Below are 115,343 nucleotides of genomic sequence, written 5' to 3'. Positions count from 1 at the left end.
GCGTGCTGGCGCTGGTGACGCTATGTGAGCGGATCGATGTGCGCATTCCCGGCGCGCTGATCGGGCTGATCGCCGCAGCCGCCGCGACCGTGTTGATGGGACTGGAAAGCCGGGGCGTCGCGGTGCTCGGCGATATCCCGGTCGCGCTGCCGGAGTTGACGCTTCCGGACATCGCGATCACCCGATGGCTGCAACTGGTGCCGCTCGCGTTAATCATTGCCATCATCATCATGGTGCAGACCGCGGCGACGACTCGGTCGTTCGCCTCGGCTCCGAACCAGCCGCCGGATGTCGATCGAGATTTCATCGGCGTCGGCGCCGGCAGCGTCATTTCGGGTCTGATCGGCGGATTTCCTGTCAACGCCAGTCCGCCGCGCACCGCGATCGTGGCGGAGACCGGCGGCAAATCGCAGCTCGCGATTCTCGTTGCGGCTGCGATCATTCTGGGATTGCTCGCCTTCGGCGGTTCGCTGCTGCGTCACGTGCCGCAGGCGGCGCTCGGCGGTGTGTTGCTGTTCGTCGCCATGCGCATCATTCGCATCAGCCAGATCGTTTCGATTTACCGGCAATCGATCGGCGAATTATTCCTGGTGGTCGCGACCGCGGCGGCCATCATTGTGCTTCCCATCGAGCAAGGCGTTGCGATCGGGATCACGCTCTCGCTGCTGCACGGCATCTGGAGCAACACCCGCGCCCGCGTCACGCCCTATGAACGGGTGCCGGGCACCTCGATCTGGTGGCCCTCCCATCCCAAAATTCCCGGAAAGACCGAGGCCGACGTCGTGGTCGCCGGTTTCCAGGCGCCATTATCATTTCTCAATGCGTATCACTTTCGCAGCGACCTGATGGCGCTGGTGCAGGCCTCGCCGCAGCCGCCGCGCCTGATCGTTCTGGAGTCGACGGGCATCGTCGAAATCGACTTCACCGCCGCACAGATCCTGAGCGACACGATCAGCGCCTGCCACGCGGAAGGAATCAGTTTCGCGATCGCGCGGCTGGAGTCGGAACGGGCTCAGAAGGCCATCGAACGGTTCGGCATACTGCCGCTGCTCGCAAAGGGCCAGCTATTTCGCAGCGTGGAAGAAGCCATCAAGGCCTGCAGCGATGAGGCCAAGAGTTAAGAGAGGAGCTAAGAGAAGAGCTAAGATTCGTCGCTTTACGGATTTTCGTCAGATCGAAGCTGCAATTCGACCAGAGCCATCGTCTGCAACGTGCGCGGATCGCTCTCGCCCTCCTCTGCACTTCTCAGGATGCTCTCTGCAATGCTTTGCACGCGCTGCGAACTGACGGGATGCGGCAGCGTCGCGACCGCTTTCTCCAGCGCCTGCTGCATCACCTCGATCACATCAGGCGAAAATGACGCGTTCGGAAAATCCTTCATACGCGGATCCAACGTCGATTGGGGGGACATTGCCATGAAACCAAGCGGATGGCGCGACACATGTTCCCATCACGATTTCGCAATCGTCGCCTAAATTACGCGCAGCCGCTTCAGTCCTAGGGAACCTGAGGAGGTCCGCAACTCTGTTCATAAAATTCAAAAACCTCGCGCTGGAACGGTTTTTATTTTCTGCGGTTGCTTGTCCATTGATGAGCGGAGCAAGTGGTCATGGCTTTCAACACGACTTCTTATATGGCGGGCATTGGCTCCGTCGTTGTGGTGCTCTCGACGGGATTTGCCGGTGGCTACTTCCTGGCGAGCCCGACGCATAACGATTCGCCGAATCGATTGCAGCGCGTGGCCGCGGCGACGCCGGATTCGAAACCGGCCGCACAGGCGACAACAACGACTAAGCCCGAAGCGGTCACCGAAGCCACTCCTGCTGCTGCTGCGCCTCCCGTGACGCAACCACCCGCTCCCACCGCGCAAGCTGTGTCAACTGAGCCATCCGCGCAGCCGGCCGTAACGCCCGTCGAGGCCAAAGCCATTGAACCGGCACGCAACACGGCCGAACAGCGAACCGTCCAGGCAAATGCTGACAAATCGAGCCAAGCCAATGCGGATAAAGTGAATACCGAAAAGGCAAGCGCCGAGAAAGCAAACGCCGACAAGGTGCGCAGTGCTGAGGCAAGAGTCGCAGACAAGAAGCGAATGGAGATGAGGAAATTCGCCGAGCAGCAGCGCAAACAGCGAGAGCTTGAAGTCGCCACGATCGCGGTGCGGCGCATTATTCATGACCGCGATACGCCGGATCGGGATGCGCCTGTCATCGTCGAGACCGACCAGTACGAAGCACCTCCGCCCGCGACGCCTCGCTTCGGCCTGTTCGGACAATCAAACGATTGAGATGATTTCCGCATCATCGCTGCCGGCGCGCACGACGTCGCCGACGGCTTTTCCCAGCATCGCCCGGGCCAGCGGTGAGACGTATGAGATCGAGCCTTTGGCGGGATCCGCCTCGTCTTCGCCCACAATACGAAAGGTCTGCTCGCGACCATCGTTGCGGAGAATCGTCACGGTGGCGCCGAAGCGAACTTCGGTCCTGTCCTCCGAAGCGGGAACGACCTGCGCGCTGGCCCGCCTCGCGCTCCAGTACCGGAGTTCGCGAGCCGCGGCGGCGATTGACGACCGGTCGGGCCCGTCAGATGCAGCCTGCGCGCGGGTGTGAGTCGCCTTCGCCTGCGCCAAGGCCGCTTCAATCTGCGCCAGTCCCGCTTCCGTGACGAGGTTGGGATGTTCGGAGATCGGCCGATCAGGCAGCGCATCCGCGCTGCCCGCGTCATCTTCCCTGACGAATGCTCTGCTCATGTCGGTCCGCGCTCCCTCACTGAAGCTTCCTCCCTCACTGAGGCTTCAATGTGAGGAATAAAAATCGTCCTTGCCGAAAATCCGAGCAAGGGCTGGGGCTGGAATCTGAAACGCGCAGATAGCGCTTATGTTTTATGGCCGGGTGGATCGCCGCCTTTATCCTGGCGGCTAACGTGCTGGGCACGCTCCTTATCGCGCGGCTGATCCTCTCCCTTTTGATCGCGCACGATGCCCTGATCATGACCGCGCGCGGGCTTTGGCTCTGGCTTCGGCATACCCTTCTGGCCACCATGTTTGCCGCCCTGGTCTTGTGCGCCTTCCAGATCGTTTTCCTTGGGCATCGCGAACAGACCTTTGCTTGTGAGCCAACCGAAATATTTCCGCGGTCTTCAGTGCGTGTTGGTCCGGTGCCATTTTTCCAGATCAAGCTCGGAAGTCCCGCCTGGCTTCTGCTCTTTCTCGGGCGGTCCCTTCCACGGCTCGTCGGATTGTTTCGGTGATTTCCAGTCGGTGCGCTGGCGCGGATCGTCCTGCGGAGTTTCCTTGCTCATGGCCGGTTCTCCTTTTTCATACGGTCAATCCGCTCGCAGCTGCCGGGTTCCTCCGGCCAAGAGTTTCTCCAGCCAAGACAAAGCCACCTCGCCTGCGAATCTCGCGCAGGACGAGGTGCAGTTGCGGGAGGCCTCGGGAGAGGAACAAACGTCAGCTCAATAAGGATTGGACGGAGCGACGGTTCCTGAAGTCGGCGAATTAGTCGTGATGGAACCGGGTTTTGGAACCGCTCTCCTGGAACCGCCCCTCGGAACACGCTCTGGAAGGCGCCTCTGGAACCAGCCGGCTACCTTGCCTTTTATTTCGCGCAAGAAAACCAAACATTCCGCACAACAAGATCAAACATGCGTTCGGAACGCAATCCGGCGTCGCACGTTCTGAGTCGCGCGGTATCTATACAGTATCCAGGAGGATATCTTTCATGCGATCCAAACTAGCACTCTCGGTTCTCGTCGCGGCGTCATTGGTCGGCGCGACGACCATTGCTTCTGCGCAAACGCAGCCCGCGCCCGGCGCTTCGAGCGAAGGCAATGTCGGACCGGGCGCCACCAGCGGCAGCAAAATGAAATCATCAGGCAAGATGAAATCCGGCGCAACGACCGGCATGAGCAAGGGAATGACCAAGGATACAACGCGTAATCCATCCGGCCAGGGCAATGTCGGCACCGACACCAGCGGCAGCATGAAGTAACATACGCAAGGAGGGACGCTCGCTTCGAGGCGAGTGCCCTCACATGAGAAAAGGGCCCCGGATCATAGCCGGGGCCCGTTTCCTGTACGGCTCTTGAGCCGATCAATGGTGGTGATGGTGGCGATGATAATGGTGGTGCCATCCGCGATGTTCCATATGCGCATAACCATCTTGCCATCCCGTCCGGTAGGGATTTCCGGGTCCGAGATTCTGACAGTTGGCGTTCGGATAGTACTGGGCGCAACGACCGGGGTTGGTGATGACTTCCTGCGCTTTCACCGGCGTGACCAGCGCGGTCGTCGCGAGAGCAACTGCGCCCAACAATGCGAGTTTCATTTCATTCCTCCTCGGGAAACAGGACTGGACAAATGGGGTGGTGGAACAAATGTTCTCGTCATCGTGCGTTGCTGGCGTTCTTCGGATTAGACGCGCGCGCGGCTGAAGGCGCCGCAGCAGATTTTTGCATGATCATGGCGACCACAGCATCGATGATCCGGCTGATCGCGGCACACCGGTACGCCCAGCGCTCATCCGCATCCGGCGCCGCGATCACCATGGTGGCGTTGGCTTCGAACAGCAACAGGTCTCCGTTCGGAGCGAGCCCGAAATCGATCCCGGCATAATCGAGGCCGAGCGCATCACGTATCCCTTCCAGCGCCTTCATCGCCTTGTCGCCAAGGGCTGCCGCCATATCCCCGAGGAAAATCGCTTCCTCGGCGCGATGGTCCGGCTTGTCGGCCATGTCGGAGGTGAAATAGTGCACCTTCCACTTCCGTGATATCGCCAGATGCAACGGATAGATCTCGCCTCCGATCATCATCACGCGATATTTGCGCGCATTGCCGTCGCCGCCGCGGGCATCGAGATATTGGATGACGAGCAGATCGTCGCCCGGAAGGTTGGCGGCCGCCGCGGCTAGTTCAGAGGCCTGCTCCACCAGAATGAAGTTGCGTCCGGTGTGATACCCGGGCGAGCGCAGCAACAACGGGAAAGTGAATTTTCGCTGCGCCACGGCTGCTGCGCCATTAGGGCCGGCAAGCACGTCGCGCGCCATCGCGATGGTTCGCGGCGTCACCACGCCGGGCACGGCGCCGAGCCGCCGGGCATTGTCGATGCGGCCGGTTTTCATGACCGCACGGGGATCGTTGATGACCGGCGCCGCGGTCCGCGCGATCAAGCGGCGCGCGGCCTCAAGCGCAGGTTGGCAAAGGTCCGCATCGCCGATGGCGTTGAAAATCAGTTGATGCGGCGGCAACGCGACCTGCGGATCGAGATAGTCGGCAACGATCACCGACGTCAGGAAGGTGCAATCATCGAGGAATACGGCGGTCGGGATGTTGCCGCCGCCCGACGATACCAGCTGCAGCAACGCCACCGGCGGCTTGGTGCCGCGATAGGGCAGCGTCGATACCGCGTGGTTGCGAAAGCCCTTCTGGAAATGCCGCCGGGCCGCGGCACGGTCGCCGAGGTCGGAGAGCACGGCGCCCAATCCCTGGTGCGCTTCGGCGTGCTCCGGATTGATGCGCAGCACCGCTTCATAATGCTGGCGCGCTTCGGCATGCCGGTTGGCGCGAAGCAGGAGATTGGCGAGATTGACGCGCGCCATCGGATGATCAGGGTGGTGCAGGATCGCTTCGGCATAGACGCGGCAGGCGGCGTCGATCGCGCCCATATTGGTCAAGAGCGTCCCGAACTCGTTCAGCGCGCTGAAATTCTGCGGCGCCCGGCGCAGGATATCGATGAAGGCGAGCTGGGCCTCAGCACGCCGGTCCAGCGCGCCCAGGAGAACCGCGCGCTCGATCTCGACCGCGATGGCGTCACCGGCCACCGGCTGGCGGGCCAGCACGTCCTCAAGCTGCCGCAGCCGCGCTTCCTGCTGCAGCCGGGGCGCCCAGCCGTGCCTGGTGCCATCAGCGCCGGGCAAAGCTGCCGGGTCTTGTTTCAATTGGCTCACGATCTCAGCAGCATCAGGACGCGGATCACTTCGATCGCCGGACTATCGGCTGATTCGCAGCCGCCGCGTATCGGCAAATGGCAGGCGCGAGACGTTTCCCGATCAATATTGCCAAATGTTTCTGACTCGGGCGCTGGAAGCAAATCGCCTCGGTAACAATGCGGAGATCGCAGCAGTGGCAAGACTTTGTTTACCAACAATCTTCATGGTCCGGTTACCTTCATGAACGAGGCGTAAATCCATGACCGCACCCGCGCCGGCCGCCCGCGCCGCCGATACCGAGCAGGCCAGTCCCGCCGGGGCCAATTGGCTGCGTATCGGCGACGAGCATTACAGCGCAGGGCGCAACGACGACGCCATTGCCGCCTATCAATGCGGTCTCGCCGCCATCGCTGCGGCGCCTGCCGGCAGCGTACCGGTGGAAACCATCTCAGAGCTGCATTCCAGGCTCGGCAATGCCTGCATGGTGCGGGGCGATGTCGAAGCGGCCGCCGTGAACTACAGGGCCGCGCTGCGGCTCGTGCCTGAACTGACGTCGTGCTGGTGCAATCTCGGCAACATCCACGTCCAGACCGGAAGGCCGCAGGAAGCGATCGCCTTTTATCTTCAGGCGCTGAAGCTCAATCCCGCGCATTGGGCGTCACGCACCAACCTCGTTCAGGCGCTGATGGCGACCAAGCAATTTGTGATCGCCAAGGCGCTGCTGCAGGAGCTCGCCGGCGAACGGCCGCAGGATAGCGCGATACAGCATCAGCTCGGCAAAGCCTGCTTCGAGCTCGACGAAGTGCCATCGGCGATCGAATGTTTCGAGCGGGCCCTCGCGCTCAATCCTCGCGATGCCGATAGCCTCTATTGGATCGGCGGCATCAGGCAGAATCTCGGAGAGATCGAAGCCGCGCAAAAAGCGTATGCGCAGGCCGCCCAAATACAGCCGCTGATCAGGCGGCCGGCGATCAAGTCGCCGGCGGATTTTCGCGTGCTGGCGCTCTACGCGCCATTCGGCGGCAACACGCCGACCGAATATCTCTTCAAGCATGCCAATTACGAGACCGACACGCTGGCGCTGTTCGAGCAGAACAGCTACGACGCCGAAGTTTTCAAGCAGGGCGTGCACGTCGTCGTCAACCTGATCTCCGATGTCGACCAGGCGGTCGCGATGCTGCCGCTGGCCGCCGATCTGGCCGCCCGGCTCGGCAAGCCCATCATCAACGATCCCCGCAAGATCCAGCGGACCACCCGCGACGAGGTCGCGGAACGGCTAGCGGGAATCCCGGACTGCCGTATCCCGAAAATCCTGCGCCAGCAGGCCGGCACCGAACTTTCCGTCGAACAGTTGCAGGCTGCGTTTCCGTTAGCCTCCTCCATTCTGGCGCGGCCGGTCGGGACCCATGGCGGCGATGATTTTGAAAAGCTCGACCACGTCGCCGAGCTCGCAGCCTATCTGGCGCAGCCAGCCGAGACCGATCGCTATTTCATCGAATACGCCGACTATCGCTCGCCAGATGGCTATTTCCGGAAATATCGCTTCATCTTCGTCGACGATCAGGTGCTGCCCTATCATCTGGCGATCGGAAACGACTGGAAGGTGCATCACGTCAACACCGACATGGCCAATCAGAAATGGATGCAAAACGAAGAAGCGGCCTTCCTGAACGATCCCGGCCTCGTCTTCAATGCCGCGCATTTTCAGGCGCTGCGGGCCATTCAGCAACGCATCGGGCTTGAATATTTCGGCATCGATTGCGGGCTGGACACATCAGGAGATCTGCTCGTGTTCGAGGTCAATGCCTCGATGCTGGTCCACGACGACAACAAGCAGTTCCCTTACAAGGATCCGGCGGTCCGCCGCATCAAATCGGCGTTCGACGCGATGCTGGCAAAGTTCGCCGGCATCGGCGCCGCCTAGACCGTTCGCTACGCCGCCGAACGTTCCGCGAAAGCGGCTGACGCCGCTCAGGCTATTTTCACTTGATCCAGTTCCTGCACCTGCAGCATCGCCTTCAGCGTGCCTTCGCTCAGGCGTCCCGGGGGCTGATGCGGCTTTCTTTCGGCCCCTTCAATGGGAACGAAATCATCCGATGAAAGCAGGTGCCCCACGGACATCGGCTGGCCCGGCCCGATCGCTTCAAAGGTTTCTTCGGTTTCACCGGCGTCCTTGATCGAGCCGGCGGCGCGCATCTGGAGGCGGCTCTTCTTGGGTTCGATCTTCTTTGGCTTTACCTGCGGCGTATAGACGATCGGTTGCAGCATATGATGGTGTGACATGATCAATCCTCATTCTGATTGCCCCAACGCACACGCAACTCACCCCGGCCCTGGAAAAGCAAATCCCGAGCCAGAAAATTTCCGTTAGAAATCAATCGGCTTGACGCGCGGTGCGGCAGCACCACGGCAAGTTTTGCCGGGAACGGGGAATGATCGGCGCGGTTGCTTTGATGGCCTGCTTCGACGGCCTATTTCGGCACCGAGTCCTTCGACAGCATCGCGATCGCTTCCTGCACGGTGGTCATGAACTGGGCGGGGAAGATGATGGTGGAATTCTTCTCCACCGAGATTTCGGCCATGGTCTGCAAGGTGCGGAGCTGCAGCGCGACCGGATGCTGCGTGATGATGTCGGCGGCCTCGCCGAGCTTGACCGCGGCCTGGAATTCGCCTTCGGCGGCGACGATCTTGGCGCGGCGCTCGCGCTCGGCCTCGGCTTCCTTGGCCATTGCGCGCTGCATATTGTCAGGCAGCATGATGTCCTTGATCTCGACCGCCGTGACTTGCGTGCCCCAGGGCTCGGTGTGCTGGTCGATGACGTTCTTGATCTGGTCGTTGATGCTTGCGGTATCCGACAGCAACTGATCGAGGCTGAACCGTCCGACCACATTGCGCACCGTGGTCTGGCTGATCTGGTTGATCGCGTTGTAGACGTTCTCGATCGCGATCACAGCTTTTTCCGGATCGGTCAGGTGATAATAGGCCACTGCGGCAATATCGATCGAGACGTTGTCCTTGGTGATGATCTTCTGTGACGGGATCTGCATGGTGACGGTGCGCAGCGACACCCGCGTCATCTGCTGGAACGGAACGAAGATCAGCGTCAATCCCGGCCCGCGCACGCCTTCGAACTTGCCGAGGAAGAACACCACGCCGCGTTCATATTGCTTCAACACCCGAAGCGATGCGAAGGCATAGACGATGGCCGCCAGGATAATAATCGAGATCAAGCCCATGATACCCTCATCTTTCACGCCTTCATCGATGGCGTCGTCATTCGTGCATCAATCCGGCAACACACCCCTCATGGAAAATGTAAGAGGCCGCACGCCTGCCGCGATGGCAGGCGTCACACCGCTCCGAACACCCCCGCCTTGGTCAGTTCTGCGATACGGCTGTCATCATAGCCGAGTGTTTTGCGCAGCACGTCCTTTGTATGCTGGCCGAGTAACGGCGCTGCGACAGGATCGACGATCGGGGTCAGACCGAGGCTGAGCGGCGATTCAATGTTGGGGACCGCGCCCGCGGTCGGATGCGGAATCTGGCTCAGCCGATGCCGCTCGCGCACTTCCGGCGCGTTGAATCCTTCCTCGACGGTGCGCAGATAGCCGCAGGGTATGTTGGCCTGCTTCATCTTCGCCATCCAGTGCTCGAGCCTGTCGCCCGCAAAAACCTGCGCGATCGCGGCGCGCAATTTCTCTTTGTTGGCGGTGCGGGCTTTCCGCGACGCGAATTCCGGATCGGTCATCAGGTCCGGCCGTTCCAGCACCTCGGTGACCAGGCGGCGATACAGCCGGTCGTTGGCGCAGGCGATATAGAACGGCCCGTCGGAGGCCTCATAGACGCCGACGCTGGGCGAGCCGTTCGGCGAGTTGCCGAAGCGGCCCGGATTCTCACCATTGATCAGATAGGCCATGCCGAAAAATCCGGTCATGGAGACCGCGATGTCGATCAATGCGACCTCGACTTGCTGGCCACGACCCAGCTTGTCGCGGGCGATCAGCGCCATCAGGATCGCGTTGCACGCCGACATGCCCGTCGCCATGTCGACGATCGGCGAGCCGGTACGCACCGGCTGCCCATCCGGAAAACCGTTCAGCGACATGAAGCCGCTTTCGGCCTGCGTGATCGGATCGAAGCCCGGACGCAGCGCCCACGGCCCCTTGCGGCCATAGGCGGAGATCGAGCAATAGACGAGGCGGGGATTGTCCGGCGCCACCGAGTCATAGTCGAGGCCGAACTTCTTCATCACGCCGCCGGAGAAATTCTCCACCACCACATCGGCCCTGTTGATGAGCTCGCGCGCGACCTTGCGCGCCTCGGGCTTGGTGAGATCGAGCGCGATGCCGCGCTTGTTGCGGTTGAGGCTGAGATAGGCCGCGCTCTCGCCGCCGATTTCCGCATGTTCATAGTGGCGCGAATCATCGCCGCCATCGGGGTTTTCGATCTTGATCACTTCGGCGCCGAAATCGGCCAGCGTTTGCGTGCAGGCGGGACCGGCGACGACGCGGGTGAAATCCACCACCAGCAGGCCGTCGAGAGCGGTCGGCGCGCCCTTCTCGCGTGGCGTTCGCTCCGGCAATTGCGGTCTGGCAGTCATGATCTCCCGTCCTTTTCTTCTGATTTCTTCCGACTTCGTTTGGCTGATACTTGGTTCGGCTGATATCGGCGGGTTAGCGCCGTGCGAGGCGACATTACGGTCTATTTCCCGATGTCCACAAGTACCGCTTCTGCGCCGGTGTTATTCCCTGAGATCCTCAGCCAGCGAATAGCTCGTGCTGCGGCCGCCGCCTTCATTCTTCCGGAGCAGCCCGCTCCCGACGAGACCGGCGATATCGCGCAACGCCGTATCCGGCGAGCATTTCTCGATGGTCGCCCATTTCGAAGAGGTAAGCTTGCCATCGAAGCCATCCAGCAAACGATTGAGAATGTCGCGCTGGCGCGCATTGAGCGGCGCGGCCGAATGCTTCCTCCAGAATTCCGCCTTCCTGAAAACGATCGCGAGCGTCTGCTCCGCGCCGTCGAAAGCGCGATCGAGACATCCGAGAAACCATTCGATCCATGGCGTGACGTCGAGGTCGCGCTTCTGCGTGGATTCAAGCATGTCGTAATAGGCTTTTCGCTCAAGCCGGATCTGCGCTGACATGCTGTAGAAGCGTTGCGGGCTGTTTTCCGATCGGGCGAGCAACATATCGGCGATCGCACGCGCGATGCGTCCATTGCCGTCGTCGAACGGATGGATGGTCACAAACCACAGATGCGCCAGCGCCGCTTTCAAGACTGGATCGATGTCGTCCTTGCGGTTGAACCAATCGAGGAAGGCTTTCATTTCTCCCTCCAGCTTCGTTGCCGGGGGCGCTTCATAGTGAACCCGCTCGCGCCCTTCAGCGCCGGAGACGACCTGCATCGGACCCGATTGATCATCGCGCCAGGCGCCCACCGCGATCTTGCGCATGCCGCTGCGTCCGGTCGGAAACAGCGACGCATGCCAAGCAAGCAGTCGCTCTGCGGTGAGCGGATCGTTGAATTTCTGGGTAGCGTCCAGCATCATCTCGACCACGCCCTCGACATGGCGGTCGGCGGGAGGCAGGCCTGCGGCTTCCATCCCGAGGCGGCGCGCGATTGAGGATCGGACTTCATCCTTGTCCAGGATGTCGCCTTCGATCTCGCTGGACTTGAGCACATCATCGGTGAGCGTTTGGAGGACGGCCTCCTCGCGCAATGCAAACCCGAGCGCCTGCATGCGTCCAATCAACCGCCCCTGGCGGTGACGCACGGCGGAGAGTTGCCGGGAAAGGCCGTGCTGATCCCAGGTGAATTCGGGCCAGGCCGATAATTGGTGGATGTAATCGGGCATCTATTCTCCGCACTTTCTGCGGATAATATGGCCGCTATTCGCCGCAAAAGCAACGATAATCACCGCACCTTATGCGGAGATTAAGCCATCTATTCACCGAATCCACGAATATACAAATATAAACAGGTACTTACCGATGGAACTGCGACTTGGCCGACGATCGCCCTGCAGACCAGCAGTATCGGCCTTGAAATCAATAACGATCCAGTCTAGATATATCTAATATACAGATATATCGAAACTACATCGAAAGAGACAAAACATGCGTCACAGACATTCAGACCACGAGCCCCGCGGCGGCGGCTTCCTGCGCCGGGGGCCCTTCGCCGACGGCGATTTTCGACGAGGACACCGGGACGGACACCGCGAGCACGGCGAATATGAACACGGCGAACACGAACACCACGGGCGCGGCCGACATCGGCATGGCCGCCGGTCGGGCCGCCTGTTCGATCATGGCGAACTGCGCCTGGTGGTGCTCGCCCTGATTTCCGAGCGTCCGCGGCACGGCTATGAGATCATCAAGGAGATCGAGGACCGCGTCGCCGGCACCTATACACCGAGCCCCGGCGTGATCTATCCGACACTGACGATGCTCGAAGAACTCGGGCACGCAACCGTGACCGAAAGCGAGGGCAAGAAACTCTATGCCGTCACCGCCGACGGCACCGCCTACCTCGCCGCCAACAAGACCGCCGTCGACAATGCGCTCCAGCGCATGCAGTCGGTCAATACCGCCCACAGCGGCGGCCCTGCGCCGGAGATCATGCGCGCCAGGGAAAACCTCAAGCTGGCGCTGCGACTGCGCGAGGCGCGCGGTCCGCTGAGCGAGCAGCAGATCCGCGATATCGCCGCAGCGCTCGATGCGGCCGCGGTCGCGATCGAGCGCAGCTGAAATTTATGCAAGCTAAAGCGTTTTCGAGCGAAGTGGGTACCGGTTCGCGTGAAGAAAACGCGTAAAAACAAAAGACCAGAGCCCGGTTCTTATTCAATCAGAACCGAACAGGCTCTATGATCGGGCGAGCCGCTAGAAGGCCGGCGGCCCCCTGATCGCGCGCCGATCGTAATTCCGCAGACAAAGAACAATAAAATAGATGACCAACTCCCCTTCCGCCGCGCCTTCTACGGCGGAGCACAACGTCTTTCTCAAAATGCTGCCGATCACGCTGGCGGTGTTTGTCGGATTCCTCACCATCGGGCTGCCGCTGCCGGTGCTGCCGTTGCACCTGCATTACACGCTCGGCATGAGCAATCTGGTCGTCGGCATCGCGATCGGCTGCCAGTTCGGCGCGGCGCTGCTGTCACGGGCCTGGGCCGGCGGGTTGGCCGATACGCGCGGCGCCAAGCGCGCCGTCGTCATGGGTCTCATGATCGCGGCGATCTCCGGCGCCGTCTATCTGGCGTCGCTCGCCTTCATCGCAACCCCCGCAGCCTCGCTCGGCGTGCTGCTGCTCGGCCGCGTCCTGCTCGGCTGCGGCGAAAGCCTGATCATCACCGGCGCCCTGAGCTGGGGCATAGGCCTAGTCGGGCCGCAAAATGCCGGCAAGGTCATGGCATGGGTCGGAATTGCGATGTATGGCGCCTACGCGACCGGCGCGCCGGTCGGCACCTTGATCTATGGTCCCTATGGCTTTTTCGGCATCGCGGTTGCGACCATCATGGTGCCGTTGCTGGCGTTGGCGATCGTCGCCACCGCGCGCCCGGTCGCGGCGTCCACGGTTCGCCGCGTGCCGTTCTATAAAGTGTTGGGAAAGGTGTGGGTGCCGGGGTTCGGACTTTTCCTGTGCAGCTCCGGTTTTGGCGTCATCACCACGTTCATCGCACTGTTGTTCGCTGCCGAGAACTGGGGCAGCGCATCGCTCGCCTTCACGGCCTTCGGTGCGGCATTCATTGGCGCGCGGCTGTTGTTCGCGCATCTGCCGGACAAGATCGGCGGCGGCAAGGTCGCACTTGTTTGCGTGCTGATCGAGACCGCGGGCCTATTGCTGATATGGCAGGCCGGTCATGTGTTCGCGGCTTATGTTGGCGCGGCGCTGACGGGATTTGGCTACTCACTCGCCTTCCCCGGCTTTGGCGTTGAAGCGGTGCGGCGCGCGCCGCCACAGAGCCGCGGCGTCGCAATGGGCGCCTTTATGGCGTTCCTCGACATTTCCTTAGGCATTACCGGACCGACGGCGGGCGCGATCGCGAGCGCCGCCAGCGTCAGCACGGTCTATCTTGCCGGCGCCCTGGCGGTCGCGCTCTCGACCGTCATCGCCGTGTATCTGATGGTCAACCCGCCCCGCGCAGCGGCGAGCTGAACATCAGGCGGGAAACACCGGATTTCCATAAGGATAAAACTGCTTCAGATCGACGTTCTCGTACGGCAGCCCATCGAGACGCACCGTGCCGAGAAACGGCTGCTCCGGCTCGACCAGCAAGATCGTTTTGGCAAATCCGTTGTCGTGGAAGCCGCGCCTGAAATGCACGCGCGATTTGATCGCCATGACCCGGAACGCGCTGACGTCGAGGGCCATGTTGCCAAGCGAAAACGGCTCGAGGATCTGCACGAGATAGGTGCTGAGAATGACAACATTGTCGCGGCCGAACTTGATGCTGACCCAGAACTGACCGTAACCCTCGACCGCTTTCAGGATCGTGCCCTGGATGTGCACCGGCTGGCCGGCGGATTCGTCGGCTAGCCCACCGATCTCCATGTCAAAGGCATCGCCGGCCTTGGCGCCTTGCGCCTTCAGCTTCGCCGTCACGGCAGCGTCCGTGATCGTCGCGATCAGGGTGTTGGAGAGATCCTGCGCGAAAATTTCCTTGAGCAACCAGGTCGCGGAGCCGGAACGGTCGCTGTGGTCGGCCAGCACAACCGGCGTCTCTCCGCGCTGGATGGCTTGCTTGGCCAGCGCAACGCCTTCGGCGATGGAATAGACCTTGGTCGAATTCAGCAACGCCTCGCGCTGACGCCAGGCCGCATCCGCCATGTCACGGGCGACCTTCGCAGCCAATTCGGGATTGCCATTCGTCAACACCTGGATGGTCATGCCGACATCGGGCACATCGGCAAACGGAAAGCCGAAGAACACGTTGACGTACACGTCAGGCTCCCTCGCCTCCCATGTCAGCGCCCGCTGCACCAGATCCATCCACGGCGACGCGCCGGTCCATTGCAGCACGGTCGCCGAGATGATCGGAACCTTCAGCGTCGCATGTGCCGGCCTGTAATCGCCGCGGATCGCCCGCACCAGGGTTCGCGCCGCGCGCTCGCCCTGGAGATAGCCGTCGTAATGCGGAAAATATTTTACCGCGAAGGCCATGTCGGCATGTTTGAGAAATTCCTCGTCCTCATTGCCGTGCAGATCGAAGGTCGCCGCGATGAAGACTTTGGGCCCCACAACCCCGCGCACCCGCCGCGCCAGTTCGGCCTCCGGCCGCGCCACGCCGCGCACCGCCATCGCGCCGTGCAGACATAGATAGACGCCGTGAAACGGCCCACTCGCTTCGAGCTCGGCGATCATCCGGCCGACAAAGGTTTCATAGGCCTCGTGCGTTACCCATCCCGAACCAATGGAAGTCTTCGGCCACCACGGCGATTCGATGCCCACGAGTTCGACGCCGTCGAACTCCCGCGCCATTTTCACAAAGCCGCCCATATAGGATTTGGCATCGAACTTCAGCAGCGCTTCACCCTTGGCGGGCGAGCCCGGATAGATGAAATCATCCAGCGTCGTATCGTTTTTCAGAAACGTGACCGTCTCGTGCGAGAAATGCAGCACAGCAATACGTATCAATGGACCGGTCATGATCGCCTGCTCTCCCCGCCGAGCATGTTTATCCGCACCATCGCATGTGCCCTCTCAAACGAGTCTCGCCCGGCCGAGAGCCTAACACCTCGCCACCGGCCGCGGGCGAGAAATGACCGCGATGGCTTCAGCCAGTGGTGAGGTCCGTCTCACCGCTCGCCGTCGCTTTCGCCGCCAGCATTATCCGGCGCTGATGAATCAGATTGTCGAGCCGGTGTGCCGCTGCGATCAGCGCCGAGGTGCCTGACGCGCCCTCCTCGCGGTCGGCGGATCTGATCAATTCGGCGCGCAGGACGCGGTCGACTTCCTCCTCGATCGCGGTCAGTTCGGCTTCGTTGTCGATTTTTCGAATCCGCCCCGGCAGGCCGCACAGCGTATCGAGCGTCGATATCGTCTCGTCGATCGGCTGAACGCCGAGGAAGCGCCACGCCGCGGCGAATATCGACGCCAGCGCACCAAGCACCATCGGCGTCAGATAGATCGCGTTGCCGTAGCGATCCATGAAACTTTCCTGGGTGCCGTTATAGAATGCCGCAGCGCCCGGATGCACCGCGATATAGGCATCGGAATCAGTGTCGGGCGCGGCGATCCCGGCCAGCAGCGGCTGCTCGCCGACGAGATCGCGGCGAACGCTCATGATTTTCTTGGCAAGATCTCCGACCAGCGTCGCGCCCAGACGCTTGTTGGCGACAAGATAATAGCCGACCCGCAACGTCGTCACGTCGTCGTCCGGATCCGGCGGCGCGCCGCGCAGCGTGCCTTTCGGGATATCGAAACTTTCGTAAGGTCCTTTGTTGTCGGCGATCGCGCCGGCGGAATCGATCGGTATCAGCACCGGCGACAAATTCGGACCTTCGCGAAACAGGCTCTTGACCAGCGACAGATAACGCTCGGTCAACGGCACGACCACCAGCAGTGCACTGACCTCCCTGGCCTGCACCGCGCGCCGCGCATCCGACGGCGCGATGTCCTTGAAGACGACATTGGCACGGTCGAGATCATATTCCTTCTTCAGCACATCGACGACCGTGCGATTGATGTCGCCGCCGACCACGCCGACGGTGTGATCCTTCAATTTGGCGATGCTCGTGATCGTCGATCCCGGCGGCGCCACGATCATCACGACGCCGTGCGCCGTCAGCACCACCGAGCGCGCCTGCTGGAGATCGCCGACATCGGCGCGGACCACGGCGAGATCGGCATTTCCCGCATCGAACTCCTTGGCCGCGTCGAGCACGTTGCCGACATTCACCACCTTCAGCCGGATCGGTGAATCCGTCGTGGCAAAACGGCTGGCGATGACGGAAACAACCTGCTTGGCCTCACCATCAAGCGATCCGACCGCCAGCGTCAGCGTCTTCGGCTGGGTGTAGAAGCGGTAGAAAATAAGCGCAGCACCGGCGACGATGCAAAACACCCCCGCCAGCAGGATGGCGCGAACCCAGATCGGCAGAGCTATCTGCAGGGTCTTCATGAGCATCCCTGTGTATTCGATTCTGGCGCAGCGGCGCCAGATGTCGGTATCGGCGGGCCGCCTTTTGGTTCGAAAACTCTGGGTTACGAATTGGAAACACTTGATTAACGCCTTTCCGAACGTGCTGCCTCGCCGTCAGCGGCCGGCGCATCGTTTCCCGTCCCCTCCAGCGCCGCCTCGGACGCGCGGGAGCGTTCGCCGGCAGCGGTTTTGACCGTGTGCCGCCTTCGCGACTTGCCGCCGCGCAAACCGTTGCGGATGCGCATGAAGGACCACGACAGACAATGATACCGTGACCAGGACATCGCTTTCATCGAACCCTCCGTCTCACAACAGAGATTGGTGGGACACGACGAGGGCGCCGTTCGAAGTGCGCCGATTACAAATTGGAAAGCACGCTCCGCCGGCTCGCATGGACATGACGCAATCACGCGCGCCGCGTGGCGGGGAAAGCTGACCCGCGTTCATCGGCATTAAACCTCGGTAATGCACCGAACCGGTTTCGCGATGGCTGCCTCCAACTTACGTTAGGAGGTGAAACATCATGAAATTGATTTCTGCACTTGTTGGTCTTGCAGCGCTTGGCGGTATTGCACTTGCCACCGCGCCAGCGTCGGCGATGCCTGTCGCTATTCCCGGTCAGGCTTCGCATGCTTCAAACGTCGAGCAGGTTTCTTATGTCTGCAACGAATGGGGACATTGCTGGGACCGACCTGATATGAGTGGCGGTTACGACCATCCGCATTACTGGCGCTGGCATCACTGGCACCCGTATTACTCTGGCGGCTACGGGTACGGCTGGCACCACTGGCATCCGCATTACTACGGCGGCTGGGGTTATGGCGGTTGGCATCACTGGCACCATTGGCACCAATGGTGACCACGGAGAAAGGGGCTTCGGCCCCTTTCTTTTTGGCTTGCCGATCCTGTGAACGTGCGACGCCGCGCAAGTGGCTCGCGCGCGAAAATATCATGATATTTGCTCATCGCTTCCATGAGCAAAACATCCGACAAGTTTTATAGGATGATGATCATCCTACCAACGGCCGAGGCGATGCGTTTTTCCTGCCTTCCGCGGCGCTGAAAGAGAATTCCATTGCTATTTCTTGAGAGCGATGGCGCGGCGGTTCCCGCCATCCCACCTCGTTTTCATGGGGGACTTAACCAGAGAGACGAAGATGAGACAGGTTTTGAAATTGGCTGCTGCACCCGCTGCGTTAATGGTGTTGGCCTTTGCTGCAATGACGACGCCGGCTTCGGCTGCGAAATATGAGTACTGTACGACGAACACCTCGGGAATGCGGGGCTGCGGCTTTGAAACCATGGCGCAGTGTGAGGCGATGACATCCGGTCGTGGCAGTAGCAACTGTTACCGCGATCCGTTCCTCCCCGAAGCCAGCAAGCCCACCGACGCGCTTGCCTATCAACCCAAAGGCAAGCTGCATCACAAGAAGCCGATTGAGAATTAATCATCTTCATCAGGCAAAGATTGGTTCTGCCCGCGGCCTTTGCAAATCCCAAGGCCGCGGGAGACCGTCGTCACCAGATCGGAGGCAGCAGACGATAACGCACCCTGCCCTGATATTCGACATAGCCCGCAAGGCTTCTCGCCAGGAATCTTTCCTCATCCAGTAGCCGCCAGATCAGCGCCGGGATGATGGCCAAGACGATCAACACACCCCACCACGAGCCCAGCGCCAGGGGTATGCCCGACAGCATCACCAGCGCCGCCGCATACATCGGGTGCCGCACCAGCGCGTAGGGCCCGCTCGATATGACTTTTTGATCCGCGGCCAATTCGATGGTCGCGGACGTAAAGCTGTTTTCCCTGAACACGAAGAAAATGCCGAGCCAGCCGAGCGCGACCAGCGCGTCGCCCGCCAGCATCACGGAAGTCGGCATCTGCGACCAGCCGAAACGGTGGTCAAGCGCGGGAACAAAGATGAGGCCGATAAAGCCGAGCGAAGCAACGGACATGATGACCTTCTGCGCCGGCTCCTTCTCGGCAAAAGGCCCGCCGCTCATCCGCCGCGCCAGCAGCGCCGGATCCTTTTTCATCAAATAGAGTGTCAGCACGAGCGAGGCGCCGAAATAGACCGCCAGGAACATCCACGCCTGCCAGTAATCAAGCGTCCCCGCTCCGACGAACAGCAGCGACGCCATCACGGCAAAGAGAAACAGCAGGCCGACAGACGCTTTTTTGTTCAGCGAATTCATCGCGCCATATTACCACGCAACCTCGGTACGCCGCACGCCCCCTGATCTTCCGAGGGAGCCTGCCGTCAGATCACTGCTGCTTTTCCCAGAACGACAACAGTCCCTGTGACGCGGAGCCGCCGATCACGCAGGGAATGCCGATCGCGACCTGCCCGAGCGCCGCGGCCGAGACGCAGCCGAGCGCTACCGCGCCGACACCGACCTGGCCCCAGAAATCCAGATTGCGCCGGCTGTCGGAGCCCTTGGTTTTGAGCTCGTCGACGGCGGCGAGCGCTTCCTTGCGCACAGCGGCGAGCTGCACGGTGTCGGCGGCATCGACTGCCTCGCCAAGCGGCACCTTGACGTCCTTTGGCGCTTGCGCGAGCTGGCTACGGAGAAATTCGCGCAGCTCCGTATCGCGGACTGCGTAGCTTGCGAGTGTATAACGCGCCATGCTGCCCACCGTCAGCTTGTCGACGGTGTCACGGCTCTTGCTCCACGGCAGCATCGAGATGATGCGCTCGATCGGAAGGTGCGAGCCGGTCGCGAAATAGTAGCCCCACAGCGTGTCCAGCAGATCCTGGCTGTTGGCGAAGGTGAGTTGCGTGTTCACCTTCTTGTCATCCTTGGCGAAGGGATTGCGCGTGAACGCGCCGCGCAGCTTGTCGAGCATGCCCGGTTTCGTCTCTTCCAGCGGGATATTCGCCAATGTCGGCAGCCTGCCGGCGAGGTAGTCGTCGATCATCACCTGCCGTCCCGGCATCCGCGGCGCGATCTTGCGCAGCAAATTGCGCCAGTCCGGCAATCCGGAATAGGCGATGGCGCGGACGACTACCCATTCATCCTCCGGCGGCACCGGGAAGAAACTGTCGACGAGCTGCTCGGCCCTGGCGGGATTCGAGCCGATCGCGCCGGCAATGAAGCCGAGATAGATGCCGGCGCTCTCCGGCTCCTTGAAGGTCTGCGCGTGAAACAATACGCGCACGGCCGCCGGCACATGGGCGTAGTCCGGCTTGCCGCGGTAATTGTAGATCCATCGCTGAACCACGGCGAGCGATGCGTTCGGGTCGATCTCCGGCGGGATCGCCGCATCGGCTGGAGGAATGAGAAGAAACAAGGCGGTCAAGAATGCTGCGTAGCGCATGTGATGCTCCCACGAAGCGTTCTCACTTGCGGCGGCCGCAAGCGCGAACGTTTTTCGGTATTTTCGCTAGCGGGCATTTGGAGCGGCACTGCGACGAATCTTGGGACGAGTCGGGACGGCCCGTTCAGCGGGGCGTCGAAATTGTGGCGGTGTTAATGTTTGGCTCGCAACTAAACCTTGGCTCCGACATTCTTTCGCCCGGCCCAGGCACTTCAATCCCACCCCGTGAAGGATGGGACAGGCGGGAGTTATGAGTAAACCCGTGGTGGCCACGCGAGGCCGCCGGTCACTGGTCGCAGGCGTGTTGCTCACTGCACTGCTCGCGCTGACTTCCTCCGCCAATGGCGCGAGCGAAGTCAGCGCGCAGACCCGCGACACGATTACGGTGGAAGGCAATCGCCGCATCGATGCCGATACCGTGCGCTCCTATTTCCACGCCGCACCCGATGGACGTTTCGATGCCGAATCGCTGGACGCCGCACTGAAGGCGCTGATCGCGACCGGCCTGTTCGACCACGTTGCGATCGATCACGCCGGCGAACGGCTGGTGGTGCATCTGACCGAGGCCAAGGTGCTCGATCGCGTCGCCTTTGAAGGCAACAAGAAGATAAAGGACAAGGAGCTCGAGGCCGTCATCGAATCCAAGGCGCGCGGCACGCTGCAGCGTGCGCTGGTGCAGTCCGACGTCAACCGCATCATCGAATCCTACCGGCATGCCGGGCGCGACGATGTCGGCGTGGTGCCCGAGATCATCGACCGCGGCAATGATCGCGTCGATCTCGTCTATGTGGTAACCGAAGGCGCCAAGACCACGGTGCGGCAAATCAGCTTTGTCGGCAACCAGGCGTTCGGCAAGCGGCAGCTTGCCGCCGTGATCAAGACCTCCGCCACCAATATGCTGAGCTTTCTGACCGGCGGTGACGCCTACGATCCCGACCGCGTCGCCGCGGATCGCGAATTGCTGCGGCAGTATTATCGCAGCAAGGGTTACGCCGACGCCAGCGTGCCCTCGGCGGTCGCCGAATACGATCCCGCCGCCAAAGGCTTCACGCTGACCTTTTCGATCGACGAAGGCCCGCTCTATCATTTCGGCGACATCAGCCTCGTCTGCAACGTGCCGGGACTGGATTCCGAAAAGCTTCGGCGCCTGCTGCTGATCAAGACCGGCGCCGTGTTCGACGGCAACGCGCTGGACAAGACCACCGAGGTCGCGGGGACCGAACTCGCGAAACTCGGCTTCCCCTTCGCGCAGGCCACGACCCGCACCACGCGTGATGCGGACACGCGCCGCATCGACGTGGCGCTGGTGATCGATCAGGGACCGCGCACCTATGTCGAACGGATCGAGATCCACGGCAATATCCGCACACGAGATTATGTGATCCGGCGCGAGTTCGATTTCGCCGAAGGCGATGCCTATAACAAGGCGCTGATCGATCGCGCCGAACGGCGGCTGAAGAATTTGAATTATTTCAAGACCGTCAAGATCTCAGCCAAGCCAGGTTCAGCGCCGGATCATGTCGTGCTCGACGTTGAGCTGGCCGAACAATCGACCGGCGAATTCAATATCGCCGGCGGCTATTCGACGACTGATGGCTTTCTCGGCGAGGTCAAGGTGGGCGAGAGCAATTTTTTAGGCTCCGGCCAGACCGTGAAGGCCTCGCTGAGCTACGGCCAATACGCGCAAGGCGTCGATCTCTCGGCATCGGAGCCCTATTTCCTCGGCACCCGCGTCGCGGCGGGCGTCGACCTGTTCGCCGAGCAGGCTGATTCCAGCACCTACCAATCGTATGGCAGCGATATCTATGGCGCGACCTTTTCGCTCGGACTACCTGTCAACGAGCAGGTTACCACACAGCTGCACTACTCGATCTCTCAGCAGACCGTCACGCTTGATCCGGCCTCGCTCGCGGCGGCCCCCTCATTGCCGATCCAGCAGGCGGCCCTCGCGGGGTCACAATGGGTTTCCGCCGTCGGCGACACCACGAGCTACAACACGCTCGACAACACCAAAAATCCGACCAACGGCATCAGCGCGAGAGTCACGCAGGATCTTGCCGGGCTTGGCGGCGACGTCAATTTCCTGCGCACGACCGAAGACGTACGTTACTATCAGTCGCTCAACAGCGACCTCACCGGCATGGTGCGCGCGCAAGGCGGCTACATCACCGGCTATGGCGGCCAGCAGGTGCCGCTGATCGACAGCTTCTTCGGCGGCCCGCAGCTCGTGCGCGGATTTGCGCCCAACGGTTTCGGCCCGCGCGATCTCACGCCGGGCACGACCATGGATAATGTCGGCGGCAGCGCGTATTGGGCAACGACGGCAGAGCTGCAAAGCAACATCCCGGGCGTGCCGCAGGAATATGGCCTGAAGGCATCGGCCTTTGTCGATTCCGGCAGCGTGTTTCACTACGCCGGGCCGACGACCTTTCCGGGCTCGACGCAATCGATGCAGCTCGCCAACGCCAACATCCTGCGCTCCTCCGTCGGCGTCGGCCTGAGCTGGGCCTCGCCGTTCGGCGCGCTGACCGTGAGCTACGCGGTGCCGGTGACAAAAGCCGCCTACGACGTGGTGCAGCCGCTCGGCTTCAACGCCGGACCGTTTTGAACAGCATCGAATACGCTTCTTCACACGTCCAGCCGGCTGGCGAGACGACCGCCAACCGGCGACATCGCGCCGCTGATCTTCAGCGCCATCTTCGCCGGCGCCGGCGCGGTCATGCTGATGTTCTTCATCAAGGTGGGGTTCGATCATTAGCGCCGCGAAACGGTCACTGCGCGACGCACCTCCACTTGAAGCTCCGGTCGAGCGAAGGAGAATATCCCTCGAGGCAGCTTGGCTTCGCAAAAGCGAGCCAGAGGCCGAAGAGAACCACGACCAGCGCGATGCTAAACCCCAGCCGTAGTTTCATTCCCGCCTCCTGATTTGCCGAACATAGCATAGCTCGCGAAACGCGCGCGACGATCGGTTGCGGCAAGAACAATTCAGCGAGTAAAAAGTTATTCGCATCGGGCCGGGTCGCATATTGTCGTGGCTCCCGGCCAATCGGGTTGACGGGCCCTCAGGTCGTTTCTGGCGCATTCGGGGTGGGCATGAAATTGAAATCGATCGTTCGGCTAGCGCTTAGTCTGTTGCTGTGCCTCGCCGTCGGCGTACTCGGAGCGCTGGTGACGATGCCCGAGATCCCGGCCTGGTATGCTGGCATTGGCAAGCCATCCTGGACGCCCCCGCCACCGGTGTTTCCGATCGCCTGGACCATGCTCTATATTCTAATGGCCATCAGCTTTTGGCGGCTTTGGAACATCGAAGCGCGGTCCGCCGCCCGCACCAAAGCGATGATCTGGTTTCTGGTCCAGCTCGCGCTCAACGCGCTGTGGCCGCCGGTGTTTTTCGGATGGCACAGCACCAGCGCAGCGCTCGTTGTCATCATCGCGTTGCTGGCCACGATCGCAGCAACAATGATCGCGGCCGCACGCGTCGACCGCGCTGCGGCGTGGATACTCGCGCCGTATCTGCTTTGGGTCGCCTACGCGACCACCATCAATATCGGCGTCGTGGCCATGAACCAGGCGATATGAACCAGGCGATTTAAGAACACGCCGACAACACGCGGTACGCCCCATCACCGTTTCTCTGTCGCAAATCCGTAGACCAGCGCCAGCCGGTCGAGGCATTCACGGAAGCGCCGCGCGAAATAATCGAGCCAGCGCTGGCCGCGCAACCCCCGCTGCTGGCTGATCTGCTCCATGGTCAGCCCCAGGATCAGGACCTCATGCACCAGCGCCGAGCCATCGGCGCCGAGCTCTCGCTCGACCCGGTTCAGCCGCAGCACCGCCTTGCGCTGGCCTTCGGTGATGGGCTCGCGAAACTGCCCACCATCGACATATTCCCGGGAGGGATCGACTGCCTGCGGGCCCCGCTCGGCCTTCTCCCAATCGTTCTGAAAGGAACGCCCGCCCTGGTACTGCGCCTCGTCGATCTGACGATGCGAGTGCAATCTGCCCAGGGGATCGTTGCGCAGCGAACGCAGCGTGACGATCCTGTCGCCGGGCTCAAGCCCCAGGGGATCGTCGACCTCGACCGGCGCGACATCGGCGTTACGCAAGAGATCGCGGGACTTTCGGTCATGAACCTTGGCCGGATTGTACGGCTTGTTGCGCTTTGCCCGTGGCATGCTGAAAACTCCTCTGTCCGAATGAGGTTTTGAAATTCCGGTGATGCCGTTCGCGCTACGGCGTTCTCTTGGCGACATAGGCCGCCAACTCGGCGCTGACGGGGATGGCGGGTTTTTCGGCGCGACCTGTTTGCTGCTGCGCCGGCGGATCAGCTGAACTCCGCTCACCGAGAAGAAGATTCTTGTGTGATTGTGAGTGGTCGACGCCGACTTCAGCGTGGGCCAACGTTTGCACGGCAATTGCTCGCGCGGGCGCCGATCGCCCATGCGCGCGGTTTTCCAGTTTCATGCGGGCCAGCGCCGAACCGATACCGCCCTTTTGTCCGGCAATGGCGCGCTTGGCGGAAACCCGCATCATCTTCTCCAATTCGGCATCGATGCGCTTGTGCTTCCATCCCTCATGGAAAAAATCCTGCAAGGTCGCGCGATATTCGCACCAGGTTCGCAGCGGCAGCTTGGTGATCTTGGAGAGTTGCCGGTCGTCGTCGGGCAACTCTCCCTTGCGCCAGTAATGCATCATCAGCAGCAGATACGCGCCGTGCTGCGCTGTGGTCAGGTGGCCGGTGTCGCCAAGATAGTCGCCGACATAGAGCGGCATCCAGGGGCGGTTCATACGGCGCAGCCTCCCTCGCCGGCCTGCGCCGTCGTTTCGTCGCGCAACAGGGCCGCGAGTTCGCGCCTGCGCGTGGATTGGAGTGGTTGCTGGCCGATCAGCGCGCGCAGATGCGCGATGCGATGCCGGCGCGGCAACGGCTTCATGCGGTCGGCCATGATTGCGATCGGTGGGTTCGGTTCGTGTTTCATGCCGCCTCCACGATCCTGAGGCGCGCCGCGCTGACGGCGCGTTCCGGCGCCGCATCGGGGCCACGCGTCAGATGAAAATGCGCGGTGCAGTAGCTGGACTCCTCGCGCTGCGGGTGGCCGCAGAAAGTGATGGCCTCGCCCTCCTCGTCGCCGCCATAGGGGTAACGGCAATCACCGGGCTCAAGCTCGAAGAGCGACAGATGGCGCGGATCGATCTCGACGCAACGGAGCTTTGGGATCTCCACGCGCTCAAAGGTCGGCCCGAACCAGCGCGACGCCGCCGCATAGCGTTCGCGCAGCCGGTGAAGACTCATCTGCTGCGCCTTCGGCGGCAGCCTCGCCCAGTCCTTCGGACGATCATCGCCGGCAAGTCCCATCCGCCTGGCGCGGCCGATCGCGGCATTGCGGGAATAGGCGGTGTTGAATTTCGCGTTGATCGCCCGCGTGATCTCCGAATAGGACATGCCGAGGGCAAGATAGTCCCGCAGCGCGTCCGAATGCTCGGGCGCCCAGTTGGTCAGTTCCATTATTTGTCCCTGCTCTTTTTGTCGTCGCTCGGCGCCTCCGTTAATTTCTGATATTCCGAAATCAAAGTCAAGCTTGATTTCTGATAATCGGAATTGCTATCATTTCTGAAATTCGGAAAGCATGGCATATGCTAGACATCAGGTTGATCGAACGTGGGCTGCAAAAGCCGGGCAAGACCAAGGGCGGCCTCGCCACCGCCATGGGCGTGCGCCCGGGCGCGGTCTCAGAAATCCTCTCGGGCATTCGCCTGATCAAGGCGTCGGAGATCGCTCCGATCATCGACTATCTCGAACTGAACTCGGTGCCGATCATGGGCCGCGTCGGCGCCGGCGCCTCGATCGAACCGGAGCACGAGCAGGTGCCGCCGGAAGGTCTTGGCGAAGTCGAGCTGCCGTTCCCGATCGCCGAGGAGACCATCGCATTCGAAGTATCAGGCGATTCCATGCTGCCGAAATACGAGAATGGCGACATCATCGTGGTGTACCGCGAGCAGCGCCACCCGATCTCGAGCTTCTATGGCGAAGAGGCCGCGGTGCGGCTGAAGACCGGCGAGCGCTACCTCAAAACCATCGAGCGCGGAAAGTCCACGACCGTGGTCAACCTCACCAGCTTCAACGCCAAGCCGATCATCGGGGTGAAGCTGGAGTGGATCGGCGAGATCTGCGTCACCCTGCCAAGGGGCCAGATCGAGCGCCTCCGCGCCAGGGCCGCGGCCCGCACCCGCAAGGCGGTCAAGAGCGGCGCGAAATGATCACGCGGGGTGATTCTCTAGGGCTGCCGGGCTTGAGTCGTCGCCCTCGCAGTTTTTCCGATTTTCCGAAATTATCCTTGACTTACTTCTGATTTTCGGAAATACTTGCTGCCGAGACAAAAAACGGTATCCCGCCCTGGAAAGACCCTCGCCTTTGCAATATTTCGTCGTGATGATCGATTACGGGCGGCGCGGACGCGAAGCGATCGTCGACCCCGAAATCACGAGGCGCGAAGTGATCTCGCGCGTGGCGTCCGGCGAATACAAGAATATCAGCTTCATCCACGAGATCGCCGATTCTGCGGTCGACGATATTACCGCCGAGATTCTCGCCGAGGCCGCGCTTCCCGACATTTCGGCGACAGAAGTCGATCTGCAGGCCAGCCGGTTCGATCATGCCCGCGACCTGCGCAAGCATGAGACGGTGTGATGGGCGTCGGTTTGCTGACAAAGGTGAAACGCACGCGCCGCAACTTTCGCAAATTCCCAAAAGTTGAATATTGTGGTATTTTCAACCCAAGATTCAGGGAGAAGGTGCCCGTGACTGTCTGCATAGCGACGTTATTCAGATGGAATTATGCTCAAGTTGGTGAGCCGCCCCGAGTCGGATTGGTCGCGATTGCATTATCCGACCGGATGATTACTGCCGGCGACGTTCAATATGAACCAGCCCAGCTCAAAGTAGCGTTCATGTCTGATCGAGCGCTCCTCATGATCGCGGGGGACTACTCAACGCATTCCCAAGCAATTCATGATACTCATCTCAAAATGCGGGGGATAAGAAATCCATCCCCTTACAGTATTGCGCAGAACTACGGCCAATCCATCCAAGCTATTAAGCGCAAGCAAGCAGAGGATATCTACCTCGCTCCCCTCGGACTGAACTCCGATTCGTTTCTCGCTGAGCAAAAGGAAATGTCCGCCGATTTCGTGAGCAACATCACGAGTCAGCTTCAAAACCATCAGGGGCCAGATGTAGAAGCGTTGATAGTCGGAGCAGATGGGAATAACGCCCATATCTACCTGGTGGACAGCCAAGGGTCCGCACATTGTCTTGATGACGTTGGTTTTGGTGCTATTGGCATAGGAGCGTGGCACGCCAAGTCCCGACTTATGCAAGCCAGATACTCGAATTCAACCTACTATGCTTATTCATTAGCGGTAGCTTTCGCCGCAAAAAAAGCTGCCGAAATCGCACCCGGCGTCGGCTCTCGGACAGATATACATCTTGTATTCAAAGATAAGATCGAAGCAATCGATCCCAATGTGGATAAAAGAATCCACGACCTTTATACGGAGTATCTTGGGAAACTAAGCGGTATGGGCGCCGAGTTAATAGAGCAATTGGACAAGGATCTCCCCACTCTTTCGAAAAAGTTGATGCAAGTCGACGAGAAAAACGAGCGAGAATCTGGGCGAGACGCGAAATCAGATGAGAGCGCTATTCCAGATGAGTCCGACACCTAACGGGGAAATGAAGGTGGGTGACGGGCGCTCCAAGCCCACCGCGGGGGCAAAGAAAAAGTCGAAATGACCGATTTGAGTGGCGAGCGACGTAGGGGGAGATCATCCCGATTGCAGGTGGCGCTAATTCTGTTTCTCAACGCAGTATTTGCGTTGTTCGTCCTTTATATTGTCTCCCGTGGGGGATTAGTGCAGACCCAAGCTATTGAATATAAAGATTTTATTTCTATAGTACTCACAGCACTTGCTGTTATCATTGCTGCTTTAACGGTTTTTGTTGCAGTTGCTGCTATTTGGGGCTTCACCGCACTTCGGGAGGAGGCTCGCGCTACTGCAGAGAGGGTGGCGACTAGCACCGCAAGCGGGACCGCAGAGAGGCTAGCGACGAAAATTGCGAGAGAAGTTGCAGAATCGGTGGCGGCCAGAACCGTCTTGGAAGGTAAACCGGCAGAAACGACTCCGAACGAAGCTGCTGAAATTGTAGAGTCGTTAGATCAGTCAGAGACACCAAATGGAAATGAATGAAAGCCCACTTGGAGTCGTTGCAAGGTATCAACAGAGACCGCCTATTGATCTCGATGGGATCGCGCACGCTCTTGGCGTAAGGGTCTACCAGATGCCTTTGGGTTCAGGGGTGTCCGGCCAGATAATGCGAGATAAAGTTAAAGGTGGTCCATCGGGTTTCGCGATTTATGTAAATTCGAGTGAACATCCTAACCGGCGACGGTTCACGTTTGCTCATGAATTGGCCCACTTCATACTTCACCGAGACCTAATCGAAACTGGCGTTGTTGACGATACAATGTATCGCAGCGCGCAGTTGTCCGATCACTATGAAGTTCAAGCAAACAGAATGGCCGCCGATATCTTGATGCCAGTTCGGCTTGTAAAAGTTTGGCGAGTCCGGGAACGCGACCTTACACGGCTTGCGATGCTTTTTGGAGTGTCTGCGCAAGCCATGCAAATTCGCTTGAATGGTATTGATACGGGTGCGGTTAACCGCGCTTCGTAGGGCTTCCCACACGCGAAGGCGCTTGACCTCCTGCTTCTCAGGAAAATCGACGAAGGATCGTTTACGCATTCACATTCATAGCTGTGCGCCGCGAAACTTCTCTTCCATCGCCCGCCGCGTCCTGACCGTCTCGTCATTGGCGTCGATCTCGACGTCGCTCCAGCGCACCACCGCGCCATGGGCGATGTTGTTCTTCAGCTTCACCTTGTGCGCCAATCCAATCGGTAGCGCGCCGGCGGCGAGGCTGGCGGCTGCCGGCATCAGTTTGCCCCACACCGTATAGCCGCCCTCGCCGTCCAGCATTTCGCCGGCGCGCAGGTCACGCTTGGCGACCGCGACGGCATCGCCACGAAAACCGTGCGGCTGCCCGGTCGGCTCGCCGCGCAGCGCCGCCGACAGGATCGAGATGTTCAGTTCCAGCCCGATCAGATGATAGGGCTTGTACATCGCGGCGTAACGCCCGCTGGCATCGGTCTTCAGGCCATATTGCCTGAAACAGTCGGCGGCGTAATCGTTCGGCGCTTCCAGCACCACATAGACACCCCAGCGCAGATCGCGGAACACCGGCCGGCCATCGCGCTCCAGCGATGAGACCACTTCGACCACGCCGGATTTTTCCAGCGCGCCGCCTTTGTCCTTCGGCCGCATGATGTGCGGCAGATCGTCGACGCCGCACGGCGGGAACAACAGTCCGCCGGTCGGCACGTCGAGACCGCAGGCATTGGCGATGGCAGCCATTTCGATTGCCGATTTGGTGCCGTCCAGGAACGAATTGAACATCTGCGGATTCATGCCGGCCGATTGCGCCTCGCCCGCGGTCAGCCCGTAATGCCCCCAGACATCCTTTGGCGTCACGTCGTGATAGGCCGGGAGATATTTGGTGCCCTTGCCCGCGGCGACGACGTGAAAACCGGTAGCGCGGGCCCAGTCCACCATCTCTGATGTCAGCGCCGGCTGATCGCCATAGGCCAGCGAATAAACCACGCCGGCCTTGCGCGCTTCGTCGGCGAGCAGCGGCCCGGCCAGCACATCGGCCTCGACATTAACCATCACGATATGCTTGCCGGCCGCAATCGCGGCGCGGGCATGACGGATGCCGACAGCGGGATTGCCGGTCGCTTCCACCACCACTTCGACATTGCCCGCGATCGCCTTGGCGCCGTCGGTAACAAACGATGTCGCCGCGATCCGTTCCGCGTCCCAGCCGACGGTGCGGCAGGCCTCGCGCGCGCGCTCCGGATCGAGGTCGACGATTACAGGCACTTCAAGCCCCGGCGTATGCGGCACTTGCGACAGGAACATCGAGCCAAACTTGCCGGCGCCGATCAGCGAGACGCGGACGGGTTTTCCCGCGGCGCGGCGGGCATTGAGCAGATGCGAAAGGTTCATGAAGGGATCCAGCCGGTGAGATTATTCGCAACGAGACCGCAAACAATCAGTGCTTGAGGTTTTTTGCAAGGCAACAGGACCGATCTCGCTGGATCTATCTCGCAGGGCTTTGTCGAAGTCCAGGTCAGGCGTCAACATGACTGACGTATCTCAGCAGACGGTCAGAACCTCCCTTCCCTGGGTTCTCGCCGGAATTTGCATAGCGATGCGGTAATTGCATAGCCGGTCTCGAGCGATTGGCCTAAACTGCAGCACGATCGGCAAAACCGAACAGTGTGGGAGCCGGATCATGATCAGAACGTCATTGGCAATCTTGGCAGCGGCCGGACTTTCGTTGGTCCAGCCCGCATTCGGACAGTCGGACGACAAGACGCTGGGCACGGTGCATTTCGAGACATCGTGCAATCCGGAAGCGCAGAAGCTATTCGACCGTGGAATGCTGTATCAACATTCGTTCTGGTATCGTGCCTCGCAACGGGAATTCGAGGGCGTGCTCAAGGCCGATCCGCAATGCGGCATCGCCGATTGGGGCATCGCGCTGAGCCTGCTCTGGAATCCCCACACGCCACCGCCTGCGAAGAACCTCGCCGAGGGTGCCGCCGCACTGGCGAAGGCCAAGAGCATCGGCGCCAAGACGCAGCGTGAGCGTGACTACATCGACGCGCTCAGCGCCATGTATGCCGATTATGACAAGGTCGATCATCGCACGCGCATGCTGGCCTACACCAAAGCCATGGAACAGCTCGCACAGCGCTATCCCGATGACGACGAAGCCCAGATCTATTATGCGCTCGCGCTGAATACCTCGGCGTCGCCATCCGACAAGACCTATGCCAACCAGCTCAAAGGCGCGGCGATCCTGGAAGTGATCGCAAAACGCCAGCCGCAACACCCCGGCGTAGCGCACTATTTGATTCACCTCTACGATTATCCGGCGATCGCGGACAAGGGCCTCGAAGCTGCCCGGCGCTACGCCAAGATCGCGCCTGCAGCAGCGCATGCCCAGCACATGCCTTCGCATATTTTCACCCGCGTCGGTTATTGGAAGGAGTCGATCGCATCCAATGTCGAATCGGTGCGCGTTGCCAAAGCCGCCAGGGAGAGCAGCGACGAACTGCACGCCATGGACTATCTGGTCTATGCCTATCTCCAACTCGGGCAGGACGACAAGGCGAAGGCCGTCATTGACGAGATGAATACGGTCCAGGGCTTCGCCGAAACTTTCGTTGCCGGTCCGTATGCGATGGCGGCATCGCCAGCGCGTTATGCGGTGGAACGCGGCGACTGGAAGGCGGCGGCGGAGCTTCAGGTTCGGCCCGGCCCGCTCGCTAATGTGCAGGCGATCACCTATTTCGCCCGCGCGCTCGGCGCCGCCCGTTCAGGCAATCCCGAGGCGGCCAAGGATGATATCGCCAAGCTCGGCGAGCTGCGCGACAAGCTGCGCGATGCGAAGGACGCCTATTGGTCCGAGCAAGTGGACATTCAGCAGCAGGTCGCGAGCGCCTGGGTACTGGACGCCGAAGGCAAGCACGACGATGCGCTGAAAGCGATGAGCGCGGCCGCCGATGCCGAGGACAGGACCGAGAAGCATCCGGTGACACCTGGCGTACCCAAGCCGGCGCGCGAACTCTATGGCGAGATGCTGCTCGAGCATGGCGATGCCAAGGAAGCGCTCGCCGCGTTCGAAGCGACCCTGAAAAAGGAGCCTAATCGGCTGGGCGCCTATGTGGGCGCGGCGAAGGCCGCCGACAGCGCCGGCGACAAAGCCAAGGCCCGGGACTACTACGAGAAAATCGTCGCGATCGCCGATGGCGCGGATACGTCGCGCACCGAGATCGCCGACGCCCGCGCTTATTTGAAGAACCCCTGAGTGGCACGACAACACAGGAGGACCTCGGTGAGAGCCTTCCTTGTGCTGGTCGTGCTCGGTGTTCTCACCACTCCGGCCGGTGCTAAATCGCTTCAGGTCGTCGGATATCTGGGCTATCTCGGCGAGTGGGAGCTGACCGCCACTGTTGCGGAAAACGCTTCCGGCACCCCTAAGGAATACGCCGGACCATTGACGATGAAGCACGTCGGCCTGTGCACGCAGGACGGCCCGGAAGAGAAGACGGGTGATATCCGCTTGCGGATATCGACCTCATCCTCCCAACTGGATGCAACGGTGTCGGTTGCCGGTGACAAGTGCAGCTACAGTGGAAGGTTATCGGACTTCTACACCGGCACAATGAACTGCCCCGATCGGGAACCAGTACCGCTCAAATTGTGGGTGAAATAGCAAAGCCAGGACAAGCCGGCCAAGGCCGGCCAAGGGCTCGTCGTGACATAACCATATGATCGCCAGCGGCCGCTGGCACGCGCCAACTTACCGCCGCTGCGCCTGAATCGAAATCCCGCACTAGCAAAGGCAAGAGGACGCGTGCCGTGGTATCGGCCGCGAGGTCCTAGACCAGCAGCACCGTCGAACCCGTGGTCTTGCGCGCGGCGAGATCGGCATGGGCTTTCGCGGCGTCCTTGAGCGGATAGGTCTGGTTGACTTCGATCTTCACCGCACCGGATTGCACGACCTCGAACAGCTCTTTCGCCATGGCGACGAGGTTCTCGCGCTTGGCGCCATAGGTGTTGAGCGTCGGGCGGGTGACGTAGAGCGAGCCTTTTTGTGCCAACAGGCCGAGGTTCAGCGGCTCGACGTTGCCGGAGGACGCACCGAACAGCACCAGATAACCCAGCGGCGCCAGGCAATCGAGCGACTTCATGAACGTGTCCTTGCCGACGGAGTCGTACACCACGGGCACTTTCTTGCCGCCGGTCAGTTCATCGACGCGCTTCACGAAATCCTCGCGCGCGTAGTTGATGGTGTGGGCGCAGCCATGGGCTTGCGCCAGTTTCGCCTTCTCGTCGCTGCCGACGGTGCCGATCACGGTGACGCCGAGATGCTTGGCCCACTGGCCGAGGATGAGACCGACTCCACCGGCCGCGGCGTGCAGCAGGATCGTCTCGCCGGCCTTGATGCGATAGGTCTGGCGGATCAAGTATTGCGTCGTCAGTCCCTTCAGCATCATGGCGGCCGCAGTCTTGTCGTCGATGCCATCAGGCAGCTTGATCAGGCGGTCGGCCGGGATCAGCCGCTCTTCGGCATAGGCGCCGAGCGGCGAGCTGCCATAGGCGATGCGGTCGCCGGGTTTCAGATCAGTGACGCCGGGACCGACCTCCTCGACCACGCCGGCGCCCTCGCTGCCGAGCCCGCTCGGCAGCGGCACCGGATAGACGCCCGCACGGTTGTAGATGTCGACAAAGTTCAGCCCCACGGCGGTGTGGCGAATGCGCGCCTCACCCGGTCCGGGCTTGCCGAGTTTGACTTCCTCCCAGACCAGAACCTCGGGTCCGCCGGTTTTATGAAAACGGATTGCATGTGTCATGACGTTACTCCTCGCGTGAGATGACAAGAGAATGGAGATATGTGGATCAGGGTTTCATGTTTTCGAGGGCCTGCTGCATCGGCGCTGGAGAAACCCGAATGAAGCCTGCGAAAGGATGGTCCATGTCGACAATCAAATTCACGGCCATCGACACCGAAAACGCACCGGCGATGATGGTCGCGAGAATGATGCCGTTGAATGGGGCGAAGATCGCGTAGCTGAGAAACAACAGGCTGAGCCAGAATACCACCACAATAAGAAACGGGCGAGGTGTCCGGCTGCTTTCCTGCACTGCGAGCAAACGGCTGGTTCGCTTCAGCTCTCCGGCCAGTTGCAGGGCGCTCGACCGGGCGGCGCGCTGAACCTCGGTTGTTGGCGTCAAAGACCGCAGCCGATCCTCGATATCATCGAGCATCTTCACCGTCTGGGCGTGGTCCATCGCCGGCGGCGTGCCGCGCTCAGCCGGCCAGGTCTGCGCGATTTTTCCCGCCGTGAAGTCGCGCAGCAGCGAACGCGTGTCGTTTTGTTCCGCCCCAAAATGCTGGAGTTCGCGATCAAGCAGCGTGAGATTGGCGCTGAACTCCTCGATCTCCTTGCTTCGCGTATCGAAGCTTTTCTTCGTACTGGCGATCAGCAATCCAAGCACCAGCGCGGCCACAATGGCCACCACGTTCATCGTGGTCTGCACCATTCTCTGCGTGGCGTCCGTTCGTTGGCCTTGCGGTATTATTTTTTGCAGCAGAAGACCGGCCACCCCTGCCCCGAAGATGCAACAGAAGGCGAACAGTCCTATTCCCGTAAACATCCTGATCCAATCGGAAGGGCCGCCGCAGCCAACGCAGACGAATGAGGCAACCGCTGCTTCCTCAATCTACTAGTGAACATCGATCCAGTCCAACGCGCGCCCCACCGAAAGCAGCGCAGCCGCCGCCGGCAATGATCATCAGCGCGGACCGCCGGGTGAAGGACGTCGCCATCACACCGATTCCTTTTGCTTGGCTGCGACCTTTTCAAGCGCGCTGAGCACGGCGTCGCCCATCTGCTCGGTCGACAATCTTGTGGCGCCGGCCTCCGCAATGTCGGCTGTGCGCGCGCCGTTTGCCAACGCCGTGTCGACGGCCTTCTCCAGCAGGTCCGCGTCGTCGGGCCGGTCGAGCGTCAGGCGCAACATCATGGCGACGCTGAGAATGGAGCCGAGCGGATTGGCGATGCCTTTGCCGGCGATGTCAGGCGCGCTGCCGTGGACCGGCTCGTAAAGCGCCTTGCGACGGCCGAATTTATCGACCGGGCCGAGCGAGGCCGACGGCAGCATGCCGAGCGAGCCCGACGCCATCGCCGCGCAATCGGACAAGATGTCGCCGAAGATATTGCCTGTTACCATCACGTCGAACTGACGCGGCTCGCGCACGATCTGCATCGCGGCATTGTCGACATAGAGATGGTTGAGCTCGACGTCGGAGAACTCCTGCTTGTGAAGCGCAATCACCTCCTCGCGCCACAGCACGCTGGTTTCCAGCACGTTCGCCTTGTCGACCGAGCAGACTTTCCCCTTGCGCGTGCGTGCCAGCTCAAACGCGGCGCGGGCGACGCGACGGATCTGATTGGTGGTGTATTGCTCGGTGTTGAAACCGCGGCGCTGGCCATCGGCAAGCGTTTCGATGCCGCGCGGCTCGCCGAAATAGATGCCGCTGGTGAGTTCGCGGATGATGACGAAATCGACGCCCCTCAGCACTTCGGCCTTCAGCGGCGCGGAGTCCGCCAGCGCCGGACTGGCAACGATCGGGCGCAAGTTCGCGTAGAGATCGTATTTGCGGCGCATCGACAGCAGGCTTCCGGCCTTGCGCGCCGCCGGTGGCACTTCCTTGGTCTCGGGACCGCCGGTCGCCCCCCACAGGATGGCGTCGGCTTCCTCCATCGCCTCGACCGTATCTTCCGGCAGCACCTTGCCGGTCGCCAGATACGGAATGATGCCATATTGCGCCTCGCGCATCGTCACTGGCACACCGCGATTGGCGGCGAACCATTTGAGCACCCGATGTGACTGCGCCGTCACCTCGGGGCCGATACCCTCGCCGCCGACGACGGCGACCTTGAACATGTTGGAACGATTATTCATGCCGGTGTCCCCGCAAAATGAATCCACGGCCGCCGGTTGCGGTCGGCCGCCTGGAACGCCCTGATTTCGTCGTCGCGCTGCAAGGTCAGCGCGACCTCGTCGAGACCCTTAAGGAGACCGGCGCGGCGGCGCGGATCGATCTCGAAATGGTGCCGCTTGCCTGTCGGCGAGGTGATGGTCTGTTCCTCGAGATCGATGCCGATGCGGCCGGCGCCTTGCGTAAGTTCGACCTCGGCCGCAAGGCCATCGACGATCTCCTTGTCGACAATGATGGGCAGGATACCGTTCTGAAAACAATTGGCGAAGAAGATGTCGCCGAAGCCCGAGCCGATCACGGCGCGGATTCCCATTTCCTGCAGCGCCCATACCGCACCCTCGCGGGAAGAGCCGCAGCCGAAATTTGGCCCGGTGACGAGAATCTCCGCCTGCCGATAGGGCTCGCGGTTCAGGATGAACTCAGGATTCTCCGATCCATCGGGCAGATAGCGCAACGAGCCGAACGCCCATTTGCTGAGCGTGCCGCGAATGCCGTTGCCGACCAGGCGTTCGATGCGGATGATCACGTCGGTATCGATATTGGTGCGCATGATCGGAGCGGCGATCGCGCTGAGTTTGTTGAAAGGTTTCGGCATGCTCAGCGCTCCATCGTTCGCGCGTCGGCGATGGCGCCGGATATCGCGGCGGCCACAGCACTTGCCGGGCTCGCCAGATGGGTCCGCGCGCGCGGCCCCTGGCGGCCGATGAAATTGCGATTGGACGTCGAGACCGAGCGCTGGCCGGGAGCGACCGTCTCGCCGTTCGCCGCAAGGCACATCGAACAGCCGGGCTCGCGCCATTCGAAGCCGGCGTCGGTGAAGATCTTGTCGAGCCCTTCGGCCACCGCATCGCGCTTGACCGTTTCCGATCCCGGCACGATCCAGGCGCGCACCCCCGGCGCGACCTTTCGGCCGCGCGCGACTTCGGCAGCGGCGCGCAGATCGCTCAAGCGGCTGTTGGTGCAGGAGCCGATGAAAACCCAATCGACCGGCGTGCCGGCGATCAGTGCACCACCCTTGAGGCCCATGTAATCAAGCGCGGTTTCGATCGCGGCACGGCGCGCCGGATCGTCAATCGTTTTGGGATCGGGAATGCGACCGTCGACGCCGACGACATGTTCCGGGCTGATGCCCCAGGTCACCTGCGGAATGATCTTGTCGACATCGATGACGACTTCCCTGTCGAACACCGCATCGGGATCGCTCGGAAGCTGCCGCCAGGCGCTGACCGCCTGCTCCCACATCACCCCTTGCGGCGCATAGCGGCGCCCGCGGATGTATTCGAAGGTTTTTTCATCCGGCGCGACCATGCCCATCTTGGCGCCGAGCTCGATCGAGAGGTTGCAGATGGTGAGCCGGCCTTCGACCGGCAGATCGCGGATCGCACTCCCGGCATATTCGACGGCGTAGCCGGTGCCGCCGGCCGCACCGACGTAGCCGATCAGCGCCAGGATCAGATCCTTGGCGGTGACGCCGAGCGCAAGCTTGCCCTCGAATTTTACGCGCATGGTCTTCGGCCGGCGCTGGATCAGGGCCTGCGTCGCCAGCACATGCGTAAGCTCGCTTGAGCCAATACCAAACGCCAACGCACCCAGCCCGCCATGCGTGCAGGTATGGCTGTCGCCGCAAACGATGAGGCAGCCGGGGAGGCTCAAGCCCAGTTCGGGACCGATGACATGAACGATGCCCTGCCCGGGTTCGTCGACATCGAACAACTGAATGCCGCTGGCGGAAGTCTCGACCCGCAGCGCCGCCAGCAATTCCTGGCCGATCTTGATGGTGCCGGCCCGTCCGCGCGCGGTCGAAATCGCGTGGTCCGGCGTCGCAAACGTCAATTCCGGATTATGGACCGTGAGACCGCGGCTCTTGAGATCGAGCAGGCCGCGCGAGCCGCCGAGATCGTGCAGCAGATGACGATCGACATGAAGGAGATCGGTATCATCGCTGATCTGCGCGATGACATGCTGGTCCCAGATTTTGGCCAGCATCGTACGGCCGGGTTGTTCCAAGGCACATTCTCCCTTTCGGCTCTGGTTGCCTGTTCTTCACGGGCGCGGGCTCCAGGCTCTTGTGAAGATATCAAAGCACAGCAAGCCGCGGTCCGGCTAGGGCCGGCGGGAGAGATCACGGCTGCAAAAAGGCGATATGACGTTCGCTCTGAGGTAACGATCTCGCGTGTGACCCAAGCGCAACGGTAACCAACGACTCACCTTTTATTGACCCGCCTGATCCGTGATTTTTTTCGGCCGCCGAAATATTCGCGTCATACGAATGTTTGTTATCACAATGGCACCAGCCCCGGAGAGACTCCAAATGCCCAAAGTTTCCCCGGCGGCTAAACGTGCGCCGATGCCAAAGGCTGCGCTGGTCTCGCTGGCAACATCTGTCCCTCCCAACGTGTTTTTGCAGAAGGATGTTCTAGCTGCGGCATGGGAAGTGTTCGGACCCCGCCTTCCCGAGTTCGAAACGCTGTCGAGCATTTTCACCAATACCGGGATCGTCAAGCGTTACGGCGTGAAACCGTTCGACTGGTATCTCCAACCGCGCGGCTGGCCGGAACGAACCAAGGCCTTTCTAGAGGGCGCCGAGGCGCTCTTTGTCGATGCCGCGAATAAGGCGCTGGCGAACGCGCAACTTTCCGCCGCAAATATCGACACGATCGTCACCATCAGCTCCACCGGAATTGCCACGCCCAGCCTGGAAGCCCGTGTCGCCGGCCGCATGGGATTCCGGTCCGATGTGACGCGCGTGCCGGTGTTCGGCCTCGGCTGCGCGGGCGGGATTTCGGGCCTGTCGATCGCGGCGCGGCTCGCGCAGGCGCGACCGGGAAGCAACGTGTTGCTGGTCGCGGTCGAGCTATGCTCGCTAGCGCTTCGTCTCGACGAACTCACCAAGGCCAATATCGTCGCCACCAGCCTGTTCGGCGACGGCGCGGCCGCGGTGATTTTGCGCGCGGGCGATGGCGGTGAGACCCAGATCGAGAATTCCGGCGAACATCTCTGGCCGAACACCCTCGGCATCATGGGCTGGAACGTCGATCCCGAAGGCTTCGGCGTGATCTTCCAGCGCACCATCCCGAATTTCGTCACCGCGCATCTCAAGCCCGCCGTGGTGCAGATTCTGGCGAACATGCAGCTCTCGATGGCGGACATCGACCGCTTCATCTGCCATCCCGGCGGCGCGCGGGTCATCAGCGCACTGGAGACGGCGCTGGCGCTGGATCAAGGCACGCTCGACCATGAACGGCAGATCATTGCCGATTACGGCAACATGTCGGCGCCCACCGTGCTGTTCGTTCTTGAACGCGCGCGCAACGCAGGGCTGCCGTCACGTTCATTGTTGACGGCGCTCGGACCCGGCTTCACCGTAAGCTGCGTCACGCTGCGGCACGCCACTTGACGCTGGCTGAGATCATTCTCGCCCTCGTCACGCTGCAGCGGATCGCAGAACTCGCCATCTCACGTCACAATACAGGCAAACTGCTGGCACGCGGGGCCGTCGAGCTTTCACCTAAGCATTACCCGCTCATCGTCGCGGTACATACGGCGTGGCTGGTCTCGCTGTGGGTATTCGGACGCCACCAGGAAGTGAATGCCTTTGCCTTGGCGGTTTATCTCGTGTTGCAGGGCTTGCGCGGCTGGGTGCTGTGGACGCTGGGCTCACGCTGGACGACGCGGATCATCGTGCTACCGGACGCGCCGTTGGTATCCGCTGGACCCTATCGATTTCTGTCGCATCCCAATTACGCTGTCGTGGCCGGCGAGATCGCCGTGTTGCCGCTGGCGCTGTATCTTCCGTGGCTTGCTATCCTCTTCACGGTCCTCAACGCTGCGGTTCTGACGATCCGCATCCGCGCCGAAAACCGCGCGCTCGCGGCGTCGCGTGATAAGATCGTGTCCGGTGCACCATGAACGAACGGCCGATCGAGACAGACGCGCCGCGTGCCGCCACATGGCTCGGCTTCGTGCTGATGTGCCTCGGCATGTTCATGGCGATTCTCGACATCCAGGTCGTCGCGACGTCGCTGCCCACGATCCAGCATGTGCTTGCGATCTCGCAGGACGCGATGAGCTGGATTCAGACGGCGTATCTGATCGCCGAGATCATCGCGATCCCGCTGACGGGATGGTTGACACGCGTGCTGACATTGCGATGGCTGTTCGTATCGGCCATCAGCCTGTTCACCTTGGCCTCGATCGGCTGCGCGTTCAGCGGCAGCTTTTCGATGCTGATCTGTTTCCGCGTGCTGCAGGGCTTTGCCGGCGGCACGCTGATCCCGGCGGTGTTCTCCGCCGTGTTCCTGCTGTTTCCGCTCCGCCTGCACCCGATCGCCACCACGATGGCCGGCATCATGGCGGTGCTGGCGCCGACGGTCGGCCCTGTGGTCGGCGGCTGGATTACCGAGACCTTCTCATGGCACTGGCTGTTCCTGATCAACGTCATTCCCGGCGTGATCGCCGCCAGCGCCACGCCGTTCCTGCTGCCGCGCGACAAACCTAATCTTTCCGACCTCGCGACGCTCGACGGATATTCTCTCGGGCTGATGGTCGTCGCGCTTTCGAGTCTCGAGATCGCGCTGAAGCAAGCGCCGCAACAGGGGTGGCTTTCTCCGGTGAACTCCATCCTGTTCGTAACGAGCGCAGCCGCAGCGATCGTCTTCGCGCGCCGGACACTGAAGGCCGCGCACCCCATCGTCGAACTGTCGACGCTGGGCACGCGCGCGTTTGCGATCGGCTGCGCCTTGAGTTTCTGCCTCGGCGTCGGCCTGTTCGGTTCGGTCTATCTGATGCCGGTGTTCCTCGCTTATGTGCGCCGTCACGATGCCTTCGAGATCGGCACCATCATGCTGGTCACGGGCGTTGCGCAACTCATCACCGCGCCGGTTGCCGGCGCGCTGGAAAGCCGATGCGATCCGCGCTGGCTGTCGGCCATGGGGTTTGGCCTGTTCGCGCTCGGACTAGGCTGCAGCGCATTTCAAAGCCGCATTGCGGATTTCGACGAGATGTTCTGGCCGCAGGTGTTGCGCGGCATCGCCATCATGTTCTGCCTGCTGCCGCCGACCCGACTGGCACTCGGCGCCTTGACGGCCGCGCAGGTGCCTGATGCGAGCGGCCTGTTCAACCTGATGCGAAACCTCGGCGGAGCCATCGGCATCGCATTGATCGACACCATCCTCTATGGACGCACGGCGGGACACGCCGAAGCACTGCGCGATCGGTTGATCGCAGGCGACATCACCGCGGCGCGGGCGATCGGGCTTGATGTGCATCTGTTCACCCACCGCCCTCCCGACGTGTCGGACGCGACCGTCGAAGCGTATGTCCGCCCCATGGTCGAGAAGGCCGCGTTTGCGCTCAGCACCAACGAAGCATGGGCGTTGCTGGCCTGCGTGGCGCTGTTCGGATTGATGCTGATTCCGTTCGCGGGCCGGCCAACGCAAACCGCGGATACACGCTCCAGCCGGCCGACTTCCGCACCAAACGCGCGGTCTCCTCAGCAATGAATAAGTGAACCTCGGGCGCGCCGGATCACACTAAACTGAGGTTTTTGTGAAACTGTGGTTTTTCGGTCGCGCAAGGCCTGCAATCTCTGCGAAAAAACGCCGCTTGAGCGGCTGGTTGTGTAGGATAGGCCTATGATTCTTTCCGATTATTAATGCGATAAGTCCCTGCTGGAAGTGTACTTCTTTGCTCCGGGGGCGGTTGCGAGATATCGTTCAAAACGCCTAAAATGATCGGCCCGTCACGCTCAGTTTGAACGATTCATACCCACGACAGGTCACGCAATGAGAGGCCTGAAAATGAGCGACGGTTCGGCAATGGAACGTTCATGAACCAACCCGTGAAACCTCCTCAGGAAGCGCCCCCTCAGCGGGCGGTTCCCTCTCCGGCTGGCGCTCCGCCAGTCGTCAAGCCTCGGTCGGGCTATCGCTTTGTGCTGACCTGCCTTGTGTTGCTGCTGATCGTTGCCGGCATCGTCTGGTGGAGCAAGCAGCAGAGCGCGCCGGAGCAGGCGGGCGGCGGACGCGGCCGCAATGCCGGGCCGATGTCGATCGTGCCGGAAGTTGTCGGCAAAGGCGACATTGGAATCAATCTCAACGCCCTTGGCACGGTCACGTCGCTGGCGACGGTGACAATCAGAAGCCAGATCAGCGGCTATCTGATGAAGATCGATTTCAAGGAAGGCGATGAGGTCAAGAAAGGCGATCTGATCGCGGAGATCGATCCGAGGCCATACGAAGCCGCGTTGAATCAAGCGAAGGGAAATCTCGCGCGCGACGAAGCGCTGCTGAAAGGCGCGCAAGTCGATCTGGCGCGCTATCAGGGGCTGGCGGCACAGAATGCGGTGCCGCGTCAGACGCTGGATACCCAGGTCGCGCTGGTCGCGCAGGATCAGGGCACGGTGGAAGCCGACCGCGCTGCCGTGAGGGCCGCCGAGGTCAACTTGAATTATTGCCGCATCCTGTCGCCGCTCGACGGTCGCGTCGGATTGCGTCAGGTCGATCAGGGCAACTATGTCACGCCGGGCGATGCCACCGGTCTTGTGGTCATCACGCAGTTGAAGCCGATCAGCGTGCTGTTCACGGTGCCGGAAGACAATTTGCAGCCGATTTCGAAACGTCTCCAGGATGGCGCCGTGCTGCCTGCGACCGCGCTTGATCGTGGCGGCGCCACCAAGATCGCCGACGGCACCTTGCAGACCTTCGACAGCCAGATCGATCCGACCACCGGAACGATCAAGCTGCGCGCGCAGTTTCCCAACGAGAACGAGGCGCTCTATCCGAACCAGTTCGTGAACATCCGCCTGCTGCTCGACACCCACAAGGGCGTCACCACGATGCCGACGGCGGGCGTCCAGCGCGGCGTGCCCGGCACGTTCGTCTACCTGGTCAACGCCGATGACACCGTCTCGGTCCGCAAGATCGACCTCGGCGTGACCGATGGCGACCGCGTGGAAGTCAAATCGGGGCTGCAGCCCGGCGATCGCATCGTCGTCGATGGCGCCGACAAGCTGCGCGATGGCGCCAAGATCAATGTGCGCGCGGAGGCCGATACCAACGTGCAGCCGGCCGGCGCCGGAGCGACGCCTGGTGCAACTCCCGGATCAACTCCTGGAGCCGGAAAAGGCGGCAAGAGACGGCATCCGGAAGGCGAACAAAAACAAGATAGCGGACAAAAGCAATGAGTCCCTCCCAGCCGTTCATCTTACGGCCGGTGGCGACAACATTGCTGATGATCGCCATCATGCTGTCCGGCATGCTGGCGTTTAAGTTCCTTCCCGTGGCCGCGCTGCCCGAGGTGGATTATCCGACCATCCAGGTGCAGACCTTCTATCCCGGCGCCAGTCCCGACGTGATGACGTCGTCGGTGACCGCGCCGCTGGAAGTGCAGTTCGGCCAGATGCCGAATCTCAACCAGATGAGCTCGGTGAGTTCGGCCGGCGCATCCGTCATCACGCTGCAGTTCGGGCTTTCCATCTCGCTCGACGTCGCCGAGCAGGAGGTGCAGGCCGCGATCAACGCCGCGGGCAATCTGCTGCCCTCCGATCTTCCGGCGCCGCCGATCTACGCCAAGGTCAACCCGGCCGACGCGCCGATCCTGACGTTGGGATTGACGTCGAAAACCATGCCGCTGACGCAGGTCGAGGACTTCGTTAATACGCGCCTGGCGCAGAAGATCTCGCAGCTTCCCGGCGTCGGCCTTGTCAGCCTTTCGGGCGGCCAGCGGCCGGCGGTGCGGATCCAGGCCGACATCCGCAAGCTCGCGGCTTACGGGCTGAACATCGACGATCTCAGGACCACGCTCGGCAACGCCAATATCAACACGCCGAAGGGCAATTTCGACGGCGCGATGCGCGCCTACACCATCAACGCCAATGATCAGATCAAGAACGCCGCCGACTACAAGTCGCTGATCGTCGCCTACAAGAACGGCTCGCCGGTCCGCCTCAGCGATGTCGGCGACGTCGTCGACGCCGCCGAGAACGACAAGCTCGGCGCCTGGATGAACGAGACGCCGGCGATCATTCTCAATGTCCAGCGGCAGCCCGGCGCCAACGTCATCTCGGTGGTCCAGGGCATCAAATCGCTGCTGCCGCAATTGCAGGCCTCATTGCCCTCCGCAATCGACCTCGACGTTCTGACCGACCGCACCGTGACCATCCGCGCCTCGGTGGAGGATGTGGAGTTCGAACTGTCGCTCGCCGTGTTGCTCGTGGTGCTGGTGATCTTCGTGTTCCTGCGCAACGCGCGCGCCACGTTGATCCCGAGCCTGTCGGTGCCGCTATCGCTGGTCGGCACGCTCGGCGCCATGTACCTGTTTGGCTTCAGTCTCAACAATCTTTCGCTGATGGCGCTGACCATCGCCACCGGTTTCGTGGTCGACGACGCCATCGTCGTGATCGAGAATATCTCGCGCTACATCGAAGAGGGCGAACAGCCGCTGCAAGCCGCGCTTAAAGGCTCCCAGCAGATCGGCTTCACCATCATTTCGCTGACGGTGTCGCTGATCGCGGTGCTGATCCCGTTGTTGTTCATGGGAGACGTGGTCGGCCGGCTGTTCCGGGAATTCGCCATCACGCTGTCGGTCACGATCCTGATCTCGGCCGTGGTGTCGCTGACGCTGGTGCCGATGGCCTGCGCCAAGCTGCTCAAGCCCGAATCCGAAGCGCATGAGAACGCGTTCCAGCGCTACAGCCGCGAAGGGTTCGACCGCATCATCGAGCTCTATGGTCATGCGCTCAATTGGGTGCTCGATCGCCAGACCTTCGTGCTTTTCATCGCGCTCGGCACCTTCGCGCTGACCGCGTTCCTCTACATCGTGATTCCCAAGGGGTTCTTCCCGCTTCAGGACACCGGCGTGATCCAGGCGATCTCCGAAGCGCCGCAGTCGGTTTCCTATGCAGCGATGGCGGAACGGCAGCAGCAGCTGGCCAGCGTCATCCTGAAAGACCCCGAAGTCGAGAGCCTGTCGTCGTTCATCGGCGTGGACGGGACCAACACCACGCTCAACAGCGGACGCATCCTGATCAACCTCAAGCCGTATGATCAGCGCAAATCCGGCATCGCGACGATCATGCAGCGCATCAAGGACGCGACGGCCTCGCTGACCGGCATCACCCTCTACATGCAGCCGGTTCAGGACCTGACGATCGAGGGCACCGTCAGCCGCACCCAATACCAGTTCGTCCTCGAGGATTCCGATCCCGCGCAACTCAACGAGTGGGCGCCGAAACTTGTCGACAAGCTCAACCAGCTCCCGCAATTCGCCGACGTAACCAGCGATATATCGGCATATGGGCTTTCGGTGTTCGTCGATATCGACCGCAACCAGGCCGCCCGTTTCGGGATCACGCCCGCCACGATCGACAATGCGCTCTACGATTCCTACGGCCAGCGCATCGTCTCCACGATCTTCACCAATTCAAACCAGTACCGCGTCATCCTTGAAGCCGATCCGAAATTGCAGACCTCGCTGGATTCGCTGTCGTCGATCTACCTGCCCTCCTCCGTCGGCAGCACGCCGGTGCCGCTGTCGGTGATGGCCAAGATGCGGACGGAGACCGCGCCGCTGCAGGTCGCGCATCTCGGCCAATTCCCGGCGGCGACGATCTCCTTCAACCTGGCGCCCGGCGCCTCCCTTGGCGAGGCGGTGACGGCGATCAAGCAGGCGCAGGTCGATATCGGCCAGCCGGCCAGCGTCATCACCGCGTTCCAGGGCGCCGCGCTGGCGTTTCAGTCGTCGCTGTCCAATCAGCTCTTCCTGATCCTGGCTGCGATCGTCACCGTCTATATCGTGCTGGGCGTGCTCTATGAGAGCTTCATCCACCCGATCACCATTCTGTCGACGCTGCCTTCCGCCGGCATCGGCGCGCTGCTGGCGCTGATGGCCGCCGGCAACGATCTGACGATCGTGGCGATCATCGGCATCATCCTGCTGATCGGCATCGTCAAGAAAAACGCGATCATGATGATCGACTTCGCGCTGGATGCCGAGCGCAACGAGGGCAAGCCGCCGCGCGAGGCGATCTATCAGGCCTGCCTGTTGCGGTTCAGGCCGATCCTGATGACCACGATGGCCGCGGTGCTCGGCGCGCTGCCGCTGATGCTGGGCACCGGCGCGGGCTCCGAATTGAGGCACCCGCTCGGCATTTCGATCGTCGGCGGCCTCCTGGTCAGTCAGTTGCTGACGCTGTTCACGACGCCGGTGATCTACCTCTGGTTCGATCGCCTCGCCGTGCGCTTTGCCGGACGCTCGCGCGACGTCAGCCCGGCCACCAATTGAACGAACGCTGAACCGAAATGGGCCCGTCAACACCATTCATTCGCCGGCCGGTCGCAACGACGTTGCTGACATTCGGACTCGCGGCGGCGGGCGCCGTGGCGTTTTTCAAGCTGCCGGTGTCACCGCTGCCGCAGGTGGATTTCCCGACCATTTCCGTGCAGGCAACCCTGCCGGGCGCCAGCCCACAGGATGTGGCCACGACGGTGGCCAGCCCGCTCGAGCGCCACCTCGGGCAGATCGCCGACGTCACCGAGATGACCTCATCTTCGTCGGTCGGCTCGACCCGCATCACCCTGCAGTTCGGACTGAACCGCGACATCGACGGCGCCGCGCGTGACGTGCAGGCCGCGATCAACGCCGCCCGCGCCGATCTGCCGACCAGCCTCCGGTCCAACCCGACCTATAAAAAGGTCAATCCGGCCGACGCCCCGATCCTGATCCTGACCCTGACATCCGACACGGCCTCGCGCGGCGACCTCTATGACGCGGCATCGACCGTGCTGGCGCAAAAACTGTCGCAGGTCGAGGGCATCGGCGAAGTCGGCGTCAGCGGCAGTTCGCTGCCCGCGGTGCGCGTTGATCTCATTCCACAGGCGATCTACAAATACGGCATCGGGCTGGAGGACGTGCGCGCCGCGCTGTCGAGCGCCAATGCGCACAGTCCAAAGGGCGGGATCGACGTTGGCGAGCAGCGCTATCAGATTTACTCCAACGACCAGGCCAACAAGGCGGCCGATTACCAATCGCTGATCGTCGCCTACCGAAACGGCGCGCCGGTGCATCTTTCCGATGTCGGCGAGGTTACCGACGGCGTGGAAAACCTGCGCAATTCCGGTCTCGCCAACGGCAAGCCGGCCGTCCTGATCATTCTCTATCGGCAACCCGGCGCCAACATCATCAGCACCGTGGATCGGGTGATGGCGCTGATGCCGCAACTGCGGGCTTCGATTTCCCCGGCTATCGACGTCGAGGCGGCAGCCGACCGTTCGACCACCATTCGCACCTCGCTGCGCGATGTCGAACGCACCCTGATCCTTGCGGTATTGCTGGTCATCGTCGTGGTGTTCGCGTTCCTGCGGAACCTGCGCGCCACCTTCATCCCTGTGGTCGCGGTGTCGGTATCGCTGATCGCGACCTTCGCCGCCATGTACCTGATGGGCTACAGCCTCGACAATCTTTCGCTGATGGCGCTCACTGTCGCAACCGGTTTCGTCGTCGACGATGCCATCGTGGTGCTCGAAAACATCACCCGCCATATCGAGGACGGGATGACGCCGCTGGATGCCGCGCTGAAGGGGGCCAGCGAAGTCGGCTTCACCGTGCTGTCGATGAGCATCTCGCTGATCGCCGTCTTCATCCCGATCCTGCTGATGGGCGGCATTGTCGGCCGCCTGTTCCGTGAATTCGCGATGACGATCTCGATCGCGATCCTGATCTCGCTTGCGGTTTCGCTGGCGACCACGCCGATGATGTGCGCCGTCTTGCTGCGCGGCGAGACCGGCCGGCCGCACGGACGGCTCTATCAGATCAGCGAACGCTTCTTCGACGGAATGCTCAATCTCTATCGGCGCTCGCTGACATCGGCGCTCAAGCATCCGGCGACGACGATGCTGATCCTCGCGGTCGTCTTCGGCCTCAATTTCTACCTGTACGACGTCATCCCGAAAGGCTTCTTCCCGCAGCAGGACACCGGGCGTCTGATCGGCTCGATCCAGGCCGACCAAAGCATTTCGTTTCAGTTGATGCAGCAGAAGCTGGCGCAGTTCGTCTCCATCATCAAAAAGGACCCGGCCGTTGAAGCGGTCGTCGGTTTCACCGGCGGCGGCCAGACCAATTCCGGCTTCATGTTCGTCTCTCTGTATCCGCTCAACCAGCGCCACGTCTCCGCCGACGGCGTGATTGCGCGGCTGCGGCGCGAGATGGCAGTCGTGCCGGGCGCAACCCTGTTCCTGCAAGCGGTGCAGGACATCCGCGTCGGCGGCCGGGCCAGCAACGCGCAGTATCAATATACGCTGCAGGGTCCCACGCTGGAGGAACTCAACGAGTGGTCGCCGAAGATCGCCGCGGCGCTGCAACGAGAGCCCAACCTCGCCGACGTCAATAGCGACCAGCAGAACAAGGGGCTTGAATCCGACCTCGTGATCGACCGCGACGCGGCCGCCCAGCTCGGCATCACCGTCAGCCAGATCGACAACACGCTCTATGACGCGTTCGGCCAGCGCCAGGTTTCGACCATCTATGTCGCCCGCAACCAGTATCACGTGATCATGGAAGTGGCGCCGCGATATTGGCAAAATCCGGAAACGCTGAAGGACGTCTATGTCAGCACATCCGGCGCCTCGGTCGGCGGCTCGCAGGCGACCAATGCGGTCGCGGGAACCGTCACCGCGCCGGGGCAATCATCCTCGGCCAATTCCGCCAATGCGCAAGCCGCCCGCAACCTCGCCACCAACTCGATCGGCGCCACCGGCAAAGGCGTGGCCTCGACCGGCTCGGCCGTTTCCACCAACCAGGAAACCATGATTCCGCTGTCCGCGGTCGCGAAGTTTACGCAAGGTGCGACGCCGCTGGCCGTCAATCATCAGGGCCTGCTGGTCGCCAACACTATCTCATTCAACCTGCCGCCCAACGTCTCGCTCAGCACCGCCGTCGCCACCATCGATGCCACCATGAACCGGATCGGCGTGCCCGCCACGATTCGCGGCACCTTCCAGGGCACGGCGAAGGCGTTCCAGGATTCGCTCGCCAACCAGCCTTTCCTGATTCTGGCAGCGCTGGTCACGATCTACATCGTGCTCGGCGTGCTCTATGAAAGCTACGTGCATCCGCTGACGATCCTGTCCACCCTGCCGTCCGCCGGCGTCGGCGCCCTGCTGGCGCTGATGGCGTTCCACGTCGAATTCAGCATCATGGCGCTGATCGGCGTCATTCTGCTGATCGGCATCGTGAAGAAGAATGCGATCATGATGATCGATTTCGCGCTCGAGGCCGAGCGCGGGCGCGGCCTCAGCTCCTTTGACGCGATCTACGAGGCCTGCCTGTTGCGCTTCCGGCCGATCATGATGACGACCATGGCCGCCCTGCTCGGCGCGCTTCCGCTTGCGATCGGCATGGGCGATGGCGGCGAACTTCGCCAGCCGCTCGGCATTGCGATCGTCGGCGGCCTTCTCCTCAGCCAGGTGCTGACGCTCTACACCACCCCGGTGATCTATCTGTACATGGATCGCTTCCGCCTCTGGGCCCAGAGGCTCAGGGGTGTGGCACCGGTCGCCAGGCTGCAACCGGGCGAATAGATGTCAACAACAACGGCTATCAAAGGCAAAGGCCTAGCGCTTGAACGAGCCCTGTGCGATGTGGGGATCGAAGCAATGTCTTTTCTGCGGACGCCGCAACGCAGGACACAATTGAAGTCGCAGCTCGAGCCGGTGGCCCATGAGTAACCTTGCGCCGAAGTCACACTTCTGGTTTGCGCGATCCGGCGGCAAGGTCCGTATCGCCTCGGCCCTCGCCGTGCTTCTGCTCGCGCCGGAATTGTCGGGCTGTATTCTCGGCAGCGAGCGCCCCGAACTTAATCTCGAAGTTCCAGCCGCCTATCACGAAGCGTCGTCGCGCGCGCCTGATGCCGCCGTCCCGGCGCTGGATTGGTGGCGCGGATTCCGCTCCGCCGAACTGACCTCGCTGATGGAGCAGGCGCAGATCTTCAACCTCGACATCGCGGTAGCCGTGGCCCAGATCGTCCAGGCCGATGCGCAGGTCGGGGTTCAGGGAGCTCCGCTGCTGCCATCGGTGACCGGCACGGCGACCGCCGAGCGCGAGCATTTCGGATCGCAGAGCGGCAGTAGCAGTAGCACTAGCAGCGGGCTTGGCAGTGTCAGCAGTGGTGGCGGCGCCTCGACCTTCAACCAGTTCAACACCGGCCTCACCGCGAGCTACATGATCGATTTCTGGGGCAAGAATCGCGCGACGCTCTATGCAGCGGAAGAAAGCGCGACAGTGGCCCGGTATAATCGCGACGTGGTGACGCTCACCACCATCGTCACGGTTGCCAACACCTACTTCCAGGTTTTGGCCGCGCAGGACGAACTCGCGGTCGCGCGCCGCAATCTCGCCGCCGCCGAGCGCATCCTGGCGCTGATCCAGCAGCAGTTCAACGGCGGAACGGCCTCGCAGCTCGACCTGTCGCAACAGGAAGCGCTGGTCTCGACCGAACGCGCGGCGATCCCGCCGCTCGAAGTGACGTTGAGGCAGAATATCGTGGCGCTCGCGCTGCTGATGGCGCGCGCGCCCGCGAACTTCAACGTCAAGGGCGGAACGCTGACCTCGATCTCCGTTCCGCGCGTGACGCCCGGCCTTCCTTCCGAATTGCTCTATCAGCGGCCGGATGTTCGTCAGGCCGAGGCGCAGCTCGCCGCCTCCAATTTCAGCGTCGAATCGGCGCGCGCCGCATTCTTTCCGCAGATCCAGTTGACGGCGACGACCGGCGTGCAGAGTGCCGCACTTGCCTCGCTGTTTGGTCCGGGCGCCTGGTTCTACACGCTATCCGCGGGACTGACCCAGCCGATCTTCGACGGCTTCCTGCTCGAGAGCGAGTTGAAGCAGGCCAAGGGCGTGCAACTGCAAAACCTGCAGGCCTATCGCAAGGCGGTGCTGTCGGCCTTCAGCGATGTCGAGAAGGCCCTCGTCGCGCTGGCGCAGTTCACCCGGCAGGAACGGCTCCAGATCGAAGCCGTGAAAAATTCGCAGCGGGCTTTCGACGTCTCCGAGACGCAATTGCGCGCCGGCACCGTCAACCTCATCACGGTGCTGCAGACCCAGCAAACCCTGCTCACGGCCGAGAACACGCTGGCGCAGGTGCGATTGACCAAGCTTCTGGCCGCCAGCAGCCTGTTCCAGGCGCTCGGTGGCGGATGGACGCCGGACGGCAAGCTGGCCTCCCTGCCGCCACAACCGCAACCGTGAGGGGCTCTGCCATGCGGGGAATGATCTTTGGTGCGGCAGCGATCCTGATGGTCACGATGGCAGGCAGCGCGCTGGCGCCCGCCCATGCGCAGCTTGCCAACAACACGCCGCTGACATTCGGCATGAGCGCGGACGAGGCCTCGCAGGCGCTGGGCACACAATTGATTTACGTCAGGGGCCGTCCCGGCAACGAAATGTTTCTCGCTCTGCCTAACGTGAAAGGCAGCGCGCTATCGGATCGGAGGGACGGACTCTATTTGCAATTCCGGCGCGGCAAGCTTGACGGCTGGAAAGGCGATTGGGGGACGAACCGGCCATGTTGCAACTGATGGCGCTGTCATGAGCAAACTGAGAGCATCGATCGCAGCCGCAATGATCCTGTCGTCCGCGGGCGCAGCACCGGTGCTTGCGCAGAGCACCCACGAACCCTTCCTGCGCAGGGATACGCCTCCCACGGCCTGGTATTATGACAATCGTGACGACACGCGCGATTTTCAGGCTAATGGCGTTTTTCCAGGCGATTTCGCCGCCAGACCCGGCCTCGCCTGGCTGGGGGCGGCCGGAATAATCGGGTCCACGCTGTCAGGCGGATCGCATTTTGGTCCAATTTATTGCACGCGCCGATATCGTTCACATAACCCGATGCCCGGTTATTTCCAGGGCGATGACGGCGTGTGGTATCGTTGCCGGGGTTAACCTCGATTAAGCTCGCTTTTGAGGCGATCAATATTACGAAAAAGTAATTCGCTCACGAATTGGATGAGAACTTAGTGATTGGAAAACCTTCTCGCGCGATGCCAGAAACTCTCGGCGTGAGTTTTGCAGCGCAACCGCTGTTTCGCGATTGATCGAGAAGCGCACGAATGAATGCCATCGTCAGAATTGCCCTCGGGCGGCCGTACACCTTTGTCGTGCTCGCGCTGCTTATTCTGATCATCGGGCCGCTTGCCGCGCTGCGCACGCCGACCGATATCTTCCCGGACATCCGGATTCCCGTCATCGGCGTGGTCTGGCAATACACCGGCCTGCCGCCCGACCAGATGTCGGGGCGCATCACCACCCCGTTCGAGCGCTCGTTGACCACCACGGTCAACGACATCGAGCACATCGTCGCGAACTCCTATAACGGGTTCGGCATCGTCAAGATTTTCTTCCAGCCCAATGTCGATATCCGCACCGCTAACGCCCAGGTCACCGCGATCTCGCAGACCTTGCTCAAGCAATTGCCGCCGGGCGCGACGCCGCCGCTGATCCTGAACTACAACGCATCCACGGTGCCGATCATCCAGCTCGCGCTGTCGGGCGAAGGCCTCACCGAACAGAACCTCGCCGATATCGGCATCAACCAGCTGCGCACGCCGCTGGTGACGGTGCCTGGCGCCGCCATCCCCTACCCTTACGGCGGCAAGCAACGGCAAATCCAGATCGATCTTGATGCGTCCGCATTGCAGGCGCGCGGGCTGTCAGGACAGGATGTCGCCAACACGCTGGCGGCGCAAAACCTGATCACGCCGGTCGGCACCGAAAAGATCGGATCTTTCGAATATACCGTCCAGCTCAACAATTCGCCGTCGAAGATCCAGGAACTCGGCGACCTCCCGATCAAGACCGTCAACGGCGCCATGGTCTATGTGCGCGACGTCGCCAACATTCGCGACGGCAATCCGCCGCAGACCAACATCGTGCATGTCGACGGCAACCGCTCGGTGATGATGATGGTGCTGAAAGCGGGCTCGGTCTCGACGCTTGATATCATCGCCGGCATCAAGCAGAAGGTGCAGGAGTTCAAATCCTCGCTGCCGGACTCGTTGAAGATCGGCTTCATCGGCGATCAGTCGCTGTTCGTGCGCGGCGCGATCACCGGCGTCGCCCGTGAAGGCATCATCGCAGCGCTCCTGACCAGCGTCATGATCCTGCTGTTTCTCGGCAGCTGGCGCTCGACCATCATTATCGCCACCTCGATCCCGCTCGCGGTGCTCGGCTCCATCATCATGCTGTCGGCGATCGGAGAGACGCTCAACATCATGACGCTGGGCGGGCTTGCGCTCGCGGTCGGCATTCTCGTCGACGAAGCCACCGTGACGATCGAGAATATCAATTACCACCTCGAACAGGGCAAGGAAGTCGAACAGGCGATCTTGGACGGCGCCAACCAGATCGTGGTGCCGGCGTTCGTGTCGCTATTGTGTATCTGCATCGTGTTCGTGCCGATGTTCTTCCTGACCGGCATCGCGCGCTTTTTGTTCGTGCCGATGGCGGAAGCCGTGATGTTCGCCATGGTCTGGTCGTTCATCCTGTCGCGCACGCTGGTGCCGACGATGGCGAAATATCTGCTGCACCCGCACGTGCATCACGGCGAACACGGGCCTCCGCCGACCCGCAATCCGCTGGTGCGGTTTCAGCGGGCGTTCGAGGCCGGCTTCGAGCGGTTCCGCAGCGCCTATCGCGACCTGCTCGGGATCGCGCTGATGCACCGGCCGGCATTCGTGATCGGCTTCATCGGCTTTATCGCCGTGTCGTTCCTGCTGGTGCCGTATCTCGGCCGTAACTTCTTTCCCTCGGTCGACGCCGGCCAGATCCTGATGCATGTGCGGACCCAGGTCGGCACCCGCGTCGAAGATGCCGCCAATCAGTTTGCCGACATCCAGAAAGCCATTCGCACGGTAATCCCGCCCGAGGAGATCGAGACCATCGCCGACAATATCGGCATGCCGATCAGCGGCATCAACATGACCTATAACAACACCGGCGTGATCGGCCCGCAGGACGGCGACATCCAGATCAAGCTGAAGGAAGGTCACGAGCCGACCGACGGCTACGTCAAGGCGCTGCGCGAAAAACTGCCCGCGCAATTCCCCGGCGACATTTTCGCGTTCCTGCCGGCCGATATCGTCAACCAGATTCTCAATTTCGGCGCGCCGGCGCCGATCGATCTGGAAGTTCGCGGCGCCAATCTCGACGGCAATTTCGGCTATGCCAACAAATTGCTCACGAAAATCCGCCACATTCCCGGCGTCGCGGACGCGCGCATTCAGCAATCGGCGCGAAGCCCGAGCTTCAATGTCGATGTCGATCGCACCCGCGCGCAATATGTCGGCCTGACCGAACGCGATGTCGCCAACAGCATGGTGGTGAATCTGGCCGGCAGCTCCCAGGTGGCGCCGACCTACTATCTCGATCCCAATAACGGCGTGTCCTATTCGATCGTGATGCAGACGCCGCAATACCAGCTGGATTCGCTGAGCGCATTGGAAACCCTGCCAATGACCGCGCAGGGCATGCAGACGCCGGTCATTCTCGGCGGCATCGCCAACATCACCCGGTCGACCTCCAACGCGGTCGTGTCGCAATACGATATCCAGTCGATGGTGCAGATCTACGCCACGCCGCAGGGGCGCGATCTCGGCGCGGTGGCGGCCGATATCCGCAAGGTGATCGCTGAAACTGCCAATGAATTGCCCAAGGGCAGCTCGGTCGCTTTGGTTGGCCAGGTGCAGACCATGGAGAGTTCGTTCTCCGGCCTGCTGTTCGGACTGCTCGGCGCCGTGGTGCTGATCTATCTCCTGATCGTGGTGAACTTCCAGTCGTGGTCCGATCCCTTTGTGATCATCACCGCGCTGCCGGCGGCGCTGGCCGGCATCGTCTGGATGCTGTTTACGACGCAGACCACGCTGTCGGTGCCGGCGCTCACCGGCGCGATCATGTGCATGGGCGTCGCCACCGCCAACAGCGTGCTGGTGATCAGCTTTGCGCGTGAGCGTTACGAATATCTGGGCGATCCGATCGCCGCGGCGCTGGAAGCCGGCTTCGTCCGTATCCGCCCGGTCATGATGACGGCGCTGGCGATGATCATCGGCATGCTGCCGATGGCGCTCGGCCTCGGCGAAGGCGGCGAGCAGAACGCCCCGCTCGGCCGCGCCGTGATCGGCGGCCTGATGTTTTCGACGGTTGCGACCTTGATGTTTGTCCCGGTTGTGTTCAGCATGGTGCACAAGATGCGGGAGCCAGCCTCGGCAGAGGTGGTGCCGCTCGACGAGCGACGCGCTCAGGCTGCTGAGTGACGACAAAAAAATAAAAACATAAGGGGAAACGTTATGCCCGGGATATCCAAGGTGCGCAGCGTGGAAACGCTGGCGTGCGACGCCGGCTGGCGAAACTATCACTTCGTCAAGATCACCACCGAAGACGGCGTGGTCGGCTGGAGCGAATTCGACGAAGGTTTTGGTTCACCCGGCCTCGGTGCGGCGATCGAGCGGCTGTCGACGCGCGTGATCGGGCAGAACGCGCTTCAGCACGAGCGCATCTACGCCGAACTTTTTGCGGCCACCCGTCCCAGCACCGGCGGCGTCATTGCACAGGCGCTCGGCGCGATCGAAAACGCCCTGCTCGACGTCAAGGGCAAGGTGCTCGGCGTACCCTGCTATGAACTGCTCGGCGGCAAGATCCGCGACCGCATCCGGGTCTACTGGTCGCATTGCGCGACGTGGCGCATCAATCATCCGAGCTGGTACAAGCCGGAGATCACCGATCTCGATGGCGTAAAAGCGATCGGCCGCGAGGTCCGCGAGAAAAAGTTCACGGCGCTGAAGACCAACATCTTTACCTATGACGGCGGCAAGCCGCAGGGTTGGCGGCCGGGTTTCGGCTCGCCGTTCGAGCCGGAGATCAACGTCGACCGCAAGGTGTTGCGCGACTTGCGCATGCATCTCGAAGCCATCCGCGACGGCGCCGGGCCCGATGTCGACATCCTGCTCGATCTCAATTTCAATGCGAAGACCGAAGGCTATCTCAAGATCCTGCGCGAGATCGCCGACCTCGACATGTTCTGGATCGAGATCGACACCTTCAGCCCGGAAGCGCTCGGCTATATCAGGCGGCAAAGTCCGCACCCGATCTCGTCCTGTGAGACGCTGACAGGCTTGCGCGAATTCCTGCCTTACTTTCGCGAGCAGGCGATGGATGTCGCGATCATCGACACGCCCTGGAACGGGGTGTGGCAATCGATGAAGATCGCGGCCGCCGCGGAGGCCTGCGAAGTCAACGTCGCCCCGCATAATTTCTACGGCCATCTCTGCACCATGATGAACGCGCATTTCAGCGCAGCGGTGCCGAACCTGCGGATCATGGAGACCGATGTCGATCGCCTCGCCTGGGACCACGAGCTGTTCACCCACGTGCCCGAAATCAAGGACGGCTATCTCGTCATGCCCGACCGGCCCGGCTGGGGCACCGAGCCCAACGAGGACGGGCTTCGCGCCCATCCGCCAAAGGGCAAAGGCGGGCTGCTGAACTACGGACGGAAGACCTGACTTCGCCCGCCGTGCCCGGCTTCTATTCCTTCGACACGACAAGCTTCATCGACATCGATGCCACGGCGGCCGCGACCATGATCGCGGCCAACGCGGTAAGCCCGAAGACGTAGGAGCCGGAAAACTCCTTCAGCCAGCCCATCATCGAAGGTCCGGCAAAACCACCGACCGTGCCGATGCTGTTGATGAAGGCGAGTCCAATTGGGATCGCGCGGGACGCTCGGCTGCGAGAGTGCCATCTCCTGTCCCCTCTCCCGGCGAAATTTCTTGTTGGGCCGTGCCCGTGCAGCATAGCAGCGCGGCACCGGGATACATCTGCCCGGTCCCCGGTGAGGAGGCTGGTTCTTCAGCTATTCTTAATTGTATTTCTTGAGATCTGGGCCGATGCCGGCGCCAAGGGATTCCTGCGCCAAGGACGTTGCTATCCTGATCCCCGCTGGCGGGGATCAGGAGCATTATTGACATAAGAATAGCGCACCGGAGCGGAGGGGATGGTCGCGCATCTCAAAGAACCATCGCGACAGACAATAGAAGCAGGCGCGGGCTCATTTCGGCCGTCCGCCCCCTCAACGTCCCCCCTTAATGCAAAAGGCCCCTTGCGGGGCCTTTCACACTTAAACCGCGTCCTTCGCAGCCTTGACCGGGCGCGCCCTGACGATCTTGCGGGCCGGCTTGGCCTTGAAGGTCATGGCCTCGCCCGTGAATGGGTTGGTGCCCTGCCGAGCCTTGGTGGCGGGCTTCTTGATCACGACGAATTTGGCAAATCCGGGAACCAGGAAGAGACCGTTCTTCTTCAGCTCTTTGTAGCCGACGCTCGCCAGCGTCTCGAGCACGCCCTTGACGTCCTTCTTCGCTACTTCGGTTTCGCCAGAGATCTTCTCGATCAACTGCGATTTGGTCATCTGTACAGCCATTTTCTCTCCTTTAAGTGTGATTCGGGTCACGCGACAGTATTTAGAAAAACCTGCAAAAACCGCGTATCCCGCGATCTACACAGCTTTGTTGGCGGCGTGGCCACCCCCTCGGGCCATCATCGGTAGACGATTCGCAACGCCGCCGCCCCCTATATTTATAGGGTTTGCGTGATTTTAGCCAGTTGAAGGCCTGATTTTATAGGTGTATAGGCCCACGCCGTCCGTTCGCCTGCCTCTGTCAGGCATGATCTTTTCGGAGAATCGGCTCCATTTAGCGTTAACGGGTCTCCGATCGGCGCGACCTGTTCAGATATCGCCGCCCCTTTTTACGCGCCTAATTCCGATCAATTGCCGCATTACAAGGCGTCCACGTCAGGAACATTCGCGACGGCGGGCCGTTCTCTCCACAACGAAAGCAGGAGAATGGTCATGACAAAATTCAAGACGATAGGCGCGGCCTGTCTAGCAATTGCATTAGCTGCGGCATCGCCGGCACTCGCACGCGGCGGACATGGTGGTGGCGGCGGCCACATGGGTGGTGGCGGCGCGCATTTCGCGGGCGGCGGCGGATTCCACGGTGGTGGCTTTCACGGCGGTGGATTCCGTCGTGGCGGTTTCGGACCGGGGATTGCGGCTGGCGTAGTTGCCGGCGCGGCGCTCGGTGGCCTCGGCTACTACGGCGGCTATGGCCCGGATTATGGCGACTCCTACGCCTACGATACCGACGGCGGTTACGCGCCCGCTCCCTATTATGGCAACGGCGATTTCGTCTGCCAGCCCGGCACTTATTTTCGTGGCGAAGACGGCCGCCGGCATCTTTGCCAGTAATCGGCTTTAGAGCGACGCAAGAAAAAAGGCAGAGAAAAAGCAGAGAAAAGGCGGCCAGATCGGCCGCCTTTTTGTGTTGGTACGAGCCGCCTAGCGCGCTGAACGCTTGCGTTCGATCGGATGAATGTCGATCTCGCGCAGACGTCCCAACCGCAGCACATCCATCTTGAGCTTGCGATCGATGCGGTCGCGATCCAGCGTGCGGATCAAATCATCGACGCCGTTGATCTCGACATTATCGAGACGGATGACGACATCGCCCGGCAACAAGCCGGCCTGTGCCGCCGGCGTATCCGGCTCGATCTGCATCAGAAGAGCGCCCATCTTGTTGTCGACGCCGGCGAGCACCGCATGCCGCCGCGGAACCGGCGCGCTCTGCCCGGACACGCCGATATAGGCGCGCCGCACATAGCCGTGACGGATGATCTCCGACAGCACGAATTGCGCGGTGTTGCTGGCAACGGCAAAACAGATGCCCTGCGCGCCGCTGATGATCGCGGTGTTGATGCCGATCACCTCCGCCGACGACGACACCAGCGGTCCGCCGGAATTGCCCGGATTGAGCGCGGCATCGGTCTGGATCACATCCTCGATGGTGCGGCCATTCGCCGAGCGGATCGAGCGGCCGAGCGCCGAGACCACGCCGGCAGTGACGGTGGACTCGAACCCCAAGGGATTGCCGATCGCGATCACGAGCTGGCCACGGCGCAGGCTCTTTGAATTACCCAGCGACGCGTAGTGCAGGTCGCGCACGCCATCGGCGCGCAGCAGCGCGAGGTCGGTATCGGGATCGACGCCGAGCACACGCGCATCGGTGACAATGCCCTCATTATCCCGCAGCCTGATCTGTTTTGACGAGCCGACCACGTGGCTGTTGGTCAGCACCAGCCCGTCGGGCGAAATGACGATGCCGGAGCCGAGCCCGCCACGCTCGCGCGATCCCGGCTCTTTCGAGCCGGTCTCCACGCGCACGACGGCCGGCCCAATGCGTTCGGTGACGCTGATCACCGCATTGGAATAAGCGTCAAGCAAAGCCTGGTCGTTGGCGGGAGCGGCCTCGGAAGCGGGTTCCGGCGGGTTTGATGATGAGAAGTCGTCGATGGTATCTCGGGTAAAGTCCAACATGGCTAAAATCCTCTGATGTCAAATGGTGGCCACATTTCGTGACCGCAAGAGCCGCCAAGAGGCCCTGCCCGGCGCGCGGTTCCGGTCAGGCAGACGAAAACGCACCTTCTCAGGGGCGCACAGGACGTCCGATGGCTTGGCCCGGCGGTCCTCACGCGGCTGTTATCGTCAGCCTGTCATGCATAATTTCGCAGCGGGCTGAGGAGTTTTTGCGCACGGCCCCGGCGCCATGCCCCGGCCGGCACAGCGTAAACCGGCTTTAGCGCCATGACAGCACGGCTTTCCGCCCCTTGGCGTGTGGCATACAAGTTGCGTTGGCTGTCCTGCGATGCAGCCCAGTCAAGTCCAGTTAAGCGTTCGAAACGTCCGAAAATCCTTCCAGGGCAAGGCCGGCGAGGTCCGCGTCCTTGACGACCTGTCGTTTGACATCAACGCGCGCGACTTCGTCAGCATCATCGGGCCGAGCGGCTGCGGCAAGACCACGATTTTCAACATCATCGCCGGCCTGATCGAGCCCGACTCCGGCGCGATGCAGTATCTCGGCCAGGACATCGAGAGCCTGCGCGGCCGCGTCGGCTACATGATGCAGAAGGACCTGCTGTTTCCCTGGCGCACCGTGCTCGGCAACGTGCTGCTGGGGTTGGAGACGCGCGGCGTCGACCGCACCGAGGCTGAAGGCAAGGCGCGGGAATATCTCAAGGGGTTCGGCCTCGCCGGATTCGAGAACGCCTATCCGAAGACGCTGTCCGGCGGCATGCGGCAGCGCGTGGCGCTGATCCGCACGCTGATCATGGACCCCGATATTCTCCTGCTCGATGAGCCGTTCTCCGCGCTGGACTACCAGACGCGGCTTTATCTCGAAGGCGTGCTGAAGGACGCGGTCGAGACCTACCACAAGACCGTAATCCTGGTGACGCACGACATCGACGAAGCGGTCGCGTTGTCGAAGCGCGTGGTCGTGCTCAGCGGCCGGCCCGCGCGCGTCAAGATCGTGCACGACATCGATATCGCCGCCGCCTCCCCGATCGCGGCGCGCAGCGACACCAGGTTCTCGGGCTATTTCCACGCGCTCTGCGCCGAACTCGACATCCAGACCGAGAAAACCGCGTGACCCTCACCATGCCCGGCGCAGCTCCCCTGCCGAAGCGTAAACCGCGCGCGCGGCGCCGCCGCGCCAGCTTCGACACCACGCTCGGCCGCACCGCGCTGCAGGCGCTGGCGGTGATCGCATTCTTTGCTGTGTGGGAGATCGGTGTGCGGATGGGATGGATCTCCGCCTTCCTGGTGGGGTCGCCATTCGGGATCTTCGCCGATGGCTTCAAGATGATCATGAGCGGCGATCTGCTGTCGGACACCTGGTACACCCTGTTCGAGGCCATTCTCGGCTTCGTTATCGGCACCATCCTTGGATCGCTGCTGGGGCTCGCGCTCTGGTACTCGGTGTTCGTGGCGCGGCTGGTCGAGCCCTTTATCGTCGCCATCAACAGCGTGCCGAAGATCGCGTTGGCGCCGATCGTGGTGCTGTGGTTCGGCACTGGCCTCGTTTCCAAGGTCGCGCTATCGGTCTCGCTGACCGCGATCGTGGCGCTGATCGCGGCCTACCAGGCCGCCAAGGATGCCGATGTCGATCTGCAATCGCTGCTGATCTCGATGGGCGCGGACAAGCATCAGGTGTTCTTCAAGGCCGTGGTGCCGTCGACCTTGCCGTCCATCATCGCAACCTTCCGGATCAATATCGGCTTCGGGCTGGTCGGCGCGGTGGTCGGCGAATTCATCTCGTCGCAGCGCGGGCTCGGCCACCTGATTTACACGGCTTCCAGCCTCTACGATCTCAACACCGTGTGGGTCGGGCTGTTCACGCTGATGATCATGGGGTTCGTCCTCTATTACGTCATCGACATCATCGAGCGGACCAGCCTGCCCTGGAAGCAATCCAACATTACCCATCAGGTTCAAGTCTAGCTCACATGCACATACGGAGACGTCAGATGTCGTTGCCCACGCGCGTTGCCCGCGCCGCCGCGTTGATCTCGGTCCTGCTCGCCACGCCGGCACTCGCCGAGAACAAGAAGGTAGTGCTGTCGCAGGCATTCCAGTCGATGCTGTATCTGCCGCTCTATGTGGCGATCGACGAGGGCTTCTTCACCCAACAGGGCCTCGACCTCACCAAGGAGACCGCCGGCGCGCCGACGGTGGCGCTCTCGGCGGTCATTTCCGGAAGCGCACAGTTTTCCATTCATGGACCGGAATGGACGGCAATCGCGGCCTCCAAGGGGGCGCCGGTCGATATCATCGCCAATGTCGTCAATGGTGCCGCGGTGTGGATCGCGACCGCGCCGGACTTCAAGTTCGACAGCATCAAGGACATCAAGGGCCAGAAGGTCGTCACGGGCCTGATGCCGACCACCAGCACCTCGCTGTTCATCAAGCTGCTGAAGGAAAACGGCATGGACGCCAAGACCGATGTCGACATGATCCCGGTCGCGATCGGCTCCGAGCCTGGCCCCTTCGTCGCCAAGCAGGCCGACATCGCCGTGATGTATGAGCCCGGCCTCGATCAGGCCGTCGCCAAGGGCATGAAGGTCGTGCTCGGCTTTCCGAAACTCTATGGCGCCTACGCCTTCTCGGCCGTGACCGCGCGCAAGGATGTCGACCCCGATACCGCGCAGCGCGTCGTCAACGGCATGGAAATGGCGATGCGCTTCATGGCCAAGGACGAAGCCAAGACCGTCGAGATCGCCAAGAAGGAGTTTCCGACGCTCGACCCGGTCGTGGTGGAAGCCGCCGTCAAGCGCATGCTCGCCGATGGCGTCTATCCGCCGAGCGTGGATATATCAGCCGACGCGCTGAAGGTGTCGATGGATACGCAGATTGCGCTCGGGAATCTCGCGAGCCAGCCGGACTACAAGTCGTTCGTGGTGAAGACGTTCATCGATCCGGCGCTTGCGATGAAATAACCCGATGGCACCCGTGCAGACTTCCGGTTTGCGCGTCCTTTCTCCCTGATCTATTGATTGAGAGCCCGGTTCTGGTTGAATGAGGATCGGGCTCTAATATTTTGTTTTGACGCGTTTTTCTCCGCGCGAAGCGGTATCCTCTTCGCTCGAAAACGCTTTAAGACGATCTGCCCCGGGAATGAACGACATGACCGATCCGACCGCACGCTCCGCCCTTCAATCCGGCGCCGGGGTTCTCGAACTTCTCCGCCTGTTCAGGGACGATCAGGCGGCGGCGGACGCCTATGCGGCGGCCTGTCTGGAAAAGACGAAGGCCGTCGAGCCCATGCTCAAAGCGTTCGAATACCTTCCCCCGGACGTCGCGCGACGGCCGGGCCCGTTGTCCGGCATTCCCGTCGCCATCAAGGACATCATCGCCACCTCGGACATGCCCACGACCAATGGCTCGCCGGTCTACCGGGATCACGTTCCCGCCGCCGACGCCTGGGTGGTCGAGCGCCTGCGCAATCTCGGCGCCACGATCTTCGGTAAGACGGTGTCGACCGAATTCGCCTGGCGGCATCCGGGACCGACGGTCAATCCGTGGAACAACAAGCATACGCCGGGCGGATCGTCGTCAGGATCGGCGGCGTCGGTCGCGGCCGGCATCGTCCCGTTGGCGCTGGGCACGCAGACGCTCGGCTCGGTCATCAGGCCCGCCGCCTTCAATGGCGTGGTCGGGTTCAAGCCGAGCTTTGGCGCCATCCCGCGCACCGGCGTGCATCCCTTAAGCCCCTCGCTCGATCACGTCGGCTTCTTTGCGCGGCGCGTCGACGATGTAGCATTCGCCCTGTCGCTGCTGTCAGGCACAAGCGACCGCGATCCCCATGGCCGGCCGGTTCCCGGCTTTGCGGTCGATATCGGTCACGGCGTGCTGCCGCTCGACAAACCGTGCCTTGCCATTGTCCGCTTTGCCAAATGGTCGAAGGCTGAACCAGAGCAGCAGAAGGTCTTCGATGCTACCGTCGCGACGCTGCGCAGATCGGGCGCCGTCCTCGACGAGTTTGAACTCGCCGAGATCGATCACGGCAATTGGAGCGCGATCAACACCATTCTCGCCGCCGAAGGTGCCGCGATCTTTGCGGACCTGGTGGCGCGCTATCCCGATCGCACCAGCGATCATCTGAAGTCGCTGGTTCAGACCGGAAAGGCCCACCCGGCGACCGACTATCTCAGTGCCAAGGCGTTGCAGGAGAAATGGCGCAACGCCTTCACCACCGACATATCAGGCTATGACGCCGTGTTCACGCTGCCAGCCTTCGGCGAGGCGCCGCTGGGCCTGCACTATACCGGCGACGCCGAATATTGCGCGCCGTGGACCCTGCTCGGGGCCCCGGCGCTGTCGCTGCCGGCCGGCTTCGGCAAGAACGGCCTGCCCTTAGGGATTCAGATCGTCGGCCCCTATCGGCAGGATCTTCGAACGCTGCGCGTCGCCAAATGGATCGAAGGCGTTTTGAAGTTTGATCCGGGTATTGCGAATATTTAGTGAAGAGGTGAAACGCCCGACGTCTCATCCTCGCACCTTGGTGCCTTCGCAAAGCCATCACACATTGCAACCGTAACCGTTTCGCGCCGCTGCGAAATCGATGCGTAACGGCGATCCTTCAGCCTGTTTCTCTGCCTGAGTCGGCCCGTCGGACAACTCTCCGCATGGCCGGCTCTTTCGACAACCAGAGAGACAGATCACATGAAAATTCTCATCGCTTGTACCCCCGCGACAGGCCATCTCAATCCGCTGCTTGCGGTTGGGCGCATGCTGATTGCCGAAGGCCACGAGGTCGCCTTTCTATCGGGCAGCGTTCTGCGCAGCCGCATCGAAGGTATTGGAGCAAAATTCCACGCCTTCCCCGAAGGCGCGGACTTCGATCTGCGCGACTTCGGAACCGTGGCTCCCGAACTCAAAACCATACCTCCGGGGCTGGACTGGCTGCGCGTCGCCATCGAGCGTGTGTTCATCGACGCCATCCCCGCTCAACACAAGGGTTTGCAGCAGGTTCTGCGAAATTTCGCGGCCGACGTCGTCATCGGCGACGACATGCTGTTCGGCGTTTTGCCGATGCTGCTCGGGCCTCGCTCGAAACGGCCCCCGATCTTGCTTTGCGGCACATCGTTCTTGCACTGGCGCCGGGAAGATGGCGCTCCGAATTTTGCCGGCTTGCCGCCTGCAACCACGAAGCAGCAACGCGACGACTACGCGGCGATCTATCGTGAACATGACAAGGTAGTTTATCAAGCTTCGGCCGATCTTTTGAACCGATGCTTGCAGTCCTTCGGTGTGGGGCCGCTGTCGATGCCCATGTTCGAATCCGTCGTGGAGCTCGCAGATGCCTATCTGCAGCTCACGGTTCCAAGTTTCGAATTTCCACGCGACATCCCACCCACGGTAAATTTCGTAGGCACGCCTCCCATCATTCCGAAGCAGGCTCCGCTGCCATCATGGGCCAGCGAGCTCGACGGCTCGCACAAGGTGGTCCTGGTGACGCAGGGAACGCTGGCCAATCACAATTTCGGGCTGCTGGTCGCGCCCACGCTGGCCGCGCTCGCGAACGAGCCTGATGTGCTCGTGATCGCCACTGCGGGCGGGCGCCCCATCGACGCCATACCTGGCCCAATTCCGGGCAACGCGCGCCTCGCCCAATATCTGCCGTTCGAATGGGTACTGCCCAGGGTCGACGTATTCGTCACCAACGGTGGCTATGGCAGTGTCAACCAGGCCATGAGCTTCGGAATTCCCCTTGTGACTGCGGGGCTCACCGAAGACAAAGCCGACGTCAACGCGCGCGTGGCATGGTCCGGAATTGGAATCGATCTCGCCACCAACCAGCCTACGCCGCAGGCGTTGCGTGAAGCCATTCGAACCGTACTCGACAAGCCAAATTATCGTTCGCGTGCGTCGCTCATGGCGGACGAGTTCGGCCGGATAGACACGCGATCCGAAATCCTCCGGATTGTCGGCCAGATTTCGCAGACCTCGGGCAACGATGGTTTGGAATGGAGCGGTGTCGCGGAAGAATCGCGGAAGACAAGAGCAATCAAGCGCGCCTGAGCGCATCGTCGCAGCCGAGCCCCTCCAGAATGCGCCTGGGATGCGCGAAGCGATCGCGAATTTCAGGGCATTCTGGCGGCGCCGACGCGGGTTGCCCCACCACAGGATATGCGACCAGTGCGTATTCCGCCTGCTTCCATGGCCTTCACCCTGCTGATGAGCTTTCTTGTCGCTTTGCCATCCTTCGGCATCGACATGAGCCTGCCGGCCATCACCGAAACGGCAGCCGCTCTCGGCGTCGCGCCGGCACAGGCCGGCTTGACGATGAGCCTCTTCATGCTCGGTTTCGCCGTCGCGCCGCTGTTCTATGGGCCCGCGTCCGATCGATATGGCCGAAAACCTGTCGTCGTGTTCGCCTGCACGCTCTTCATCATCGCCGGGCTCGGCTGTGCGCTGGCCCGATCGCTGCTGGCCCTGCTGATGTGGCGTGTCGTCCAGGGTGCCGGGGCCGGCGCCGGCATGACCATCGCTTTGGCCATTATCCGCGACCTGTTCGAGGGGCAGGCCGCCCGCACCAAGCTCTCCTATGTGGCCATCGCGACGATGATGGTGCCGATGATCGCGCCGACAGCGGGAGCGGCGCTGCTCGCCCTCGGCGGCTGGCGCCTCATCCATACGGTGCTTGCCGGGGTCGGCCTGCTCTTGCTGCTGGCGATGTTGCTCGGCTTCGACGAGAGCGCACGGATCGACCCGGCCAACCGGCTGGTCCCTTCGATCATCGCTCGCAACTATCTTCGTGTCCTGATGCACCCGCTCTGCCTTGGGTACATCCTGGTCAACGCCGCCGCTTTCGGCGCGCTGTTCGCTTATGTCAGCGGCTCCTCGCTGTTCCTGATCAATGGCGTGGGGCTGAGGCCCCTGCAATATGGCCTCGTCTTTGCGGCGACCTCGCTGGGCATCATGACGGGTGCCTTTCTCAACAGCCAGCTCAGCGCCCAGGGCGTCTCGCCCTTCTATCCGCTCACGGCCGGCCTTGTGCTCGCCGCGGTTTCCACGACCTTGTTACTGGCGATGACGTTAGCCGGCTGGATGCCGCTCTCTCTCGTCATCTCGCTTCTGGTCCTCGGCAATCTGGCGTTCGGGCTGATCGCGCCCAACGCAATGCAAGGGGCCATGCAGCCCCTGCCGCAAATTGCCGGCGCTGCCGGCGCCGCAACCGGCTTCATCCAGATGGCGATAGGTGCCGTTGTCAGCGGGCTCGTGGTGGCACTTTATGATGGACACTCCGCACTCTCCATGACCGCCTTCATGGCGCTGTGCTCGCTTCTGGCGCTGGTCTCATATCTGCTGCTGGCGCGTCCCGCCGAGCGCGTCGTCGTGTTGCCTTGAGCATGCGCACTGTCGCGCCTCGCTGCTTGCCAATGGCGGCCTTGATCCGAGGCAGAGCCTGCCCAATCAGGCCATCTCTACTCGTCTCCCAGGAAGTGCAGGATGGCAAAATTGAACTGCCGCGGGTCCTGCAGAAAGGCGAAATGGCTTGTGTTGGGCAGGATCAGCAGCCCCGCATGCGGGATCGTCGCCGCGATATATTCGGTGTGCTCACGCTTGATCGCCTCGTCATGGTCGCCATCGACGACGAGGACGGGCGTGTCGATCGCCTTGAGCTGCGCATCGCTCCAATTTGGCTGTTCGGCCCACATCTTGCTGATCTGGCCGACAAAGGCGTCGTACTCCTTGGGCGTCGCCGAACGGGCCTGGTATTCGTGGCCGGCGCGCTCGATATAGGCGGCGAAGGTCGGGTTCTTCTCGACGCCGTCCTTGACACCCGACGTCACCGTATTGGCTGCAAAGGCGAAGATCTTGCGGACCCTGTCCTTGTGGCGCATGGCGAGATCGATGCCGAGAATGCCGCCATCGCTCCAGCCCACGATGTCGGCCCTGGCGATTTTCAGATTGTCCATCAACGCCACGACGTCGTCGGCCATCAGATCGTAACCATAGGGCCGCGCATCGCGTGTGCTGCGGCCATGGCCGCGGCTGTCCATCAAAATAACGGTATGATGCGCCGCCACGGCCGGGACCTGACCGCCCCAATAGTCGGTATTCGCCAGACCGCCGTGCAGGAAGATTACCGGCGAGCCCTGGCCATAGATCGCATAATGGATGCTGATGCCATTGACCTGCGCCTGACCGATGCGGTCGGTCACGATTGGCGCCGGCGTCGGCGGCAAGGTCTCCCATCGCTCTGCCGCAAGCGCCGGCAGAGCGGCGAAGAAGAGAAGCGGCGTGAGCAGAAAAGCGCGCATAAGCCTCTCCCGGGTCGTCTGGCTCCTTGCCAGCTTTCCGCTTTTCCGCCTCGCGCGCAAGCGGCCACGTCCAGACATCATTTCCGGGTGCGAAGCTTTTCGGACCTCGCGCGCTGGCCAACGTTGAGTCCGTGATGCGCAGCCAAATGGACGAAGGGGGCAATGTGAAGCGCTCCCTACGCCCTGCTTCATTTTCGAAAACCGAAATGAGGCCGCGAACGACCGCTCGACGATGGCTGCCGTTGCGCGGATCATGGAGGGATCGTCGGCAGGGACGCTCGAATGCGTTGCGAAAAATCGGGCGCGCTGTCGGCCGCCAGCGCCGCCTCGTTGATCAGCGAACGTCGCCGCAGTTCGTCAAACGGCAGTGTCGTGTCGATCCGGCCCGAGGAGTAGAGGTAGTTATCGACCAGACCGTTGAGGAGATGGCGAATGTTGAACCGGCCCACCCGGCCGGCGGCGTTCGCGTAACGCACGATGTTGATGGTGCAACTGTTGGTCAGCAGGTGGTAAAATTCCGGCTGATCGGCGAGTTCGTTGATCCGCGCCAGGTAGACAAGTAGCAGCCGGCGCGCATCATCGGCCGAGGTGTTGAGACGGTAGAGATACACAGCCTCCCGCCGGTAGTTGGTGCGCACCCGCACCAGGTCGCGCTCGTCACCTACCACATAGATCAACTCGAATTGCTTGAAGAGCGAGGCGACCGGCGCAAAGCCCTCGCCGACCTCCGGTCGTGTCTCGATCGAGATACTCAGCGGCGGCGCATTGTCGAAGATGAAACTCAGGAACGTGTGTCCGACGGGTCCCGTGCTGAAGTAGGACACGTAGAAATCGAGGGCCGTCAAATGCGACAGCAATATCTCGCGCTCTTCATAGCGCACCGTGAAATCATTCCGGGTGCGGTAGTCGAAGTTGCGAACCCCGGTGAGCCGCACGCGATCGCCGTCGATAAACGCTCGCGGCATCACCGCGACTTCCGGCCGCCAGTTTCGATCGTGTGACGGACGGATGGAGATCCACCCCGCCACCACGCCGAAAAACAGCACGATCGCGATCGCTGACATCCACCATCGACGCGAAAGCCAGAGAGCCCAGATCGCGAATACCGCGAAGGCGACCGCCAATCCCAGACGCAGCGCGATGAACGGCAGATTCGAATAGTAGATGGCAAGCGCGGCCCACGCGATGAGCACGGCGCGGCACAAAAACCAGACTGCGGCGATCAGCCATCCCAAAGACCGGGACAGGAACCTGCGAAATGAACTCAGTGGCTCCTCCCGCTTGCTCGAACTACCGGACCGATGTTGGACGTTGCTGCGGCTGGCGGCGATACGGTGCGTGTTATTTCACGACCGACGGATGTGCTGAATTGGACCCGAGGGCATGATTCAACCGAGTTGAATCATGCTCGTCGTCGATCTCCTTGTTTGAGCACCGCGCAAACGCTTCGCGTTTGTCGCGAGGGAAAACCGGTGCGCCCTTTTTCCGGATCATGCTCTAATTGCCCAGGGTATTCTTGTAGATTCGGCCATCCTTCATGATGACGACAAAATTCTTGTCCGGATTTGCGACAAGATTGATATCCTCAAGCGGATTGCCGTCGACGAGCAGCAGATCGGCAAGCGCCCCGACTTTAACGACACCGAGCTTGCCGGGATAGGGATTGATGAAACCGGAAAGAGCCATCAACTCGCCATTGTCGGCGGTGGCCATCTTCAATGCCTCGGCAGGCGTGTACCAGCGGACCATCATGGCGAGATATTGACCCTGCCGGCTGGCGGCCCCCGCATCGCCCAGGATATCGGCGCCCCAGGCCGTCTTGATCTTGTACTTCTTTGCGAGCTTGTAGGCGTTCTCCGTTCCCGCGAACACTTCCAGCGCCTTCTTTTGCGACACCGGGCTCATCCGCGCGAAAACGTCTGCATCGTAGGTCAGTGGCTGCAAACTCCACCAGATACCCTTGTCTGCCAGCAGCTTGGCCGTGGGCTCGTCGATCAATTGGCCATGTTCAATGCATTTGACGCCGGCGGCGATCGCTTGTCGGATCGCAGCCGGAGTATACGCGTGTACGGCTACATAGGTGCCCCAATTTTCGGCCGCCTCGACCGCGGCATGAAGCTCTGCTTCGGTGAACTGCGTTGACTCGATCGGGTTGTGTTGGGAACTGACGCCACCGCCTCCCATCAGCTTGATCTGACTCGCCCCCGCTCGAAGTTGCTCGCGCGTACGCAGCCGTACCTCGTCGGGGCTGTCGGCGATGGCTGCGATGCCCTCCAGTTCGGACTGGCTTAATGGCCCTCCCATTGCCCGCGGAACTTCGTATCGCGAGCGAAAATCCCCATGCCCCGAGGTTTGCGAGATCATTGCGCCCGAGGGATAGATGCGCGGACCAACGGTGACGCCCTCGTCGATGGCGCGCTTGAGTCCGAATACGGGACCGCCCATGTCGCGGATGGTAGTGAAACCCCTCATCAGCGTCGCCCTGGCTTCCCGTGCAGCCAATAGATTAAGGTAGCCGGGATCTGCGGTCAGAAGGACTGCGGGAGCCACTGCCGCCATGAACATATGCCAATGCGCGTCGATCAGGCCCGGCATCAGCACACGCCCGTTTGCGTTGACAACGCGCACGTCGGTGGCCGCCTCTGCGGCAACCGGATTTGCCGATATCTGCTCGATCGTGCTGCCCCTGACGAGCACATTGGAAGACGCTGACAGCTGCGCGCTCTTGCCGTCGAAGATACGGACGTTCTGAAAAAGCGTCACCCCGGCAGCAGGCAAAGTGGGAGCAGCCTCCTCAGGTCCGAGCTCCAGCGCTTCTTGCTGCGCCAGACCGGTCTGGCAAAGCCCGATCAAGAGCATCGCCGACAGCAGTGCTGGACGTACGATGCATTGCAGCGTCCGGATCGTCGTCAAGCCGGAAGATATGCTCGAACCATTTCCCGAGTTCATCGCGCACACTCCCTTTCGAAAGCATCGAGACAATCACGCGAATATCCGCTCCTTCCTCGAAGGCGGACGACCCGAGGCTAGCACAGGATTTCCGCCCCGTGGCACTTTTCGATTTCGCAGCAACGCCAACCGGCAAGGGCGAGAATATCGCCATCGCATGCACGAGCGCCCGAGCCGGAACGGCTCGCCTTAAATTGACTCAATTCTTGTCATTCCGGGGGCCCGCGCAGCCGTGAGCCGGCGTCCAAGCTCCCTGTATTTCGGTGTTACGGATCGCTCGGCTTTGGCTCGCAACAAACATGCGCCCCGAAACGACGCAGTCTAAATTGCAACCGTCCACGATCGATCTGCCATCGGAGCCCTACGCCGCTTTCTTGGTTTCCAGATCGGCCTTCCACTCACCCTTGGTGGCGAGCGAATTCATCAGCGCGCGATGGCTGAACGCCTGTTGCCCGGCCGGAACGTTCTCGGACTTGCCCGACCATGCCTTTTGCGGCGCCGCCTGCAATGCGCGGCCATAGGAGAAGGTCAGCTTCCACGGCAGACCGCCGATCCGGTTCATGGCGTCGAGATGCGCGGTGGCCTCTTCGTCGTCCTGGCCGCCTGACAGGAACGCGATGCCCGGCACCGCCGCCGGCGCACACTCTTTCAACAAGCGGATGGTTTTTTCCGCGACTTCCTGAACCGGCGCCTGCTTCGGGCATTTCTTGCCGGAGATGACCATGTTGGGCTTCAAGATCATGCCTTCGAGCGCGACACGCTGGATACGCAATTCCTGAAATACCTTGTTGAGGACGCGCTTGGTGACGTCGTAACAACGATCGATATCGTGATCGCCGTCCATCAACACTTCCGGCTCCACAATGGGCACGATCTGCGCGGCCTGGCACAGCGCTGCATAGCGCGCGAGCGCATGTGCGTTGACATGAATCGCGGTCATGCTCGGAATGTCCTTGCCGATATCGATCACCGCGCGCCACTTCGCAAAGCGAGCGCCTTGCTTGTAATAATCCGCCAGCCGCGCGGCGAGCTTGTCGAGGCCGACGGTCACGAGTTCGCCGGGGCAACCGGGCAGCGGCTGGGTGCCCTCGTCGACCTTGATGCCGGGGATCGCGCCCGCCTGCTCGATCAGCTTGACCAGCGGCGTGCCGTCCTTGGCCTTCTGCCAGATGGTCTCGTCATACAGGATGACGCCGGAGATGCATTTCGACATGGCATCCTTGGAGCGGAACAGCATCTCGCGATAATCGCGCCGGCTCTCTTCGGTGGATTCCACCTTGATCGCGTCAAACCGCTTCTTGATGGTGCCGGTGGATTCGTCGGCGGCGAGAAGCCCCTTGCCCGGCGCGACCATGGCCTGCGCCACCTTGTTGAGATCGAAAAGGTTCATCGCTGTCTCCCGGATTTGTGAATTTCAGGCGTCGTGATTTTCTGAAGATAAGAACGGCTCGGAGGCCAATCCGTTGCAGTGCAGAATATGCAAAGCCGGCCCCGCGCTCAAGCGCCGCCGCCGACGGGCACTCTGTCACACGCGGCCTGGCAAGGCCGTAACATCAGGGGGAACCCCATTTTTGGTGCACTGCGTCGGTCGTGACGGCCAAACCGCGCCCCGTACTAAAGCATCAAAACCGGATTCCACCGTCCCCCTACACCAATGAAAAAAAACCGGGCATGCTCGCCGCATAAACAAGGGACGGTACTTCCGTCACCCATAAAAACCACGGGGAGGCACGATGACCACGATAGACCAGCCCGCGATAGACCGGCCCATGATAGATCAGCCCGCCCAAGGGCGCGCAGCTGACATCCTCGCACGCCTGGACCGGCTCCCGGGCACGCGGCATGTGTGGATGCTGATCACGCTGCTCTCGCTTGGCGGCATGTTCGAACTCTACGATCTGTTCATGACCGCCTATGTCGTCCCCGGTCTGATGAAGGCTGGATTGCTCACCAACGTGTCGGTCAGCATCTTCACCGGCCCGGCGCTGTTTGTCGCCGCCACCTTCACAGGCCTGTTCATCGGCACCTGCGGGTTCGGCTACGTCGCCGACAAATATGGGCGGCGAACGATCTTCACCTATTCGATGCTGTGGTATAGCGCGGCGACGCTGGTCATGGCGTTCCAGGATACCGGTCTTGGAGTGAGCTTGTGGCGGCTGATCGCCAGCATCGGCATCGGCGTGGAGCTGGTCACGATCGACACCTACGTCGCCGAGCTTGTGCCCAAATCAATTCGCGGTCGCGCGTTCGCCTTCAATCAGGCCGTCATGTTCTCAGTGGTGCCGATCGTGGCGTTCGTCGCCTACAAACTGGTGCCGATCAGCCCGTTTGGTTTTGACGGCTGGCGATGGGTGGTCCTGATCGGCTCGACCGGTGCACTGTTTGTCTGGTTCATTCGTCGCGCGGTACCGGAGAGCCCGCGCTGGCTCATCAACCAGGGACGGCTCGATGAGGCCGAGGCGGTGACTTCTTCGATCGAGGCGAAAGTCAGGGACGACCTCCACGGCGCGCCGTTGCCGATACCGGGAAATCATTCGACGGAGAAGGCCGAACCCCGTGGCCGCTTGGGCGAGATCTTCGCGCCGCGCTATCGCAGCCGCACCTTCATGCTGATGGTGTTCCAGTTCTTCCAGACTTTCGGCTTCTATGGCTTCGCCGCCTGGGTGCCGACACTGATCGCGCAGCAGACCGGCATCAATCTCGCCGCTAGCCTGCTCTATTCATTCATCATCGCCATCGCCAACCCGTTCGGCCCACTGCTCGCGATGACGTTCGCCGACAAGTTCGAGCGGAAATGGCAGTTAGTTGGTGCAGCTTGCTGCATCGGCACCTTCGGAATGCTGTTTTCGTTTCAGAGCGCCATGCCGTTGCTGATCCTGTTCGGCGTGCTGATCACGCTCTCGAACAACGTGCTGTCGTATTCGTTTCACAATTATCAGGCCGAGCTGTTCCCGGCCCGGATACGCGCCCGCGCCGTGGGGTTCACTTACTCGCTGAGCCGGCTCAGCGCAGTATTCGCGAGCTTCATCATCGGTTTCTTCCTGCAGACCGCAGGCACCAAGGGCGTTTTCGGCCTGATCGCGGTCGCCATGATCGTCGTGGTCGTCGCCATCGCCGGATGGGGCCCGCGCACGCTCGATCGTGAGCTTGAGGAGATCTCGCGATGACGTGATGGTCCGCGCAACGGTCGTTGTGAGAGACCGGATTGCAGAATTCGGCGCCTGTCATTAACGGCTGATTTGCGCGGTCGCATTTGCCCTCGATATGGCCGCTCACATCGAGTACTTTCCCCTGAGCGGCCACAACGGCCGTTTCCGCCAATACGCGGATAACAACAAAATGCTCAGGGGAGAGTTCGATGCCCAATATTATGCCCAATATTTCCTGGCGCCTGGCTTTGGCAGGCGTCGCCATGAGTACCGTCTTGATTAGTGCAAGCGTGCAAGCAGCGCCGAAGCTTGAAAGCAAGGATGTGATGATCCCGTCGGGCGATCCCGGGATCGAGCTGTTTGTCCGCAACAAGCATCCCGTGGGCATGCAGAAGTTCTCTTCCGACCGCATCCTCATATTCGTGCATGGCGCGACCTATCCCGCCGAGACCGCGTTCGATCTGCCGATCGAAGGCGTCTCGATGATGGACCTGATCGCCCAGCGCGGGTTCGACGTTTATCTCGTCGACGTCCGCGGTTACGGCCGCTCGACCCGACCGCCGGAGATGAACCAGCCGCCGGAAGCGAACAAGCCGATCACATCGACCGAGACGGCCGCCCACGATCTCGGCGCTGCCGTCGATTATATCCTGAAAAAACGCGGCGTCTCGAAGATCGACGTCATGGGCTGGTCGTGGGGAACCTCGATCGCGGGCATGTACACCAGCGAACACAACGCAAAAGTCGATCGCCTCGTGCTGTATGCACCGCAATGGATCCGTACCGAACCACAAGCGCCTGCGGCCGCCAACGCACCGCCGCTCGGCGCTTACCGGCTGGTCTCGAAGGATTCCGCCAAGGCGCGCTGGCTGAAAGGTGTCGCCGAAGACAAGCAGGCCACGCTAATCCCGCCGGGCGTGTTCGATGCCTGGGCCGATGCCACCTGGGCAACGGACCCGGAATCTTCAAAGCATTCGCCACCGATGCTGCGCGCGCCCAATGGCGTGTTCGACGACAACCTCAAATATTGGAGCGCGGGCAAGGCTCAATACGATCCCGGCAAGATCACCGTGCCGACATTGCTGCTGCATGCCGAATGGGACGCGGACCTGCCGAGCTATCTGGCGCAGGCCTATTTCAAGCAGCTCACCAACACGCCCTACAAGCGGCTGATCGAGCTGAGCGAAGGCACCCATACGGTGATGATGGAAAAGAACCGGATGCAGTTCTTCCACGAGCTGATGGGCTTCCTCGATGAGGAAAAGCCGCTCGCCTTGAAGTAACCGATAACGCCGGAATAGCACTCCCGCTGCGAGGCGGCGCGGCTATTCCGGCGCTCCACCCTCTCCTTCTATGGGCGTCGTCGCGATACTTGAGCAGCCGGCCGTGATCTGTGCGCGATACGCACCACGTATCGCTCCATCCGAATAAAGTATTGGCGGCAGGGTCACGCCCCGCCGAGGATGACGGGCGGCCGCGAACCCTTTCGCAGCAAGGGAACGGCCATCGATTCCGCACGTGCGAAATCAATTCAGGAGGAAGCGGATGGCCGAATACATGGCCGGCAACGTCGGCGACTATGTCGACGGTGATCGCAAGGTGGTCGTATGCGGGGATTCGGAAGTCGGCGTGTTCCGGATCGGAGACGAATTTTACGCCTGGCATAACCGATGCGCACACCGCGCCGGCCCGGTCTGCCAGGGCCGCATCATGAAGCGCGTGCTCGAGCCGGTCGCGAGCGACAAGACCACGCGGACGCAGGAATATGACGAGGCCGAAAGCCACATCATCTGTCCCTGGCACGGCTATGAATTCAGCATCAAGACCGGATTTCATCAGGGCAACAACCGGGTGCGGCTGCGCAAGGCCGAGCTGCAGATCCGGAACGGAGAGATCTATGTTAGCGTCTGAACAGGATCGCAGGAACGACCTCAAGAACCACCTCAAGAACGATCTCTATGGCTGGATCGACACCGCCGCGCCGGAATTGCTGCGCGCCTCGCGCGAACTGGTCGAGCGCGGCGAAGCCTCCCGCGTCTCGGATGAAGCGGTGGCGCAGATCCTGACCGCGGCGATCCGTCTCTATGTCGCTAAATCTGACGGCGAAGAGCGCACCTTCCCACCGATCGCAGGCACACGCGACAGCGAGATGACCCCTACCGAATTGCTTTCGGCTGTTTCCGAGATGCTGCGCGCGCTGCATCTTGGCCCGATGGAGCTGGCGCTGTGGTATCGCCGGCGACCGGATAAGGACAGCTATTTTCCGGGAAGACAATCATGAATGTTCAGGGCAAAATCGGGCCGCAATATGCGCCGGTGCAGCAGATCGACGTTCACACCGACACCCGCGACATCCTCGCCCACGCCAGACGCAACGCGCTCAAGCGCGGCCTGCAGGACTGGTTCGTCTGCGACATCGACGCCCATCACGTCGAAACCGTGTCGTGGAAAGAAATCGTCACCTATATCGAGGATCCGGTCGTTCGCGACAACGCGATGCGATTCCAGGCCGAGCGGATCGGCGCGCCGCCCTACGGGCTGAACGGCGACCTCGGACTGCGCTATCAGTCGGTCGGTGGGCGGATCCCGCATCAGGATGGTCAGGGCGAAGTCGTCAAGGAAACCGACGTCCATCGCGACGTCATCCTGACGCGGCGGGCGATGGATTCGCTTGGCATCGACAACATGGTGGTTTTTCCGACACCGATGCTGTTTCTCGGCATGCATCCGCAGCCGGAAATGGAAGTTTGGCTTGCCGGCGCCTATAATCGCTGGCTGATCGATCGAATTCTGTCCGGCGACGACCGGATCAAATCGCTGATCTACCTGCCGTTCAACACGCCCCAGGAAGCCGAGCGGACGGTCGAGCAATTAGGCGACAAGAAGGGCGTAATCGGCTTCTGCGTGACCAGCACCCGCAACAAGCCGGTGCACCACAACGACTACATGCGCCTCTATTCCATGATCGAGGAACGCGGCAAGCCGCTGGCTTTTCACGCCGGTTACCATTGGCAGGATCCGTCGCTGGCGACGGTCAACCGGTTTCTCGGCATGCACGCGCTGGGCTTTGCCTGGTGCAACATGGTCCACATGACCAACTGGGTGCTGAACGGAATTCCCGAGCGCTTCCCGAAGCTCAAGACCCTGTGGGTCGAAAGCGGGCTGGCATGGGTGCCGTTCCTGATGCAGCGGCTCGACGACCAGTATCTGATGCGCCCGTCCGAAGCTCCGCAGCTCAAGCGCATGCCCAGCGAGTACATGAACCATAATTGTTTCTATACGACCCAGCCGATGGAGACGACGCATCCGAAAGCGCTGGAAACTACCCTCGAGATGATCAAGGCCGAGACGCAACTGATGTTCTCCTCGGACTGGCCGCATTTCGATTTCGATCTGCCGCAGGAAATTTGCGACCTGCCGTTCCTGACCGAACAGGCCAAGCGCAACATTCTGGGGCTGAACGCGGCACGCATCTTCAACCTCGATCCGACGCCGGTGAAAAAATTGATGGTCGACTGACCGGGCAAAGCTCGCCGGGCGAAGCGAGCAGGCTCGAAAATCAAAAACAACAGAAAATAATTGAGGGGGAAACGGTTCATGACCACGATCACCGTCGCGGACTATACGTCCAGCCAGATCGATCGCGATGCCGCCATCAAAAAAGTATGGCGGCGCCTGATACCGTTTCTCTTCGTGCTCTACATCTTCAACTATCTCGACCGGATCAATATCGGCTTCGCCGCGCTGTCGATGAACAAGGACCTGCTGTTGACGGCGACGACCTTCGGCCTTGCCAATTCGATCTTCTATATCGGTTATGTGGCCTGCGAGATTCCGAGCAATTTGCTGATGGTACGTTACGGCGCGCGGATCTGGATCGCGCGCATCCTGGTTTCCTGGGGACTGGCTTCCGCCGCCACCATGCTTGTGGTCGGTCCCAACAGCCTTTATGTCGTCCGCTTTCTGGTCGGCGTACTCGAGGCCGGCTTCGTGCCGGGCGTCCTGCTTTATCTGACCTACTGGATTCCGAACTCGCATCGCGCGCGCGCCAATGGCTACCTGATGATGGCGCAGCCGGTCGCGATGGCGCTCGGCGCCGGCGTTTCCGGCCTCATCCTCGATCATTTGAACGGCGTGCTGGGATTGCAGGGCTGGCGCTGGCTGTTCCTGCTCGAGGGATTGCCGGCCGCGATCCTTGGCTTGGTCGCCTATGCCTATCTGACCGACAAACCCAAAGACGCAACGTGGCTCGAACAGGCCGAACAGAACACCCTGACGTCGCTGCTCGCGGACGATCAATCCTCGCCCGGCACAAAGACATCGGTCTGGAAGCAGATCGCCGAGCCGAAGATCCTGCTGCTGGCTCTGGCGTATTTTTGCCTGGTCAACACCATCAACGCCAATGCGACGTGGATCCCGACCATCGTGCGGGAAGTGTTGAAAGCCTATTCGCTGTCGCAGGTCGGTTTCGTCACCGCGATCCCGGCGATCTCAGCGCTGATCCTGATGCCGCTATGGACCCGCAGTTCCGACCGCATGCAGGAAAGGGTCTGGCACGTGGTCGCAGCACTCGGCATGGCCGCGGCCGGATGGCTGCTGGTAATCTTCTTCCCCGCGCCTGAGCTGCGGCTGGTCGGCCTGATCTTCACCGTCTCCGGCGCGTTCTGCGCCATGTGCACGTTCTGGACCTTGCCGCAATCGCTGTTGTCCGAAGCGGCGCGGCCGGCCGGAATTGGCCTGATCAGCGCGGTCGGTCTGCTGGGCTCGGCGGTGAGCCCGGCCGTGATCGGCTTCCTGCGCGATGCGACCGGCAATTTCAACGCCGGGCTATTTTACGTCACGGCGTTGCTGGCGGTGTCGATCGTGCTGGTTTTGATTGTGCCGCGCCTGCGCGCGGTAGCTGCGTAAATATCGAAGTCTGCGCCAATCCCGCTCGCCGCATGGCCTGCGGGGACCTGAATTCGTTCGTGTTTTCCGGCTCGATCCGATAGCCTGCCCCCAACTAGAATATCTGGGACGCCGGGACGGGACATGATCGAGCTGCGCCAGTTTCGGCAATTCATTGCCGTCGCAGAAGAACTCAGTTTCCGCCGTGCCGCCGACCGTTTGAACATGGCGCAGCCGCCGCTCACGGTCGCGATCAAGCAGATCGAGGAAGAACTGGGAACGCTGCTGATCGAGCGCACCAACCGGATCACGCAATTGACTCCCGCCGGCCGGGTATTCCTCGAAGAATGCCGGCGCACGGTACACCAGGCGGAGCGCGCGGTGGTGGCGGCGCGGCGCGCCGGCGCCGGATTGAGCGGCGCGCTGCGGCTAACATTCGTGGCGAGCGCCGCCCGCGAAATCCTGCCCGTTATCCTGCGCGCCTTTCGCGAGCAATATCCCGAAGTCGAGTTGACGCTCACGGAAGCGATGACGGCGCAGCAGATCGCCAAGCTTCAGGCTGATGAAGCCGACGTCGGTTTCGTGATTCCTCCGCTGCGCGATGCCGACGGGCTGAGCGTCGAGGTGCTGACGAAAAACCAGATGGTCGCGGCGCTCCCGGAAAATCATCCGCTCGCGCAGTTTCAATCGATCTCGCTATCCGATCTAGCGAACGAGCCCTGGATCATTTTTCCGGCGCGGCAAGGGCCGGGTCTGCACGAACGCGTGCTCACCGCCTGCCTGCAAGCCGGTTTCGTGCCGCGGGTCGGCCAGGAAGCCTCGCAGATGGACACCATCGCCAGCCTGGTTGCCGGCGGCATGGGTGTCGGGCTGGTCAGCCGCATCATCGCAACCGCCAACCGACCCGGCGTGGTTTTTCGTGATCTCACGGGAACAGGCGCGCCGGTCGAATACGAGCTTGCGATCGTTTATGGCCGCTCGACGCCGTTGCTCGATGCATTCACGGCCGTGGTCAGATCGCGCGCGAGCTGGACGGGATCGGCGCCGAGTTAGGCCACCTTAGGCCACCACCGTCATATCGGCGACTTCACCGGTGCTTGCTTCCGTGTCGCGAGCCAGTTTTCGAACCGCTGCACGACCACGAAGAACGCCGGCACGAACAGTACGGCTAGACAGGTCGAGGCGATCATCCCGCTGAACACGGTGATCCCGATCGATTTACGCGCGCTGGCGCCAGCGCCGGTCGCAAGCACCAGCGGCACCACGCCGAGGATGAAGGCAAAGGATGTCATCAGGATCGGGCGGAAGCGGGCCTTCGCCGCGCCGACAGCCGATTCGATGACCGACTTGCCCTCGTCGTGGAGTTCGAGCGCGACCTCGACGATCAGGATCGCATTCTTCGCCGACAGCGCGATCAGGAGGATCAGGCCGATCTGGACATAGAGGTTGTTGTCGATCTTCAGCCCTTCCAGCACCGCCATCGGGCCGAGCAGCGACAGCGGCACCGCCAATATGACGGAGATCGGCGCATACCAGCTCTCATATTGTCCGGCGAGCACGAGATAGACCAGGAGCATCGCGAGCCCGAACACGTAGTAGATCTGGCCCGACACCGCCTTCTCCTGATACGACATCGCCGTCCATTCGTATCCGGTGCCGGGTGGCAACGTCTTGTCCGCGATCTGCTCCATCAGGCTCAATGACTGGCCGGAGCTGTAGCCCTGTGCAGGCAGCCCGACGATGGTTGCGGACGGGTAGAGGTTGTAGAGGCTGATCAGCGACGGCCCGATCGTCGGCGTGATCGTGGCGACCGTGCCGATCGGGATCATATCGCCATTCTGGTTGCGCACCATCATGTTGGCGATGTCGCGCAAGGTCAGCCGGTATTGGGAATCCGCCTGTGCATAGACCTGGAACACATGGCCGAACTTGTCGAACTGGTTGACATAGGAGGAGCCAAGATACGACGCCAGCGTCGAGAACACCTGGTCCGTCGTCACATGCAACGTCTGGGTCTTGATGCGGTCGACATCGACATTGAACTGCGGCACCGTGGCGCGGAACGGCGATTGCACCCGCTGCAGCGCGCTCTGGCTCTGCGCGCTATCCACCATCGCGCCGGTGATCGCCTGCAGCTTGCCGTAATCGCTGTTGCCGTCGCGCAGCTCGACCTGCATGGCAAAGCCGGCCGCGTTGCCGATGCCCTGGATCGGCGGCGGCGGCAGCACCAGCGTGCGCGCCTCCAGGATGGTGGCGACCTTGTCGTTCAGGCCATAGACCAATGAGCGCAGATCCTCGCCCGGGCCGCGCGAGTCCCAATCCTTCAAGATGATGTAGGCGACGCCGGCATTGGCAAGGCTCGCGCTGTTGTCGAGCGCGGAGATGCCGGCAATGGTAATGACCTGCGCCACACCAGGAGTCTTGCCGACGATGTCGCTGACCCGGTCGAGCACCGTCTGGGTCCGGTCCAGCGCGGCGCCATCGGGCAATTGCACCGCGGCGATCAGATAGCCCTGATCCTCGATCGGCAGGAAGCCGGTCGGCACCCGGGAGAGGCCATAGAATCCGATGGCGATCAGGATCAGCGCGACGACGACGGACGTGGTGGCGTGCTTTGCCAGCGAGCCGATCAGCCGCACATAGCCGCGCTCGACGCGGTTATAGACATTGTTGAAGCCGCGATAGAAGAAGTTGCGCTGCTCGGGCGGCACCGGCCGGCGCAGCCACAGCGCACATTGCGTCGGCTTCAACGTCGCGGCGTTGATGGCCGAGAGCAGCGCGGTTGCCGCGATCACGAGCGCGAATTGTGCGTAGATGCGACCTGTCAGCCCCGGCAGGAACGACGCCGGCAGGAACACCGAGATCAGCACCAGCGTGATACCGACGATCGGCGCGAACAGCGCGTCCATCGCCTTGATCGCGGCGTCGTGGCCGGACATGCCCTGCTCGATATTGTGCGCCGCGCCCTCAACGACGACGATGGCGTCGTCGACCACGATGCCGATCGCGAGCACAATCGCAAACAGCGTCGACAGGTTGATGGTGAAACCGAGCGCGGCCATCGCCGCGAACGCGCCGATGATGGTGACCGGCACGGTCGTCGCCGGCACCAGCATCGCGCGCCAGTCCTGCAGGAACACCAGGATCACGACCAGCACCAGGAGGCCGGCCTCGATCAGGGTCTTGTAGACCTCGTTGATCGAGGCGTTGACGAATTTGGTGGTGTCGAACGGTGTGTCGTATTTGATACCTTGCGGGAAGTTGCGCGCCAGCTGCGCCATCTTCTTCTCGACCGCATGCTCGACTTCGAGCGCGTTAGCGCCAGGCGATTGGAATATGCCGATGCCGGTGGCAGGCTGGTTGTTGAGCGAGAAGATCTGGCCGTAGGTCTGCGCGCCCAGCTCGACCGAGCCGATGTCGCGTACCCGCGTCACGTCGCCATTGTTGCCGGTCTTGACAATGATGTCCTCGAACTGGCTGGCGTCGTCGAGGCGGCCGTTGACGTTGAGGGTGACCTGGAACGCCTGTCCGGGCGGCGTCGGCGGCGTTCCGACCTGGCCCGCGGTGACCTGCTGGCTCTGCTGCTGGACCGCCTGGATGACGTCCTGAGGCATCAGGCTGCGCGCCTGCAGCTTGTTCGGATCAAGCCAGATGCGCATGGAATACTGCCCGGCGCCGAACACCGTAACGTTGCCGACGCCCGGCACGCGCGACAGCTCGTCCCGGATGTTGATGGTGGCATAGTTGCTCAGATAGAGGCTGTCATATTTCTTGTCGGGCGAGGTGAGCGTGACGAAGAGCAGGATCGACGTCGATTTCTTTTGGACCGTGACGCCCTGATTCTGCACCGACGCCGGCAGTTGTGCGAGCGCGCTCGCGACGCGGTTCTGCACCAGCACCTGCGCGAAGTTGAGGTCGGTGCCGATCTTGAAGGTCACGGTCAAGGTATAGGTGCCGTCCGAAGCGGCATAGGACTGCATGTAAAGCATGTCCTCGACGCCATTGACCTGCTGCTCGATCGGCAGCGCTACGGTATCGACCACGGTCTTGGCGCTGGCGCCCGGATAGCGCGTCGTCACCTGCACCGTCGGCGGCACCACATCCGGATACTGCGCGATCGCAAGGCTGAACAGCGCGACGCCACCGATCAGGATCATCAGCAAGGCGATGACGTTGGAAAGAACCGGCCGCTCGATGAAGAATTTGGAGATCATGGCCCGGCCCTATTTAGCGGATGCGGCAGGCGTATCTATCTTCTGCAGTTGCGGGTCGACCTTCTCGCCCGGGATCGCCCGCAACAGGCCGGCGACCACGACGCGGTCTTCCGGCTTCAGACCGTCCTCGATCACGCGCAAGCCGCCATCTTCGAGCAGACCGGCCTGCACATGGCGCTGCTCGACCACGTTCTCGCCGTTAGCCACCAGCAAATAGCGCCCGCCCTGATCACTGCCGAGCGAGGTGTCGGGGACCAGCAGGGCGTCGCCCATTTGGTCATAGGGAACGCGCACCCGCACGAAATAGCCGGGCAGCATCTGCCGGTTGGGATTGGGCACGATGCCGCGGACGGGAAGCGTGCCGGTCGACTGGTTGATAATCGGCGCGATGTAGTCGAGCTTGCCCTCGTGCGGATAGCCCTGCTCGGTCTGCAACCCGACCTGGACCGGGAGCTGGCGCAGCTCGGCCACCGTGACGCCGCGGCGGGCCGCCTCGGCGCGAATCCGCAGCACGTCCTGCTCGTTGACATTGAAGTTCACATAGATCGGGTCGAGCGCCACGATGCTGGCGAGCTGTGTCGGCGACGCCGCGCCGACCAGTTCGCCGACGGAGACCAGATGCGCCGACACGTAGCCGTCGAACGGCGCGGTGACCTTGGTGTAGCCGTAATTGACTTCGGCGATCCTGGTGTTGGCCTGCGCCTGCGCCAGATTGGCTCGCGCGTTGTCGCGATTGGCGGTGGAGCTGTCGAGGGTTGCCTGCGACACCGCCTGGCGCGCGACCAGGTCGCTCTGCCGCTGGAAATCGAGGTCGGCCTGCTTCAGCGAGGCCTGGGCACCGGCTTGCGCCGCCTGCGCCTGGTCGAGCTTCAGCTTGTAGGTCTCGGGCTCGATCGTGAACAGCACCGTGCCTTCTTTCACGAAGTCGCCGTCCTTGTAGTTGATCGACTCCAGAAAGCCCTGCACCCGCGCCACCAGATCGACGGATTTGACCGCCGCCGTATTGCCGGTCGCTTCCAGATAGCGTGTGACCGCGCGTTTCACCGGCACGGCGACCTCAACCTTGGGCGGCGGCGGCGGCACGAAGGTGTTCTGTTCGCAGCCGGTCAGCAGGATGACCGATAGCCCAATGACGGCAGCATGAATACCGCCGGAAGACGCCGCGCGGCGCGCATAGCGGTCAAACGCCGCGCAGGCTGGTTGATGCCAAGGCTTCATCCCCTCGCCCCAATCGGTTGGCCACGCAGGCAGATCCGCGAGGGAACTCATAACACAATCCGTCCGCGATGGAACCCGAAAGCGCAGAGATCGTGTCGCGGCAACGTGTGGCATCAGGGGCGCGTTGCGCGACGCAGCATCAGGCTTCCCAAAACTGTCACATAATTAGCGCGAAGCGGCTTTGGAATTCCGAATTGGCGCCATCAACGGTCACTGCGCTTGGGTAATTCTTCCACCAGCACGCGCATGTTCTCGCTGTAGTCGACGGGGACGACGACAAGATGCACGCCCTTGCCGTCCAGCGCGGCTTTCAGCGTCGGCAGAAACTCCGCGACAGAGCCGACACGCGAACCCTTCGCGCCATAGGCCTTCGCGTAAGCCACGAAATCGGGATTGCCGAATTTCAGGCCGAAATCCGCGAAGTGATCGGCCTGCTGCTTCCAGCGGATCATACCGTAGGCATGGTCCTCGAGAATGAGCACGGTGATGTTGACGCCGAGACGGACCGCCGTCTCCATTTCCTGCGAATTCATCATGAAGCCGCCATCGCCGCACACCGCCAGCACTTTTCTTTCGGGGTGGATCAGCGCGGCCGCGATCGCGGAAGGAAGCCCCGCGCCCATGGTCGCAAGCGCATTGTCGAGCAGCAGCGTGTTGGCGACGCTGGTGCGGTAATTGCGCGCGAACCAGATTTTGTACATGCCGTTATCGAGCGTCACGATTCCGTCCGGCGGCACCGCCTCTCGCACGTCATGGACGATGCGCTGCGGCGTCAGCGGGAAGCGATCCTCGGTCGAACGTTCCGCGAGCTTGGTCAGGATTTTCTCGCGCAGGCCCAACAGCGCGCCGGCATTGGGCAGCTTGCCTTCCAGCCGGCCTGCGAGCGCGGCAAGGCTGGCGCCGACGTCGCCGACGATCTCGGCCTCCGGGAAATACACCTGTTCGACGGTCGCCGGCGTAGCACCAATGTGGACCACGCGAGGCCCGTTCTCGTTCATGATGAACGGCGGCTTCTCGACCGTGTCGTGCCCGATGGAGATGATGAGGTCCGCCTCGTCGACGGCTTCGTGGATCCAGTCGCGTTCCGACAGCGCCGCGGTCCCCATATAGAGGTTGGACCCGGCATTCACCGCGCCCTTCCCCATCTGCGTGTTGAAGAACGGAATGCCGAGACGGCGGACGAATTGCGACAGCGGCTCGGCCAATTGAGGACGGCTCGCTGCCGCGCCCAACATCACCAGCGGCCTTTGCGCGGCCGTGATCATCGCCGCGGCGCGCTCGATCGCCACCGCCGGCGCCACCGCCAGCTCCACCGGATGCGGCGGGATGATCTGCGCCGTCGCCCGGTCGGACGCCACATCCTCGGGCAGTTCGAGATGCACCGGGCCCGGCCGTTCCTGCTGGGCCACGCGGAAGGCATCACGCACCAGGGTCGGAATGCTCTGTGCCGAGACGATCTGTGTCGCCATCTTGGTCAGCGGCCGCATCGTCGCGACGATATCGACGATCTGGAATTTGGCCTGTCGGCTGGTGTGGATGGCCTTTTGCCCCGTGATCATCACCATCGGCATCGCGCCCAAATCCGCATAGGCCGCACTTGTCGTCAGATTGAGCGCGCCGGGACCAAGGGTGGTCAGGCATACGCCCGCTCGGCCGGTCAGCCGGCCATAGGTCGCCGCCATGAATCCGGCCGCCTGTTCGTGGCGGGTGATCACGAGCTTGATGCTGGAGCTGCGCAGCGACTCCAGGACATCGAGATTTTCTTCGCCGGGAATGGCGAAGATATATTCCACGCCTTCGCTCTCGAGCGCCCGGACCAGCAGATCTGAACCCTTCGTCATCGCAACACTCCTCGGACGCCATCCCTGCCGGAAACGATGTTAGCAAGATCGCTGCGAAGCCGATATGTCCGTTGTCTCCTGCCGGTATGAAAACGCCGCCGGCCTTTTCAGGCCGACGACGTGATAATGTAACCGCACGCGTAGGCGGCAGCGTCCGCTGAACGAACTACCCAGCCATCCGCCGCGGAAGTTTCCATCCCGGGCGGACAAAGTGACAGGTGTAACCGTCCGGATAACGCTCAAGATAATCCTGATGCTCGGGCTCGGCCTCCCAGAAGTCACCGACGGCGGCGACTTCGGTCGTCACCTTGCCTGGCCACAGACCGGATGCCTCGACATCGGCGATGGTATCGCGCGCAACCCGCTCCTGTTCCGGGCTGGTATAGAAGATCGCCGAACGATAGCTGGTTCCGATATCGTTGCCCTGACGGTTGCGCGTCGTCGGATCATGGATCTGGAAGAAAAATTCAAGGATATCCCTGAAGCTCATGACCCGGGGATCGAAAATAATCTCGATCGCCTCCGCATGGGTGCCATGGTTGCGATAGGTCGCATTCTTGACATCGCCACCTGAATAACCGACGCGTGTGGATATGACGCCGGGCTTGCGACGGATCAGATCCTGCATTCCCCAGAAACAACCTCCCGCCAGAACGGCGCGTTCTGTATTTGTCGTCATCGGTGTTTCTCCGTATTCGCCGCGAATTGGACGGCCCTGCCGAAGCGCGCTGGCGCGATCCGGCCGGACTGAAGCGTACCATAGATGTGGGTCGGATCGAGCCCATGCAAGAAGCGGTTATCGGCCCACGGTCTCCCTCCGACGGCCGTCAAGGCTTCCTTCGGAAGCCCTAATCATTGCGTTTCAATGCAGGCGACGGCTTGAGCACGGAGTCCCGCCGCATGGCGGTCACGATCAGCAAGCCCACAAGCGCGAGGGCATATGAAAATCACGGGAATTGCGTTAGCAGTATCGGGAATACGCCCACCGCAAAGGTCTGCTGTCTCTCGAGAGCAAGGGTGCGAATGGCTGGACTTCTCCATTTTAAGTGCGGTTCATCCGGCACGTGCTTTGGCCGGAGAGAGTTCTCTTGGCCCAGAATGATTGCCTTCGGCCTTCTTTTATCCTTGCCCATCGCCAGACCGTGCGCGGCCCAGGATGCGCTTGCGGACCCGACCGTCGAGCCCGAGGTTCAGCCGGAAATCTCGCGGCAGGAATGGCTCGTAAGGGTGCAAGAGGCAAAGCGGAAAGCCAGGGAAGTTGCCGCGGAAAGAAGGAGCCATCCCGATCTGTATGCCCCCTCGCCTGAAGATCAGGCGCACGTCGCGAGCGAGCGTGCGCTCAATGACGGCAGCCTGCAACCTGGCGACATTGTCTCGACGGACAAGGGCTTGTTCGTCTTCCGCGGGCGGCTTGATCAGCATCCCACCAGTGAAGACTTCGTTCAGATACCGCGCCGATAAACCGGATCCTAACGAAGCTGCCTTACCGTGCGGCGGCAACTGAAGCCTGCGCGAACGACCACTGGGCAGCACGGAATGAAGCGAATGACCGTTTCCACGATTTCACGAGCGGCCAAGCTTGCAATCATTGCAACGCTGGCGGTGCCGCTGCGCCCCGTGGAAGTTTTCGCGGCGCCAAGCGCCGAAGTCGCCAAGCGCTGCGTTCACTATGCCTATATCCTTTATCCCTGGAAGCGTCCGGGGGCGGGACCCATGAGCGGCGACCGGCAGGCTTATGTGAACGACTGCTTTGCAAAGAATGGCGACGTCCCGGTACCCGTGCCGCCTGCACCGAAGCACTGATTTGCGGGCCCCCCGGCGAACCGGTCCCTATCTGCGGACACGGGCGCGATAGCCCGGGTACCGGTAGATAGGCTGCAGCTGGACCGTCCCTTGGCGGCGGGTGTGCGACGTGTTCGGAACGGCGGTTGAAGGTGCTGGTTCATCGCGCGGGCGAATGGGAAATACCATGCTCGGGACAGGATTCGACGGATCCTTTGTGCCCTGTGCCCAAACCGTCCCGCTCCCCATCGAGACACCAAACATAGTGATCCAGAGCAGCTTCGATATGCGCATGGTTCAGCCTCAATCTAACTAACGCGAGCGACTGGCACGAGTTCCAGTAGCCGACACATTACCAGTGCCAGACATTTCCTGAGCCAGTCCTGTGCCAGACATAAGATGTCAGGCTGAAAAATGCTCTCCAGCGCGTTAGACGGCCGCAGCCGGCTTCTTTGGTCCTTGCGTTTTGCCGCAGCGAACCAGGCCGTGCGAATGTCTCACTTGAGCGTTGGGCGATTCCGCGAGGCCAAGCGAGCTGCGACAATGCAGTTAATCAGGCCCCATATCCCCAACGACACCCATACGAGCGTACCCATAACTCCCCATCTGCACCCGCCCCAATTTTTTTATTTTCTATTTGTGTCATCGTGGATTTAGATTCGCAAAATTCCAAGGGGAATTTTTAGGCCGTGCGAAGACTGACCACTCAACTAAAAGTGGTATCAGGCGCAAGCTAGGCCAGATAGCCGTCTCGAACTTGCGGGTGCCGACTGGATTGCGTCGGAGTGGATCAGGCACGATCACGCCCGAACGGAGCGCCCGCGGGAAAGCCCGATCATCGGCCTTTCGATAACCTCAATCCTGAAGCGCCTGGTCTGAGGCGCTGAGCCCGGCCGTTTACCGGCAGACCCAAACCCGACGAAGGCGCGGACCCGAACGGGTTTCGACCTCGACGTACCGGACGCAATGTCCCCAGCCGGTGAAGCCGAAGGGATATGGCCTAGCGAAAAACGACACATCAAGAACATCGCGTTGCGCGACAGCGGACGGCTGGAGCGAGTTCACAGGCCCGAACGCCAGGGCCGAACTTGCGCTCACCATCAACCCGACCGCGAACACGCCCAGGATGCCAAACTTGCGAACCATCAACCTGCTCCCCCAAGCTCATCGAACCATATCGATGCGCCAATTACTAACACTCGGGCGCTCTCGAAACAAACGGAAGTCTTTTTAGTAACATAATACCTTTAATATCGCCCTAAGCGGTAACGTTAAGGGTGACAACCAGTTGAAAATATATGATAAATTATCGATAGAACGAGTTAGCGAAATATTAGCCAATTAATATTGCGACCCGCAGATCAGGGCCATCTTATGAGTAACGTACCGGGTCTTTCGCGACTCGCGCCGCCCGATGCAAAAGCGGCATCAATGGAGATTCCGCCTGGTTCAGGCGAAATTCCGCGAAGAACCTGGAAAGAGCTGCTCCGCCCCCAATTCATTGAACACTCTGTCCTGGTCGCCGACTACGTCTTCATCGTATTGGCGAGCCTCGTCTTCAGCCTGACCTATCACTTGATAGCGACGGGCGACATCAACAACGAAAAAGCCTTCTTCTCGATCGGGATCATCGTTGCCGCCAATTTTACCGCGATGATGGCGGCCCGGCGGAACTACCGCCTGAAAAATCTGACGCTGCTGACCAGGCAGGCCAGGGACACGATCATCATCTGGTGTGGCGTGTTTGGCACGCTTACCGTGGTGGCCTTCACGCTGAAGGTCAGCAATGAATTTTCGCGCGGCGCTGCAACCTTGTTCTTCGCCGGTGGACTGGCGACGCTGTTGTCCTGGCGCTATCTGGTCGCAAACCGGATTTCCCATGCGCTGGCCAACGGTTCGTTCGCGCGGAAAAAGATCATCATTATTACGGAACGGGGTCTGAACGCTTCGTCTCGTCCGCTGAACGAACTGCGACGCTACGGCTATCACCCCATCCAAACCTGCGAGGTATCGAAAGATGAGATTTCTTCGCTTGTTATCACCGGCTCGCTACGGTCGAAACTCGCCGATGTCATCGAGCTCGCGAAATGCGAGCAGATCGAAGACATTTATCTTCTGATCGGCTGGCAGCATCGCCACGCCATCGACGGCATTCTGAGCGCGCTGGCTGTGCTTCCGATCTCGGTTCATCTGATCCCCGATGAGAGCGCGGCACGCTTCCTGAACCATCCGATCTCGAATGTCGGAAGCACCTGGACAACCGAACTGCAGCGCGCGCCGATGACGCGCGCCGAGCTTGCAGCCAAACGCGTCTTCGACGTCGGCCTGGCAACGGCGGCCCTCATAACGTTACTGCCGTTGATGCTGGTCACCGCGCTGCTGATCAAGCTCGATTCACGCGGCCCGGTGCTGTTCCTGCAGAAACGCAATGGCTTCAACGGCCGCGCCTTCAATATTTTCAAGTTCAGAACCATGCACGTTCTTGAAGATGGCCCCGTGATCCAGCAGGCGACCCGGAACGATCCGCGTGTCACCCGCCTCGGCCGCTGGCTGCGCCGGTCCAGCATCGACGAACTGCCGCAACTATTGAACGTAATTCTGGACGACATGTCTCTCGTTGGCCCCCGCCCCCACGCCACGTCGCACAACTCCGAATACGAGAAGGTGATCGCAAATTACGCGTTCCGGCATCACGTCAAGCCGGGCCTGACAGGATGGGCTCAGGTCAACGGCCTGCGCGGCGAGACGACTCAGATCGAGCAGATGGAGCGCCGCGTCGAGCACGATCTCTGGTACATCAATAACTGGAGCCCGTTACTCGACCTGAGAATTGTCCTCCAGACCATCGTCACGGCGCTCCGCCAGACCACAGCCTACTGAGCGGAACCGCCTGACAAAACATCCTGCGCCGCCGTCGACCGTCCGCGCGACAGAGCCGACCGGGATAGAAACCAACAGCCGAACAAAACGCCTGCAATGTTAACGCTGTCGCCGGAATTGTGTTACTTCGCAGGCGCGGAATGTTAGGGGTGAAGGACAAGTAAATATGTTTGCCCTGACGTCCTCTTTTGAAGGAAATGATGTGATCGAGCGTGTCGGGTTGGTTATAGCTGCGACCAGCCAAACAGCGCACTCTCAGCGGAATCGCTGCACAACAAAGGATGAATCGCCCACCGCGTCAGGCAAGGAATATCGTCTTTAAAATAGACTGGATGAAAATTACCAACTGGTCGCCGTCGGGTTACCGCCCAACACGTTGTTGGGGCAGACGAGCAGGTTAGTTGTTTTCTCGATGGGTGGTCGGAGCTTTACTTTATGCGGATTCTGCTGGTTGGCATTAACTACGCTCCCGAGCTAATAGGTGTGGCCAAGTACAATACCGAGTTGTGCGAATCCCTCGCCTCCGCCGGCCATGAGGTTCGTGTTGTAACCGCGCCCCCGTATTATCCGGAATGGAACATCCCGCGGGCGTATCGCAGCTGGCGCTACCAGGCCGAGACGATCAACAACGTATCCGTCAAACGATCACCGATCTATGTCCCCAAAACGCCCACGGGCGCCAAGCGTCTCGTCCATCATGCGTCGTTTGCGCTGACGAGCGCGTGGCCGGTCATTTCAGAATCGCTTCGCTGGCGGCCGGACGTGGTTTTTTCGGTCGCGCCATCCTTGATGTCGGCAGCGTTCACCGCCTGGATCGCGCGCCGGACCGGCGCATTTTCGTGGCTTCACGTGCAGGACTTCGAGGTGGACGCCGCATTCGATCTCGGTATCCTCAGCAACAAAGGCCTGCGAAGCAGAATGGTCACCGTCGAACGCGCGATCCTGCGATCCTTCGACTGCGTATCGACGATCTCGCCGCAAATGCTCGACCGCCTTGCGCACAAGGGCGTGGACCCTGAGAAGATCCGCGAATTCCGCAATTGGACCGACACCAGTCAAATCTCGCCCGGCGACGGGTCCACGAGCTTCCGAAAAGAACTTCATCTTGCAGATGCCGATTTCGTAGGCCTCTACTCCGGGACGATGTCCAACAAGCAGGGCCTCGATCTGATTATCGAGGCTGCCAGAGAGTTGCAGCAGAGCGATCCGAATGTTCGATTTGTCCTGTGCGGCGAGGGTCCGCACAAAGCCACGCTGCAAGGCCTGGCAGCCGGCCTGACCAATGTTCAGTTTCTGGGATTGCAGGCGGATGATCGCTTCGCGGAGCTGCTCAGAACCGCCGATTTTCATTTAATTCCACAGAAGGCCGAAGCGGCCGATCTGGTGCTGCCGTCGAAGCTCGGCGGCATTTTCGCCACCGGCCGGCCGGTGATTGCGATGAGCAGGCCGAACACGGGACTGGCCAATGAAGTCGCCGGCGCCGGCCTTGTCATTCCGCCGGGCGACACGCACGCGCTCGCGGCCGCCGTACGCACGCTGGCCGGTGACCCCCAACTCTGTTCTGCCCTTGGCAAGGGCGCCCGGGAAATAGCACTCTCGCGATGGGACAAGACGGCTATCCTGGCTGCGCTCGAACAAACGCTGGTGGCGTCCCGCGAGCTTAGGAAAACCGCGACATCGCGGTTACCGCTCTCGCCGGCACAACCACGGGCCACAAAATAACACCGGCACTGACCAAGCCGGAATATACGATCGGTTGAATCGATTAAGTACTCGACAGTCGGTGCCATTGCGGGCAGGTAAATGGGCCTGGAGCGACGCGCGAGACTGGACTTGTGAAGCGACGTATTGGGCGGCAGGCAGGAATAAATACGGTGACTTGAAGAGCAGCCGGACAAAGCTGGTAATTAAGAAATCAGACACATCCTGAAACAATCATCATTCAGGCGGCGTCAGATTTCACAGTGGATGAGTTGATCCACTCCGATGGATAAAACATAAAGTTGGTCGTTGCATGAGCATGAAGATCTTCGTTTATTGAAATGGCGCACAACGTTGTTGGGCCCTCGGCCGCCAATGCTCGATAATTTCATGGGCAGCAACCGAACGCTGGTCGTTCGGTCACTGACGGCGGCAGGCTCGGGAGTAGTCACCAGGGTATTTGGTCTCATCGTCGCCAGCGTAGCGCTGATTTCGAGCGCGCCGGGCGCTGAGGCTCCAACACTTTCTGATCGAGCGGGTTGATCGTTTGTCATGCGTATTACGTGTTTAGTCAAACGGTGGGATCACCACACGGATTCCGGGGGCTATGACCGCCTGGCGTCTGCCGTCGGCGCAAAAGTCATTAAACAAAAACGGCTGACCGGAAATAAGTCGCGGGTCGTTAAGAAGCTCTGGAGCAGCGTGGCCAACACCGATGCCTACCTGCTGGACTATCGGCTGGAAGACCGGTTGGCCGAACAGCGACTCCTGGCCGGAAGCATGGTCAATCCCCCCGACGTGGTGCACGTGCTATACGGGGACGAGCAGTTGGATTTCCTGCTTCGCTGGCGAAGCTTGCTCCGTTGTCCGCTGGTGGCCACCTTCCACTTGCCGGCCGAGCGTACTGCACCGAGGTTCGAGCATTTTCAGGCCAAGGAGATCAAGGGCATCGACGCGGCAATCGTACTGGCGAGAAGCGAAATAGCGAGTTTCGAGCGCTGGTTCGGTGCGGACAAGGTCGTCTATGTTCCCCACGGGATCGACACGGCGCGGTTTCGGCCGGGTGAACGTCAATCACGTCATGACGAGCTGAGAGTCCTTATCGTCGGAGAACACATGAGAGATTGGGAGGTTGCGCATCGGGTGATCGACGAAGCACGACACCACGATCTCGACATACAATTCGACGTCGTGACTCGGCCCGATGTATTTCCCTATTTTACCGGTTGCTCAAACCTCACCCTGCACTCCCATATCCCCGAAGCCAGGCTTATCGAACTGTATCAAGAGGCTGACCTGCTGTTCCTGCCTCTCAAAGGCTCCACCGCCAACAACTCGTTGCTGGAAGGCCTTGCCTGCGGAACACCCGCGATCGTGAGCGATATCGGCGGCATACCCGATTACATGAGCAACGACTCTGGCTGGCTGATTCCAGAGGGTGACGCCGTCTCTGCCTTCGAGTTGATCAAGCAGCTTTGCGCCGACCGGGATCTGGCTCGTTCGCGACGAGATGGAGCCAGACACCAGGCACTCAAATTCGATTGGCGGCAAGTCGCCGAACGACTGTCGATCGTATATTCCGCGGTAAAGGCCGGCCGGTCGCCTGCTGCGGCGATGAAGGAATTTGAACAGAATATTGTCGTGCCGGCTAAGTGAAGCACGGCAGGATCGCAAAAATCAGCTATGGTGAGCACCTCCTTGGATTTTCAAGTTGCTCAGGGCCGAAAGCGCGAGATTTTTCAAAGATGAATTTCAGGGGCTCGACCATTTTCGTAACCGGCGGGGCGGGGTTTATCGGATCCGCCGTAATTCGGCATATGCTCGACGAGACCGAAGCGTTTATCGTCAATATCGACAAGCTAACCTACGCTTCGAACCTCCAATCCATTCCCCAGGCAACGGCCGCGCGCTATCTGTTGGCGAAGCAGGACACTTGCGACGGCCCCGCACTACGCGCGCTGTTCGAGAAACATCAACCCTGCGCGGTGATGCACCTTGCCGCCGAGAGCCACGTCGACCGTTCGATCGACGCCCCCGGCCAATTCATTCAAACCAACATCGTTGGAACGTTTACGCTGCTACAGGAAGCGCTTCGGCATTGGCGCAAACTGGCGGAGCCACTCCGAAAGTCCTTTCGTTTTCTGCACGTCTCAACCGACGAAGTATTCGGCTCGCTGGGACAGGAGGGGATGTTCACGGAAACGAGCCCTTATGCGCCAAACTCGCCATATTCGGCAAGCAAGGCCTCTTCGGATCATCTGGTTCGGGCGTGGTGCGAAACCTACGAACTGCCGACGATCATTACTAACTGCTCGAACAATTATGGGCCCTATCATTTTCCCGAGAAGCTGATCCCGCATATGATCATCAAGGGCCTGGCAGAGGAAAGTCTCCCGGTTTATGGCGATGGCCAGAACGTGCGTGACTGGCTGTATGTGGAAGATCATGCGCGCGCGCTACGGCAGGTTCTCCAGCACGGCCAGATTGGCGAGACCTATAACGTCGGCGGGCGCAACGAGCGCAGCAATCTTGATGTGGTTGAGCTGATCTGCGATCTGCTGGACACCATGCAACCCGCCCCGACGGGTGCCCGGAATCGGCTCATATCGTTTGTTGCGGACCGTCCGGGACATGACCGGCGCTATGCCATCGATGCCTCGAAGCTCGAACGGAAACTCGGTTGGACCGCCAGAGAAACATTCGAGTCCGGTCTCGAGAAGACCGTTAGGTGGTATCTTGCCAATACAGCGTGGTGGCAGGCCATCCTGCAAAATGGCTACGAGACTGGCCGGGTTGGATTGGGCAGTGCAGCCGGGAAGTGACGCTGTCACTTTTGACGCTCCGATATGTCCAACCTTCCGTATCGTACTCCCGGATTGTCGCGCGAGCTTCGTGGGAGTTACCCGATCACCTCGGGCTCTGCGTGATTAACGATACCAACGAGTAGGATCATCCATCGTCGCTAGATTTACGAAATAGAACATACAACTCGCGTCCCTTTCGCTACAATTCCAAGCGAAGCCCCTTTCAAGGTGTTCGAAACAACCTCACCGTAAGATGCTCGTCAAAACTTGATTTCCTTGGCTTTTTTGCTGAATCGCAGCAACCAGATCATTGTGGACCTTGTGCATGTTATCCAAAGTAAAAAACTTCGTTCGGGCTCTCCGCGTGTGGACATATCAGACGGCCAACGAGATCGATCTGGAACTTCTCAAGCGTAGCGTTGAGTTGCAGGAGCGCCAGCTATCACCGATTGACAAGCACGTCTTTCTTAACGGCCTCATCAATAAAAGAGGCCTTTTTCACAGCTCGTATGAAAATTGGCGGGTGAGGCGGTGCAACAAGCTCCTCGAAATATATGGAGTAAATTATTTCAAGGGGAAGAAGATACTTGAGCTCGGTGCGGGTCACGGCGATATCGGCGCTTTTTTTGCTGAATTGGGAGCTAACGTTTTGTGCCTAGATGGGCGAATTCAGAATGTGAATTTTGCAAGCCTCAAGCATCGTAAACTTCCCAATATCCGGTTCGAACAATTCAACCTGGAGCAGGACTTCTCCGGTTTTGGGCGATTTGACCTGATTATCAATTTTGGACTGATCTACCATCTCCGGAATGTCGAGTCGCATCTCAAGTGCTGTTTCTCAGTTGCCGATGACATGGTGCTTGAGACCGTTGTTTGCGATTCTACCGATCCAGAAAAAATCTTCTTTTGCGCCGGCAATCAAGAGATGGATGAAGAGGCACTGGAGGGGACTGGCAGCCGGCCGTCGCCGTTCTACATGGAGCGTATCGCGCGGGAAAATAAGTTCGACGTCGTTCGCTTCTTTACTTCGGACCTGAATTCCGGTCAGGAAAATCCGACGGAGTATCAGTTTCGCTATGACTGGGAACACAAGAATGATGATAGCTACAGCGCCCATTTTGCGGGACCAGACCTGAGGAGATTCTGGCGGTTCAAAAAAGCGAATGCCGCCAGTTGAAAGCCATCGACAAATAGATGGTCGGAAGAATTTCGATGCCGTTTCACGCCAGCAGTGGCTTCATGGCTACGCAAAATAGCTAGCCAAGAAGCTTGACCTTCAGCCGCTGCGCCTTCAGAACGGCGCGCGTTACACGGGACCGGTGGGTAAACAGCGGCGCGGGCGTCGACACCGATCCAAGGCGTCGTTTGAAGTCACTGACGTTCTCGTGGCCGCCGCTCGTTCCCAGATCAAACCAACGGAAACCCTGTTCTGAATACTCAGCGATAGACTCAAACAAAAGAAGATTGACCGGCCGGAACTTGAATGTCGCCTCGAGGACCGACAAGTGCCAACCGATCACGATTTCCCGCGACACGAAGTTGACTGCCCCAGCTATAACTCGATCATCATGCTCGGCCAGCCAAAGGTGAACGTGCCCGCTGTCGCTGGCGCGAAGCAGTTCGAAAAGCTCGAACGTGTATCTTGAGGTTGCCTTTTCACCCCATCGCCGAAGACTATCCTCATAGACTTCGAAATAAGCTCTCCAATCCGAAACGCTGGCCCCGCGCCTGATCCTGACATTGGCCCGCCTGGCCTGATTTACCGCATCGCGCGCGCCTCTCGCCCAGGAGCGCAAAAGATTGTCTCTTGAGCCATCGAGCTCGATCAAGAAGGTGTCGGCGGGTTCATTGAAAATCGACTGGATATTTTCAGCGTTGGGGTCATGTGGATTCAAGCGCCAGTAAAGTCCAGACAGGCTCCGTAGATATTTGATGAGCGCCTGTGCATGTCCGGGCGACAGCTCATCCCGTGATATCCATCCGCCGGCGGTTCCAGCCGGTGAACTATGAAATATCGACACCAGATTTTTGCACTGCCGCTCAAGAGAAAGCGGCAACAATGCCTCCCGCCCATCGTCAAATACGACAAGGCGACCGTCGGGGCGAAATTTTCCATCCGTGTACTTGTGCCAAATCTCGGCCCATTCCCGGCTATGGAAGAACGTTGCGTGTCGGCATTCACTCCAGATCGTATCCCACTCACTGTCAGCGGCGGTACGAATATTAACGATCTCAGGTGTCATGACGGTTATCTAAATCCATAAAGGTACTGCGGTGATAGCTTGCGAATACCTCCTACAACTTTTGACGTGGATGGAAGTCAATGTAGGAAATCCCCTCTAAAACAAACCTAATTCACAGCCGTTGCCGATATAAGTATATCGAAGTAAGGCACCGATCGAAAATATGCCTCACCGCGCCACCTCGTGCCGTGATACTCGATCGCCGTAGCTATCGGCACCACGATGCGCTTGGCGATCGTGCTGCGCTTTGCGACAGAAAAAAGCCGATGAGTAGCCCTCGAAAACTCCGACGAACGAATGCGCTTAATCTGGTCGACCCGAAAATGAGGAGATAGAGCCCTGACATAATCGTCTGGCGTTGTCGTGCGTGACACTGTGCCTGAGCGCTGTCCGCTCAGTGAACCTTGCTCAATCATTATCAACCGGCCACCGCGACGAATAACCCGCCGTAACTCGTCAACAAATGACGCATTGTCCGGGCCGCCGACCACATACTGGTAGACCATCACGGTGAGGATCAGGTCGAACTCGGCTTCATCAAACGGCATCGGCCTCTCTGCCAAGTGCACAAATTTGGCAGAAGTCTTCTCGTTCGCGGCCTTGGCCGTTTCAATCATCTTCCGGGAAATATCCGCACCGGTATAATCCAAACCCCGCGTGCATACGCGTTGCGCCATACGACCTACCCCACATCCGACGTCGAGAAGTCTTCCAGATCGCGGGAGCTGGCGCCTTAGGGCTTGCCAATGGATTTGATCAATCAGCCGATTCTTGATCCCGTCGACGTCATTCGGGTCGATCGCAGAGCGCAGGGAACTACCAAACCCCGCTGCACCGTCCCAATCAATTTGTCCGCGATCCATGTTATTCCTTGTCCATTAGGCCGACCAATCTCTCGCTGCCCATACATGCGGGCCACCGCTCGCAGCTTTTTCACCAAACGCCTAAACTGGCCGCATTTTCTTTTCAAACGCTTGTTGAAGCCAGATCTCAAACGTCGCGTATCTGCAAAGCTTCTGAGAATTATTCTTTCCCGCCAAATGATTATCCCAGCATGATTTAACCGTCTCTCGGGGCAAATATGCTGGATAGAGCGCTTCAGGATTGCTGAACAATTTATCAAAAAACGAGCGAGCCGGCTCATTCCTGATCCACTCGTCATAATCTGAAAAACCGTGCAAATGATATGGATTCGCCACCAGCCCCCCTGTCAAAACAGAGAGCTTGCGCCGAACCCGTTTTCCATAATGGATCAGTTTTGTGAGCTTGTCCGGATAACCGATCGGAACTCCCGTTTTCTGCCAGGGGATCGATCCAAAGTATTCGGGAAATCTGCTGAGCAGCATCCTGCGATAGATGCGACTACCATAGCGAAGAGTATCTGGTAACGAATAAACAAACTCGATGAGTCTGTTGTCGTAAAAAGGCATTCGGCTAGGCAATCCTAATGGCGTCGAAAGTGCCACGGCGCCGTACAAAAATCTTCGAACTCTGTTCTGGAGAAAATAATAGTCCAATTTATTTAGTGACGAATATTGGTTGCCGATCTCAAGTCGACTGGGGTTACATCCCATAAATTTCGCAGCACGCTCTGCGGTGATCTGACAGTCGAGCGCGTCCCCGCGGAGATAGCTCCCTCCAATAGTACTGTCTCCGCCAAATCCGGTCATATTAACATCAAAATGACCGTGGATGAGCGGCACGGCCTCGATACCATGCATGTGCATGAGGTCGTGTTGACCATCGCTTAGCCAGACAGCTTCGACCCGTGGCGACAGCCAATTCCTGTCATCCAGCGCAAATTGGTGGCTCACCGCGCCCCGCACGCTTGCCGCCCGTGCCGCAAGTATTCGGTCCAGGCAACCATCAACCCCAAAGGTCATCACGTGAACGGGGTCGCTATCGTTCGGCATAGCGGCGAGGATTGCCCGCGAATCGAGTCCCCCGCTCAGGAATAATCCAGCGTTCTCATTCGGCCGAACGCGCCGTTCGACGGCCTCGGCAAAGCGATTTCCCAACTCTTCCGCAATCTCGCTCTCGTTGATGCGGTCACTGAAGGGCTTGATCCTATCCCACCACCAATATCGCTGCAGTGTGATGCCCTGGCCGCGAATATCCCAGGTCAGCAGCGAAGCCGACGGAAGAAGCGTGACACCCTCGAACCAGCTTCGGTCTTCCGTCATGTAACCGATTTCGATGAAATCGTGGAGCGCGGAATGATCTATTCGAGGCGTAAAGCCTGGCGCCTCCAAAAACGCGCGCAACTTCGAGGCCCATACCACGCCCCCGTTTGTCGAGCGCCAAATGTACAATTGGCGAAGCCCGTACCGGTCATTAACGAGATGCAGTTCTTTGCGGGCGCGATCATAAATGACAACGGCGAAGACCCCATCGATCGCTTTGAAAACTTCGAGGCCATCTCTCCGGTAAAGGCCGGCGATAACTGACGCTGCGTTTGCCTCCGGATCCAATCCTTTTAGAGAAGTTCCGAAATCGAATATGTCGCCATCAAGCCAGACCGCAACATCCTCGCCAATATACGCCGCGCATTCAGTCGACACATTCGGACGATCAAAAGCGCAGACAATGTGCTCGTCCCGATGCAGATCGACCACGTCGCTTTTCGATTCGCCCGCGATAAGATTCCACATGGCGTTGAGCTTGCGGACATCTTCCTCGCTGCCGCCATTAGCGACTGTAAACCCGACAACACCCGTCATCTACTTTGCTGCTCAAATCTGACTAAGTTGATCATATTCCGGACGTAAGATTGTTCCGAAACCAGAATGCAAAGAGAGTAAACAACCGCCCCGATAAACACGAGCAATGCCGCGGAGAGCAGGCTGACACCGATCTTTGGTTCAATCACATACCAGCTAAACCGAACGATAATGCCCATCACCAGCGCCGAAACCGTACAGCTGGCAATCGCGCCCAAATAAGTTCTCCAGGTCAAACCAAGCAGATAGTTAATCAGAACCTGACCCAAGATGAAGTTTATAAACCCCATGATCAAGTAAGCCACAGCAATAGCCGTGGTACCAGACTTAACAAAAATCGAGAAAACGATCAGGTACTCAACGGCCACATAAACATTTAGCCAGAAACTGAGATTCGCTCGGCCCTTCGCGAGCAAAATCGAGCCGCTTGGGTTTGCAAACGTCTTCAAGATGCCCACAGGAGCCAGGATCTCGACCAATTGAATGGCGGCGCTCCAGCGATCTCCAAGCAATACCGGCACAAAAACAGGCGCGCCCGCGGCCACGCCAACAAGTATCGGGCACGAGACAAGGGCAAGGAACTTTGAAATCTCGAGATAGCCGGTTCTCAGGACGGCGGGATCGTTTTGCCTCTTTGCAAAAATCGGAAACGCGACCCGGGTGAGAATTGGATTTATCCGCAGCACCGGCGCAACGATCAATTGATAGGCTAGTGTGTAAGGGCCCAACACCACGGGCCCGAGTACACGGCCTATCAAAAGATAATCGACATTGGAGGAGAACATATTTGCGCAGCGTTCACCTATTTGATAAGCGCCGAAGCTCGCATACTCCTTGAGATCCCTCAGCCGGTAATGCAGGCTTGGGGCCCATTTCTTCCATCCCACAACAGCGAGAAGCACAGAGTCCACCGCGCCGCTCAGCAACTGGCCGAAAATCAACGCGTAGATGCCATAGCCAAGCAGCGCCAGCCCAATGGTAGCGATTGTACCGGCCACCGCCGCGGCGATTTCTATCGCTGCGATCTCGCGAAACCGAAGGTCTCGCTGCAGGAGACTCTTAAATTGCTGGCCTACAGGCCCTATCAAAAAGTAAACGGCCGTCCAGGGCAGCAGGGAATTAATACGCGGCTCGCGGTAGAATTGAGCCGCGAGCGGGGTCGCGGCGATCAGCACACCGAAAATGATCAGGCCGGTAAGCCAGGTCGTCCAGTATAAGGACGAGACCTGCTCTTTCGTGGTTTCCTGACGGTATATGATGGCATCGCTGAACCCCGTGTCCGCAAATGTTCCGGCGAACCCCATCGGGACCATTATCATGGCCATCAGGCCGAAATCCTCGGGCGACAGCAGGCGTGCAACTATGACAAGACGCAAAGACTGCAAGGCAGACACCGCGACCCCTGAGGCGCCTGTCCATTTTACTCCTTTTGTCGCTGCTCGTCTGAGAGACACGAATTGTACCTGTTAGATATGAATGGCTCCTCCACCCCTCGGACAATAATCGCTCCTGCTTGGAGCAATCGAAGTTCAGGTCTGCAGGTCGACGGCTAGCTCTTATATGCGCTCATTTTCCGAGAACGGTTTTGACCGCTTCGATCACATCTTCCACGTCAGCGTCCGTCAGCTTGGGCGACAGAGGCAAGCTCACGGTCTGACGGCCAATGCGGGTGGCATTCGGATAATCATCTGGTTTCCATCCGTAATTTTCCTGGTAATAGGGATGTTCCGGGATGCTCAGATAATGAACTCCGACGCCGATGTTGTTGGCGGTCATCGCATTCAAGAAGCCGTCGCGTGAAATCCCGGCGCGGGCCTCATCCACCAGCACCGTGTAGAGATGATATGCGTGACGGGTGTCGGGCTCTGCGTTCGCGGGCAGACCCAATGGCAAATTCGCGAAGGCATTTTGATAGCGATGCCAGATCTCTTCGCGTCGTCGCCAAAATGGTTCGACCTTTCGGAGCTGCTCGACGCCGATCACAGCCTGCATATCCATCATGTTATACTTGTAACCCGCCTCGGTCACCTGATAGTGCCGATATCCCTCGTTGCCAAAACGCTTCCAGGCATCACGGCTCATTCCGTGCAGGCTCAATGTTTTTACGCGCGCATGGTCATCCTCCTTGCGCGCCAGCACCATCCCCCCCTCACCCGTCGCGACGTTCTTGGTTATATAAAAACTGAAACAGCCAAAGTCACCGAACGTGCCTACCTTCTGGCCGTGGTACTCGGTCTCGATCGCATGGGCACAGTCTTCAATGATTTTGAGTCCGTGCCGGCTGGCAATCGAACAGAGCGCATCCATGTTGGCGGGACGGCCGGCGAAATGCACGGGGACAATTGCCTTGGTTCGGGACGTGATTTTTTCCTGCACACGCGCCGGATCGATATTGAATGTCCTGGGATCAACGTCCGCCAGGACCGGCGTTGCGCCAGCATGAATGATCACGTTTACTGTGGCGCAGAACGTCATCGGCGTGGTGATGACCTCATCACCCGGCCCTATGCCCGCGGCAAGTATGCTGAGATGCATCGCCGCGGTACACGAATTCACGGCAGCAGCCTGCTGGACTCCCTTGTACGCCGCAAAGTCTTTCTCGAACTGCGCTACCTTTGGGCCGGTCCCCAGCCACCCCGATTCCATGACCGACCGAACCCCGTCGATCTCGTCCTGCTCGATTTTCGGCGAACCGAATATAAGAAGTTTGTCCCTCATTCGCTGAAGTACCTTTTTTCCGCGAGAACCAGCTTTGTCAGGTAGCGTCCGTAGTCCGTGGAAAGCATCGGCTTGGCAAGACGCAGCAGCTGTTCCTCGTCGATAAGACCGCGTCGGTAGGCGATTTCCTCAGGTGAAGCAATCTTCAGCCCCTGGCGCCGTTCGATGCTCGCGACGAAATTGGACGCTTCCAGCAGCGCGTCGTGCGTTCCTGTGTCCAGCCAGGCGATGCCCCGCCCCAATGTCACGACGCGCAAATTGCCTTCCGACAGGTACCATTGATTTATCGCGGTGATCTCCAGCTCGCCTCGGGCGGAGGGCCTGGTGTTCCGCGCGACATCGCAAACGCGCGAGTCGTAGGAATACAGCCCGGTTATCGCGTATGACGATCTGGGGATCGCGGGCTTTTCCTCCAGGCTGACAACCGTTCCTTTGGCATCGAATTCCACGACACCATATCGTTCCGGATCGGTGACATAGTAGGCAAAAATCAGTGCGCTGTGCTCAATATCAATCGCGCCCTGCAGTATCCGTCCAAGTCCCTCGCCATAAAAGATGTTGTCACCGAGCACGAGAACGACGGGACTTTGGCCGATGAAGGATTCACCAATGATAAAGGCCTCGGCGATGCCCTTTGGCTCCGCCTGAACCGCATAACTTATGTTCAATCCCCATTGCGTTCCGTCACCCAGCAGATTCGCGAACAGCGCCTGTTCGTCCGGCCGCGTGATCACCAGAATCTTCGTGATGCCAGCCAGCATGAGCGTGCTGAGCGGGTAATAGATCATTGGCTTGTCATATATCGGCAGGAGCTGCTTGCTGATGCTGCTGGTCGCGGGATAAAGGCGCGTCCCGCTGCCTCCGGCAAGAATGATGCCTTTCGTCGTCATTTCATGATCCCAAGCCGTTCACAATCCAAAGTCGTCCGCCATCAAGACAGGCGCCGTTGAGAATTAATACATTCAACATATTAACCATTATCCGTTTTCGGTTGCGAGCTAATCACCTCGCGATAGATCTGGGCAAGGTGCCCGCCCTGTTTAATGATTTCATAGTTATTCTCGACATGGGCACGGGCCCGATCGAGCATTGGCCGCCAGCTGCCTGGATTCTCGACGAGCTTGAGCAGTAGATCGGCCAAGGCGTCCGCATCCCGCTCGGGCGCCAACATCGCGTTATCGCTACCTCCCACCGCGTAGGGAATGTCGCAGTGCGTTGTTGATACAATCGGCATGCCGCTTGCGGCCATCTCGGCAATAGCAACGGGAGCACCACCTTCGGTATCGCCATCTGCGGCCCGGACGCTGGGCGAAACAAAAACGTGACAACGGTAGGCCAGTTCGATGAGGGATCCGTACGGAATCATGCCATGGCTGACGACACGGTCGGCGAGGCCACCGCGTTCGATCGCTTCCGTGATGCGTAATTTCTCAGCCTGGCTCGCAGCGTTCTCGTAGGCATCTCCAACCAGATGAATCTCGAGCGGTATGCGGGATGCAATGCGCGCAAGCGCGTCGATGGCATACGGCATTCCCTTCTTCTCGACAAACCGACCGGCGATGAGCACCCTTAACGGCTCCTGCCTTGCCCATGTGCGCGGCCGATACGGAAAGCGATCGAGCGCAATACCGAGCCGAAACAGCCGCATCTGCTCTCGGCGCGCGCCATGGGCGATGATCTGCTCCATCATGTGCGGGCCTTCACAAAGCACCGCAGACGCCTGATCGAACATTTCGCGATAACGGCGACGCCACCTGTCTTCTCGATCCGGCAAATTCACATCGTAACCGTAGAAGCTAACGATGTGGGGAACGCGCAATCGCCGTGCTATCGCGACACTCTCCCAGCCACTTTGACCGAAATGGCTGTGCATAATATGAGGCGAGATGCTGCGCAGTACATCGGCGCGCGCATAGCGACGCACGAACTTGCCGAGCCCCCGCCTGAATGCAAGGGAACGAAGCCATCGGCTGGTCATCGTTACATGGATGGAATCGACTGGAAACTTGTCCAGGTTCAAGGCTCTCTCGCACACGACGCGATTCTTCACCCCATCAGGCAAGTGCGTCAGCAGGCTATGGAGCCAATTCTCACTGAGAGGAAGCCAATCTTCGCGCATATGGGCGACCGTTATCTCGGATGGGCGGTCGCTGCTCGCTAGTTCGGTGGTCATAAGCCCCTTCTATCCGACTTTGATCCAGGACTGATGCCCGGCAAATTGCGCAATGTAACGAACACGAACCGCGTTAATTTCAGTGCTGATCATATACCTGATTTACGTTACCGCGGCGACGCCATCCGGTGCTGGATGCACTAGCCGCCCTTATTCTAGGCCATAAACAGGCTGGCAACGCGCGTTGCAAAGATGGGATTAACCGACATCAGTCGATTCCTTGATCGATTTTTCCGTCTTATGTGGAAGCGGCCAAAGCGAGAGTAAATTATAGTAAAGAGAAATCGCACAACGAACCGGAAGCTCGCGGAGGTATTGATGCTTCACGAATTCGACCACCCCTTTTTTTTGCTCAGCAGAGCCAGCTTTTACTGGATGAAAAATGGTATTTCTTCGCACGAGAGGTAATTGAAGCGGCGGCCTGTGACGGTGTGTTCCGGCGTTCAGCGATACGCCGGCATCAGACGAGAAGCTGCTGTAGAAACGGTGACGTCTGTCCTGCGGTGTCCACCTGCCGGATCCGCCGAGATCAGAAATTGAAAGGGAAGCGGCCCGGATGATGCAGGGAATGAGCCCTTCAAAATGACCTGACCATCCCAACTTTACATGCTCATCCACACTGCGAAGGCCGTCGTTCGAAATCCGATAGACCGGGAAAAACGCCCTTAACCATTCTGCCTGAGACAGAGAACAGCCTGGAAGCTCGAGTGTCTCCCACCACGGCCATGCGGGCTCCTCTTCCAGGCTGCGAACATGCGCGGCTAAAAGATCAGCGGGATCATTCTCTACCGCAGCCAGCAGCGTGGCCCAATCTCCCGTAAAGACGACGTCATATTCAATAAACCAGTAGTAGTCGAACCCAGGATGATGCCGATAAAAATCAAGCTGGGCCAGGTGTACATTCCCGGGAATGATCTTGTCGCCGTTAACGCGGACCGCTCCAGAGCGGAGGCTGTCATAGTCGAAAAAATAGGTTTCATCCAGATATTGATGAGGAACTGAAGTGCCCAACGGCGCGAAGATAAAGATCTGCGCCCGACTGCCCAACTCTTCCTTCAGCTTTCGATAACGAAGCTCAATTGCAGGATTAAACACATGAGTAAAAAAAGCGACGGCCTGCTTATCTGTGCCGCTTCGAAGTCCGCGCGCCGGATGCCCTGCCCGCGCGATTGGGGACACGTCCTTTTCGTGCCCGGACACGCTCTCGCTGTTCAGATTCACAGCGAAATGACCTTGCCCAAAGCTGCCGCGCTCCCTCTTCGGGAGCTCATGCATAGACGCCGTACCTTGCTAACGACAGGGCTTGAATACGGTATCGCTTTTCTTGGCATGATCACTTCACACATCAGATATCTTGCGGCCATTCCATGAAATCTTGGGGCCGATAAGTTGTAAATACGGCTCAATTGTAGGTTCTCACCCCGAAACTACCTACTGAAAAATTCCCGCGGCTGAAGCAACCCTGATGGCACTCAACCGTCGCTTCGAGCATTGGCGCGGCTGCTGATTACGAGGCGGCTTTGCGCAGCGAAACTATCGCCTCCACTTAAAGTAGCGCACATTCAGGCCGTTACAACGCACAGCTTAACCGCCTTGGCTAATGGAACCAGAAACTCAAGACCCCGCGCCAGATTCGGCAAACACCAGAATTATGCAGGGACGGAGCGATAATAAAAACCCTCAATCGATCCTCTGGTTTGGGCGATATGTCGCTGTCAAAAGACACGAGACCGAAAGGTCCTAGCCAATCGCCACCGGAATACTACCGCGAAGTTCCACTTTTGTTCCAAATGGATACACCCGCCCGCAACCGCTTCGTCGTGTCGAGCGAATATAACCTCTGTAAGAGCTTTGCCGAAATATCGCGTACCAGTTTACTTGCACTCCGGCGAGGAAGACCCATCGTCAACCCGTAAACGTCCGGACGAAAACCCAGGGCGGCGGGGTCGCGATAATTATGCCGGCCAGTCACGAGCTTGCGAAACAGACGTCGGAAGCCAAACATTTTCTCAGATGGAAGATGCCAAATGGTGAGGTCGACATCCGAAGCCTCAACGTTGTTGCGCTTAAAGGTCGTCCAAATGCGTTTAATAAAGGAGTTGGCGGTTCCAACTTCGTATTCATTCATCGCATACAGAATACTCAACAAATGCGCTTCCTCTTTTGGCGTGTCTTTTTCATCGGCGAGAACATGCGCCCAGACGCGATCGATTTGTCCCGCCAGCCGCTTTGTTTCGTCACGAGTTGCTGCAAAGATTTCGCCACCACAATAGGGAATCGAATCTCGGGGCTTACCTCCCACGCTGCCAAGAAAACGAGCCATGCCTTGCCGCGATAATCCGTTGATTGGTTCGGCCTCTGGATGTTCCCGGTCGTCAATAAGATAAGTCAACACGCCATGTTGACCGATCGCCTTTGCAAGCTCAGTCACAGGTCGCACCCAAACGCAGTCACTATCGAGGACCAGATAACATTCGTTTTCACAAAATTCCGCCAGATATTTGATTATATCAAAGATGTAGAATTGATTGCCCCACGCTTCCACTCTTCCGCGCGGCAAACGATAGCTGATCGGAAGATAGACAACCCTCACCTGCCATTGATCAAACGCCTGAGCCACGTCGACGCCGTCCACAATCGGTAATTTTGAATTTGTAAACAAGACATGGGTATTGCGTGGGTTCACGGCTATGCTGCTTGCGAAAAAGCAGAGTATGCAGCGCCAGTAAATTGCCTTGGCTTCTGTTGTTTCCGATGACCCCCCGATCTGGGGAAAAAAGGACGCATGCTCTGGATCATCCGAGACGAACCAGGTGGTGATAACGGCATCAAGCTCGTTAGACACAATTCATTGCCTTTCCTTTTTTCACCTGGCACGGATTCCTAATTTCGGGAGGCGAATTTGCGACCGATCCCGGCCATCCTGATTCGAAATAAACCCAACACCCCGAAAGCAATTCACTCCGAGTTCGATTTACATCAACCGTCGACTAAAATGTTACTGTCGAACTCTCTCGAGAATTGAGAAGCTTCTGATCGATCGCGTCAGCAAGTTGATCGGATACTCCGGTCGCCAACTTGCGAACGAAGAATGCGTCGCTCGCCATCACTTCAGGCAGGTCGGAATATTGAAATATCTTGGACGCAGCCCGTTGAACGATGTGCAGATTTCCGAGGCGCGAAAGGTCTTGCGTATACGGCTCCGGCGAAGTGGCATATTCCGAGTTACCAAGCACGGTATGAAAATACACCTCGTCAGGCGCCCAGCAGTGGCGCATGTAAGCAAGGAGTTCGGGGGCAGCTTTCGAACGCTCGAGTGCATAATTCGCTGCAGCCGGCGTCAGCGCCCACCATTGGCTTCCAAAGTATGGAACGAGATCAGGAAAATACTGTTTAAATCCGTCATCCACAGACCGACCTGCCAAATATGCAATCTTACGGACAGCTCTGCTGGCGGCGCCAACTAGCGTTTCGTTGCGGATCTTGCTATCCAGCGGCCGACGAAAGTGCCAGCGCGATATTCGACGCAATGCACTTTCTGGGCCTTCCAAAAGATTCACGTATCTTATTTCGTTTTGATTTGGCCGCGCGAGAAAGTGCTCGCGCAATCGCTCTACCGGCCTTATCGGATAGCAGGCGCCGGAAAGCAAAACCAAGCGCAGATAGCCATCCGAGAAGGCAAGTGCGCTCTCGATGAGCGACAGCGTTGCGTGCACGATTGAAACGTCTGCCCATTGCACGGCGGTACGGGGCTGAACAAGCCGCACATTTGAAGGGAGCGAAACTGCAAAGAAGTCATCTGGAGTCTTACGATCAACGTGAAGGAAGATGTCGTCATACGGGCCTATTGAAGCGCATAACCGCACAAGATGATGCGGATCGCCATGAGCCAAGACCAAGAACGCGATTTTCGTCGCCATTTAATCAGTCACCCCCGAGACGCGCTGATTTAACTGGTGAATGGGAATACTTAGTTCGTGTTCGCAACGTCGAGGCGTGACGCTCAGGGGTTGAAGCGAGAGAGCGCGGTATCCCAAAGCGGCTCCTAATTAAAAACAATGGAATCGCCGCAGCTACACAGTAACTCGCGAGAGCGCTGACACCGACGGTTAGCGTTCCACGCAGAATTATCAATACGAGGCCGGCGAATACGCAACGGAACAAGAACAACCACGAATCAAATTTTTCCCGAGAGAATTCGATAACTCCGGAAACAAGCCACCAATAAAGGACACCTATGCCCAAGGCGCCCAACCATCCGAATGCATAGTACCCCTCGGCCATTAGCGGCGTTGAAAGATTGTCTGTCCGCACGTCAGAAAAGTGCGACATCATATCGTAAATTACCCAGGACGTTGGTGGCGGCTTTCCCGGCCACAAGGCTCGTGGCACAAAGAACAGCACCGCACCGACAATATTTGACCCCCACGAAATCCCGTCATTCTCCACGGTCAGTACCGTATAGCAGGACATCGAAAATGCGTCGTAGTCCATTGCAAGAAGCGTTTCACCAACCAGCTTATTTTCATCCGAAGAAAATGAACTCTGGTCGGTCGGATCACTGTGCCGAAACGACTGAAAAGCCGGACCAAGCAAGACACCCGCAATCAACAGAACTACCAATGCCTTGGTCTTTTTTCCATAAAACATGTAGTCGATCAAAAAGAACGCCAGGCCTGCCAGTTGATATCGCGGCTGGATTACAGGGTTGTTCGGGACCGCAGCCATCACGCAGGCGCCGGAAAATAATATGGTCCATATCGCATTGCGACTAGCGATCGAAGCCCGCAGTCCGATGATCGCCGCGAATAGTGGGGTCGACAGCAGAAAAGTCGTTGCCAACATCGCCGTTGGTGCGTCGCCAAAAATGCTCAGCGTTTCGTCATAAAAATCAGTACGACTTGTGAAAAGAACGTTTCTGAACAGCACGATCGCAGTAGCCGAGGCGAAGATCGTTGTCGCAAATACCAGGAAGTAATTTATGCCCGAGGGGGGGACTGATCTTCTGGCCGGTGTTTTGGCTTCATTCTCAGGCGTCTTAAGCCGATACGTGTAGAAAATCCCGATAGACGTAAACACCAGCGCGTTCGCAGCAGCCCACAAAGCTAAATGGCCAACTCCGAAAATTGTGGCATTGTAAGCCCCGAACTGAACAATCGGAGCGGCGGACATAAACAGAAAACAAAAGAAGAAGGAGATAAAGTGAATAGAGGCCTCTCGTCGCACCGACAGCAATTGCCCCCAAATTGAAAGGCCGCCATTGATAAAGCACAGTAGAAATTCCACCGGATAGTCATAGATTGCATTCGTCGCTTGACCAAATACGACGAGCAGAAAGGCCGTAAGCCCGAGTCCATAGACCAGGGTGATCCAGTCAAGTCGTTTTCCAGGCCGGCCTTGCATCGGAATATTTGATCTCGATCTTTTAAGAAGCACTGGTCACCACCGAATCGCGTCGGTAAAACACGTCCCACCCGACGAGGCGCTGCCGCTCCAGTAGGTAAGGTCAGCATACCCACCCGGCAGGTCAGATTCTCCAACGATCGGCGTCGTCCCTTCAAAGGAAATCACGGTATGGTTGTCGCGCAAGAGTGAAAAGTGCGGCGTTCCGGCGCCCAGCGGCACGGAAAACGACTGTATGCCGGCATCGACTTCCTTTGTATAATTTTTGTCGCCGATTGATATCTCGAGCGTGCCTGGCGTTTTCAGGAATCCCAGCACTTCAATGATGTCCCGTCCGAACGGCCAGAAAACCGCGTTCTTCACTTGCTGCCCGGCCTTTGGAGCCGTGGCGCCGAGCGATTGCCTGCGATAGAAATAATAGAGAACATCGTGGGTAATCGACGGCGCTTTTCCGGTCAGGAACCAGCTCGCATAAAAGCCGGTCAAGTTGAAATAGCCGGTACCTGATGAGCCCGATCGGTCCGTATAGGGCAAGACTTGCGTCGACTCACTGAAATCATTCCACGTCGTGAGCTGTATCCAGTCCGCACCGCCTCCAATGGCGCCAAGCCACGAATTACGATAGGCTAGGCTACCCTGAGCTTCCCAGTAGCGATATTCCTTCGGGCGATAACCCTGGCCACTGATACCGGCCATGAATAATTTTCCTTCCGCATGAGCGGCCAAGGCGCCAGTCTTGATTGTGGCTCCCTCTCGCGGAAGAGGCGTACCGAAGGTACCAAAGCCATCACTTACGGCCTTATACTTCGCAATATACTTCTGGTTCAGAAACGTTGGCACGAATGCGATCTTGAGCTCATCCTGCGCCAATTGCGATTTCAGGGCGCCCCACGCTTCAGGCGAAACGGATTCTGACAGGAACGGCGCGATCACCAAACGTCCGTCCGAGAAATGCAAAAGTCCCGGCTGGTCATACAAGGTCTTGATAATCGTTATCAGATTATCCGTGTTGGGCCCCAACGATGCCATGTCAGGCATTAAAACGATTTGAAAACGAGGATCGACCTCGGATGCAGCCTTCAGCATATTGGGTAGATATGATCCCGGCTGGATGTCACCGAGAGCCAAAATATCAAACGTGAAGCCCGTAATGCCGCGCGAAAGCGCGAGCCTGATTTCCCTCTTGAGGTTTTCGATGACGTACTCCGAGTTCGGCCCCACCGGCACCGGAAAGGGACGGCTGCGCAAAAAGCCACCTTCAGCACGCCATTTGCCGCGCTCGCCTTCAGGGTTCAGATATTCGGTCGCATAGTAATCAACACTCGCTTCCTTATTATCCAAGGACAATGGAAAGCGGTTGAAATAATGGGCAAAAACCTTTTTGGGCGCGGAGAAAAGAGAATCCCTGTCTGGCATGTCAATGGGCAGGCAGGCGTCGGCGGAAGGCGCAGAGGGTGTGAGAGCGGCATCGGCCGCTCGCGCGTCCGCTGCAGCAAATGTGAGACAAATGGCGACGGCCAGGCCCTGACATCCTGTTAACGCCAGCAAATCTTTCGCAACCGCCGGAAAAATGACGATGCGCCGAGCTCCTTCGATGCGGTATCGGACGAATTCCTGCGCCGCCGTACGAAAACGGGGCGGCCCGCAGACCGAGCGAGCCAAGGCCGCCAGCATTTCTTGCATCGGCGAACGCGGGAAACTCTGACGATTAATTATCATTGCGATTCATGATTGAGGGCCACAACTTGCTCTGGCGTTGCTTCGAAGAGGCTGGCAACCCGCTCCTGGCTGGTACGCCGCTCGTCTTCGAACTGACTCAACGCTGCGTTCTTTTCGGTCGCGAGACAGTCTGGGTCCTGGCAGTAACCCTCGAGGATCTTCAACACTTCTGAAACAATATCCCCACCCTCGGGAAACACGTGTCCGCCTCCGGCCACCTGGGCACGAATACATCCCCTGTCATAGGAAATGACAGGGATGCCCTGCGCCATAGCCTCGAACAGTACGGTTGGTTGCGCCTCGTTCAGATAGCTCGTCAGAAAAACGAAAACATCAACATCTTTGAAAAAGCGCGCTTTCTCTCCGTCATAGACGGGGCCACGATAGTCCAGATACTCCCCCAACTCCAGTTTCGCCGCTTCGAGCGCGATCTTGTCTGTGTTTCGGGCAACTGGTCCGGCGAGCACCCCGTGGATTGGCAGCGAGCGCTGCTTTGCAACACGGACAATCTGCAGGAATTCATAGAGACCCTTGTCCGCCGTGAGGTTGCTCAGCAAGCCAATCGTGATTTCCCTGGTTTTCAGGGACGGGGCTTGCAACGCCGCGGCGTCTACGAACGCAGCGTTGGACACAACCAGCGAATTGATCGCCTGCCCGTACCGATTTGCCAGATCCTGCGCCATTCCGGAGGAAAGGAATATATGAACCGCCTTTGCACCCGAGCGAGCGAGCAGCAGCTTCATCAGCGGCTGCCACCGAACGATATAACTGAAACTATGGTGATGAATGTAGATGCGGACACGGAACAGGCGAGCCCAACTCGCTATCATGACCGAGTAGATCAGCCCATGTCCGCCCTCAGCCGTGAAATAGCAGACGCGCGATCTGCCCGAAAGTGCGTTCCAGGCGATTGAAACCAGGGCTCGAGATATCTTTGCGATCCTCGCCGCATGAAAGAATATCGATCGATTGCCGGCTGGACCGGTGGTGTTAATGGTCGCCACATCATAGCCCGCGCGCGAAAGCGCCGACCCAAGGCGCTGGGTAATGAATGTCAGGCCGTTTACCGGCGGAGGAAACTGCCCGATAAAGATGACTCTGGAAAAACCATTCGTTCGTTTCACGAGCAATACTTCTCAGGGGTCACGGCGTCTTCGCTTCGCCTGCGCGGGCTGTCCAAAAGCCACGAATTCGGCAGCGACATCGCTGAATACTGTACTGCGCGTCCCAACGACGGCGCCCCTGCCAATCGTAACGCCCGGGGCGACAAACACATCGCTGGCGATCCAGACCTGATCACCAATGGTTATGGGAGCTGTAAGATAGGCGAAAGTTATATCGTCCATGTCATGCGATCCCGTACAGAGGTAGGATCGCTGGGAGACAACCGAGTGACAGCCGATGGAGATCTTCTCCAGACTGTAAAGTTCGACATGGTCGCCGATCCAGGAGAAATCGCCGATTTGCACCTTCCATGGAAATGTGATGCGCGCGGTGGGACGCAGGAGAACCTTGCGACCGATCTTCGCGCCAAACAGGCGGAGGAGTGCCCTTCGCCAGGCGTAAAACGGTTGCGGGGAAAGGCCGAAAAGAGTCGACTGCACCAACTGCCACAGCAGTACGATCGGCGCGCTACGCCCCCGGAAGCCCGGAGGAACTCTGAATTGCTCTAGATCTTGAAATTCATACGGCATCGATTGAACGTACGATAACGCCCCGTAAAATACATAGCCGACCGCATGATAATTGCGCTCGACGCGCGATGCACCGAAACATGCTTAATCGCCGCAGTCCTTGCGTCCTGCCCGAGGCAAGGAATCCGCGACAGCGAAGCGCGAATAGGGGCACCGATCAGAATGGTCGAGAACGTTTATCATCGACACCCGGGACCGTGACGCCTTCTACATTCTTCGACTCCAGCACCTTCGCAAACCAGCGACGGCCGCCTTCGTCGATCGGAGCGAGGCTGGCCAATAGCTTGTCGTGAACCGCCCAACCGGGGCCGGCAAGAATATTTGCCGCGTCCACGTAGAACCCGGAACGTACCAGCCCGGCGAACTCCGTAACTGCCTTCTCCGCAAGGTCGTCTGGCAGGGACGAGAAAACGCTCAGTGTAACCGGGCTCCTTCTCAGCGCGATCCAGCCTTCATTTGGCCCCAGCAAGTACGACATCCGGAGAAGCTTTGGGTCCGCGGAGGTCTTGCCGTCGCGTACATCCTGAAGCCAGTATTCCGTCAGCCAGAGAAAGGAGTTCGTCGGATTTTCAGCGAGCGTGGCCGTAACGGCCGTATCGAGATCGCCAAGACCCGAGGGTGCGAGTTGAGCGTTGCCCGACGCCAATTCCGTTATCGCCATTTGCAGGCGGATCACAACAATGTTGCTCAGTGCCAGTGGCCCGAGCAAACTGGCCGGCGTCGCCTCCAACCGGAGTTTGAGAATGTTCAACTGATCGGGAGTGTATTTTTCTCCCGATAAAATATGTTGGGCGGCGCTCGCGAATGCCGCGTCAGTCCGATAGACGGGAATCGAGGAAATTGCCCACGCTATCGAACAAATTCCGCATGTAGCAGTGAGGATGCGAATAAATCCAAACCGGAATTTCCCCCGGAAATTCGCCATCTACCTCATCCTGAATAGCCATACCGGCCATAATACTTCTTGTCGTAATAGCTCCCGTAATAATCTTCGTAACGGCCCATCACGCGAATATCGGCCTTGTTCAGCACGACACCCAGCAAGAGATCATAGAGCTCCGGTGCAGCCAGCAACTGGGATTGCACCAGGTTCTTTCGCGTCTGCCCCCACTCGACCACGTAGATATATGAATCGACAATCTTCGTTGTGGCACGAACGTCGACGACGGGCGCCAGAGGAGGAAGGTCGATGATGATATAATCATACTTCTGGCGCAGGTCGTCGATCAGGCTCTTGAGCGAGTCCGACGCCAAGACCTCGTTGGTGTGAACGAGGCGCGACTTCAACGGACCCGGAACGAAGTTCAGACCCGTCTGTTCGTCGAGACAGACCGCGTCATCCAAAGTCATCGTGCCGTTGAGCACTTCCAGAATACCGGCCTTCGAGTCAGGCATCATCGCCCGCGTAAGCGTCGGATTCCTCAGATCGCCGTCCAGCAGGATGACCTTTTTTCCGGAA

104 protein-coding genes (2 of these 104 running past the window's edge) are annotated in these 115,343 nt (G+C 60.1%); 49 read left to right on the top strand and 55 right to left on the bottom strand.

Annotated elements, in window-relative coordinates:
• Positions 1-1,121, top strand: partial view of a SulP family inorganic anion transporter gene (locus tag BLV09_RS36400; protein WP_146690866.1) — the 3' portion only. 598 nt of this gene lie to the left of the window's left edge; only the last 1,121 of its 1,719 coding nucleotides appear in the window; its start codon lies off the left edge, out of view; it ends in the stop codon at positions 1,119-1,121.
• 35 nt (positions 1,122-1,156) lie between these two features.
• Here the strand turns inward: BLV09_RS36400 and BLV09_RS36395 are convergent, their stop codons facing one another.
• A complete protein-coding gene (locus BLV09_RS36395; RefSeq protein WP_100383023.1) occupies positions 1,157-1,381 on the bottom strand; it encodes a hypothetical protein in 225 nt (74 codons plus the stop codon).
• 228 nt (positions 1,382-1,609) lie between these two features.
• Here BLV09_RS36395 and BLV09_RS36390 point away from each other — a divergent pair, with 228 nt between their 5' ends.
• Positions 1,610-2,287 (top strand): hypothetical protein, encoded by a 678-nt coding sequence (locus tag BLV09_RS36390; RefSeq protein ID WP_146690865.1) that lies wholly within the window; start codon positions 1,610-1,612, stop codon positions 2,285-2,287.
• Here BLV09_RS36390 and greA read toward each other — a convergent pair.
• From greA to BLV09_RS37645, 3 genes are all read right to left on the bottom strand, one after another.
• A complete protein-coding gene (gene greA, locus BLV09_RS36385; protein WP_146690864.1) occupies positions 2,276-2,749 on the bottom strand; it encodes a transcription elongation factor GreA in 474 nt (157 codons plus the stop codon). The two genes, BLV09_RS36390 and greA, sit on opposite strands and share 12 nt — an antisense overlap.
• Before the next feature lie 125 nt (positions 2,750-2,874).
• Complete coding sequence (locus BLV09_RS36380; protein ID WP_146690863.1) at positions 2,875-3,090, bottom strand: hypothetical protein; 216 nt, start codon at positions 3,088-3,090, stop codon at positions 2,875-2,877.
• A 48-nt stretch (positions 3,091-3,138) separates the two neighbouring features.
• Positions 3,139-3,300, bottom strand: a complete 162-nt coding sequence (locus BLV09_RS37645) for a hypothetical protein (protein ID WP_167559025.1) — start codon at positions 3,298-3,300, stop codon at positions 3,139-3,141.
• A 422-nt stretch (positions 3,301-3,722) separates the two neighbouring features.
• On the opposite strand from BLV09_RS37645, the gene BLV09_RS36375 reads away from it, so the two are divergent.
• Positions 3,723-3,992, top strand: coding sequence for a hypothetical protein (locus BLV09_RS36375; protein WP_146690862.1), 270 nt, complete (start codon positions 3,723-3,725; stop codon positions 3,990-3,992).
• Positions 3,993-4,094: 102 nt separating this feature from the next.
• Here BLV09_RS36375 and BLV09_RS36370 read toward each other — a convergent pair whose 3' ends face one another.
• A complete protein-coding gene (locus BLV09_RS36370) occupies positions 4,095-4,328 on the bottom strand; it encodes a hypothetical protein (protein WP_146690861.1) in 234 nt (77 codons plus the stop codon).
• A gap of 58 nt (positions 4,329-4,386) precedes the next feature.
• Positions 4,387-5,946, bottom strand: a complete 1,560-nt coding sequence (locus BLV09_RS36365; RefSeq protein ID WP_146690860.1) for a tetratricopeptide repeat protein — start codon at positions 5,944-5,946, stop codon at positions 4,387-4,389.
• Between the two features lie 241 nt (positions 5,947-6,187).
• Between BLV09_RS36365 and BLV09_RS36360 the strand changes: the two genes are divergently transcribed.
• Complete coding sequence (locus BLV09_RS36360; RefSeq protein ID WP_146690859.1) at positions 6,188-7,852, top strand: tetratricopeptide repeat protein; 1,665 nt, start codon at positions 6,188-6,190, stop codon at positions 7,850-7,852.
• Between the two features lie 47 nt (positions 7,853-7,899).
• Here the strand turns inward: BLV09_RS36360 and BLV09_RS36355 are convergent, their stop codons facing one another.
• The 5 genes from BLV09_RS36355 to BLV09_RS37785 form a co-directional block, all read right to left on the bottom strand.
• Positions 7,900-8,196, bottom strand: a complete 297-nt coding sequence (locus BLV09_RS36355; protein ID WP_146690858.1) for a hypothetical protein — start codon at positions 8,194-8,196, stop codon at positions 7,900-7,902.
• 203 nt (positions 8,197-8,399) lie between these two features.
• Positions 8,400-9,164: an SPFH domain-containing protein gene (locus BLV09_RS36350; RefSeq protein ID WP_146690857.1), complete on the bottom strand. Its 765-nt coding sequence runs from the start codon at positions 9,162-9,164 to the stop codon at positions 8,400-8,402.
• A 113-nt stretch (positions 9,165-9,277) separates the two neighbouring features.
• Complete coding sequence (locus BLV09_RS36345; protein ID WP_146690856.1) at positions 9,278-10,528, bottom strand: CaiB/BaiF CoA transferase family protein; 1,251 nt, start codon at positions 10,526-10,528, stop codon at positions 9,278-9,280.
• A gap of 141 nt (positions 10,529-10,669) precedes the next feature.
• A complete protein-coding gene (locus tag BLV09_RS36340; protein WP_146690855.1) occupies positions 10,670-11,785 on the bottom strand; it encodes a Fic family protein in 1,116 nt (371 codons plus the stop codon).
• A gap of 277 nt (positions 11,786-12,062) precedes the next feature.
• Positions 12,063-12,242 (bottom strand): hypothetical protein, encoded by a 180-nt coding sequence (locus BLV09_RS37785; RefSeq protein WP_197685092.1) that lies wholly within the window; start codon positions 12,240-12,242, stop codon positions 12,063-12,065.
• Positions 12,243-12,260: 18 nt separating this feature from the next.
• Between BLV09_RS37785 and BLV09_RS36335 the strand changes: the two genes are divergently transcribed.
• On the top strand, positions 12,261-12,680 hold the full coding sequence (locus BLV09_RS36335) for a PadR family transcriptional regulator (RefSeq protein WP_244548925.1): 420 nt from the start codon (positions 12,261-12,263) through the stop codon (positions 12,678-12,680).
• Positions 12,681-12,879: 199 nt separating this feature from the next.
• Positions 12,880-14,085, top strand: a complete 1,206-nt coding sequence (locus tag BLV09_RS36330; protein WP_146690853.1) for an arabinose transporter — start codon at positions 12,880-12,882, stop codon at positions 14,083-14,085.
• Between the two features lie 3 nt (positions 14,086-14,088).
• On the opposite strand, the gene BLV09_RS36325 is transcribed toward BLV09_RS36330, so the two are convergent.
• From BLV09_RS36325 to BLV09_RS37640, 3 genes are all read right to left on the bottom strand, one after another.
• On the bottom strand, positions 14,089-15,576 hold the full coding sequence (locus BLV09_RS36325) for a M81 family metallopeptidase (RefSeq protein ID WP_146690852.1): 1,488 nt from the start codon (positions 15,574-15,576) through the stop codon (positions 14,089-14,091).
• A gap of 127 nt (positions 15,577-15,703) precedes the next feature.
• Positions 15,704-17,050, bottom strand: a complete 1,347-nt coding sequence (locus tag BLV09_RS36320; protein ID WP_146690851.1) for a TAXI family TRAP transporter solute-binding subunit — start codon at positions 17,048-17,050, stop codon at positions 15,704-15,706.
• Positions 17,051-17,154: 104 nt separating this feature from the next.
• Positions 17,155-17,364 (bottom strand): hypothetical protein, encoded by a 210-nt coding sequence (locus tag BLV09_RS37640; protein WP_167559023.1) that lies wholly within the window; start codon positions 17,362-17,364, stop codon positions 17,155-17,157.
• A 230-nt stretch (positions 17,365-17,594) separates the two neighbouring features.
• On the opposite strand from BLV09_RS37640, the gene BLV09_RS36315 reads away from it, so the two are divergent.
• Positions 17,595-17,930, top strand: a complete 336-nt coding sequence (locus BLV09_RS36315) for a hypothetical protein (RefSeq protein ID WP_146690850.1) — start codon at positions 17,595-17,597, stop codon at positions 17,928-17,930.
• A gap of 298 nt (positions 17,931-18,228) precedes the next feature.
• A complete protein-coding gene (locus tag BLV09_RS36310) occupies positions 18,229-18,519 on the top strand; it encodes a DUF3551 domain-containing protein (RefSeq protein WP_146690849.1) in 291 nt (96 codons plus the stop codon).
• 70 nt (positions 18,520-18,589) lie between these two features.
• Here BLV09_RS36310 and BLV09_RS36305 read toward each other — a convergent pair whose 3' ends face one another.
• Both BLV09_RS36305 and BLV09_RS36300 read right to left on the bottom strand, forming a co-directional pair.
• Complete coding sequence (locus BLV09_RS36305) at positions 18,590-19,267, bottom strand: methyltransferase family protein (protein WP_146690848.1); 678 nt, start codon at positions 19,265-19,267, stop codon at positions 18,590-18,592.
• A 70-nt stretch (positions 19,268-19,337) separates the two neighbouring features.
• Positions 19,338-20,390 (bottom strand): hypothetical protein, encoded by a 1,053-nt coding sequence (locus tag BLV09_RS36300; protein ID WP_146690847.1) that lies wholly within the window; start codon positions 20,388-20,390, stop codon positions 19,338-19,340.
• Positions 20,391-20,640: 250 nt separating this feature from the next.
• On the opposite strand from BLV09_RS36300, the gene bamA reads away from it, so the two are divergent.
• Entirely contained in the window at positions 20,641-22,998 is a 2,358-nt protein-coding gene (bamA, locus tag BLV09_RS36295; RefSeq protein WP_146690846.1) for an outer membrane protein assembly factor BamA, read from the top strand.
• 163 nt (positions 22,999-23,161) lie between these two features.
• On the opposite strand, the gene BLV09_RS37635 is transcribed toward bamA, so the two are convergent.
• Complete coding sequence (locus tag BLV09_RS37635) at positions 23,162-23,302, bottom strand: hypothetical protein (RefSeq protein WP_167559021.1); 141 nt, start codon at positions 23,300-23,302, stop codon at positions 23,162-23,164.
• Between the two features lie 181 nt (positions 23,303-23,483).
• On the opposite strand from BLV09_RS37635, the gene BLV09_RS36290 reads away from it, so the two are divergent.
• Entirely contained in the window at positions 23,484-23,969 is a 486-nt protein-coding gene (locus BLV09_RS36290; protein ID WP_146690845.1) for a TspO/MBR family protein, read from the top strand.
• Between the two features lie 44 nt (positions 23,970-24,013).
• Here BLV09_RS36290 and BLV09_RS36285 read toward each other — a convergent pair whose 3' ends face one another.
• From BLV09_RS36285 to BLV09_RS36270, 4 genes are read right to left on the bottom strand one after another with little or no spacing between them, the layout of a single operon-like run.
• Positions 24,014-24,565 (bottom strand): hypothetical protein, encoded by a 552-nt coding sequence (locus BLV09_RS36285; protein ID WP_100383047.1) that lies wholly within the window; start codon positions 24,563-24,565, stop codon positions 24,014-24,016.
• Positions 24,566-24,620: 55 nt separating this feature from the next.
• Positions 24,621-25,178: a YdaU family protein gene (locus BLV09_RS36280; RefSeq protein ID WP_146690844.1), complete on the bottom strand. Its 558-nt coding sequence runs from the start codon at positions 25,176-25,178 to the stop codon at positions 24,621-24,623.
• Positions 25,175-25,369, bottom strand: coding sequence for a hypothetical protein (locus BLV09_RS36275; RefSeq protein ID WP_146690843.1), 195 nt, complete (start codon positions 25,367-25,369; stop codon positions 25,175-25,177). The genes BLV09_RS36280 and BLV09_RS36275 overlap by 4 nt, the downstream gene beginning before the upstream one ends.
• Positions 25,366-25,896 carry a GcrA family cell cycle regulator gene (locus BLV09_RS36270; protein ID WP_146690842.1) on the bottom strand — a complete coding sequence of 177 codons (531 nt, stop codon included), beginning with the start codon at positions 25,894-25,896 and terminating at the stop codon, positions 25,366-25,368. Before BLV09_RS36270 ends, BLV09_RS36275 begins: the two co-directional genes overlap by 4 nt.
• A gap of 128 nt (positions 25,897-26,024) precedes the next feature.
• On the opposite strand from BLV09_RS36270, the gene BLV09_RS36265 reads away from it, so the two are divergent.
• The 5 genes from BLV09_RS36265 (at position 26,025) to BLV09_RS36245 (ending at position 29,124) form a co-directional block, all read left to right on the top strand.
• Entirely contained in the window at positions 26,025-26,648 is a 624-nt protein-coding gene (locus BLV09_RS36265; RefSeq protein WP_146690841.1) for a S24 family peptidase, read from the top strand.
• A gap of 154 nt (positions 26,649-26,802) precedes the next feature.
• Positions 26,803-27,078, top strand: a complete 276-nt coding sequence (locus BLV09_RS36260) for a hypothetical protein (RefSeq protein ID WP_167559019.1) — start codon at positions 26,803-26,805, stop codon at positions 27,076-27,078.
• On the top strand, positions 27,078-28,115 hold the full coding sequence (locus BLV09_RS36255; protein WP_146690840.1) for a hypothetical protein: 1,038 nt from the start codon (positions 27,078-27,080) through the stop codon (positions 28,113-28,115). The genes BLV09_RS36260 and BLV09_RS36255 overlap by 1 nt, the downstream gene beginning before the upstream one ends.
• A gap of 63 nt (positions 28,116-28,178) precedes the next feature.
• Positions 28,179-28,637, top strand: coding sequence for a hypothetical protein (locus BLV09_RS36250; protein ID WP_167559017.1), 459 nt, complete (start codon positions 28,179-28,181; stop codon positions 28,635-28,637).
• On the top strand, positions 28,624-29,124 hold the full coding sequence (locus tag BLV09_RS36245) for an ImmA/IrrE family metallo-endopeptidase (RefSeq protein WP_146690838.1): 501 nt from the start codon (positions 28,624-28,626) through the stop codon (positions 29,122-29,124). The genes BLV09_RS36250 and BLV09_RS36245 overlap by 14 nt, the downstream gene beginning before the upstream one ends.
• Positions 29,125-29,199: 75 nt before the next feature.
• Here BLV09_RS36245 and BLV09_RS36240 read toward each other — a convergent pair whose 3' ends face one another.
• Complete coding sequence (locus tag BLV09_RS36240) at positions 29,200-30,513, bottom strand: NAD(P)H-dependent oxidoreductase (RefSeq protein WP_167559016.1); 1,314 nt, start codon at positions 30,511-30,513, stop codon at positions 29,200-29,202.
• 289 nt (positions 30,514-30,802) lie between these two features.
• On the opposite strand from BLV09_RS36240, the gene BLV09_RS36235 reads away from it, so the two are divergent.
• Positions 30,803-32,383: a tetratricopeptide repeat protein gene (locus BLV09_RS36235; RefSeq protein ID WP_146690836.1), complete on the top strand. Its 1,581-nt coding sequence runs from the start codon at positions 30,803-30,805 to the stop codon at positions 32,381-32,383.
• Positions 32,384-32,410: 27 nt separating this feature from the next.
• On the top strand, positions 32,411-32,791 hold the full coding sequence (locus BLV09_RS36230) for a hypothetical protein (RefSeq protein ID WP_146690835.1): 381 nt from the start codon (positions 32,411-32,413) through the stop codon (positions 32,789-32,791).
• Positions 32,792-32,957: 166 nt separating this feature from the next.
• On the opposite strand, the gene BLV09_RS36225 is transcribed toward BLV09_RS36230, so the two are convergent.
• The 5 genes from BLV09_RS36225 to leuC form a co-directional block, all read right to left on the bottom strand.
• Entirely contained in the window at positions 32,958-33,932 is a 975-nt protein-coding gene (locus tag BLV09_RS36225) for a quinone oxidoreductase family protein (RefSeq protein ID WP_100383055.1), read from the bottom strand.
• A gap of 46 nt (positions 33,933-33,978) precedes the next feature.
• Positions 33,979-34,623 carry a DUF4239 domain-containing protein gene (locus BLV09_RS36220; protein ID WP_244548924.1) on the bottom strand — a complete coding sequence of 215 codons (645 nt, stop codon included), beginning with the start codon at positions 34,621-34,623 and terminating at the stop codon, positions 33,979-33,981.
• A 285-nt stretch (positions 34,624-34,908) separates the two neighbouring features.
• A complete protein-coding gene (gene leuB / locus BLV09_RS36215; RefSeq protein WP_167559015.1) occupies positions 34,909-36,048 on the bottom strand; it encodes a 3-isopropylmalate dehydrogenase in 1,140 nt (379 codons plus the stop codon).
• Positions 36,045-36,680 (bottom strand): 3-isopropylmalate dehydratase small subunit, encoded by a 636-nt coding sequence (leuD, locus tag BLV09_RS36210; protein WP_146690832.1) that lies wholly within the window; start codon positions 36,678-36,680, stop codon positions 36,045-36,047. Before leuD ends, leuB begins: the two co-directional genes overlap by 4 nt.
• Positions 36,681-36,682: 2 nt before the next feature.
• A complete protein-coding gene (leuC, locus tag BLV09_RS36205) occupies positions 36,683-38,071 on the bottom strand; it encodes a 3-isopropylmalate dehydratase large subunit (protein WP_146691459.1) in 1,389 nt (462 codons plus the stop codon).
• Between the two features lie 325 nt (positions 38,072-38,396).
• Between leuC and BLV09_RS36200 the strand changes: the two genes are divergently transcribed.
• The 11 genes from BLV09_RS36200 to BLV09_RS36150 all read left to right on the top strand — a co-directional run bounded on the left by BLV09_RS36200 (position 38,397) and on the right by BLV09_RS36150 (position 56,634).
• Positions 38,397-39,482 carry a type III polyketide synthase gene (locus BLV09_RS36200; RefSeq protein ID WP_349536707.1) on the top strand — a complete coding sequence of 362 codons (1,086 nt, stop codon included), beginning with the start codon at positions 38,397-38,399 and terminating at the stop codon, positions 39,480-39,482.
• Positions 39,479-39,994, top strand: a complete 516-nt coding sequence (locus tag BLV09_RS36195) for an isoprenylcysteine carboxyl methyltransferase family protein (RefSeq protein ID WP_146690831.1) — start codon at positions 39,479-39,481, stop codon at positions 39,992-39,994. Before BLV09_RS36200 ends, BLV09_RS36195 begins: the two co-directional genes overlap by 4 nt.
• A complete protein-coding gene (locus tag BLV09_RS36190; RefSeq protein ID WP_244548923.1) occupies positions 39,991-41,586 on the top strand; it encodes a DHA2 family efflux MFS transporter permease subunit in 1,596 nt (531 codons plus the stop codon). Before BLV09_RS36195 ends, BLV09_RS36190 begins: the two co-directional genes overlap by 4 nt.
• Before the next feature lie 326 nt (positions 41,587-41,912).
• Positions 41,913-43,268, top strand: coding sequence for an MdtA/MuxA family multidrug efflux RND transporter periplasmic adaptor subunit (locus BLV09_RS36185; protein WP_146690830.1), 1,356 nt, complete (start codon positions 41,913-41,915; stop codon positions 43,266-43,268).
• Positions 43,265-46,366, top strand: a complete 3,102-nt coding sequence (locus tag BLV09_RS36180) for an MdtB/MuxB family multidrug efflux RND transporter permease subunit (RefSeq protein WP_100383062.1) — start codon at positions 43,265-43,267, stop codon at positions 46,364-46,366. The genes BLV09_RS36185 and BLV09_RS36180 overlap by 4 nt, the downstream gene beginning before the upstream one ends.
• Positions 46,367-46,383: 17 nt before the next feature.
• Positions 46,384-49,659 (top strand): efflux RND transporter permease subunit, encoded by a 3,276-nt coding sequence (locus tag BLV09_RS36175; RefSeq protein WP_146690829.1) that lies wholly within the window; start codon positions 46,384-46,386, stop codon positions 49,657-49,659.
• Between the two features lie 139 nt (positions 49,660-49,798).
• Positions 49,799-51,325: an efflux transporter outer membrane subunit gene (locus tag BLV09_RS36170; RefSeq protein WP_146690828.1), complete on the top strand. Its 1,527-nt coding sequence runs from the start codon at positions 49,799-49,801 to the stop codon at positions 51,323-51,325.
• 11 nt (positions 51,326-51,336) lie between these two features.
• Positions 51,337-51,654 (top strand): hypothetical protein, encoded by a 318-nt coding sequence (locus BLV09_RS36165; RefSeq protein ID WP_146690827.1) that lies wholly within the window; start codon positions 51,337-51,339, stop codon positions 51,652-51,654.
• 10 nt (positions 51,655-51,664) lie between these two features.
• On the top strand, positions 51,665-52,021 hold the full coding sequence (locus BLV09_RS36160) for a BA14K family protein (protein WP_146690826.1): 357 nt from the start codon (positions 51,665-51,667) through the stop codon (positions 52,019-52,021).
• 167 nt (positions 52,022-52,188) lie between these two features.
• Positions 52,189-55,386, top strand: coding sequence for an efflux RND transporter permease subunit (locus BLV09_RS36155; protein ID WP_100383066.1), 3,198 nt, complete (start codon positions 52,189-52,191; stop codon positions 55,384-55,386).
• A gap of 33 nt (positions 55,387-55,419) precedes the next feature.
• A complete protein-coding gene (locus BLV09_RS36150; RefSeq protein ID WP_146690825.1) occupies positions 55,420-56,634 on the top strand; it encodes a mandelate racemase/muconate lactonizing enzyme family protein in 1,215 nt (404 codons plus the stop codon).
• 22 nt (positions 56,635-56,656) lie between these two features.
• Here the strand turns inward: BLV09_RS36150 and BLV09_RS38555 are convergent, their stop codons facing one another.
• Entirely contained in the window at positions 56,657-56,779 is a 123-nt protein-coding gene (locus tag BLV09_RS38555) for a hypothetical protein (RefSeq protein WP_283806818.1), read from the bottom strand.
• Between the two features lie 469 nt (positions 56,780-57,248).
• Positions 57,249-57,548: an HU family DNA-binding protein gene (locus BLV09_RS36145; protein ID WP_100383068.1), complete on the bottom strand. Its 300-nt coding sequence runs from the start codon at positions 57,546-57,548 to the stop codon at positions 57,249-57,251.
• Positions 57,549-57,977: 429 nt separating this feature from the next.
• Between BLV09_RS36145 and BLV09_RS36140 the strand changes: the two genes are divergently transcribed.
• Positions 57,978-58,376 (top strand): hypothetical protein, encoded by a 399-nt coding sequence (locus BLV09_RS36140; protein WP_146690824.1) that lies wholly within the window; start codon positions 57,978-57,980, stop codon positions 58,374-58,376.
• A 90-nt stretch (positions 58,377-58,466) separates the two neighbouring features.
• Here the strand turns inward: BLV09_RS36140 and BLV09_RS36135 are convergent, their stop codons facing one another.
• Positions 58,467-59,501 (bottom strand): S1C family serine protease, encoded by a 1,035-nt coding sequence (locus tag BLV09_RS36135; protein ID WP_146690823.1) that lies wholly within the window; start codon positions 59,499-59,501, stop codon positions 58,467-58,469.
• A 328-nt stretch (positions 59,502-59,829) separates the two neighbouring features.
• Between BLV09_RS36135 and BLV09_RS36130 the strand changes: the two genes are divergently transcribed.
• From BLV09_RS36130 to BLV09_RS36105, 6 genes are all read left to right on the top strand, one after another.
• Positions 59,830-60,612 carry an ABC transporter ATP-binding protein gene (locus BLV09_RS36130; RefSeq protein WP_146690822.1) on the top strand — a complete coding sequence of 261 codons (783 nt, stop codon included), beginning with the start codon at positions 59,830-59,832 and terminating at the stop codon, positions 60,610-60,612.
• A complete protein-coding gene (locus BLV09_RS36125) occupies positions 60,609-61,463 on the top strand; it encodes an ABC transporter permease (protein ID WP_244548922.1) in 855 nt (284 codons plus the stop codon). The genes BLV09_RS36130 and BLV09_RS36125 overlap by 4 nt, the downstream gene beginning before the upstream one ends.
• Positions 61,464-61,489: 26 nt before the next feature.
• A complete protein-coding gene (locus tag BLV09_RS36120; RefSeq protein WP_146690821.1) occupies positions 61,490-62,458 on the top strand; it encodes an ABC transporter substrate-binding protein in 969 nt (322 codons plus the stop codon).
• A gap of 187 nt (positions 62,459-62,645) precedes the next feature.
• A complete protein-coding gene (locus tag BLV09_RS36115; RefSeq protein WP_146690820.1) occupies positions 62,646-63,983 on the top strand; it encodes an amidase in 1,338 nt (445 codons plus the stop codon).
• 201 nt (positions 63,984-64,184) lie between these two features.
• Positions 64,185-65,543 carry a glycosyltransferase gene (locus BLV09_RS36110; RefSeq protein ID WP_146690819.1) on the top strand — a complete coding sequence of 453 codons (1,359 nt, stop codon included), beginning with the start codon at positions 64,185-64,187 and terminating at the stop codon, positions 65,541-65,543.
• Positions 65,544-65,660: 117 nt separating this feature from the next.
• Positions 65,661-66,872 (top strand): Bcr/CflA family efflux MFS transporter, encoded by a 1,212-nt coding sequence (locus tag BLV09_RS36105; protein ID WP_146690818.1) that lies wholly within the window; start codon positions 65,661-65,663, stop codon positions 66,870-66,872.
• A gap of 77 nt (positions 66,873-66,949) precedes the next feature.
• On the opposite strand, the gene BLV09_RS36100 is transcribed toward BLV09_RS36105, so the two are convergent.
• From BLV09_RS36100 to BLV09_RS36085, 4 genes are all read right to left on the bottom strand, one after another.
• Entirely contained in the window at positions 66,950-67,789 is an 840-nt protein-coding gene (locus BLV09_RS36100; RefSeq protein WP_100383075.1) for an alpha/beta fold hydrolase, read from the bottom strand.
• Positions 67,790-68,040: 251 nt separating this feature from the next.
• Complete coding sequence (locus BLV09_RS36095) at positions 68,041-68,982, bottom strand: Lnb N-terminal periplasmic domain-containing protein (RefSeq protein ID WP_244548921.1); 942 nt, start codon at positions 68,980-68,982, stop codon at positions 68,041-68,043.
• Positions 68,983-69,286: 304 nt separating this feature from the next.
• Positions 69,287-70,738 (bottom strand): metal-dependent hydrolase family protein, encoded by a 1,452-nt coding sequence (locus tag BLV09_RS36090; protein WP_146690816.1) that lies wholly within the window; start codon positions 70,736-70,738, stop codon positions 69,287-69,289.
• Between the two features lie 361 nt (positions 70,739-71,099).
• Positions 71,100-72,128 carry a class I fructose-bisphosphate aldolase gene (locus BLV09_RS36085; protein WP_146690815.1) on the bottom strand — a complete coding sequence of 343 codons (1,029 nt, stop codon included), beginning with the start codon at positions 72,126-72,128 and terminating at the stop codon, positions 71,100-71,102.
• A 343-nt stretch (positions 72,129-72,471) separates the two neighbouring features.
• Here BLV09_RS36085 and BLV09_RS36080 point away from each other — a divergent pair, with 343 nt between their 5' ends.
• The 7 genes from BLV09_RS36080 to BLV09_RS36050 all read left to right on the top strand — a co-directional run bounded on the left by BLV09_RS36080 (position 72,472) and on the right by BLV09_RS36050 (position 79,827).
• Positions 72,472-73,905 (top strand): MFS transporter, encoded by a 1,434-nt coding sequence (locus BLV09_RS36080; protein ID WP_146690814.1) that lies wholly within the window; start codon positions 72,472-72,474, stop codon positions 73,903-73,905.
• 191 nt (positions 73,906-74,096) lie between these two features.
• Positions 74,097-75,170, top strand: a complete 1,074-nt coding sequence (locus tag BLV09_RS36075; protein ID WP_244548920.1) for an alpha/beta hydrolase — start codon at positions 74,097-74,099, stop codon at positions 75,168-75,170.
• Positions 75,171-75,432: 262 nt separating this feature from the next.
• On the top strand, positions 75,433-75,798 hold the full coding sequence (locus BLV09_RS36070; RefSeq protein ID WP_197685014.1) for a Rieske (2Fe-2S) protein: 366 nt from the start codon (positions 75,433-75,435) through the stop codon (positions 75,796-75,798).
• Complete coding sequence (locus BLV09_RS36065; RefSeq protein WP_146690813.1) at positions 75,785-76,168, top strand: hypothetical protein; 384 nt, start codon at positions 75,785-75,787, stop codon at positions 76,166-76,168. Before BLV09_RS36070 ends, BLV09_RS36065 begins: the two co-directional genes overlap by 14 nt.
• A complete protein-coding gene (locus tag BLV09_RS36060) occupies positions 76,165-77,406 on the top strand; it encodes an amidohydrolase family protein (RefSeq protein ID WP_146690812.1) in 1,242 nt (413 codons plus the stop codon). The genes BLV09_RS36065 and BLV09_RS36060 overlap by 4 nt, the downstream gene beginning before the upstream one ends.
• A gap of 78 nt (positions 77,407-77,484) precedes the next feature.
• On the top strand, positions 77,485-78,795 hold the full coding sequence (locus BLV09_RS36055; RefSeq protein WP_146690811.1) for an MFS transporter: 1,311 nt from the start codon (positions 77,485-77,487) through the stop codon (positions 78,793-78,795).
• Positions 78,796-78,918: 123 nt separating this feature from the next.
• Positions 78,919-79,827, top strand: coding sequence for a LysR family transcriptional regulator (locus BLV09_RS36050; protein ID WP_146690810.1), 909 nt, complete (start codon positions 78,919-78,921; stop codon positions 79,825-79,827).
• Between the two features lie 20 nt (positions 79,828-79,847).
• On the opposite strand, the gene BLV09_RS36045 is transcribed toward BLV09_RS36050, so the two are convergent.
• The 4 genes from BLV09_RS36045 to msrA form a co-directional block, all read right to left on the bottom strand.
• Positions 79,848-82,988 (bottom strand): efflux RND transporter permease subunit, encoded by a 3,141-nt coding sequence (locus BLV09_RS36045; protein WP_146690809.1) that lies wholly within the window; start codon positions 82,986-82,988, stop codon positions 79,848-79,850.
• A gap of 9 nt (positions 82,989-82,997) precedes the next feature.
• Entirely contained in the window at positions 82,998-84,257 is a 1,260-nt protein-coding gene (locus BLV09_RS36040; RefSeq protein ID WP_146690808.1) for an efflux RND transporter periplasmic adaptor subunit, read from the bottom strand.
• A 152-nt stretch (positions 84,258-84,409) separates the two neighbouring features.
• A complete protein-coding gene (locus BLV09_RS36035; RefSeq protein WP_146690807.1) occupies positions 84,410-86,047 on the bottom strand; it encodes an acetolactate synthase large subunit in 1,638 nt (545 codons plus the stop codon).
• A 166-nt stretch (positions 86,048-86,213) separates the two neighbouring features.
• A complete protein-coding gene (msrA, locus tag BLV09_RS36030; RefSeq protein ID WP_146690806.1) occupies positions 86,214-86,726 on the bottom strand; it encodes a peptide-methionine (S)-S-oxide reductase MsrA in 513 nt (170 codons plus the stop codon).
• 419 nt (positions 86,727-87,145) lie between these two features.
• Here msrA and BLV09_RS36025 point away from each other — a divergent pair, with 419 nt between their 5' ends.
• The gene (locus tag BLV09_RS36025; protein ID WP_146690805.1) at positions 87,146-87,508 is read left to right on the top strand and encodes a hypothetical protein; all 363 of its coding nucleotides are present in this window, start codon (positions 87,146-87,148) and stop codon (positions 87,506-87,508) included.
• An 84-nt stretch (positions 87,509-87,592) separates the two neighbouring features.
• A complete protein-coding gene (locus tag BLV09_RS36020) occupies positions 87,593-87,850 on the top strand; it encodes a hypothetical protein (RefSeq protein ID WP_146690804.1) in 258 nt (85 codons plus the stop codon).
• A gap of 876 nt (positions 87,851-88,726) precedes the next feature.
• On the opposite strand, the gene BLV09_RS36015 is transcribed toward BLV09_RS36020, so the two are convergent.
• Complete coding sequence (locus BLV09_RS36015; protein WP_100383090.1) at positions 88,727-88,975, bottom strand: hypothetical protein; 249 nt, start codon at positions 88,973-88,975, stop codon at positions 88,727-88,729.
• A gap of 228 nt (positions 88,976-89,203) precedes the next feature.
• On the opposite strand from BLV09_RS36015, the gene BLV09_RS36010 reads away from it, so the two are divergent.
• The 5 genes from BLV09_RS36010 to BLV09_RS35990 all read left to right on the top strand — a co-directional run bounded on the left by BLV09_RS36010 (position 89,204) and on the right by BLV09_RS35990 (position 96,391).
• Positions 89,204-90,709 (top strand): undecaprenyl-phosphate glucose phosphotransferase, encoded by a 1,506-nt coding sequence (locus BLV09_RS36010; RefSeq protein WP_244548919.1) that lies wholly within the window; start codon positions 89,204-89,206, stop codon positions 90,707-90,709.
• Positions 90,710-91,144: 435 nt separating this feature from the next.
• On the top strand, positions 91,145-92,431 hold the full coding sequence (locus BLV09_RS36005) for a WcaI family glycosyltransferase (protein ID WP_146690802.1): 1,287 nt from the start codon (positions 91,145-91,147) through the stop codon (positions 92,429-92,431).
• Between the two features lie 531 nt (positions 92,432-92,962).
• The gene (locus BLV09_RS36000) at positions 92,963-94,066 is read left to right on the top strand and encodes a glycosyltransferase family 4 protein (protein ID WP_146690801.1); all 1,104 of its coding nucleotides are present in this window, start codon (positions 92,963-92,965) and stop codon (positions 94,064-94,066) included.
• An 89-nt stretch (positions 94,067-94,155) separates the two neighbouring features.
• Positions 94,156-95,232 (top strand): dTDP-glucose 4,6-dehydratase, encoded by a 1,077-nt coding sequence (gene rfbB, locus BLV09_RS35995; protein ID WP_146690800.1) that lies wholly within the window; start codon positions 94,156-94,158, stop codon positions 95,230-95,232.
• A 307-nt stretch (positions 95,233-95,539) separates the two neighbouring features.
• The gene (locus BLV09_RS35990; RefSeq protein WP_146690799.1) at positions 95,540-96,391 is read left to right on the top strand and encodes a class I SAM-dependent methyltransferase; all 852 of its coding nucleotides are present in this window, start codon (positions 95,540-95,542) and stop codon (positions 96,389-96,391) included.
• A 79-nt stretch (positions 96,392-96,470) separates the two neighbouring features.
• Here the strand turns inward: BLV09_RS35990 and BLV09_RS35985 are convergent, their stop codons facing one another.
• From BLV09_RS35985 to BLV09_RS35910, 16 genes are all read right to left on the bottom strand, one after another.
• A complete protein-coding gene (locus BLV09_RS35985) occupies positions 96,471-97,457 on the bottom strand; it encodes a GNAT family N-acetyltransferase (protein ID WP_146690798.1) in 987 nt (328 codons plus the stop codon).
• A gap of 107 nt (positions 97,458-97,564) precedes the next feature.
• Positions 97,565-98,320, bottom strand: a complete 756-nt coding sequence (locus BLV09_RS35980) for a class I SAM-dependent methyltransferase (RefSeq protein ID WP_146690797.1) — start codon at positions 98,318-98,320, stop codon at positions 97,565-97,567.
• An 81-nt stretch (positions 98,321-98,401) separates the two neighbouring features.
• Positions 98,402-100,177 (bottom strand): asparagine synthase-related protein, encoded by a 1,776-nt coding sequence (locus BLV09_RS35975; protein ID WP_146690796.1) that lies wholly within the window; start codon positions 100,175-100,177, stop codon positions 98,402-98,404.
• Positions 100,174-101,631, bottom strand: coding sequence for an MOP flippase family protein (locus BLV09_RS35970; protein ID WP_146690795.1), 1,458 nt, complete (start codon positions 101,629-101,631; stop codon positions 100,174-100,176). Before BLV09_RS35970 ends, BLV09_RS35975 begins: the two co-directional genes overlap by 4 nt.
• Before the next feature lie 112 nt (positions 101,632-101,743).
• Positions 101,744-102,895, bottom strand: coding sequence for a DegT/DnrJ/EryC1/StrS family aminotransferase (locus BLV09_RS35965; protein WP_146690794.1), 1,152 nt, complete (start codon positions 102,893-102,895; stop codon positions 101,744-101,746).
• Positions 102,892-103,785 (bottom strand): glucose-1-phosphate thymidylyltransferase RfbA, encoded by an 894-nt coding sequence (rfbA, locus tag BLV09_RS35960; protein ID WP_146690793.1) that lies wholly within the window; start codon positions 103,783-103,785, stop codon positions 102,892-102,894. The genes BLV09_RS35965 and rfbA overlap by 4 nt, the downstream gene beginning before the upstream one ends.
• An 80-nt stretch (positions 103,786-103,865) precedes the next feature.
• Positions 103,866-105,068, bottom strand: a complete 1,203-nt coding sequence (locus BLV09_RS35955) for a glycosyltransferase (protein ID WP_146690792.1) — start codon at positions 105,066-105,068, stop codon at positions 103,866-103,868.
• A gap of 198 nt (positions 105,069-105,266) precedes the next feature.
• Positions 105,267-106,289: a DUF3405 domain-containing protein gene (locus tag BLV09_RS35950; protein ID WP_167559013.1), complete on the bottom strand. Its 1,023-nt coding sequence runs from the start codon at positions 106,287-106,289 to the stop codon at positions 105,267-105,269.
• 541 nt (positions 106,290-106,830) lie between these two features.
• The gene (locus tag BLV09_RS35945) at positions 106,831-107,913 is read right to left on the bottom strand and encodes a hypothetical protein (protein ID WP_146690790.1); all 1,083 of its coding nucleotides are present in this window, start codon (positions 107,911-107,913) and stop codon (positions 106,831-106,833) included.
• Positions 107,914-108,058: 145 nt separating this feature from the next.
• On the bottom strand, positions 108,059-108,988 hold the full coding sequence (locus BLV09_RS35940) for a beta-1,6-N-acetylglucosaminyltransferase (protein ID WP_146690789.1): 930 nt from the start codon (positions 108,986-108,988) through the stop codon (positions 108,059-108,061).
• Between the two features lie 4 nt (positions 108,989-108,992).
• A complete protein-coding gene (locus tag BLV09_RS35935) occupies positions 108,993-110,471 on the bottom strand; it encodes a hypothetical protein (RefSeq protein WP_146690788.1) in 1,479 nt (492 codons plus the stop codon).
• 36 nt (positions 110,472-110,507) lie between these two features.
• Positions 110,508-112,154, bottom strand: a complete 1,647-nt coding sequence (locus BLV09_RS35930) for a glycoside hydrolase family 71 protein (RefSeq protein WP_167559011.1) — start codon at positions 112,152-112,154, stop codon at positions 110,508-110,510.
• Between the two features lie 32 nt (positions 112,155-112,186).
• Positions 112,187-113,314, bottom strand: a complete 1,128-nt coding sequence (locus BLV09_RS35925; protein WP_146690786.1) for a glycosyltransferase family 4 protein — start codon at positions 113,312-113,314, stop codon at positions 112,187-112,189.
• Between the two features lie 12 nt (positions 113,315-113,326).
• Positions 113,327-113,884 carry a putative colanic acid biosynthesis acetyltransferase gene (locus tag BLV09_RS35920; protein WP_100383107.1) on the bottom strand — a complete coding sequence of 186 codons (558 nt, stop codon included), beginning with the start codon at positions 113,882-113,884 and terminating at the stop codon, positions 113,327-113,329.
• A gap of 157 nt (positions 113,885-114,041) precedes the next feature.
• Positions 114,042-114,809 (bottom strand): hypothetical protein, encoded by a 768-nt coding sequence (locus BLV09_RS35915; protein ID WP_146690785.1) that lies wholly within the window; start codon positions 114,807-114,809, stop codon positions 114,042-114,044.
• 5 nt (positions 114,810-114,814) lie between these two features.
• Positions 114,815-115,343, bottom strand: the 3' portion of a protein-coding gene (locus BLV09_RS35910) for a polysaccharide biosynthesis tyrosine autokinase (RefSeq protein WP_167559009.1). It continues 1,868 nt past the right edge of the window; 529 of the gene's 2,397 nt are visible here — the last part of the coding sequence; the start codon falls outside the window, past its right edge; it ends in the stop codon at positions 114,815-114,817.

Origin of the sequence: Bradyrhizobium canariense (genome assembly GCF_900105125.1) — a bacterium.
Classification (GTDB): domain Bacteria; phylum Pseudomonadota; class Alphaproteobacteria; order Rhizobiales; family Xanthobacteraceae; genus Bradyrhizobium; species Bradyrhizobium canariense_A.
Note: the sequence above shows the minus strand (reverse complement) of the source record. Positions and strands in the feature narration are given on the sequence as shown.

What these genes read in the sequence shown, in the direction of transcription:
- BLV09_RS36395 (WP_100383023.1), bottom strand. Translation starts at nt 1,381, where the DNA reads ATGAAGGATTTTCCGAACGCGTCATTTTCGCCTGATGTGATCGAGGTG.
- BLV09_RS36390 (WP_146690865.1), top strand. Translation starts at nt 1,610, where the DNA reads ATGGCTTTCAACACGACTTCTTATATGGCGGGCATTGGCTCCGTCGTT.
- greA (WP_146690864.1), bottom strand. Translation starts at nt 2,749, where the DNA reads ATGAGCAGAGCATTCGTCAGGGAAGATGACGCGGGCAGCGCGGATGCG.
- BLV09_RS36380 (WP_146690863.1), bottom strand. Translation starts at nt 3,090, where the DNA reads ATGCCCAAGGAAAACGATCTGGAAGGCGCACAAGACCAGGGCGGCAAA.
- BLV09_RS37645 (WP_167559025.1), bottom strand. Translation starts at nt 3,300, where the DNA reads ATGAGCAAGGAAACTCCGCAGGACGATCCGCGCCAGCGCACCGACTGG.
- BLV09_RS36375 (WP_146690862.1), top strand. Translation starts at nt 3,723, where the DNA reads ATGCGATCCAAACTAGCACTCTCGGTTCTCGTCGCGGCGTCATTGGTC.
- BLV09_RS36370 (WP_146690861.1), bottom strand. Translation starts at nt 4,328, where the DNA reads ATGAAACTCGCATTGTTGGGCGCAGTTGCTCTCGCGACGACCGCGCTG.
- BLV09_RS36360 (WP_146690859.1), top strand. Translation starts at nt 6,188, where the DNA reads ATGACCGCACCCGCGCCGGCCGCCCGCGCCGCCGATACCGAGCAGGCC.
- BLV09_RS36355 (WP_146690858.1), bottom strand. Translation starts at nt 8,196, where the DNA reads ATGCTGCAACCGATCGTCTATACGCCGCAGGTAAAGCCAAAGAAGATC.
- BLV09_RS36350 (WP_146690857.1), bottom strand. Translation starts at nt 9,164, where the DNA reads ATGGGCTTGATCTCGATTATTATCCTGGCGGCCATCGTCTATGCCTTC.
- BLV09_RS36345 (WP_146690856.1), bottom strand. Translation starts at nt 10,528, where the DNA reads ATGACTGCCAGACCGCAATTGCCGGAGCGAACGCCACGCGAGAAGGGC.
- BLV09_RS36340 (WP_146690855.1), bottom strand. Translation starts at nt 11,785, where the DNA reads ATGCCCGATTACATCCACCAATTATCGGCCTGGCCCGAATTCACCTGG.
- BLV09_RS37785 (WP_197685092.1), bottom strand. Translation starts at nt 12,242, where the DNA reads ATGATCGAACAGGCGGCCCGACCGGCGGCCATGCCGATGTCGGCCGCG.
- BLV09_RS36330 (WP_146690853.1), top strand. Translation starts at nt 12,880, where the DNA reads ATGACCAACTCCCCTTCCGCCGCGCCTTCTACGGCGGAGCACAACGTC.
- BLV09_RS36325 (WP_146690852.1), bottom strand. Translation starts at nt 15,576, where the DNA reads ATGACCGGTCCATTGATACGTATTGCTGTGCTGCATTTCTCGCACGAG.
- BLV09_RS36320 (WP_146690851.1), bottom strand. Translation starts at nt 17,050, where the DNA reads ATGAAGACCCTGCAGATAGCTCTGCCGATCTGGGTTCGCGCCATCCTG.
- BLV09_RS37640 (WP_167559023.1), bottom strand. Translation starts at nt 17,364, where the DNA reads ATGAAAGCGATGTCCTGGTCACGGTATCATTGTCTGTCGTGGTCCTTC.
- BLV09_RS36315 (WP_146690850.1), top strand. Translation starts at nt 17,595, where the DNA reads ATGAAATTGATTTCTGCACTTGTTGGTCTTGCAGCGCTTGGCGGTATT.
- BLV09_RS36310 (WP_146690849.1), top strand. Translation starts at nt 18,229, where the DNA reads ATGAGACAGGTTTTGAAATTGGCTGCTGCACCCGCTGCGTTAATGGTG.
- BLV09_RS36305 (WP_146690848.1), bottom strand. Translation starts at nt 19,267, where the DNA reads ATGAATTCGCTGAACAAAAAAGCGTCTGTCGGCCTGCTGTTTCTCTTT.
- BLV09_RS36300 (WP_146690847.1), bottom strand. Translation starts at nt 20,390, where the DNA reads ATGCGCTACGCAGCATTCTTGACCGCCTTGTTTCTTCTCATTCCTCCA.
- bamA (WP_146690846.1), top strand. Translation starts at nt 20,641, where the DNA reads ATGAGTAAACCCGTGGTGGCCACGCGAGGCCGCCGGTCACTGGTCGCA.
- BLV09_RS37635 (WP_167559021.1), bottom strand. Translation starts at nt 23,302, where the DNA reads ATGAAACTACGGCTGGGGTTTAGCATCGCGCTGGTCGTGGTTCTCTTC.
- BLV09_RS36290 (WP_146690845.1), top strand. Translation starts at nt 23,484, where the DNA reads ATGAAATTGAAATCGATCGTTCGGCTAGCGCTTAGTCTGTTGCTGTGC.
- BLV09_RS36285 (WP_100383047.1), bottom strand. Translation starts at nt 24,565, where the DNA reads ATGCCACGGGCAAAGCGCAACAAGCCGTACAATCCGGCCAAGGTTCAT.
- BLV09_RS36280 (WP_146690844.1), bottom strand. Translation starts at nt 25,178, where the DNA reads ATGAACCGCCCCTGGATGCCGCTCTATGTCGGCGACTATCTTGGCGAC.
- BLV09_RS36275 (WP_146690843.1), bottom strand. Translation starts at nt 25,369, where the DNA reads ATGAAACACGAACCGAACCCACCGATCGCAATCATGGCCGACCGCATG.
- BLV09_RS36270 (WP_146690842.1), bottom strand. Translation starts at nt 25,896, where the DNA reads ATGGAACTGACCAACTGGGCGCCCGAGCATTCGGACGCGCTGCGGGAC.
- BLV09_RS36265 (WP_146690841.1), top strand. Translation starts at nt 26,025, where the DNA reads ATGCTAGACATCAGGTTGATCGAACGTGGGCTGCAAAAGCCGGGCAAG.
- BLV09_RS36255 (WP_146690840.1), top strand. Translation starts at nt 27,078, where the DNA reads ATGGGCGTCGGTTTGCTGACAAAGGTGAAACGCACGCGCCGCAACTTT.
- BLV09_RS36250 (WP_167559017.1), top strand. Translation starts at nt 28,179, where the DNA reads ATGACCGATTTGAGTGGCGAGCGACGTAGGGGGAGATCATCCCGATTG.
- BLV09_RS36245 (WP_146690838.1), top strand. Translation starts at nt 28,624, where the DNA reads ATGGAAATGAATGAAAGCCCACTTGGAGTCGTTGCAAGGTATCAACAG.
- BLV09_RS36240 (WP_167559016.1), bottom strand. Translation starts at nt 30,513, where the DNA reads ATGAACCTTTCGCATCTGCTCAATGCCCGCCGCGCCGCGGGAAAACCC.
- BLV09_RS36235 (WP_146690836.1), top strand. Translation starts at nt 30,803, where the DNA reads ATGATCAGAACGTCATTGGCAATCTTGGCAGCGGCCGGACTTTCGTTG.
- BLV09_RS36225 (WP_100383055.1), bottom strand. Translation starts at nt 33,932, where the DNA reads ATGACACATGCAATCCGTTTTCATAAAACCGGCGGACCCGAGGTTCTG.
- BLV09_RS36220 (WP_244548924.1), bottom strand. Translation starts at nt 34,623, where the DNA reads ATGGTGCAGACCACGATGAACGTGGTGGCCATTGTGGCCGCGCTGGTG.
- leuB (WP_167559015.1), bottom strand. Translation starts at nt 36,048, where the DNA reads ATGAATAATCGTTCCAACATGTTCAAGGTCGCCGTCGTCGGCGGCGAG.
- leuD (WP_146690832.1), bottom strand. Translation starts at nt 36,680, where the DNA reads ATGCCGAAACCTTTCAACAAACTCAGCGCGATCGCCGCTCCGATCATG.
- leuC (WP_146691459.1), bottom strand. Translation starts at nt 38,071, where the DNA reads ATGCTGGCCAAAATCTGGGACCAGCATGTCATCGCGCAGATCAGCGAT.
- BLV09_RS36200 (WP_349536707.1), top strand. Translation starts at nt 38,397, where the DNA reads ATGCCCAAAGTTTCCCCGGCGGCTAAACGTGCGCCGATGCCAAAGGCT.
- BLV09_RS36190 (WP_244548923.1), top strand. Translation starts at nt 39,991, where the DNA reads ATGAACGAACGGCCGATCGAGACAGACGCGCCGCGTGCCGCCACATGG.
- BLV09_RS36185 (WP_146690830.1), top strand. Translation starts at nt 41,913, where the DNA reads ATGAACCAACCCGTGAAACCTCCTCAGGAAGCGCCCCCTCAGCGGGCG.
- BLV09_RS36180 (WP_100383062.1), top strand. Translation starts at nt 43,265, where the DNA reads ATGAGTCCCTCCCAGCCGTTCATCTTACGGCCGGTGGCGACAACATTG.
- BLV09_RS36175 (WP_146690829.1), top strand. Translation starts at nt 46,384, where the DNA reads ATGGGCCCGTCAACACCATTCATTCGCCGGCCGGTCGCAACGACGTTG.
- BLV09_RS36170 (WP_146690828.1), top strand. Translation starts at nt 49,799, where the DNA reads ATGAGTAACCTTGCGCCGAAGTCACACTTCTGGTTTGCGCGATCCGGC.
- BLV09_RS36165 (WP_146690827.1), top strand. Translation starts at nt 51,337, where the DNA reads ATGCGGGGAATGATCTTTGGTGCGGCAGCGATCCTGATGGTCACGATG.
- BLV09_RS36160 (WP_146690826.1), top strand. Translation starts at nt 51,665, where the DNA reads ATGAGCAAACTGAGAGCATCGATCGCAGCCGCAATGATCCTGTCGTCC.
- BLV09_RS36155 (WP_100383066.1), top strand. Translation starts at nt 52,189, where the DNA reads ATGAATGCCATCGTCAGAATTGCCCTCGGGCGGCCGTACACCTTTGTC.
- BLV09_RS36150 (WP_146690825.1), top strand. Translation starts at nt 55,420, where the DNA reads ATGCCCGGGATATCCAAGGTGCGCAGCGTGGAAACGCTGGCGTGCGAC.
- BLV09_RS38555 (WP_283806818.1), bottom strand. Translation starts at nt 56,779, where the DNA reads ATGATGGGCTGGCTGAAGGAGTTTTCCGGCTCCTACGTCTTCGGGCTT.
- BLV09_RS36145 (WP_100383068.1), bottom strand. Translation starts at nt 57,548, where the DNA reads ATGGCTGTACAGATGACCAAATCGCAGTTGATCGAGAAGATCTCTGGC.
- BLV09_RS36140 (WP_146690824.1), top strand. Translation starts at nt 57,978, where the DNA reads ATGACAAAATTCAAGACGATAGGCGCGGCCTGTCTAGCAATTGCATTA.
- BLV09_RS36135 (WP_146690823.1), bottom strand. Translation starts at nt 59,501, where the DNA reads ATGTTGGACTTTACCCGAGATACCATCGACGACTTCTCATCATCAAAC.
- BLV09_RS36130 (WP_146690822.1), top strand. Translation starts at nt 59,830, where the DNA reads ATGCAGCCCAGTCAAGTCCAGTTAAGCGTTCGAAACGTCCGAAAATCC.
- BLV09_RS36120 (WP_146690821.1), top strand. Translation starts at nt 61,490, where the DNA reads ATGTCGTTGCCCACGCGCGTTGCCCGCGCCGCCGCGTTGATCTCGGTC.
- BLV09_RS36115 (WP_146690820.1), top strand. Translation starts at nt 62,646, where the DNA reads ATGACCGATCCGACCGCACGCTCCGCCCTTCAATCCGGCGCCGGGGTT.
- BLV09_RS36110 (WP_146690819.1), top strand. Translation starts at nt 64,185, where the DNA reads ATGAAAATTCTCATCGCTTGTACCCCCGCGACAGGCCATCTCAATCCG.
- BLV09_RS36100 (WP_100383075.1), bottom strand. Translation starts at nt 67,789, where the DNA reads ATGCGCGCTTTTCTGCTCACGCCGCTTCTCTTCTTCGCCGCTCTGCCG.
- BLV09_RS36090 (WP_146690816.1), bottom strand. Translation starts at nt 70,738, where the DNA reads ATGAACTCGGGAAATGGTTCGAGCATATCTTCCGGCTTGACGACGATC.
- BLV09_RS36085 (WP_146690815.1), bottom strand. Translation starts at nt 72,128, where the DNA reads ATGAACCTTTTCGATCTCAACAAGGTGGCGCAGGCCATGGTCGCGCCG.
- BLV09_RS36080 (WP_146690814.1), top strand. Translation starts at nt 72,472, where the DNA reads ATGACCACGATAGACCAGCCCGCGATAGACCGGCCCATGATAGATCAG.
- BLV09_RS36075 (WP_244548920.1), top strand. Translation starts at nt 74,097, where the DNA reads ATGCCCAATATTATGCCCAATATTTCCTGGCGCCTGGCTTTGGCAGGC.
- BLV09_RS36070 (WP_197685014.1), top strand. Translation starts at nt 75,433, where the DNA reads ATGGCCGAATACATGGCCGGCAACGTCGGCGACTATGTCGACGGTGAT.
- BLV09_RS36065 (WP_146690813.1), top strand. Translation starts at nt 75,785, where the DNA reads ATGTTAGCGTCTGAACAGGATCGCAGGAACGACCTCAAGAACCACCTC.
- BLV09_RS36060 (WP_146690812.1), top strand. Translation starts at nt 76,165, where the DNA reads ATGAATGTTCAGGGCAAAATCGGGCCGCAATATGCGCCGGTGCAGCAG.
- BLV09_RS36055 (WP_146690811.1), top strand. Translation starts at nt 77,485, where the DNA reads ATGACCACGATCACCGTCGCGGACTATACGTCCAGCCAGATCGATCGC.
- BLV09_RS36050 (WP_146690810.1), top strand. Translation starts at nt 78,919, where the DNA reads ATGATCGAGCTGCGCCAGTTTCGGCAATTCATTGCCGTCGCAGAAGAA.
- BLV09_RS36045 (WP_146690809.1), bottom strand. Translation starts at nt 82,988, where the DNA reads ATGATCTCCAAATTCTTCATCGAGCGGCCGGTTCTTTCCAACGTCATC.
- BLV09_RS36040 (WP_146690808.1), bottom strand. Translation starts at nt 84,257, where the DNA reads ATGAGTTCCCTCGCGGATCTGCCTGCGTGGCCAACCGATTGGGGCGAG.
- BLV09_RS36035 (WP_146690807.1), bottom strand. Translation starts at nt 86,047, where the DNA reads ATGACGAAGGGTTCAGATCTGCTGGTCCGGGCGCTCGAGAGCGAAGGC.
- msrA (WP_146690806.1), bottom strand. Translation starts at nt 86,726, where the DNA reads ATGACGACAAATACAGAACGCGCCGTTCTGGCGGGAGGTTGTTTCTGG.
- BLV09_RS36025 (WP_146690805.1), top strand. Translation starts at nt 87,146, where the DNA reads ATGATTGCCTTCGGCCTTCTTTTATCCTTGCCCATCGCCAGACCGTGC.
- BLV09_RS36020 (WP_146690804.1), top strand. Translation starts at nt 87,593, where the DNA reads ATGACCGTTTCCACGATTTCACGAGCGGCCAAGCTTGCAATCATTGCA.
- BLV09_RS36015 (WP_100383090.1), bottom strand. Translation starts at nt 88,975, where the DNA reads ATGGTTCGCAAGTTTGGCATCCTGGGCGTGTTCGCGGTCGGGTTGATG.
- BLV09_RS36010 (WP_244548919.1), top strand. Translation starts at nt 89,204, where the DNA reads ATGAGTAACGTACCGGGTCTTTCGCGACTCGCGCCGCCCGATGCAAAA.
- BLV09_RS36005 (WP_146690802.1), top strand. Translation starts at nt 91,145, where the DNA reads ATGCGGATTCTGCTGGTTGGCATTAACTACGCTCCCGAGCTAATAGGT.
- BLV09_RS36000 (WP_146690801.1), top strand. Translation starts at nt 92,963, where the DNA reads ATGCGTATTACGTGTTTAGTCAAACGGTGGGATCACCACACGGATTCC.
- rfbB (WP_146690800.1), top strand. Translation starts at nt 94,156, where the DNA reads ATGAATTTCAGGGGCTCGACCATTTTCGTAACCGGCGGGGCGGGGTTT.
- BLV09_RS35990 (WP_146690799.1), top strand. Translation starts at nt 95,540, where the DNA reads ATGTTATCCAAAGTAAAAAACTTCGTTCGGGCTCTCCGCGTGTGGACA.
- BLV09_RS35985 (WP_146690798.1), bottom strand. Translation starts at nt 97,457, where the DNA reads ATGACACCTGAGATCGTTAATATTCGTACCGCCGCTGACAGTGAGTGG.
- BLV09_RS35980 (WP_146690797.1), bottom strand. Translation starts at nt 98,320, where the DNA reads ATGGATCGCGGACAAATTGATTGGGACGGTGCAGCGGGGTTTGGTAGT.
- BLV09_RS35975 (WP_146690796.1), bottom strand. Translation starts at nt 100,177, where the DNA reads ATGACGGGTGTTGTCGGGTTTACAGTCGCTAATGGCGGCAGCGAGGAA.
- BLV09_RS35965 (WP_146690794.1), bottom strand. Translation starts at nt 102,895, where the DNA reads ATGAGGGACAAACTTCTTATATTCGGTTCGCCGAAAATCGAGCAGGAC.
- rfbA (WP_146690793.1), bottom strand. Translation starts at nt 103,785, where the DNA reads ATGACGACGAAAGGCATCATTCTTGCCGGAGGCAGCGGGACGCGCCTT.
- BLV09_RS35955 (WP_146690792.1), bottom strand. Translation starts at nt 105,068, where the DNA reads ATGACCACCGAACTAGCGAGCAGCGACCGCCCATCCGAGATAACGGTC.
- BLV09_RS35940 (WP_146690789.1), bottom strand. Translation starts at nt 108,988, where the DNA reads ATGGCGACGAAAATCGCGTTCTTGGTCTTGGCTCATGGCGATCCGCAT.
- BLV09_RS35935 (WP_146690788.1), bottom strand. Translation starts at nt 110,471, where the DNA reads ATGCAAGGCCGGCCTGGAAAACGACTTGACTGGATCACCCTGGTCTAT.
- BLV09_RS35930 (WP_167559011.1), bottom strand. Translation starts at nt 112,154, where the DNA reads ATGCAAGAAATGCTGGCGGCCTTGGCTCGCTCGGTCTGCGGGCCGCCC.
- BLV09_RS35920 (WP_100383107.1), bottom strand. Translation starts at nt 113,884, where the DNA reads ATGCCGTATGAATTTCAAGATCTAGAGCAATTCAGAGTTCCTCCGGGC.
- BLV09_RS35915 (WP_146690785.1), bottom strand. Translation starts at nt 114,809, where the DNA reads ATGGCGAATTTCCGGGGGAAATTCCGGTTTGGATTTATTCGCATCCTC.